103 protein-coding genes, 1 pseudogene and 1 riboswitch (1 of these 105 running past the window's edge) are annotated in these 115,343 nt (G+C 60.3%); of the genes and pseudogenes, 57 read left to right on the top strand and 47 right to left on the bottom strand.

The genetic code is table 11. From position 1 onward, the window contains the following. The 3 genes from B8746_RS01725 to B8746_RS01715 all read left to right on the top strand — a co-directional run. Positions 1 to 440: the final stretch of a PA0069 family radical SAM protein gene (locus B8746_RS01725; RefSeq protein WP_084391503.1), read on the top strand. 694 nt of this gene lie to the left of the window's left edge; 440 of the gene's 1,134 nt are visible here — the last part of the coding sequence; its start codon lies off the left edge, out of view; the stop codon is at positions 438 to 440. 202 nt (positions 441 to 642) lie between these two features. Next, a complete protein-coding gene (locus B8746_RS01720; protein WP_084391502.1) occupies positions 643 to 1,728 on the top strand; it encodes a site-specific DNA-methyltransferase in 1,086 nt (361 codons plus the stop codon). Positions 1,729 to 1,841: 113 nt separating this feature from the next. Next, entirely contained in the window at positions 1,842 to 3,602 is a 1,761-nt protein-coding gene (locus B8746_RS01715) for a cation:proton antiporter domain-containing protein (protein WP_233123814.1), read from the top strand. Here the strand turns inward: B8746_RS01715 and B8746_RS01710 are convergent. Beyond that, positions 3,599 to 4,660 (bottom strand): A/G-specific adenine glycosylase, encoded by a 1,062-nt coding sequence (locus B8746_RS01710; protein ID WP_084391500.1) that lies wholly within the window; start codon positions 4,658 to 4,660, stop codon positions 3,599 to 3,601. The two genes, B8746_RS01715 and B8746_RS01710, sit on opposite strands and share 4 nt — an antisense overlap. Positions 4,661 to 4,679: 19 nt before the next feature. Between B8746_RS01710 and B8746_RS01705 the strand changes: the two genes are divergently transcribed. From B8746_RS01705 to B8746_RS01670, 8 genes are all read left to right on the top strand, one after another. Then, a complete protein-coding gene (locus tag B8746_RS01705) occupies positions 4,680 to 5,225 on the top strand; it encodes a DUF721 domain-containing protein (protein WP_158084505.1) in 546 nt (181 codons plus the stop codon). Positions 5,226 to 5,291: 66 nt separating this feature from the next. Beyond that, entirely contained in the window at positions 5,292 to 6,065 is a 774-nt protein-coding gene (locus B8746_RS01700; RefSeq protein WP_158084504.1) for a thioredoxin domain-containing protein, read from the top strand. Between the two features lie 24 nt (positions 6,066 to 6,089). Further along, the gene (gene smc / locus B8746_RS01695) at positions 6,090 to 9,551 is read left to right on the top strand and encodes a chromosome segregation protein SMC (protein ID WP_084391497.1); all 3,462 of its coding nucleotides are present in this window, start codon (positions 6,090 to 6,092) and stop codon (positions 9,549 to 9,551) included. 157 nt (positions 9,552 to 9,708) lie between these two features. After that, the gene (locus B8746_RS01690) at positions 9,709 to 10,068 is read left to right on the top strand and encodes an AtpZ/AtpI family protein (protein WP_084391496.1); all 360 of its coding nucleotides are present in this window, start codon (positions 9,709 to 9,711) and stop codon (positions 10,066 to 10,068) included. Next, entirely contained in the window at positions 10,068 to 10,847 is a 780-nt protein-coding gene (locus B8746_RS01685; RefSeq protein WP_233123812.1) for a F0F1 ATP synthase subunit A, read from the top strand. Before B8746_RS01690 ends, B8746_RS01685 begins: the two co-directional genes overlap by 1 nt. A gap of 107 nt (positions 10,848 to 10,954) precedes the next feature. Beyond that, a complete protein-coding gene (locus tag B8746_RS01680; protein WP_034737903.1) occupies positions 10,955 to 11,191 on the top strand; it encodes a F0F1 ATP synthase subunit C in 237 nt (78 codons plus the stop codon). An 84-nt stretch (positions 11,192 to 11,275) separates the two neighbouring features. Beyond that, entirely contained in the window at positions 11,276 to 11,806 is a 531-nt protein-coding gene (locus tag B8746_RS01675; RefSeq protein ID WP_084391495.1) for a F0F1 ATP synthase subunit B family protein, read from the top strand. A gap of 14 nt (positions 11,807 to 11,820) precedes the next feature. Continuing rightward, positions 11,821 to 12,420, top strand: coding sequence for a F0F1 ATP synthase subunit B family protein (locus tag B8746_RS01670; protein WP_158084503.1), 600 nt, complete (start codon positions 11,821 to 11,823; stop codon positions 12,418 to 12,420). 77 nt (positions 12,421 to 12,497) lie between these two features. Here B8746_RS01670 and B8746_RS01665 read toward each other — a convergent pair whose 3' ends face one another. Beyond that, on the bottom strand, positions 12,498 to 12,782 hold the full coding sequence (locus tag B8746_RS01665; RefSeq protein WP_233123809.1) for a hypothetical protein: 285 nt from the start codon (positions 12,780 to 12,782) through the stop codon (positions 12,498 to 12,500). Positions 12,783 to 13,061: 279 nt separating this feature from the next. On the opposite strand from B8746_RS01665, the gene B8746_RS01660 reads away from it, so the two are divergent. Next, positions 13,062 to 14,252, top strand: coding sequence for an acyltransferase family protein (locus B8746_RS01660; protein WP_084391492.1), 1,191 nt, complete (start codon positions 13,062 to 13,064; stop codon positions 14,250 to 14,252). On the opposite strand, the gene gcvPB is transcribed toward B8746_RS01660, so the two are convergent. The 7 genes from gcvPB to B8746_RS01625 all read right to left on the bottom strand — a co-directional run bounded on the left by gcvPB (position 14,253) and on the right by B8746_RS01625 (position 22,348). Beyond that, positions 14,253 to 15,824, bottom strand: a complete 1,572-nt coding sequence (gene gcvPB / locus B8746_RS01655; protein ID WP_084391491.1) for an aminomethyl-transferring glycine dehydrogenase subunit GcvPB — start codon at positions 15,822 to 15,824, stop codon at positions 14,253 to 14,255. It abuts the gene before it with no gap. Between the two features lie 163 nt (positions 15,825 to 15,987). Further along, positions 15,988 to 16,299, bottom strand: coding sequence for a hypothetical protein (locus tag B8746_RS01650; protein WP_084391490.1), 312 nt, complete (start codon positions 16,297 to 16,299; stop codon positions 15,988 to 15,990). Further along, positions 16,299 to 17,642: an aminomethyl-transferring glycine dehydrogenase subunit GcvPA gene (gene gcvPA / locus B8746_RS01645; protein ID WP_084391489.1), complete on the bottom strand. Its 1,344-nt coding sequence runs from the start codon at positions 17,640 to 17,642 to the stop codon at positions 16,299 to 16,301. Before gcvPA ends, B8746_RS01650 begins: the two co-directional genes overlap by 1 nt. 165 nt (positions 17,643 to 17,807) lie before the next feature. Then, positions 17,808 to 18,200, bottom strand: coding sequence for a glycine cleavage system protein GcvH (gene gcvH / locus B8746_RS01640; RefSeq protein ID WP_084391488.1), 393 nt, complete (start codon positions 18,198 to 18,200; stop codon positions 17,808 to 17,810). Between the two features lie 10 nt (positions 18,201 to 18,210). After that, positions 18,211 to 19,365, bottom strand: a complete 1,155-nt coding sequence (gene gcvT / locus B8746_RS01635) for a glycine cleavage system aminomethyltransferase GcvT (protein WP_084391487.1) — start codon at positions 19,363 to 19,365, stop codon at positions 18,211 to 18,213. Positions 19,366 to 19,549: 184 nt separating this feature from the next. Further along, positions 19,550 to 19,638, bottom strand: a riboswitch (glycine riboswitch). A gap of 87 nt (positions 19,639 to 19,725) precedes the next feature. Next, positions 19,726 to 20,928, bottom strand: coding sequence for a pilus assembly protein TadG-related protein (locus B8746_RS01630; RefSeq protein ID WP_084391486.1), 1,203 nt, complete (start codon positions 20,926 to 20,928; stop codon positions 19,726 to 19,728). Positions 20,929 to 21,037: 109 nt separating this feature from the next. Then, on the bottom strand, positions 21,038 to 22,348 hold the full coding sequence (locus B8746_RS01625; protein WP_084391485.1) for an acyl-CoA dehydrogenase family protein: 1,311 nt from the start codon (positions 22,346 to 22,348) through the stop codon (positions 21,038 to 21,040). Positions 22,349 to 22,593: 245 nt separating this feature from the next. Here B8746_RS01625 and B8746_RS01620 point away from each other — a divergent pair, with 245 nt between their 5' ends. Then, entirely contained in the window at positions 22,594 to 22,896 is a 303-nt protein-coding gene (locus B8746_RS01620; RefSeq protein ID WP_084391484.1) for a CC_3452 family protein, read from the top strand. Positions 22,897 to 23,206: 310 nt separating this feature from the next. Here the strand turns inward: B8746_RS01620 and B8746_RS01615 are convergent, their stop codons facing one another. The 3 genes from B8746_RS01615 to B8746_RS01605 form a co-directional block, all read right to left on the bottom strand. After that, entirely contained in the window at positions 23,207 to 23,599 is a 393-nt protein-coding gene (locus B8746_RS01615) for a VOC family protein (protein ID WP_084391664.1), read from the bottom strand. Between the two features lie 27 nt (positions 23,600 to 23,626). Beyond that, positions 23,627 to 24,082: a hypothetical protein gene (locus tag B8746_RS01610; protein ID WP_143434499.1), complete on the bottom strand. Its 456-nt coding sequence runs from the start codon at positions 24,080 to 24,082 to the stop codon at positions 23,627 to 23,629. A gap of 208 nt (positions 24,083 to 24,290) precedes the next feature. After that, a complete protein-coding gene (locus B8746_RS01605) occupies positions 24,291 to 24,650 on the bottom strand; it encodes a DUF4112 domain-containing protein (RefSeq protein WP_084391482.1) in 360 nt (119 codons plus the stop codon). Positions 24,651 to 24,807: 157 nt separating this feature from the next. Here B8746_RS01605 and B8746_RS01600 point away from each other — a divergent pair, with 157 nt between their 5' ends. The 3 genes from B8746_RS01600 (at position 24,808) to B8746_RS01590 (ending at position 27,256) form a co-directional block, all read left to right on the top strand. After that, positions 24,808 to 26,016 (top strand): acetyl-CoA C-acyltransferase, encoded by a 1,209-nt coding sequence (locus B8746_RS01600; RefSeq protein ID WP_084391481.1) that lies wholly within the window; start codon positions 24,808 to 24,810, stop codon positions 26,014 to 26,016. 140 nt (positions 26,017 to 26,156) lie between these two features. Further along, on the top strand, positions 26,157 to 26,492 hold the full coding sequence (locus tag B8746_RS17210; protein ID WP_198943692.1) for a hypothetical protein: 336 nt from the start codon (positions 26,157 to 26,159) through the stop codon (positions 26,490 to 26,492). Between the two features lie 104 nt (positions 26,493 to 26,596). After that, on the top strand, positions 26,597 to 27,256 hold the full coding sequence (locus B8746_RS01590; RefSeq protein WP_084391479.1) for a TlpA family protein disulfide reductase: 660 nt from the start codon (positions 26,597 to 26,599) through the stop codon (positions 27,254 to 27,256). Here B8746_RS01590 and B8746_RS01585 read toward each other — a convergent pair. Then, a complete protein-coding gene (locus B8746_RS01585; protein ID WP_084391478.1) occupies positions 27,241 to 28,044 on the bottom strand; it encodes a sterol desaturase family protein in 804 nt (267 codons plus the stop codon). The genes B8746_RS01590 and B8746_RS01585 overlap by 16 nt on opposite strands. Positions 28,045 to 28,230: 186 nt before the next feature. Here B8746_RS01585 and B8746_RS01580 point away from each other — a divergent pair, with 186 nt between their 5' ends. Both B8746_RS01580 and B8746_RS01575 read left to right on the top strand, forming a co-directional pair. Then, a complete protein-coding gene (locus B8746_RS01580) occupies positions 28,231 to 29,994 on the top strand; it encodes a hypothetical protein (protein WP_084391477.1) in 1,764 nt (587 codons plus the stop codon). 175 nt (positions 29,995 to 30,169) lie between these two features. After that, complete coding sequence (locus tag B8746_RS01575) at positions 30,170 to 32,380, top strand: TonB-dependent receptor (RefSeq protein ID WP_084391476.1); 2,211 nt, start codon at positions 30,170 to 30,172, stop codon at positions 32,378 to 32,380. Here the strand turns inward: B8746_RS01575 and pbpC are convergent. Then, the gene (gene pbpC, locus B8746_RS01570; protein ID WP_084391475.1) at positions 32,377 to 34,437 is read right to left on the bottom strand and encodes a penicillin-binding protein 1C; all 2,061 of its coding nucleotides are present in this window, start codon (positions 34,435 to 34,437) and stop codon (positions 32,377 to 32,379) included. The genes B8746_RS01575 and pbpC overlap by 4 nt on opposite strands. Continuing rightward, on the bottom strand, positions 34,434 to 39,389 hold the full coding sequence (locus B8746_RS01565) for an alpha-2-macroglobulin family protein (RefSeq protein ID WP_084391474.1): 4,956 nt from the start codon (positions 39,387 to 39,389) through the stop codon (positions 34,434 to 34,436). The genes pbpC and B8746_RS01565 overlap by 4 nt, the downstream gene beginning before the upstream one ends. A 91-nt stretch (positions 39,390 to 39,480) precedes the next feature. Here B8746_RS01565 and B8746_RS01560 point away from each other — a divergent pair, with 91 nt between their 5' ends. After that, entirely contained in the window at positions 39,481 to 40,689 is a 1,209-nt protein-coding gene (locus B8746_RS01560; RefSeq protein ID WP_084391473.1) for a BaiN/RdsA family NAD(P)/FAD-dependent oxidoreductase, read from the top strand. Positions 40,690 to 40,751: 62 nt separating this feature from the next. Further along, entirely contained in the window at positions 40,752 to 41,111 is a 360-nt protein-coding gene (locus B8746_RS01555) for a YbaN family protein (protein WP_198943691.1), read from the top strand. Here B8746_RS01555 and B8746_RS01550 read toward each other — a convergent pair. Genes B8746_RS01550 through B8746_RS01535 form a run of 4 tightly spaced genes read right to left on the bottom strand, consistent with a single transcriptional unit; the run spans position 41,078 to position 42,810 of the window. Then, positions 41,078 to 41,344 (bottom strand): HNH endonuclease, encoded by a 267-nt coding sequence (locus B8746_RS01550; protein ID WP_269843681.1) that lies wholly within the window; start codon positions 41,342 to 41,344, stop codon positions 41,078 to 41,080. The genes B8746_RS01555 and B8746_RS01550 overlap by 34 nt on opposite strands. An 8-nt stretch (positions 41,345 to 41,352) precedes the next feature. After that, positions 41,353 to 42,237: a bifunctional methylenetetrahydrofolate dehydrogenase/methenyltetrahydrofolate cyclohydrolase FolD gene (folD, locus tag B8746_RS01545; RefSeq protein WP_084391471.1), complete on the bottom strand. Its 885-nt coding sequence runs from the start codon at positions 42,235 to 42,237 to the stop codon at positions 41,353 to 41,355. Further along, complete coding sequence (locus B8746_RS01540) at positions 42,230 to 42,517, bottom strand: DUF167 family protein (RefSeq protein WP_084391470.1); 288 nt, start codon at positions 42,515 to 42,517, stop codon at positions 42,230 to 42,232. Before B8746_RS01540 ends, folD begins: the two co-directional genes overlap by 8 nt. Before the next feature lie 2 nt (positions 42,518 to 42,519). Then, the gene (locus B8746_RS01535; protein ID WP_084391662.1) at positions 42,520 to 42,810 is read right to left on the bottom strand and encodes a YggT family protein; all 291 of its coding nucleotides are present in this window, start codon (positions 42,808 to 42,810) and stop codon (positions 42,520 to 42,522) included. Positions 42,811 to 42,985: 175 nt separating this feature from the next. Here B8746_RS01535 and B8746_RS01530 point away from each other — a divergent pair, with 175 nt between their 5' ends. Further along, positions 42,986 to 44,206: an MFS transporter gene (locus B8746_RS01530; protein ID WP_084391661.1), complete on the top strand. Its 1,221-nt coding sequence runs from the start codon at positions 42,986 to 42,988 to the stop codon at positions 44,204 to 44,206. On the opposite strand, the gene B8746_RS01525 is transcribed toward B8746_RS01530, so the two are convergent. The 3 genes from B8746_RS01525 to B8746_RS01515 form a co-directional block, all read right to left on the bottom strand. Continuing rightward, positions 44,203 to 44,577 carry a VOC family protein gene (locus B8746_RS01525; protein WP_084391469.1) on the bottom strand — a complete coding sequence of 125 codons (375 nt, stop codon included), beginning with the start codon at positions 44,575 to 44,577 and terminating at the stop codon, positions 44,203 to 44,205. The two genes, B8746_RS01530 and B8746_RS01525, sit on opposite strands and share 4 nt — an antisense overlap. Before the next feature lie 77 nt (positions 44,578 to 44,654). Further along, a complete protein-coding gene (locus tag B8746_RS01520) occupies positions 44,655 to 45,410 on the bottom strand; it encodes a hypothetical protein (protein WP_084391468.1) in 756 nt (251 codons plus the stop codon). A 36-nt stretch (positions 45,411 to 45,446) separates the two neighbouring features. Further along, positions 45,447 to 46,220, bottom strand: coding sequence for an SDR family oxidoreductase (locus B8746_RS01515; protein ID WP_084391467.1), 774 nt, complete (start codon positions 46,218 to 46,220; stop codon positions 45,447 to 45,449). Between the two features lie 162 nt (positions 46,221 to 46,382). Here B8746_RS01515 and B8746_RS01510 point away from each other — a divergent pair, with 162 nt between their 5' ends. Further along, positions 46,383 to 48,080, top strand: a complete 1,698-nt coding sequence (locus B8746_RS01510) for an ATP-binding protein (RefSeq protein WP_084391466.1) — start codon at positions 46,383 to 46,385, stop codon at positions 48,078 to 48,080. 9 nt (positions 48,081 to 48,089) lie between these two features. Here B8746_RS01510 and B8746_RS01505 read toward each other — a convergent pair whose 3' ends face one another. Genes B8746_RS01505 through B8746_RS01495 form a run of 3 tightly spaced genes read right to left on the bottom strand, consistent with a single transcriptional unit; the run spans position 48,090 to position 49,646 of the window. Further along, complete coding sequence (locus B8746_RS01505; protein ID WP_084391465.1) at positions 48,090 to 48,383, bottom strand: 4a-hydroxytetrahydrobiopterin dehydratase; 294 nt, start codon at positions 48,381 to 48,383, stop codon at positions 48,090 to 48,092. 4 nt (positions 48,384 to 48,387) lie between these two features. Continuing rightward, complete coding sequence (locus B8746_RS01500; protein ID WP_143434498.1) at positions 48,388 to 48,987, bottom strand: hypothetical protein; 600 nt, start codon at positions 48,985 to 48,987, stop codon at positions 48,388 to 48,390. Continuing rightward, entirely contained in the window at positions 48,984 to 49,646 is a 663-nt protein-coding gene (locus B8746_RS01495) for an HAD-IA family hydrolase (protein WP_084391463.1), read from the bottom strand. Before B8746_RS01495 ends, B8746_RS01500 begins: the two co-directional genes overlap by 4 nt. Positions 49,647 to 49,754: 108 nt before the next feature. On the opposite strand from B8746_RS01495, the gene B8746_RS01490 reads away from it, so the two are divergent. Continuing rightward, the gene (locus B8746_RS01490) at positions 49,755 to 50,318 is read left to right on the top strand and encodes a dihydrofolate reductase (RefSeq protein WP_084391462.1); all 564 of its coding nucleotides are present in this window, start codon (positions 49,755 to 49,757) and stop codon (positions 50,316 to 50,318) included. Here the strand turns inward: B8746_RS01490 and B8746_RS01485 are convergent, their stop codons facing one another. The 4 genes from B8746_RS01485 to B8746_RS01470 form a co-directional block, all read right to left on the bottom strand. Next, positions 50,319 to 51,065, bottom strand: a complete 747-nt coding sequence (locus tag B8746_RS01485) for a hypothetical protein (protein ID WP_198943690.1) — start codon at positions 51,063 to 51,065, stop codon at positions 50,319 to 50,321. A gap of 46 nt (positions 51,066 to 51,111) precedes the next feature. Next, on the bottom strand, positions 51,112 to 52,113 hold the full coding sequence (gene bioB / locus B8746_RS01480) for a biotin synthase BioB (protein ID WP_084391461.1): 1,002 nt from the start codon (positions 52,111 to 52,113) through the stop codon (positions 51,112 to 51,114). 116 nt (positions 52,114 to 52,229) lie between these two features. After that, on the bottom strand, positions 52,230 to 54,674 hold the full coding sequence (locus B8746_RS01475) for a PAS domain-containing sensor histidine kinase (protein WP_084391460.1): 2,445 nt from the start codon (positions 54,672 to 54,674) through the stop codon (positions 52,230 to 52,232). A 96-nt stretch (positions 54,675 to 54,770) separates the two neighbouring features. Continuing rightward, entirely contained in the window at positions 54,771 to 55,712 is a 942-nt protein-coding gene (locus tag B8746_RS01470; RefSeq protein WP_158084502.1) for a DUF2785 domain-containing protein, read from the bottom strand. A 156-nt stretch (positions 55,713 to 55,868) separates the two neighbouring features. On the opposite strand from B8746_RS01470, the gene B8746_RS01460 reads away from it, so the two are divergent. Together B8746_RS01460 and B8746_RS01455 are read left to right on the top strand one after the other, a co-directional pair. After that, positions 55,869 to 58,280, top strand: a complete 2,412-nt coding sequence (locus B8746_RS01460) for a S8 family peptidase (RefSeq protein ID WP_188657383.1) — start codon at positions 55,869 to 55,871, stop codon at positions 58,278 to 58,280. A gap of 8 nt (positions 58,281 to 58,288) precedes the next feature. Further along, on the top strand, positions 58,289 to 58,663 hold the full coding sequence (locus tag B8746_RS01455) for a hypothetical protein (protein ID WP_084391456.1): 375 nt from the start codon (positions 58,289 to 58,291) through the stop codon (positions 58,661 to 58,663). Here B8746_RS01455 and B8746_RS01450 read toward each other — a convergent pair. The 4 genes from B8746_RS01450 to ahcY all read right to left on the bottom strand — a co-directional run bounded on the left by B8746_RS01450 (position 58,657) and on the right by ahcY (position 63,437). Continuing rightward, the gene (locus B8746_RS01450; RefSeq protein ID WP_084391455.1) at positions 58,657 to 59,697 is read right to left on the bottom strand and encodes an SO2930 family diheme c-type cytochrome; all 1,041 of its coding nucleotides are present in this window, start codon (positions 59,695 to 59,697) and stop codon (positions 58,657 to 58,659) included. The genes B8746_RS01455 and B8746_RS01450 overlap by 7 nt on opposite strands. Continuing rightward, positions 59,694 to 60,956: a parallel beta-helix domain-containing protein gene (locus B8746_RS01445; protein ID WP_084391659.1), complete on the bottom strand. Its 1,263-nt coding sequence runs from the start codon at positions 60,954 to 60,956 to the stop codon at positions 59,694 to 59,696. Before B8746_RS01445 ends, B8746_RS01450 begins: the two co-directional genes overlap by 4 nt. A gap of 62 nt (positions 60,957 to 61,018) precedes the next feature. Beyond that, entirely contained in the window at positions 61,019 to 61,948 is a 930-nt protein-coding gene (locus B8746_RS01440) for a hypothetical protein (protein ID WP_084391454.1), read from the bottom strand. A gap of 94 nt (positions 61,949 to 62,042) precedes the next feature. Next, positions 62,043 to 63,437, bottom strand: a complete 1,395-nt coding sequence (gene ahcY, locus B8746_RS01435) for an adenosylhomocysteinase (RefSeq protein WP_084391453.1) — start codon at positions 63,435 to 63,437, stop codon at positions 62,043 to 62,045. A 207-nt stretch (positions 63,438 to 63,644) separates the two neighbouring features. Here ahcY and B8746_RS01430 point away from each other — a divergent pair, with 207 nt between their 5' ends. Then, on the top strand, positions 63,645 to 64,211 hold the full coding sequence (locus tag B8746_RS01430) for an EF-hand domain-containing protein (RefSeq protein WP_084391452.1): 567 nt from the start codon (positions 63,645 to 63,647) through the stop codon (positions 64,209 to 64,211). Positions 64,212 to 64,231: 20 nt separating this feature from the next. Here the strand turns inward: B8746_RS01430 and B8746_RS01425 are convergent, their stop codons facing one another. Continuing rightward, positions 64,232 to 65,389, bottom strand: a complete 1,158-nt coding sequence (locus B8746_RS01425; protein ID WP_084391451.1) for a histidine kinase dimerization/phosphoacceptor domain -containing protein — start codon at positions 65,387 to 65,389, stop codon at positions 64,232 to 64,234. 200 nt (positions 65,390 to 65,589) lie between these two features. Here B8746_RS01425 and polA point away from each other — a divergent pair, with 200 nt between their 5' ends. The 3 genes from polA to B8746_RS17485 all read left to right on the top strand — a co-directional run bounded on the left by polA (position 65,590) and on the right by B8746_RS17485 (position 69,172). Further along, on the top strand, positions 65,590 to 68,382 hold the full coding sequence (polA, locus tag B8746_RS01420) for a DNA polymerase I (protein WP_084391450.1): 2,793 nt from the start codon (positions 65,590 to 65,592) through the stop codon (positions 68,380 to 68,382). 11 nt (positions 68,383 to 68,393) lie between these two features. Beyond that, complete coding sequence (locus tag B8746_RS01415; protein WP_084391449.1) at positions 68,394 to 68,858, top strand: hypothetical protein; 465 nt, start codon at positions 68,394 to 68,396, stop codon at positions 68,856 to 68,858. A 188-nt stretch (positions 68,859 to 69,046) separates the two neighbouring features. Continuing rightward, entirely contained in the window at positions 69,047 to 69,172 is a 126-nt protein-coding gene (locus tag B8746_RS17485) for a hypothetical protein (protein ID WP_267905915.1), read from the top strand. 51 nt (positions 69,173 to 69,223) lie between these two features. Here B8746_RS17485 and B8746_RS01410 read toward each other — a convergent pair whose 3' ends face one another. Further along, the gene (locus B8746_RS01410) at positions 69,224 to 69,601 is read right to left on the bottom strand and encodes a c-type cytochrome (protein WP_198943689.1); all 378 of its coding nucleotides are present in this window, start codon (positions 69,599 to 69,601) and stop codon (positions 69,224 to 69,226) included. Positions 69,602 to 69,715: 114 nt separating this feature from the next. Between B8746_RS01410 and B8746_RS01405 the strand changes: the two genes are divergently transcribed. Continuing rightward, positions 69,716 to 70,456 (top strand): VOC family protein, encoded by a 741-nt coding sequence (locus tag B8746_RS01405; RefSeq protein WP_158084500.1) that lies wholly within the window; start codon positions 69,716 to 69,718, stop codon positions 70,454 to 70,456. A gap of 88 nt (positions 70,457 to 70,544) precedes the next feature. Continuing rightward, positions 70,545 to 70,904: a hypothetical protein gene (locus tag B8746_RS01400; protein ID WP_084391448.1), complete on the top strand. Its 360-nt coding sequence runs from the start codon at positions 70,545 to 70,547 to the stop codon at positions 70,902 to 70,904. Here the strand turns inward: B8746_RS01400 and B8746_RS01395 are convergent. Then, entirely contained in the window at positions 70,888 to 71,493 is a 606-nt protein-coding gene (locus B8746_RS01395; protein WP_233123804.1) for a 2-hydroxychromene-2-carboxylate isomerase, read from the bottom strand. The two genes, B8746_RS01400 and B8746_RS01395, sit on opposite strands and share 17 nt — an antisense overlap. A gap of 114 nt (positions 71,494 to 71,607) precedes the next feature. After that, positions 71,608 to 72,378, bottom strand: coding sequence for a phosphatase PAP2 family protein (locus B8746_RS01390; RefSeq protein WP_084391447.1), 771 nt, complete (start codon positions 72,376 to 72,378; stop codon positions 71,608 to 71,610). 182 nt (positions 72,379 to 72,560) lie between these two features. Here B8746_RS01390 and B8746_RS01385 point away from each other — a divergent pair, with 182 nt between their 5' ends. Then, positions 72,561 to 72,944 (top strand): SH3 domain-containing protein, encoded by a 384-nt coding sequence (locus B8746_RS01385; protein WP_158084499.1) that lies wholly within the window; start codon positions 72,561 to 72,563, stop codon positions 72,942 to 72,944. Positions 72,945 to 72,976: 32 nt separating this feature from the next. Here B8746_RS01385 and ettA read toward each other — a convergent pair whose 3' ends face one another. Next, the gene (ettA, locus tag B8746_RS01380) at positions 72,977 to 74,644 is read right to left on the bottom strand and encodes an energy-dependent translational throttle protein EttA (protein WP_084391445.1); all 1,668 of its coding nucleotides are present in this window, start codon (positions 74,642 to 74,644) and stop codon (positions 72,977 to 72,979) included. A 239-nt stretch (positions 74,645 to 74,883) separates the two neighbouring features. Here ettA and B8746_RS01375 point away from each other — a divergent pair, with 239 nt between their 5' ends. The 9 genes from B8746_RS01375 to B8746_RS01335 all read left to right on the top strand — a co-directional run bounded on the left by B8746_RS01375 (position 74,884) and on the right by B8746_RS01335 (position 82,500). Further along, on the top strand, positions 74,884 to 75,276 hold the full coding sequence (locus tag B8746_RS01375; RefSeq protein ID WP_143434497.1) for a hypothetical protein: 393 nt from the start codon (positions 74,884 to 74,886) through the stop codon (positions 75,274 to 75,276). A 208-nt stretch (positions 75,277 to 75,484) separates the two neighbouring features. Further along, positions 75,485 to 75,706 carry a prolyl oligopeptidase family serine peptidase gene (locus B8746_RS01370; RefSeq protein ID WP_233123802.1) on the top strand — a complete coding sequence of 74 codons (222 nt, stop codon included), beginning with the start codon at positions 75,485 to 75,487 and terminating at the stop codon, positions 75,704 to 75,706. A 107-nt stretch (positions 75,707 to 75,813) separates the two neighbouring features. Further along, positions 75,814 to 77,184, top strand: coding sequence for an alpha,alpha-trehalose-phosphate synthase (UDP-forming) (locus B8746_RS01365; protein WP_084391443.1), 1,371 nt, complete (start codon positions 75,814 to 75,816; stop codon positions 77,182 to 77,184). Beyond that, positions 77,181 to 77,912 (top strand): trehalose-phosphatase, encoded by a 732-nt coding sequence (otsB, locus tag B8746_RS01360; protein ID WP_084391442.1) that lies wholly within the window; start codon positions 77,181 to 77,183, stop codon positions 77,910 to 77,912. The genes B8746_RS01365 and otsB overlap by 4 nt, the downstream gene beginning before the upstream one ends. Then, on the top strand, positions 77,909 to 79,678 hold the full coding sequence (locus B8746_RS01355) for a glycoside hydrolase family 15 protein (RefSeq protein WP_084391441.1): 1,770 nt from the start codon (positions 77,909 to 77,911) through the stop codon (positions 79,676 to 79,678). Before otsB ends, B8746_RS01355 begins: the two co-directional genes overlap by 4 nt. Before the next feature lie 44 nt (positions 79,679 to 79,722). Continuing rightward, positions 79,723 to 80,136, top strand: a complete 414-nt coding sequence (locus B8746_RS01350; RefSeq protein WP_084391440.1) for a DUF1330 domain-containing protein — start codon at positions 79,723 to 79,725, stop codon at positions 80,134 to 80,136. A 70-nt stretch (positions 80,137 to 80,206) separates the two neighbouring features. Next, positions 80,207 to 80,761, top strand: a complete 555-nt coding sequence (locus B8746_RS01345) for a YbjN domain-containing protein (RefSeq protein ID WP_084391439.1) — start codon at positions 80,207 to 80,209, stop codon at positions 80,759 to 80,761. 15 nt (positions 80,762 to 80,776) lie between these two features. After that, positions 80,777 to 81,499: an HAD family acid phosphatase gene (locus tag B8746_RS01340; protein WP_084391438.1), complete on the top strand. Its 723-nt coding sequence runs from the start codon at positions 80,777 to 80,779 to the stop codon at positions 81,497 to 81,499. Positions 81,500 to 81,513: 14 nt separating this feature from the next. Further along, entirely contained in the window at positions 81,514 to 82,500 is a 987-nt protein-coding gene (locus tag B8746_RS01335; protein WP_084391655.1) for a glutathione S-transferase family protein, read from the top strand. A gap of 132 nt (positions 82,501 to 82,632) precedes the next feature. On the opposite strand, the gene B8746_RS01330 is transcribed toward B8746_RS01335, so the two are convergent. Further along, entirely contained in the window at positions 82,633 to 83,100 is a 468-nt protein-coding gene (locus B8746_RS01330; RefSeq protein ID WP_084391437.1) for a GAF domain-containing protein, read from the bottom strand. 147 nt (positions 83,101 to 83,247) lie between these two features. Between B8746_RS01330 and B8746_RS01325 the strand changes: the two genes are divergently transcribed. The 7 genes from B8746_RS01325 (at position 83,248) to B8746_RS01295 (ending at position 90,056) form a co-directional block, all read left to right on the top strand. After that, positions 83,248 to 83,991, top strand: coding sequence for a DUF4129 domain-containing protein (locus B8746_RS01325; RefSeq protein WP_084391436.1), 744 nt, complete (start codon positions 83,248 to 83,250; stop codon positions 83,989 to 83,991). Further along, entirely contained in the window at positions 83,988 to 85,199 is a 1,212-nt protein-coding gene (locus tag B8746_RS01320; RefSeq protein WP_084391435.1) for a hypothetical protein, read from the top strand. Before B8746_RS01325 ends, B8746_RS01320 begins: the two co-directional genes overlap by 4 nt. Continuing rightward, positions 85,186 to 86,142 carry an AAA family ATPase gene (locus B8746_RS01315; RefSeq protein WP_084391434.1) on the top strand — a complete coding sequence of 319 codons (957 nt, stop codon included), beginning with the start codon at positions 85,186 to 85,188 and terminating at the stop codon, positions 86,140 to 86,142. Before B8746_RS01320 ends, B8746_RS01315 begins: the two co-directional genes overlap by 14 nt. A gap of 103 nt (positions 86,143 to 86,245) precedes the next feature. After that, positions 86,246 to 86,656, top strand: a complete 411-nt coding sequence (locus B8746_RS01310; RefSeq protein ID WP_233123799.1) for an endonuclease domain-containing protein — start codon at positions 86,246 to 86,248, stop codon at positions 86,654 to 86,656. Positions 86,657 to 86,782: 126 nt separating this feature from the next. Beyond that, positions 86,783 to 88,096, top strand: coding sequence for a DUF58 domain-containing protein (locus B8746_RS01305; protein ID WP_084391433.1), 1,314 nt, complete (start codon positions 86,783 to 86,785; stop codon positions 88,094 to 88,096). Further along, positions 88,093 to 89,094, top strand: coding sequence for a stage II sporulation protein M (locus B8746_RS01300; protein WP_084391432.1), 1,002 nt, complete (start codon positions 88,093 to 88,095; stop codon positions 89,092 to 89,094). The genes B8746_RS01305 and B8746_RS01300 overlap by 4 nt, the downstream gene beginning before the upstream one ends. Further along, positions 89,094 to 90,056, top strand: coding sequence for an RDD family protein (locus tag B8746_RS01295; protein WP_084391431.1), 963 nt, complete (start codon positions 89,094 to 89,096; stop codon positions 90,054 to 90,056). The genes B8746_RS01300 and B8746_RS01295 overlap by 1 nt, the downstream gene beginning before the upstream one ends. Before the next feature lie 79 nt (positions 90,057 to 90,135). Here B8746_RS01295 and B8746_RS01290 read toward each other — a convergent pair whose 3' ends face one another. Genes B8746_RS01290 through B8746_RS01285 form a run of 3 tightly spaced genes read right to left on the bottom strand, consistent with a single transcriptional unit; the run spans position 90,136 to position 94,584 of the window. Then, a complete protein-coding gene (locus tag B8746_RS01290) occupies positions 90,136 to 91,467 on the bottom strand; it encodes a DUF1302 family protein (RefSeq protein ID WP_084391430.1) in 1,332 nt (443 codons plus the stop codon). Beyond that, positions 91,467 to 92,264, bottom strand: a complete 798-nt coding sequence (locus tag B8746_RS17205; protein ID WP_198943688.1) for an outer membrane lipoprotein-sorting protein — start codon at positions 92,262 to 92,264, stop codon at positions 91,467 to 91,469. Before B8746_RS17205 ends, B8746_RS01290 begins: the two co-directional genes overlap by 1 nt. Beyond that, entirely contained in the window at positions 92,239 to 94,584 is a 2,346-nt protein-coding gene (locus tag B8746_RS01285; RefSeq protein ID WP_198943687.1) for an efflux RND transporter permease subunit, read from the bottom strand. Before B8746_RS01285 ends, B8746_RS17205 begins: the two co-directional genes overlap by 26 nt. A 201-nt stretch (positions 94,585 to 94,785) precedes the next feature. On the opposite strand from B8746_RS01285, the gene B8746_RS01280 reads away from it, so the two are divergent. Further along, positions 94,786 to 95,313 carry a PaaI family thioesterase gene (locus B8746_RS01280; protein ID WP_233123797.1) on the top strand — a complete coding sequence of 176 codons (528 nt, stop codon included), beginning with the start codon at positions 94,786 to 94,788 and terminating at the stop codon, positions 95,311 to 95,313. Here B8746_RS01280 and B8746_RS01275 read toward each other — a convergent pair. After that, positions 95,310 to 95,735 carry a MarR family winged helix-turn-helix transcriptional regulator gene (locus B8746_RS01275; protein ID WP_084391428.1) on the bottom strand — a complete coding sequence of 142 codons (426 nt, stop codon included), beginning with the start codon at positions 95,733 to 95,735 and terminating at the stop codon, positions 95,310 to 95,312. The genes B8746_RS01280 and B8746_RS01275 overlap by 4 nt on opposite strands. Positions 95,736 to 96,030: 295 nt before the next feature. Between B8746_RS01275 and B8746_RS01270 the strand changes: the two genes are divergently transcribed. Continuing rightward, a complete protein-coding gene (locus B8746_RS01270; protein WP_084391427.1) occupies positions 96,031 to 98,289 on the top strand; it encodes a TonB-dependent receptor in 2,259 nt (752 codons plus the stop codon). Positions 98,290 to 98,561: 272 nt separating this feature from the next. Beyond that, entirely contained in the window at positions 98,562 to 98,966 is a 405-nt protein-coding gene (locus B8746_RS01265) for a VOC family protein (RefSeq protein WP_198943686.1), read from the top strand. Between the two features lie 123 nt (positions 98,967 to 99,089). On the opposite strand, the gene B8746_RS01260 is transcribed toward B8746_RS01265, so the two are convergent. From B8746_RS01260 to B8746_RS01250, 3 genes are all read right to left on the bottom strand, one after another. Continuing rightward, the gene (locus tag B8746_RS01260) at positions 99,090 to 99,836 is read right to left on the bottom strand and encodes a FadR/GntR family transcriptional regulator (protein ID WP_084391425.1); all 747 of its coding nucleotides are present in this window, start codon (positions 99,834 to 99,836) and stop codon (positions 99,090 to 99,092) included. A 143-nt stretch (positions 99,837 to 99,979) separates the two neighbouring features. Next, on the bottom strand, positions 99,980 to 103,009 hold the full coding sequence (locus B8746_RS01255; RefSeq protein ID WP_084391424.1) for a TonB-dependent receptor: 3,030 nt from the start codon (positions 103,007 to 103,009) through the stop codon (positions 99,980 to 99,982). Positions 103,010 to 103,152: 143 nt separating this feature from the next. Next, positions 103,153 to 106,179 (bottom strand): TonB-dependent receptor, encoded by a 3,027-nt coding sequence (locus tag B8746_RS01250; protein ID WP_084391423.1) that lies wholly within the window; start codon positions 106,177 to 106,179, stop codon positions 103,153 to 103,155. A gap of 311 nt (positions 106,180 to 106,490) precedes the next feature. On the opposite strand from B8746_RS01250, the gene B8746_RS01245 reads away from it, so the two are divergent. From B8746_RS01245 to B8746_RS01220, 6 genes are read left to right on the top strand one after another with little or no spacing between them, the layout of a single operon-like run. Beyond that, positions 106,491 to 108,689 carry a polysaccharide lyase 6 family protein gene (locus B8746_RS01245; protein ID WP_233123794.1) on the top strand — a complete coding sequence of 733 codons (2,199 nt, stop codon included), beginning with the start codon at positions 106,491 to 106,493 and terminating at the stop codon, positions 108,687 to 108,689. A gap of 4 nt (positions 108,690 to 108,693) precedes the next feature. Continuing rightward, positions 108,694 to 110,868 (top strand): heparinase II/III domain-containing protein, encoded by a 2,175-nt coding sequence (locus B8746_RS01240; RefSeq protein ID WP_084391421.1) that lies wholly within the window; start codon positions 108,694 to 108,696, stop codon positions 110,866 to 110,868. Positions 110,869 to 110,896: 28 nt separating this feature from the next. Next, positions 110,897 to 111,259 carry a cupin domain-containing protein gene (locus B8746_RS01235; protein WP_084391420.1) on the top strand — a complete coding sequence of 121 codons (363 nt, stop codon included), beginning with the start codon at positions 110,897 to 110,899 and terminating at the stop codon, positions 111,257 to 111,259. Between the two features lie 2 nt (positions 111,260 to 111,261). After that, a complete protein-coding gene (locus tag B8746_RS01230) occupies positions 111,262 to 112,620 on the top strand; it encodes an MFS transporter (RefSeq protein ID WP_084391419.1) in 1,359 nt (452 codons plus the stop codon). Positions 112,621 to 112,653: 33 nt separating this feature from the next. Next, positions 112,654 to 113,535, top strand: coding sequence for an NAD(P)-dependent oxidoreductase (locus B8746_RS01225; protein WP_084391418.1), 882 nt, complete (start codon positions 112,654 to 112,656; stop codon positions 113,533 to 113,535). A gap of 34 nt (positions 113,536 to 113,569) precedes the next feature. After that, positions 113,570 to 114,589, top strand: coding sequence for a sugar kinase (locus tag B8746_RS01220; RefSeq protein WP_084391417.1), 1,020 nt, complete (start codon positions 113,570 to 113,572; stop codon positions 114,587 to 114,589). Positions 114,590 to 115,007: 418 nt separating this feature from the next. Here the strand turns inward: B8746_RS01220 and B8746_RS01215 are convergent. Further along, positions 115,008 to 115,343: pseudogene (locus tag B8746_RS01215) on the bottom strand (integrase core domain-containing protein); the annotation flags it as partial.

Genomic DNA, 115,343 nt, shown 5'->3' with positions numbered 1-115,343 from the left:
GGCTGCAGACGGTCCGGGCGCTGGCGGATGCGGGCATTGAAGTGATCGTCATGACCGCTCCGATCATTCCTGCTCTGAATGAGCACGAGATCGAACCGCTGCTGGAGGCCGCCGCCGACAATGGTGCGAGGAGCGCCGGATATGTACTGCTCCGCCTGCCCTTCGAACTGAAGGACATTTTCCATGAATGGCTGGCCGAGCATTATCCGGACCGGGCGGCGCGCATCATCAACCTCCTGCGGGCCATGCGCGGCGGCCAGGATTATGATTCGAACTGGTTCGAACGCGGCCGCGGCCAGGGGCCTCATGCCCGCCTCATTGCACAGCGCTTCCAGAAGGCGGCGCGCCGGCTTCGCCTGGACACGCCGCGGTCACGTCTTCGCACAGACCTGTTCTGTCCGCCGGAAGGCCCGAATGGACAGTTGAAGCTCGACGTCTAGAGCCTGTTTTCACAGGTCATCCAGAGAATTTCCACTGCTCTCCCACAAATCTGTCCACAAGCACACGAAAAACTTGTTACGACGTCGAAACGAAGATTTTTCCGCGCAATCTGCAGACGAAGCTGCAGAGCGTAACGAAGCAGAAACCAAATCGCGGCGGAGTGGGCGTTCAAGTTGATTTGAGTTGAGGGGCTGTAGAGTCATGGATCTGATCCGCAATACGATCATTGAAGGCGAATGCGTGGATGTGCTGTCACGTCTGCCGGACAAATCTGTCGACCTGGTCTTTGCCGATCCGCCCTATAACTTGCAGCTTGGTGGCGGGCTGACCCGTCCGGACCAGTCGCATGTCGACGGTGTCGATGACGCCTGGGACCAGTTCGACAGCTTCGACGCCTATGACCTGTTCACCCATCAGTGGCTGACCGAATGCCGCCGCGTCCTGAAGGATGATGGCGCGATCTGGGTGATCGGCTCGTATCACAATATCTTCCGCGTCGGTGCGATCCTGCAGGATAGCGGCTTCTGGATCCAGAATGACGTGATCTGGCTGAAATCGAACCCGATGCCGAATTTCAAGGGCACCCGTTTCCAGAATGCGCACGAGACGCTGATCTGGGCCGGCAAGACTGAAAAGTCGCGCGTCACTTTCAATTACGACGCCCTCAAGGCCTTCAATGAAGACAAGCAGATGCGGTCTGACTGGACGATCCCGCTCTGCACCGGTTCTGAGCGCCTCAAGGACACTGTCACCGGCAAGAAGGCGCATCCGACACAGAAACCGGAAGCGCTGCTGAAACGCGTCCTGCTGGCCACGACCAATCCCGGCGATGTCGTGCTCGACCCGTTTTCCGGTACCGGTACCACGGCTGCTGCTGCCAAGATGCTCGGCCGCGACTATGTCGGCATTGAGCAGGATCCGGCCTATATCCGCCTGTCACGGGCACGTCTTAAAGCGATCACGCCGCTCAACGGCGAAGCGCTCGAAACACAGAAGGGTGCTCGCGCCCTGCCCCGCGTTCCGTTTGGCGCGCTTGTCGAGAATGGCTGGCTGAAACCCGGCGACCGGCTCTGGTCTCCGAAGAAGCGCCACCATGCGCGCATCCGCGTCGATGGCAGCCTGTCCACTGGCGACGCATCGGGTTCGATCCACCGGCTCGGCGCGCATGTGATGAAGGCGCCAGCCTGTAATGGCTGGACATTCTGGCATTATGAATCGCCAAAGGGCGATCTTGCCCCGATCGACCTTCTCCGCCGTAGATACCGCCAGGAAAACGGCCTCAACTGACCGCTGAGCGGGCAGCACCGAAAATTCGCTCAAGACGCGAAAGAGGCAGCTGACGGCTGCGTCCATCCTGCCTATGCTGCCCTCATGGATAGCGGCCCACGACCGGGCTGCGCATGGGGGACGATCAGCTTATGGGTCATGAGGGCAGCGAAACGCAGGCGATCTTCCTGAAGGACATGCTCGTCTTCCTGTTTGCCGCAGGGGTCATCGTTCCGGCGTTTCGTGCCCTGAAGCTGCCCGTGGTGGCAGGGTTTCTGATTGCCGGCATCGTGCTCGGGCCCCATGGCCTTGGCACATTCGAACATCTCTGGGGCCCGCTGCAGTTCATTACGGTGTCAGAGCCGGAAGCCGCCGCGCCGTTTGCAGAACTCGGCGTTCTGTTCCTGCTCTTCCTGCTCGGCCTTGAACTGTCCTTCCGCAACCTCTGGCAAATGAAACGCGTGGTCTTCGGGGCCGGGGCCATGCAAGCCATGCTGAGCGCGGTGCTCATCGGCGTGGCGCTCTGGAGCCTCGGCGTTCCGGCGCAGGCCGCTGCCGTTATCGGTCTTGCCCTTGCTCTTTCCTCCACCGCCATCGTCATGCAGGTGCTGACAAGTGAACACCGCGCCGCAGGTCCCGCCGGCAGGACCGCACTCGGAGTCCTCCTGTTTCAGGATATCCTTGTTGCGCCGATCCTCATCTTTGTCAGCTTCCTGTCGCCGGAAAACGATGTCGACATTGCCAGCAGCGTGCTGCGCGCACTTGTTGAAGGCGTGATTGCTGTGGTGCTTATCGTCGGACTGGGCCGGTTCGTCCTTCAATACGTGTTCCGGCTCGCTGCGCGCACGGGCGGACGCGATTTTCTCATGGCACTGACGCTGTTTGTCGTGATCGGCGCAGCGGTCATGACGTCAGTGGCGGGCCTGTCAGTAGCGCTCGGCGCCTTTCTTGCCGGACTTGTCCTCGGAGAGACCGAATTCAGGCATCAGGCGGAGGTCGATCTCGACCCGTTCAAGGGCCTGCTTCTCGGCATCTTCTTCATGACGGTCGGCATGAGCGTCGACCTCATCAAAGTCGTCGAGCTTGCTCCTGTCGTCTTTGGCGGCCTTGCCGGTCTGCTCATCCTGAAAGTCATCGTGTCGTGGCTCGCCTGCCGCATCTTCGCGGGCCCGGCCGCGCTCGCAACGGAAGCGTCTTTCCTGCTCGCGCCGGCCGGGGAATTTGCGTTCGTCGTGATGGCGGCCGCCATGACGGCAGGCGTCATCGGCTCCGATATCGCAACCCCGGTCACAGCGATTGCAGGCCTCTCCATGTTCCTTATCCCGCTGACATCGCGGCTCGGCCTCGCCTTGTCGAAAAAGCTGAAGCAGCCGGAAGCCGAGGCCCTGCCCGTCGCCGATTATACCGATCGCGAGGGCCATGTGATCATCGCCGGCTTCGGCCGCGTCGGGCACACGATTGCCCGCATCCTGGACGAGGAACGCGCCGACATTGTCATCCTCGAGCGAAGCTTCCATTCGGTCCAGAAAGGCCGCAAGGAAGGCTGGCAGGTCTCCCTCGGTGATGCCGCGCGCAAGGAAATCCTCGACGCAGCAGGCGCAGCCACGGCGTCACTTTTCATCGTCACTGTCGATGATCCTGTCAGCGCCGAACTTATGGTGCGAGCCATTCGCGCCATTCGCCCGAATGTCCCGATCTTTGCGCGGGCCCGCGATGTCGAACATGGCCGCACATTACGGCAGGCCGGAGCGACCTTTGTGATCCCGGACGCCATCGAGGCCGGACTGCAGATTGCGGGACGTGCGCTCGAGCAGTTTGGCTATCCGGTCGATACTGTGCGCGACAAGATCGGGGCCGAACGCGATGAGGAGTATCGCAAGGCGTCAGAGGCCTAGAACGCGAGCTTCAGCGCCTTTCGGAAAACGCTCGGCAGGGCCTTTTCGGCATCATCGACCGGTGTCCAGCCGGGATTGCCGGGCACGGTGCCACTGGTCAGCCTGAACACCGAAAGCTGCAATTCAAAGTGCGTAAAGACGTGGCGAACCTCACCGATGGGTCTAGCCGAATCCGGCAGCCAGTCGGGCTTCTCCGGCGTTCCATCTTCCAGCCAGTCACTCGTCGGCAGACCGAGCATCCCGCCAAGCAGCCCATTTTGCGGCCGCGTCTGCGTCATCACATCACCCGACCGAAGCACGACATAGACGTCTCCCCGCCGCAGCGGTTTGGCTTTCCTTGCGGGCTTTATGGGATAGCGCTCGGGCTCACCCTCGGCCTGTGCGGCGCACCAGGACCGGACCGGACAGATCAGGCAATTGGGCCGTTTCGGCGTGCAGATGGTGGCTCCGAGATCCATCAGCGCTTCGGCGAACTCAGCCGGGCGGTCCGCGGGGACAAGATCGCGAACAAGCGATGCGATCACAGCCTTCTCGGCTTTCCATTCGCCTTTCGCCGCCAGCAGTCGCGCGAAGACGCGATCGACATTCCCGTCCACAGCGGGCGCGCGCTGATTGAAGGCAAGCGCCGCAACAGCACCCGCCGTATACGCTCCGATCCCGGGAAGCTCACGAAGTCCGGTTTCTGTCCTTGGCCAGTCGCCCCGCTCGACCACTTCGCGGGCGCACTTCAGAAGGTTGCGGGCTCGCGCATAATAGCCAAGCCCTGCCCAGGCGGCCATCACATCGGCGTCTGCCGCATCCGCAAGATCGACGACCGTCGGCCAGCGACGTGTGAAGGCCTCGAAATAGCGCGCCGCGTGTGGAACGGTCGTCTGCTGCAGCATGATCTCGGCAAGCCAGACACGATAAGGGTCAGCCGGAATGCCTTTTGCGCGCTGGGCCGGGCCTATACGCCAGGGCAAATCGCGGGCATGGGCTGAATACCAGTCCAGCAAGGCATCGCTCAGTCCATCAAATCTTGTTGATTCCGCACTGGCGGCCTTTTCTCTTGTCGGCATGGCGTGCACAATCGCGAGCATGGTCAACAGGTCAAGCCTCGATCCCATCGAAGAAGCGCGCGCACGCATTCGCCTGCGTTACCAGCGCGCGCGCCCGCTTGCGGCGCCGCCAAAGTCGGTGGGCGCAGAGATCATGAAGCTGGCCCGCAAGAAGCTTCCCGAAAAAGGCCCGGCCATCGGGCGGCTGAAATTGCAATGGGCCGACATTGTCGGCCCTTCCCTCGCGAAGGTGTGCGAGCCGGACAAGATCGGGGCCAGCCCGAAGGGCAAGGGCCGCGTGCTCACGTTGCGCTGCATTCCGGCGGCGTCCACCATGGTTCAGCATCAGAGCGAGCTTATTCGCCAGCGCGTTTCGGTTTCACTCGGCGGCGATGTGCGCGACATCCGCATCGTGCAGGGCCCGCTGAAACAGTCGCCGCCTGCCGCGCCCGCCAAAAAGCGCCGAACACTCACTCCGTCTGAGCGCGAAAGCCTCCTCTCCTCTGTCCAGACGATCGAGGACACAGACCTGCGAAAGGCGGTTCTGGCCCTCGGCGAAGCTGTGCTAACCACCGATGAATCCTAGGCGTCAGCGGCGTCGTTAACTTCTTGGAAACCACTCCGACTCAATTCTTAAGCAAAGGTTATGAACATGACAGCCATCACCAGCCGCGCATCCCTGTTCGCCGCATCCGTGCTGGCACTCGCCGCCTGTGGCGGCGCGGACAGCTCAGAAGGCAACCAGACTTCCGGCACCACGGAGCCGGCCGCCGTCACCGAGATGACGCTTGGATCTGATGATGCACCTGTCACGGTCACCGAATACGCGTCCTGGACCTGCCCGGCCTGCCTTCAGTTCCAGAACGATGTGGTCGACCAGATGAAGGAAGAATACGTTTCGACCGGCAAGGTGAAATTCGTCTTCCGGGAGTTCCCGACACCGCCGCAGGAAATCTCCGTCGCCGGTTTCGCGATTGCGCGCTGCGCCGGCGAGGACAAATATTTTGACGTGCTTGAAGAACTGTTCTCGCGCCAGACCGCCATCCTGAGCCTTGCCCGTCAGGGCGGACAGGTCAAACAGGCGCTCCAGCAGGTCGCGGCCAATCACGGCATTACCGACCCGGCAGAGTTCGATGCCTGCCTGCAGAACTCTGACCTTCGCCGGGCCATCGCCGCATCTGTCGATGCTGGTATCGAGGATGGTGTCGAAGCCACGCCGACCGTTCTTCTGAACGGCGAAACGCTGCCTGGCTATGACTGGCGGCGCTGGGACGGCATGAAGGCTGTTCTGGACGAAGCACTGGGCGAAGACGCCCCGGCCGCGCCGGAGCCAGTCGTCGAACAGACTCCCACAGAGGACTCCGAAGGCGAATCTGACAATACTGATCCGATTGAAGCTGAGTCCGGCGAGCCTGCGCCGGAGTAATCATTTGAGACTGGGGAGCCTGCCTTGCATCTGACAGAACTGCGCATCGCAGGCTTCAAATCCTTCGTCGATCCACAGGAAGTACCGATCCTTCCCGGCCTGACAGGCATTGTCGGGCCGAATGGCTGTGGCAAGTCGAACCTGCTCGAAGCGCTCCGCTGGGCGATGGGCGCAAGCTCCGCCAAGGCGATGCGCGGCGGGGAGATGGACGACCTGATCTTCTCCGGCTCGCAGGCGCGCCCTGCCCGCGAACTCGCGGAAGTGACCCTCGTCCTCGACAATTCGGCGCGCACCGCCCCGCCAGAGTTCAACGCGTCTGACACGCTGGAAATCATGCGCCGCCTGAAGCGCGGCGCCGGCTCGACCTACAAGCTGAATGGCCGCACCGTTCGCGGCAAGGACATCCAGCTCATCTTCGCGGATGCCTCGACTGGTGCGAACTCGCCATCTCTCGTGCGGCAGGGCCAGATTTCCGAGCTGATCGGCTCCAAACCGCAAAACCGTCGCCGGATCCTTGAAGAAGCCGCCGGTATTTCCGGTCTCAACACGCGCCGGCATGAAGCCGAACTGAAACTGCGTGCCGCCGAGACAAATCTCGAGCGCCTGTCTGAAGTGTCCGCAGAGGTGGAGCGCCAGCTTGAGAGCTTGAAGCGTCAGGCCCGCAAGGCGCGCAAGTATAAAGAGCTGTCGGAGAAGATCTCCGCACTCGACGCCTTCCTCGCGCATCTGAAATGGCAGGCCGCCAAGCAGGCCAAGGCTGAGGCTGATGCCGAGCTCATCCGCTGCCGCGATGCCGTCGAACAGCACACGCGTGAAGCTGCCATCGCAGAGACCAGGCGTCTTGAGGCGTCAGAGGGCCTTCAGCCGCTCAAGGAGGCCGAAGCCATCGCGTCCGGCAAGCTCGGCCAGGCACGGATTGAGTTGGCTCGGCTCGAGACAGAGCGCAAGAACGCCGCCGATCTGCTTGCCCGTCATGAAGGCGAAGCCCGCCGCCTGATGGAAGACATTGAGCGCGAACAGTCGCAGAAGGAAGAGGCCGAGCACGCGCTCGCCGAAGCCAGGGACAATCTCGCCGCGCTTCCGACCGAAGATCCCAAAGCCAATGAAGCCCTTGAAGCGAAAGCCAAAGCCGATCTCGAAGAGGCGCGCGAGCGGCTGAACGATGCGCAGGCCGCAGCCGATGATGTCGCAGCCAAGCTCGCCTCGATGCGAGCAGAGCGCCAGGCCGCCGAAGCGAGCGCTGAAGCACAGCGCCGCCGCAAGGCCAGCCTTGAAGCGGACGCAGCGCGGCTGAAGGCGCAGCTGGCCGACATGCCGGACACGTCTGCCCTGCAGGCCCGCCTTTCGGCAGCCGAGAAAGCAGAAGAAGCCGCAGAACTCGCCCTTCACGACGCCGAGCGCGCCGTTGACGCAGCCGAACAGGTTCTCAACGAAACCCGCGAAGCAGAAGCTGCCGCACAGGGCCCCAAGGATGCAGCCGATCAGACGGTTCGCACGCTCGAGTCCGAGATTGCCGGCCTCCAGAGGCTGCTGAAGCAGGCGACTGGCCCGAAGGCACCGCCCGTGATTGACCGGGTCCGCACGAAGGACGGCTATGAAAAGGCCGTGGCGGCTGCGCTTGGAGATGACCTGCAGGCCTCCACCGAGAAGACATCATCCCTGTTCTGGGGCGGCCGCGACATCAAGACAGATGCGCTGCCCGCAGGTGCCGATCCGCTCTCGAACTTCGTCGACGCTCCCGGCGAGCTTGCAGCGCGCCTATCGCAATGCGGTGTGGTTGCGCCAGATCAGGGCGCAGCCCTGGCAGCAAGCCTCCGTCCCGGCCAGCGACTGGTTTCAAAAGAGGGCCACCTCTGGCGCTGGGACGGGTTTACCCGCACACCGGATGCGCCTGTGTCTGCGGCCGAACGCCTGGCACAACAGGCGCGGCTGGAAGCGGCCCAGTCAGAGATCGGCCCGGCGCGTGAAGCCCTGTCGGATGCAGCTGCGACGCTTTCCAGCGCCAAGGCCGAGCGTATCAATGCCGAAGACGAACTGAAGGAAGCCCGCCGCGCAGTGTCTCCGAAGGCCGGTGAGCTCAATCGCGCCCGCGCGGCCACCGCCGAAGCAAAACAGGCTTTCGAGCGCGCTGATGTCAAACGCGAATCGGCCAGTGAAGCGCTAGCCCGCGTCGAATCAGACCTGCGCGGCGTTGAAGAGGCCCTGTCGCTCGTCTCGATCGGCGGCGACGAGAATGAGGTTGAGCGGCTCGAGACAATCGCACAGGGCGCACGCGAACAGCTGACCGCCGCGCGAGAACACGAAACCGAATGCCGCGGCCGCCTGACCGACATTACCCGCAACCGCGAGCAGGCCATTGCGCGGCGCGAGGGTTTCCAGAAGGATGTGGAACGCTGGACCGGCCGTCTCGCAAACAGTGAGAGCCGCCTCGAAGGCCTGCTTGCACGGCGCCGCGAAGCCGCATCCGAAGCCGAAAGCGCCCGCGTCAAGCCTGAAGAGCTGCAGGACCAGCTTGATGCGCTCGCCCAACGTGTCGCCACGCTCGAAGCCGAGCGCCAGCGCACTGCGGACCAACTGGCCGAAAAGGAAACGTCGATCCGCGAGATCGAACAGCTCGCCCGCGAAACATCCGCCGCTGCGATGGAAGCGCGCGAATCGCTGGCCGGCGCGAAGGTGCGCATCGAGAATGCCGAGATGCGGCTTACCGAAACCATCGAGCATGCACGCGCCCAGTTCCAGCGCCTGCCCGAAGGCCTGATGATGCTGGCCCAGGCAGGGCTAGACGAAGAAGAGCTGGAACAGCTTGAGCCGAATGAGGCCGAACGCCAGCTCGATTTCCTGCGCCGGGACCGCGACCAGCTCGGCGGCGTCAACATGGAAGCCGAGCAGGAAGCCGAAGAACTGGCCGAGCGACTCGGGTCCCAGGCGACCGAGAAAGACGACCTCATCAAGGCCATTGCCCGCCTTCGCGAGGGCGTAACGGCGCTCAATGATGAAGGCCGTGCCCGGCTGCTCGAAGCCTTCGAGCGGGTGAATGAGCACTTCAAGGCCCTGTTCACCACGCTCTTCCGCGGCGGTGAAGCAGAGCTGCGGCTCGTGGACAGTGACGATCCGCTCGATTCCGGTCTCGAAATCATGGCGCAGCCGCCCGGCAAGCGCCTCGGCACGCTATCGCTCATGTCCGGTGGTGAGCAGGCGCTGACGGCGACGGCACTGATCTTCGCCGTTTTCCTGTCGCGTCCGTCGCCGATCTGTGTGCTGGATGAGGTGGACGCTCCACTCGATGACGCAAATGTCGACCGGTATTGCCGCCTGCTTGATGAAATGCGCCGCCGCACGAATACCCGCTTTATCGTGATCACGCACAATCCGGTGACGATGAGCCGGATGGACCGCCTTTTCGGCGTCACCATGCGGGAAAAGGGCGTTTCGAAACTCGTTTCGGTCGACCTCGATGCTGCCGAAGAGCTCGTTGCCGCGGAGTAAGCGCCTGCGTCAAAAGCGCTTATGGAATATTTTCCATTGTTTTCAAAGTGATACACGAAATTTCGTCGGCTTGACTTGCAGACACCCCTCAAATAGCTTCCGGCGCAAATGGCAGGGGTTTCCCCTTGTCTGTCTATAGCGGTCCAGAGGCTCTTCGATGACCGATCCGGAACACGACAATCTGAGTGAACGGATCGCGAAGGCGCAGGCGGATCGCGCTGCACGTGAAGCCAAAAAGGCCGCACGTGAAGACAAGACGGACGGGTCTATCACGGCTGGCGCGATGGCGCTTCGCTATGGGGCCGAAATGGCGGGATGTATCGTGATCGGACTTTTGTTCGGTTATCTGATCGACCGCTTCTTCGGAACCAAGCCCTGGGGACTGCTGATCATGCTGGGATTCGGTATTGCAGCCGGGGTCCTGAGTGTTATACGCGCGTATCGCCAGCTCACGGCGGATGCGAATCTACAGGGAACGGACCAGATTGACGGTCCGGAAGACGGGAAAAAGGGCTGATGAACCTCTCCTTCCACCAAATGGCTGACCCGATTCACCAGTTTCAGGTCCAGAAGCTTTTCGAACTGAATATTGGCGGGCTCGACCTGTCCTTCACCAACGCCTCCTTCTATATGCTGCTGGGCGTTGCGCTGATCATCATCTTCTTCGGCCTCGCCGCCAGCCGCGGCAAGCTCGTGCCATCGCGCAGCCAGTCGATTGCTGAAGTCGGCTATGGTTTTGTCGCGGATATGGTGCGCGGCGCAGCCGGCGAGGAAGGCCTCAAATTCTTCCCGTTCGTGTTCACGCTGTTCTTCTTCGTGTTCTTCGCGAACATGATCGGCATGGTGCCTTACGCCTTCACCACGACGAGCCATCTGATCGTGACGGCCGCCCTGGCCCTGCTCGTGATCTCCATCGTGATCGTCTATGGCTTCTACAAGAACGGCCTGAAGTTCCTGAAGCTCTTCGCGCCATCGGGCGCACCATGGCCGATCTACTTCCTGCTGGTCCCGATCGAGATCATCTCCTTCTTCGCACGTCCTGTAACGCTGGCGCTGCGCCTGTTTGCAAACATGCTCGCCGGCCACATCATGCTGAAGCTTTTCGCAGGCTTTGCTGCACAGCTCTTCGGTGCTGCTTTCGCCGGCGCAATCGCGCTCAGCGCCGTCGGACTTCTCGCTTTCGCAATGGGTGTTGCGCTCAACGCACTGGAATTGCTGGTCGCAGGCCTCCAGGCCTACGTCTTCGCCATCCTGACCTGCGTTTACCTCAACGACGCGCTTCACCCGTCCCACTAGTTCCGCCGGTGCGGCGTTACAACGCCGTGCCTCAACACTTGACGCGCCCGCACGAACAGGCTTCACGGGCACAAAATTAAAAACGGCTTTTCCAAAGGAGATCTGAAATGGAAGGCGATATCACCCTCGGCCTCAAATATGTTGGCGCAGGCCTCGCAACCCTCGGCATGATCGGTGCCGCTATCGGTGTGGGTAACATCTTCGGCTCGTTCCTCGACGCTGCCATGCGCAACCCATCGGCTGCTCCCCAGCAGACCGGTAACCTCTTCATCGGCATGGCCCTTTCCGAGGCACTCGGCATCCTGTCGTTCCTCGTCGCCATCCTGATCCTTTTCGTCGTCTAAGCGACGCCCCTGAACTGCCGGCTGGCCCGCACATTGCCGGGCCAGCCCGTTCTTCTCTGATCCTGCCCATCAAGGTTCCGGCTCATGATGTTTATGACAGTCGCTGCTGAAGCAGCCGGTGGAAGCGCTGCTTTCCCGCCCTTCGAGACCTGGCACTTTCCGTCCCAGCTGTTCTGGCTGACGCTGCTATTCGGCGTGCTCTACATCGCACTTTCGCGTTTCATCCTGCCAAAGCTTGGCGGTGTGATCGAGAAGCGTGGTGACACGATTGCCGATGCGCTGGACGAGGCTGCCCGTCTCAACGAGGAAGCCAAGGAAGCCAAGAAGGCACAGGAACTTCACCTTGCCGAGGCCCGCGCCAAAGCGCGCGAGACCTCTGACAAGGCCCGCGCAAAGGTCGACGCCGAGATTGCGGCCGACACCCAGAAGGTGGACGCAGATCTTGCCGAACGCCTCGCCGATGCCGAGCAACGCATCCAGAAGGTTCGTAGCGACGCGCTCGCAAACGTCGAGACGATTGCCGCGGACACGACGCAGGCCATTCTGAGCCGTTTCGGTGTCAGCGTGAGCGAAGCCGATGCAAAGGCCGCCGTGGCCCGCGCAACAAAGAACTGATGGGACACACGACCATGATGAAACCTGTCATCACTTCCACCCTGCTGACGCTGAGCGCCCCGCTGGCCTTCGCCGCCGAGGCCGCAGATGCAGGCCATGGCGAGTCGTCTGCAAGCTTCCTGCACCTGATCGAGCCTTTCACGGACCCGGTCACGCACGTCGCCTTTGCGGCCTTTGCGCTGTTCCTGATCATTGCGGCCTCCATGGGCGCCTTCAAGGCCGTCGCCAAGGCTCTCGATAGCCGCGCGGAAGACATCCAGAAGCAGCTCGACGAGTCCCGCACGCTTCGCGAAGAAGCCGCGGCCATGCTCGCCGATGCCGAAAAGAAGCGCGCTGAGGCCGATGCGACTGCAGACGCCATGATCAAGCAGGCCAAGGCCGATGCGAAGCTGATGGTTGAGCAGGCCCGCAAGGACCTCGCTGACAAGGTTGCGCGCCGCGAAGCCCAGGCCGAAGCCCGCATCGCCCGTGCAGAGTCCGAAGCGGCTGAAGATGTTCGCCGGGTCGCGGCCAATGCGGCCACGCAGGCCGCCCGGGACATCCTCGCTGGCTCCCCGAAGCGCGGTGACCTGTTCGACGAAGCCCTGGGCGAGATCGACAAGGCGCTGAACTAAGCGCGCTCCAGATTTAACAGACACATTCAAAAAGGCCCCGCTTTATCGGCGGGGCTTTTTTTTGCGGGACTGTGTAATCAGCGAGGGCGCTTTTCGCGGCCAAAGACCGCGCGCATCAGCCAGTTGGGAGCGAAGCGTTCGACGCGCGGATTGCGCTCCAGCACGCCCTCCATCCAGCGCCGGCCCCAGATTGCATTGCGGCCCAGAAGCACGACACCGACAATCGCGATTGGAAGACCGATCGGCAGGAAGGGCGTCACGAAAGCGATTGGAATCGCGATAACGATGAGCACGAGTCCGAGCACCGCCAGAAACTGGCGGACCAGCGTTCGAAATCCGGTTCTTACGGTGTCTAGCGGCACGCGCCGACTCTCCCCTGTGTCGTTCTGTTCGGTGTCCCGATCCGGCTCAGCGTTCTGCATTCCGGCCTATATGGGTATTTTCAACGGCCTGCCTAGATAAGTTTGCAATTATGCTGAAAATCGGGCTCACGCGAACGGTTTTCCATGTCTTTTCAGGCATTCCGACGCATGCCAAGACACCTGATCGGATTTTTTATAACCGGCAGGCTTTAAAAAAAGCTGAGCTGGCAATCCTGTCACAATAGCCGGTGCGGATTTGATTGTAGGGACCTCTTTGATTTGAAGCTCAATTCGATCCAGGCTCTGCGCGCGGTCGCTGCGATGCTCGTCATGATCTATCATGTGCGCGCCATCGAGATGGATGCTTTCCTTCGCAATGGGCTGGATGACCAGCCGCTGGTCTCGCTGCTCATTGAGAATGGATTTGCAGGCGTCGACCTGTTCTTCGTGATCTCTGGCTTCATCATGGTCTATGTCACCGGCGAGGTACGCGCATCACTCGCGACATCGGGGGCCTTCCTGTTTGCCCGCGCCGCCAGGATCTACCCCGTCTGGTGGCTCTTCGCGCTGATCATGACGGGCTATTTCTTTGTCGCTTACGGTGTGCCCTATGACGTGGAGCGCACGGTGGGGGGCAGCGAGCTGATGGCAGAGCAGCCCTGGCTGCACCTGGTCTATTCCTATCTGCTGCTGCCCCAGCACTCGGTCCCGGTCTTCGGGCTCGGATGGACCCTGGTGCATGAGATGCACTTCTATCTCGTCTTTGCCGTCCTGATGCTGATGCCGAGGCGTTTCCTGCCATGGTTGCTCGGCATATGGGCCGCAATGGTGACAGGCGGCTCGCTCGCCGGCCTTTCCGGTGCCTATGCCGCCGACTATCTCAAGCTCTTCTTTCATCCATTGTCGATGGAATTCATTGCAGGCGCCTTTGCCGCCATGCTGGTCACAAGCGGTCGGCGTTTCAGGCCCGGCACGGTGCTCGCGCTCGGCCTTGCGGCGATGTTTGCCAGCCTGCTGCTGCAAGGTGATGAAACCGCCTTCACCCTTGGCTGGGGCCGCGTCCTCTGGTTCGGCATTCCGTGCCTTCTGATCGTTTATGGCTATAGCGCGCTTGAGGTGGAGGGACGCGCCGGCGCGCCGAAATGGCTGGTGACCGTCGGTGACTGGTCATATGCGCTCTATCTCAGCCACACCTTCGTGTTGAGCGCGCTGCGGCGTATCTTCAACGCGCTCTGCGCCCGGCTTGAAGGGACACAATATGCAGACTGGTTCACGCTTGGCGCACCGGGCCTGATGGACAATGTATTGTTCTACCTGCTTGGCATCAGCCTCAGCATGATCGCCGCCTGGCTGACCTTCCGCTTCTTCGAGCGTCCGGCCATGCGTCTTGCTGGCAAGATGAGGCGGGCCCTGTTCGCTGACACGAATGCACAGCTCCGTCCCGGCCCTATCCGCACAGCCGTCTGGTAGCTATTCGGCGGCGATCTGCTCTGGCGATGGCGGCGTCCAGCGAAGGACCGGCTTGCGGGCAGCCTGCGTCTCATCAAGACGGCGCATCGGGGCGAGATAAGGCGCGCCCTTCATGCTCTCATCGCCCTGCGCCGCGCGGCGGGCAACCGACTCCAGCGCATCGCAGAAGCGGTCAAGCTCGGCCTTGCTTTCGGTCTCGGTCGGCTCGATCAGCATTGCGCCGTGCACCACTAGCGGGAAATACATGGTCATCGGGTGGTAGCCTTCGTCGATCAGCGCCTTGGCGATGTCGAGCGTTTCGATACCCTCGGCCGTGAACGCATCCGAGAACAGCGCTTCGTGCATGCAATGGCCCTCGAAGGCCGGCGTCATCACGGATTTCAGGCGGGCCTGGATGTAATTGGCGTTGAGGACTGCGTCTTCGGCGGCCTGTTTGAGGCCGTCGGCGCCATGGCTCAGCATATAGGTCAGCGCACGCACGAACATGCCCATCTGGCCATGGAAGGCAGCGAGGCGGCCAAAGGCGTCCTCGCCCTTGCCATCCACTTCCTCAATGAGGCGGAAGCCATCCTCATCCTTCACGACGAAGGGTACGGGCGCATAGTCTGCCAGCGCCTCCGACAGCACGGTCGGGCCGGAGCCAGGACCGCCGCCGCCATGCGGGGTCGAGAAGGTCTTGTGCAGGTTGATGTGCATGGCATCGACACCGAGGTCTCCGGGGCGAACGCGGCCAACAATGGCGTTGAAATTCGCGCCGTCGCAATAGAAATAGCCGCCCGCATCGTGAATCAGGTCTGCGATCTCGCGGATATCCGTTTCGAACAGGCCGCACGTGTTTGGATTGGTCAGCATGATGCCGGCAATGTCGGAGCTGTCTTCAAGCTTGGCGCGGAAATCCTCCATGTCGACGCGGCCGCGCTTGTTGGCCTTGATCTCATCAACCTTGAAGCCGCACTGGACGGCTGTCGCCGGGTTTGTGCCATGCGCCGAGGCCGGGACGAGAACTCGGGTACGGGTCTCGATCTCACCACGCGCCATCAGCGCCCGCCGGATCGCCATCATGCCGCAAAACTCGCCATGCGCACCAGCCTTGGGGCTCATCGCGACGGCGGGCATGCCGGTCAGCGTCTTCAGCCAGGTGGCGAGCTGGTCGATCATTTCGAGCGCGCCCTGAACGGTGGCTTGGGGTTGGAGCGGGTGAATGTCGGAGAAGCCCGGCATGCGCGCGACTTTCTCATTCAGCCGCGGATTGTGTTTCATCGTGCATGAGCCGAGCGGGAAAAGGCCAAGATCAATGGCGTAATTCTTCTGGCTGAGGCGCACATAATGGCGCACGGCTTCCGGTTCGGTCAGGCCCGGAAGGTCAGTTGAGCGTTTGCGCGTCACACCGCCAAGGCGGGATTTGGTGCCTTTTGGCTTTGGCAGGTCGACGCCGGTCTTGTTGGGACAGCCGGTCTCGAAAATGAGGTCTTCGCGCTGCTGCAATCCGCGAGAGCCGGAAACGGTGGTGATGTCAGACATGGCATGTGCCTCTGCTGGAGTGGTCGGGCGGCCTTGGGTGTTCATGGTCATGGCGGAGTTCCAATGGAGCTGGTCTTTCCTCCCCCGTTTACGGGGGAGGTGGGCTGCGAAGCAGCTCGGAGGGGGCGGTTCTCAAAGGCGGCAACCGGGGTTTGCCCCCTCCGCCCTTCGGGCACCTCCCCCGCGGGCGGGGGAGGGAAAAGTCCAGTGACACTCATAGTCTGGGCTCCACGATGTGCGGCGAATTGGGACCGAAAGTTTCACGGATGTGCTTGTTCATCGCCGCCATGTGGATCTGTCCAAGGGCGATGATTTCCTTGCGCAGGTCCTCATAGAGTTTCTTGAAGGAGTCCGGGTCGCGCCAGAGCTCCGGGTCCTCATAGATCTCGCGAAACTGGTCCTTGCGACGCTTGGTGCGCGACGGGTTTCCACCGATCCGGTCGAAGACGGCTTCCAGGTACTGCTCATATTCCCAGATCGCGCGCTTGTGGTCCCATGCTTCCTGATGCTCGGGGGTCGAACTCATCAGAGCACCTCCGTCAGCGCTTCGGCATAAGCGGCGATGTCTTCTGGCGTCGTGCATTCGGTCGCGGCGCAGATGATGACATCGTCCATCTTCTTGCCGGGGAGGAGGCGCGAGGCGCGGACGCCGCCAATAACGCCGAGTTCGTCAAGCTGGGCGAGGACGGCTTCGGCATCCATGGGCGTGCGGAAGGCGAACTCGTTGAAGAAGCGCGGGGTCAGGATTTCGACGCCGTCGATTTCGGCAAGCGCGTCTGCAAGATCGCAGGCCGCCTCATGGTTCAGCGTGGCAAGCTGGGCGAGCCCCTTGTCGCCGAGCAGCGTCATGTGGGCCGTGAAGGCGAGCGTGCAGAGGCCGGCATTGGTACAGATGTTGGAGGTCGCCTTGTCACGGCGGATGTGTTGTTCGCGGGTCGAGAGCGTCAGAACGAAGCCGCGGTTTCCTTCGGCATCCACCGTCTCGCCGCAGAGCCGGCCCGGCATCTGGCGCATCAGCTTCTGCGTACAGGCGAAGAGGCCGACATAAGGCCCGCCAAAATTCAGCGCATTGCCGATGGACTGGCCTTCGCCGACGGCAATGTCCGCGCCCATTTCACCCGGAGGCGTCACGAGGCCGAGCGAGATCGCTTCGGTAAAGACCGACACCAGCAGAGCGCCCTCTGCATGCGCCGCTTCGGAAACGGGCGAGAGGTCCGTCACTGTGCCGAAGACATTCGGGCTCTGGCCGATGACGCAGGCGGTGTCGCCCGTGACCGCATCCTTAAGCGCCAGTTCGTCATCGACGGCAGGCGGAAGCTGGATGACCTTGATGCCTTGCGCTTCGCATACGGTGCGGGTGGCGGCGGCGTAATGCGGGTGCAAGCCGCCTGACAGGACAACCTGTTTGCGGCGCGTCGCACGGCAGGCCATCAGGGCGGCCTCGGCGCAGGCAGTCGAGCCGTCATACATGGAGGCGTTGGCGACTTCCATCGCCGTAAGCGCGGCCACCTGGCTCTGGAACTCGAACAGGGTCTGAAGCGTGCCCTGCGCGATCTCCGGCTGGTACGGCGTGTAGGTCGTCAGAAATTCGGAGCGCTGGATGATATGATCCACGCTGGCCGGGACATGGTGCTTGTAGGCACCACAGCCGACGAAGAACCGGCCTTCGGAAGCCGTGCGGTTCTTGCCGGCGAGCGCGGCCATATGGCGCTCGACTGCCAGCTCCCCCTGATGATCCGGCAAGCCCTCGATCTTGCCGCCGAGGCGGGCAGCTTCTGGCACATCGGAATAGAAATCATCGACCGATTTTGCCCCGATCGTCTGGAGCATGGATTTGCGGTCTTCAGGGGTGAGCGGCAGGTATCTCATTGTGTCAGATCCATATCTCGGTGGTGTTTCCTCCCCCGCGCGCGGGGGAGGTGCCCGAAGGGCGGAGGGGGGAAGCAATGAAGTGCGGCATTTGCCCCCTCCGAGCTGCTTTGCAGCCCACCTCCCCCGCGGGCGGGGGAGGAAAAGGAGAGAGACCGCCCTGCACTACTGCCCCTTGCAGAATTCGTAATAGGCGTCCTTGTCCATCAGGCCTTCGGTTTCGGCACCATCGGAGAATTTGATGACGCAGAACCAGCCTTCGGACTCGGCATGTTCGTTTACGGTTTCGGGGGCATCGGCGAGCTTCTCATTCGCCTCGACCACTTCACCGGACAGGGGCGCGTAGACGTCAGAGGCGGCTTTCACGCTCTCCACAACGGCCAACTCATCGCCCTTCTTGACGGTCTTTCCGACGTCCGGGGTCTCCACGAAAACCACGTCGCCGAGCTGTTCGGCGGCGTATTGGGTAATGCCGACCGTGGCCAGTTCGCCGTGCACCGTCACCCATTCATGGTCTTCGGTGTAGAAGGTGATCTGCTGGGTAAAGCTCTGCGTCATGACGGTATCCTCAACGTTTGTAATTTGGTTCGACGAAGGGGAGCGCGGCAACCTCGCCTGCCCTCTCCTTGCCTCTGACTAACAACTGGACGGGGGTGCCCGGTTCCGTGAGATCGGCGCGGATGTAGCCCATCGCGACCGGCCCTTCGACCGACGGGCCGAAGCCGCCGGAGGTGATCACGCCGACTTTCTCGCCGTTCACATGGATTTCAGTGCCTTCGCGGGCCGGGGCGCGCTCAAGCGGGCGAATGCCGACGCGTTTTTCCGCCGGGCCATTGGCAAGCTGGTCCAGAATCCTTGCTGCCCCCGGAAAGTCTGCCCTTTCACGGCGCGACTTCTGCATCACCCATTGAAGGTCCGCCTCAACGGGTGTGCGGGCCGCATCCATGTCATGCCCGTAAAGGCAGAGACCGGCTTCGAGGCGCAGGCTGTCGCGCGCGCCAAGGCCGATGGGTTTGACGCGCGGGTCATCGAGGAGCGTCACGGCGAGGCTGTGGCCCTCATCGGGAAACATGAGGATCTCGAAGCCATCCTCGCCCGTATAGCCACAGCGCGACACGAGGCAGCGCGAGCCTTCATACTCCATACGGGCGAAATGCATGAATTTGAGGTCTGCGCAGCCCGGGAAATATTCGTTCAGCACGTCCACGGCTTCAGGCCCCTGCAGCGCCATCAGAACGCGATCATCGGCGCGTTTCAGCTCGGCACGGCCTTCGAATTGCTTTTCGAACAGGGCCCAGTCCTGATGTTTCACCGCGCCATTGACCACGATGTAGAGCATGCCCTGACGGTCCGGTTCCGCCGGGCGGGAAATGATGAGGTCGTCGAGAATACCGCCATGTTCATTCAGCAGCACCGTCAGGCGCGCCTGGCCCGGCTTCAGGGTCGCAATGCTGCTTGGCACCACTTCCTCGACCAGGGCAGCGATTTCGGCATGGGCGTCGTCCCCTTCGCGGGGCCCACCGGGCAGCATCAGGAAGCATGGCCCCATATGGGAAACGTCGAACAGGCCGGCATGCTGGCGCGTCCAGAGATGTTCCGGCATAACGCCTTCGAACTGGACGGGCATCTCATAGCCCGCGAACGGCACCATCTTTCCGCCAAGCGAAACGTGCAGCCCATGAAGCGGGGTTGTCCTGAGGTCGTCTGAAATCTGTTCTGCCATGGCGCCCTTTGCAGTCGAACAGCCATTCGTCCTCGTCATTCGAGGAAGATGGCCGCCCCCGCTGTCTCGGCGCCTGAGAGATTCCGCCTTCTTCGACTTCGCTCAGGATGAGGCGGTCGAAGCGGCTTGCTCCTTCGGCGAGGCCGTCGGCGCATTGGTCTGCGCCCGCCTCTTTCCAGCGTGTGGTCTCCCCCCGGTCCTTTTGCCTGAGCGTTTCCGGGGCGGTTGCGCCTTCGGCGGCGGGCGAGGCCCGCTCTCTCCCGGGGAGGAGTGCTACTGCGCCCTACCTATTTCGGATTCTGGGGCCCGGCAAGCCGGAGTCTTGCGGATTGCTGCGAAGAGACGGGCCTTGCCTGCGATTTAGTCAACGAGTGCGAGATTGGAGAGCTGGCTGGCAATCGCTGCGTAAGCCGCCTTCAGCTCTTCGCCGTCGCCTGCATCAAAGAAGCGGGTCGCATCGCCGGCGCAGTCCTCAAGCGTCTTCTTCGCGGAGAAGGGAGCCTCAAAGGCGACCGCATAGACAAGGATGCCTTCCTCGCGCATGCGCTTGCAGAGTTTGCGGGCCTGCTGAGCACTATTGCCCAGGCTTTTCTCGTATTCGGTGTTGAATTCACCATCGGTCATCAGGATGACCGCTTTCTTGGTGTTTGGCGCGTCATAGGCGTGCGGCTCTGATTTTGCCGGCCAGACATCCTTCCATTCCGGCGAGATGAGATACCAGGCCCAGGCGACGCCAAGGTGGCCGGCCGTGTATCCGTTCGCGGTCAGCTTGCCGATTTCGGATTTCAGCTTCTTCGCGTCAGACGAGAGCGGCTCGACCGACGATTTCGGACAGCTGGTGGCGCCAAGACCGAGCCATTTCTTCAGGCCCGGCGCGTCATCCTTCCAGGCCCAGGCACCCGGGCGTTCCGACACGCAGGTCTGCTTCTTTCCGCCCAGAAGGGACAGGTCCAGCACCTTATCGGCGTAGATTCCCGCATTCACCGATGTCGAATAGGAATTGAACGCCACGCGGACACGGTCACCACTCGACGGGGTGATCAGCGTGTCGATAGCATTGCTGGTGGCGGTCTTGAGGTCTGCGAGCTTCGAGCCCTTCATGGAACCCGAAACGTCGAGCATGAAGGCGACATCGAGCTTGGTGATGGAGGCGCGAGCCGTGGCCGTCTCGACCAGACTCATCTGGTTGACCTTGACGAGATTGGCCATGGTTGTCGGGACCTGACAGTCGGAATCAACCGAAACCCTTCCCGTCTCGCGATCAATGGTCACGTCAGCCTGCGAGCAGGTCACATCAGAGTGGCCGGTCGCAAGATTGGCCGCAAAGGCCGCGCGGGCGATAGTGGCGACTTCGTCATCCGTGGTCGCGGAGTTCTCGAGCGCCTTGGCACCAGCCAGAGCCGCCGCATCGAGTGAGGCCTGAAGCCTTGTATCGGCAGTAACGCCCCGCTCGAGGTCGATGGCAACACCCACAATCACCAGCACGACGACAGCCATGATGGCAAAGAGCATGGCGGCAACGCCGTTCTCGTCCGATCTGAAACCTGAAAGCCTGTTCAACATGACACCCACCCGTTTCGACACCAGCCAACCCCAGGCCGGTTTCGCGAAAGGAGTGCAATCAGTGTGCCAGTTTCGCTTAACCGGCGAGTAACCACGCGAAAGGCTAGGCCTACCTCACCGCAAAATCGAAAGGTTCATTGCGGTTCTTGCCTTTGTTTGGGCCCATGAAGCCGAACAGGTGGCCGGCGACCTTGCGCATCTGGATCTCCTCCGATCCCTCTGTGATACGATAGCGGCGGTGGTGGCGGTAAATGTGCTCGAATGGCTTGTGACGAGAATAACCCATACCGCCATGCACCTGCATTGCCCGATCCGCCGCGTCGCAGCAGAGGCGGTTTGCATAATAGTTACACATCGACACCTTGTCGGAGAGCTGGATCGCGACGTCCGGCTTGGACATGTGGTCCATTTCCCAGGCCGTCTTGAAGATCAGCAGGCGTAGCATCTCTGCCTGCGTCGCGAGTTCCACCAGCGGGAACTGTATCGCCTGATTATGAGACAGGGCCTTACCGAACGGCTTTCGCTCATTGGCATAGTTGATCGCTTCGGTGATGCAGTACATCGCCGCGCCAACAGAACTTGCAGCCTGACGGATACGGTTCTCGTGGACAAAGTGTTGCGCCAGCGCGAGGCCGCCTTCAGGCGGGCCGAACACCGCATCCTCAGGCACCCAAAGGTCCCTGATGTAGAAGCGGGCGTGGTCCGTCGGCATATTGAACGTCCACATGAACTCGTCGATCTCGATGGCCGGATCCTGAGCAGGCGTGATGAGACACGTAATTCCCTTGGCGTCGCCATCATTTCCCGAGGTCCGGCAGAACATCATGATGTGGGACGCGGCATGCATGCCAGTGATCCACATCTTCGAGCCATTGATCAGCCAGCCATCCTTGCCGTCTTTCTTGTGGCGCACCGCGCGGGTTTCCATGTGCGTCGCATCGGAGCCATGGTCAGGCTCGGTGAGGCCGAAGCAGGCGCGGAATTCGCCCTTCAGCGCAGCTTCAGCGAGGTGTTTCTGATCGGGCCGTGCAAAATCCCGCAGCATCAGGATCTGCGGGAAGTTGCCGACGATAGAGTGCTCATTCTGGAGGTCATTGTGGAGGCCAAGTCCCTTGCGGGCAAAATGCTCCCGGATGATAGCCATGCCGAGATTGGTGCCGTCCTGCCCGCCAAATTCCTTGGGCAACGCGTAGCGCAGATGACCCGCCTCATCAGCGAGCTTCTTGGCTTGGCGCAGGAGGTCTTCCCATTCAGGACGGGGCAGTCCGTCATTGTCGAAATCAGTGCGAGCCCATTCACGCCTGTGATCGAAGAAGCGGATATTGTCGTCCTTCTGCTCCAGCGGCTTGATCTTCTCCTCGATGAAATCGTCGAGCACCACGAGATAATCGGCAATGTCCTGCGGAATATTGAAATCCATTATGGGCCTCCCTGTCCGGCTTATTTTCTTGTTTCTGGGTTCAAGGATAACGGCCATGAACACCGCTTCAATCTGCGCCGTCGCGTCAATCTTCGAATTAAAGAGAAGCGGCTTTGTGCGGCAAACACTTCGATTGGCAGCTCTCCTGCAAAATTCTTACTTCTGAACGATTGACAAATTATTCAGCGCTCATATTGTTCACTTGAGGCGCAAAACAAAACCAGCCAGACAGAAAGTTTCTTCCCATGATCCGCACAGCTTCAATTGCTGCAGCCGCCGCTGCATTCGCCCTTCCTGCGCTCGCAGGGACCAGCTTCACGGCGGTCCTGACCAAGCCGGTCGAAAAATCTGACAGCATCGTCGCCGCAAAGGCGCTATGGGACTGCGATGGCGACAAGTGTGTTGCCGAACTCAATCGCCGCACGGTTACGGTGCGGACCTGCAAGAAGGTCGCCTCGGAAGTTGGCGAGCTTGCTGCTTTCAGCAATGAGAAGGAAAGCCTCTCTGAGGCCGACCTCGCAAAATGCAACGAAGCGGCGAAACGATAAGTTAGCTTTCATCTCACTCTCTGAATACTTTAGCCGTCCTTCAGCCGAAGGGCGGCTGTTTTCCTGGTATCGTAGACCAGCGGCGTCTTTCTCAGGCCCGCCTGCCAGGTAGCCAGCGCGCAGCAGGCCCCCTCCCCTCGCGAATTCCCGTGTCGATTTCGCCTGTTTCGGGAACCGACAGGAGCACCGATAGAAGTCCGAAGATAGTGGACTATCGTGACAAGCGCCGAAACATTGAATTTCGGCCGGGAGGTCTCCATGAAGTTCACAACGTTATTCTGAAGCGGCGGACCTCACGGGTCGCCGTTTTCTATGGCTTCGGCTCGATGGGCTGCCATAGCTCGACCTTACGGCCATCCGGATCCATCACCCAGGCGAACTTGCCATAATCATAGTCTTCCGGTGGCTGGGTCATCTCGACACCCGCCGCTTCAATCCGTGCGATGACAGCGTCGAGATCGTCAACCATCAGATTGAACATCATGGACTGGTCTGACGGCTTGAAATAGTCGCTGTCTGCCTTGAACGGCGCGAAAATCGTCATGGCACCTTTCGGAAAACTCTTCGCGGACGCGCCATGCGAAAAGGCGAAACCGCCATATTCGCTCTCTTCCACGCCCAGCACATCCTTGTACCAGGCCTTCGTGGCATCCGGATCCTCGCAGAGGAAGAACACGCCTCCTACACCTATAATATTCGACATCTGCATTCCCCCTTCTGCCTGGCTGGTCTAGTCGCCGGAAACCAGGTTCGCCGAATAGGCAACGCCCGCGGCTCCGGTGGTGCGCCTACGCAAATTTTCGCTGATCGCGATACAATCGTCCGAGAGCGCTGCCTGCGTGCGAAACCGCTCATACTGGATCGCAAGCCCCATTCCAGCGAGGCTGTCGAAAGGAAGGCTGCCGCGCTGACGCGCCCTTTCGCCTTCAAACAGGTCAAAGTCATGACGATCGCTGGTCAGATCTTCATAAGTGTCGCCAAACCGCGCATTCATCAGCTGAAGCCCGCTGCGGCGTATCTTTTCGATCTGCTCAGGGTCCGGCGCGAGGGGCCGGATTCTCTGCAGCAGCTCCAAAGATCCAGCCATGTGACCATAGCAGGTCATGAAGTGCTCGAATTCGTCCTGGCTGATCGCGCCTGCGACAGACGGTGGACTGCCAGGCCCCGCCGCTGCCTGTCCGCTCATGCCTGTCGCCATGGCGACTGAGGCCAGAAAAGCTGGAAGCACAGGCAAGGCTCGCATGGTCGTGATCCGGTTGACCGATGGTGTGTACCGAAATTAACCATCCTTTGATCTATTCATAAAGGGGCAATGCCCGACAATAATGTTCCGCCCTCTGACGCCGGGCCGAATTGATCCAGGGTCTTTGTCCCGGCAGGGTCGAGCCCCTTCATCAGCGCGATTCGTCCTGGACTGGCTTCTGACGATCAAGATGGCGCTGCAACAGCTTTGCGTTCTTCATGTTGGAGCGAAATGCAAAGTCGAAAACGTCCCCCACCAGAGGGATCGAGCCGAGCACCATGTCGAGAAGAAGGTTCCAGATCATCCGGAACATCACGAATGGTGATACGCCTTCCTGCCTTGCCCGGTATATGATCCAGGCTCCCATACTGCCGGTGATCGCATCGCCAATGCCGGGGATGAGGCCGATGACCGAATCCAGCCCGTACCGGATATTTGTGCCCGGTATGGTGAACCGGGCGTCGAGCAACCGGGCCATGCGGTCAATGTCGTCTCGTTTGCCTGTCGTCATTATCCGCCTTCCATCGCTGCCGGACCAACGAGAACCGGGCCTGCCGGTTCCAGCTGCATTGTCCGCACAAAACGCCGCAACAATGGGGCTGGTGTATTGAACTCTCGCCAGCTAGGTTGCGCTGCAACAAGACGACAAACACTCGGAGGAGAAGAAAATGAGAGAAGCCGTCATCGTATCAACCGCCCGGACTGCCCTGACCAAGGCTGGTCGTGGCGCCCTCAACGACACCCATGGCATCACCATGGCTGGTCACGCCATCAAGGGTGCCATCGAACGCGCGGGTATTGAAGCCGCCGAAGTCGAGGATGTTTTCCTTGGCGCTGCTCAGCCGGAAGGGGCCACCGGTCACAACGTCGCGCGCAATGCTGCCCTCTGGGCAGGCTGTCCTTCCACGACGTCGGGCGCCACCATCAACCGCTTCTGCTCCTCGGGCCTTCAGGCGATTGCCAATGCTGCTCACACCGTTGTCAGTGAAGGTGCGCCAGTCGCAATCGGCGGCGGCGTGGAGTCTCTCTCGCTGGTCTCGCGTTCGGGGCACATGAACACCCACCGCTACACCGAAGAAAAGCTGATGAAGGAATGGCCGGCGATCTGGATGACCATGATCGAAACGGCTGAAATCGTCGCTGACCGTTACAACGTCTCCCGTGAGTCCCAGGACATGTATTCGGCAGAGAGCCAGCGCCGCACCGCTGAATTCCAGAAAAGCGGCAAGATGGCGGAAGAGATCGTGCCGCTGAAGACACGCATGAAGCTGGTCAACAAGGAAACAGGCGAAGAGACCTATCAGGATGTGGTCGCAGACCGCGATGACTGTAACCGTCCAGGCACGACCTATGAATCCCTTGCCGGCCTGAAGCCGGTTTTCTCCGGCGGCATGGTCGTCAAGGAAGGCAAGTACGTCACAGCCGGTAACGCTTCGCAGCTTTCCGATGGCGCAGCCGCAGTCGTCGTGATGGAAGCCGCAGAAGCCAAGAAGCGCAACATTGAGCCGCTTGGCCGCTTTGTCGGCTTCAATGTCGCCGGTTGCGACCCGGACGAGATGGGCATCGGCCCGGTCTTCGCCGTTCCTCGCCTGCTTGAGCGCCATGGCCTCAAGGTCGACGATATCGACCTTTGGGAGCTCAACGAGGCCTTCGCCTCGCAGTGTCTCTATTCGCGTGACCGTCTCGGCATCGATCCGGAGAAGTACAACGTCAATGGTGGCTCTATCTCCATCGGCCACCCCTTCGGCATGACCGGCGCACGCTGCACCGGCTCCATCCTGCTGGAAGGCAAGCGCCGCGGCGCGAAGTGGGGCGTTGTGACGATGTGTGTCGGCGGCGGCATGGGCGCTGCTGGCCTGTTCGAGATCTACAGCTAGTCTCAAGGCAGAACAGTCCGACCCAATAGAAATGCGGTGCCTGAGGAACAGGCACCGCATTTTTTTACCTGGTTGGGTTTACAATCAATCGGTAGCCATATGCGATCTGCCGCATTAGCCTGCAGCGGATTAAAGAGGAGATGTTGATGAAACTGAATTTAATGATGGCAGGAATTGCCGCCGGGTTGTTGGCAACTGCTTGCACATCTGGAGCGACCACTCAGACTGCGGCACGTGCACCAGCGGGCACTGTCGTTGCGATCACTCCTGAAGTTCGCGCCGAAATCATCCGCCAGGGCCACGACCCGGATGAAGAAATCTGCAAGCGCGAAGAACAGATGGGTTCCACCATACCAAAACGTGTCTGCGCGACACGCGCTGCCTGGGCTGCAAAGACGCAAGCGAGCCAGGAAGGAACCGCGGAAATTCAACGCAACGCGCTTCGCACGCGCGCACCTGGCGCTGGCGGCGACTGACCCGCTGACCTGATTCATGCACATAGCCCCGGCTCTCTTGCCGGGGCTTTTCATTTTCAGCGCCCGCCCTACCTCCGAACCATACAATTGATGAAAGTTACTCCATGCTCCGCACCCTGTTCGCCGCTTCCGCTCTCGCCCTCCTCGTCGGCTGTGGTGGCGCACCTGGCGGGCAGCCTGACGCGACGGGCTTCATCTTGCCCGGCACGAGCGTTCCGGCATCGGCGGAGCAGAAGGCTGGCGACGTGCCGCGCGACGATTATGGACGCCCCTTTACCTATACCTATCTCGGTAAAGCCCTCCCCGCCTTCTCCGGCACCATGGTCTCGGGAGAAGCGTTCGACTCTGCACAGCTGGAAGGCCGCTGGACGGTTATCGACGTGTGGGGCCTGTGGTGCGGCGACTGTATGGCCGATGCGCCCTATGTGGCGGCCCTCGCCAGCGCGATCGCGCAGGACCCGGACCTTGCCTTCATGTCCATCCATACGCCGCCAAACGCCAACCGCATCGACGACGCCTACGGCAAGTATGACAGCGTGCAGGACTATTTTGATGACAAGGGATATTCCTATCCCACCCTGCTCGACGCCGATGCGTCCATTCGTGAGCAGCTCGACATCGCCTGGACACCGAGCTACCTGCTCATCGCCCCTGACGGCACCGTGCAGGGGTTTCGCTCTGAACTGTCAGCTGCCGATGGCGAGCCCGTGAAGGACTTCCTGCGTGACATCGCCGAAGTGAAGCAGAGCTATTTCGCGGACTGAATCGGGTTTTGAAGCGGCTGGCGCAGCAATGCGACGGGTGACTGGTCCGCCGCGTTTCGCCAGCTGTCCTGCCCGATCACCATGTCGTCATGCCCCGCTTCGGGCTGCGCCTTGTAGACCCGGAACAGGCGATCCCAGAGGGACAGGCAGAAGCCGAAATTCATATTGGCTTCAGCGCGATCCACCGAATGATGGACGCGGTGCATGTCCGGCGTCACGACCAGCAGGCGCACCAGGGCATCCACTCTGGCTGGCAGCCTCCAGTTTGCGTGATTGAACTGCGCGAACGCATTCAGAATGACTTCGAACGTGAAGGCGGCCCAGGCCGGTATCCCGAACACCACGACAATCGCAGCTTTCCAGGCGAGGGACACCAGGATCTCCGCCGGGTGAAACCGCAGGGCCGTCACGACGTCGATATGCGGGTCTGCATGATGCACCCGGTGCATGCGCCAGAGGATTGGGACTCGGTGCATCAGTACGTGCTGCACCCACATTGCCAGATCGAGCAGCAGGAAGGACGCGATAGCGACCACCCAAGCGGGCATTTCAAGGACACTGAACACCCCGATGCCGCGCGCTGACGACCAGATCGCCACGCCCGCAAGACCGGCCGGTACAATCAGCCTCGCGAGCACGGCTCCGGTCACGAACAGGCTGAACGCCCCCGGCCAGCGCTCGCTTCGGCGCAAGGTCGAACGACGTCGCGGATATCTCGCCTCCAGCAGCACGAGTGTCACGAAGACGACAAGAAACACGCCTATTCGGACGCCGAGTTCACTGGACATGCGCGCCTCCTGCGGGTCTGTCGTCACTCAACTGGTGTCGATATGACCGGATTGGAACCAAACTGCGTATGCATCGTCTTCTGGACACAATTTCACCTTACGCACCGCACCCATACCTTTGAACAAACCGGCGCGGATGTTTAAGTGGAGTATCACGATCCAACTTCAAATCGAGCGGACCTCCCCATGCTGCATGCTTCGACCCAGAAACTGATTGACCGACTGGCCGCCATGACGGCGCAAAAGAAGATTGACTGGATTGAGAAGGACAGTGGTGAAGTTCTGTATGCCACCGAGGGCTATGTGGTCCGACTGACCGCGGAGCCACCGCGCGTCCTGCTGACGACCGAAAGCGGCAAGTCCCTGGAAGACGCGACATCCACGCTGCTCAATAGCGCGCCGCATGCCGACGGCGGCACCTATGGCGACCTCGTCGCATCCATTGCGCGCGATGCCTGCCGCGAGGCGCGCGGCACCGAAGAGGCGATCAACACACTACTGGCCGGGCTTTCGGACGAGAGCGACACTGAAATCACTGCCGGCGAAGACGGCACTGCAGAAGACACGCCGGCTGAAGAGGCTGATCCCGTCACGGCCGCCGAAGACCTGCCGGGCAGTCTTGAGGACAGCGGCGACGACACGGAACTGCTCTCGGGCGACGGTTTTGGCGAGTCCCAGCACACAGCGGACGCACCGGAAGCGCCGACCCCGAGTCAAGAGCTGACCGATGAGAGCGTACCGGAAGCGGCGGTGTTTTCCGAAGCTGACGATACAGATGCAGCCGAGACCATCGAAGCCTCAGACGCCGTCGAAACCGAGCCGGAAGACGATGTCGAAGGCGCCGTCGCGCGTTTGGCGGACGAAGTGAACAACGCATCCGAGGCGGCCATGGAAACCGTCGCCGAAGAGGCTGAAACCGTAGAAGGCGAAACAGAGAGTCCGCAATTCACCGTACCGGCATTCTCGGTCATGCCGGATAGTGGCGAAACCTTTGCGGTCGATGATGACGCGTCTGACGAGACCGTCGATACACTCGCCCAGTCTGACCTGCCAGCGACGGAAGACGCTGAAGAAGAACTGATGGGGGATTTGGCAGACGCCCCAGCCGAGGCCGAGGCTGAGCCTGCCGAAACCGAAGAGCCGGCCGCACCGGCGATCGCAGCTGTCGAGGACGCAGCCGACGAGGTTTCGTCAGAACCGGCAGAACCAGCCCCAGCCGAAACCAATGTCCGCTACGTGCCATTTGGCGCTGGCGTCACGCAAGCTGTCGGCGCAGATATTTCGGAGGAACAGGCCCCTATAGAAGAGAGCGTGTCGTCCGAGCTCGGCGCCGCAGCCTCGGATATGAGCATGCCCGTGGAGGCGCAGGCCGATGCGCTCGCTGACACTGATCTTGGCGAGACGGGCGTAACCGGCACCGATGTTGAGGTTCCGGGCCAGCCTTCAGAGCCGGTCGCTGCACCTGAGACGCCTGTCTCAATCGCTGCCTCCGATATCGAACCGACGCCCGAAGACGAAACACCCTCCTCGCAGCCGACGGGCGTGATGTCGATCAGCGGGTTCAGCGCAGGGCTTGGCTTCGGAGCCAAGGCAACCGGCTTCACCCCGCAGCCTCCGCGTCCGGCAGAGCCGTCGCAGCCCGCCGAGACGGTCACCCGCGCGCCTGTGGTGATCGATGCGACTGACGACTATCCCGAGCACATCAGCGATACCGCAAGCGAAATCCAGCCGGAAGTGTCTCCGCTGGAATTTGCGGCAACGGACGAGGATGATGAGACCCTGGTCGATGCGGCGGCGTCGGCTGAAGACGTGGATGCGGTTGCGCCTCGCGAAGCAGCCGATGAGCAGGTTCAGGCCCAGGACCCGACCAGCGGATCGCCCGAGCCAGATTCCGGTGACGATTCCCCAACGATCGTGCGCCCGAAAACCCGCTTCAATCCCTGGACCTGATTGTGAGGTTAATTTTGTTGCAGGATCGCAACAAAATTAACCGCTCCGCGCTCGCATGCAGTGGGCGGGCATGGAATTGCTTGCACCTGCGAGCCGCCTGAGACTTGAAGGGTCTGGAACGCTTTTCCGGAGAGCGGGAAGCGAATGAACCGATCCTTCGAAAGTCCTGGTCCAGATGACATTCAAATCCCTTCTCGCCGCGAGCACTGCCGTGAGCGCCGCCACACTTTTTCTGACGCTTCCCGCGCAAGCCCAGGCAACCAGTGAGAGCGAAGCACGTCTCGCGCCAGTGACGGTAACAGCCCAGCGCGTCGAGGAAGACCTGCAGGATGTTCCGGTGTCGATCACGGTTGTCGACGGCGCGAAACTCAACAACCTCAAGGCTGGCGGCGCGGATGTCCGTTTTCTGTCAGCTCGGGTGCCAAGTGTTGTCGCCGAGAGCTCCTTTGGCCGCGCCTTTCCGCGTTTCTATATTCGCGGCATCGGCAATACAGACTTTGACCTCAATGCGTCCCAGCCGGTCAGCCTGGTCTATGATGGCGTGCCGTATGAGAGCCCGATCCTGAAGGGGTTCCCGGTCTTCGACCTTGAGAACATTGAAGTCCTGCGCGGCCCACAGGGAACGCTATTTGGTCGCAACACGCCCGGCGGCATCATCAAGTTCGACAGCGCAAAACCTGTCCATGAATTCGATGCCTATGCCCGCGCCGCCTATGGCAATTACAACACGGTCACTGCAGATGGTGCCGTGAACCTGCCAATCTTCGAGGATCAGCTCGCGCTTCGCGTGTCCGGCCTTTACCAGGACCGCGAACCCTATGTCGACAATGGGTTCACCGGTCAGAAGGACCGCTATGAAGGGTTTGAAGAAGTCGCCGGACGCGCGCAGCTTCTGTTCACGCCGCTCAACACCGATTTCGAAGCGCTGCTCAATGTTCACGCTCGCACGAATGATGGCGATGCACGCCTCTTCCGCGCCAATATCATCCAGCAGGGCAATAAAGGTCTCGGACCAAATTTCGATCGCGACACGGTGTTTTACGACGGGCAGAACTTCCTCTCCCAGGACACGCATGGCGTCACGTTGACCCTATCCAAGGGCCTCACGGACTCGATCGAAGCGGTTTACGTGTTCGGAAATGAGCATGCGACCATTGCCAGCCGCGGCGATATCGATGGTGGATATGGCGCGGTATTCCTTGGCGCAGGCAATTTCGGGCCGGGCAACATCCCCTTCCCGGTCGAGACGTCCGGTGCTGTCGATGCCCTTCACCAGACGACCCACGAGCTCCGGTTTGCCTTCGATGATGGCGGCCCGCTGCGAGCCCAGACCGGCGTCTTCTTCTTTGACGAACAGGTCTCGATCACTTCGAAGAATTTCGACTCCTTCACACCCGGCAATCCGGAAACGAGCCGCGCCTCACGCGCGCTCGACACAGAAAGCGTCGGCATCTTCGCCTCGCTCAGCTATGACCTGACCGATACGGTCACGGTTTCAGGTGGCGCGCGCTGGACAGATGACGAGAAGGAATTCCGGGCGACCGGCGACAATCGCAGCCTCGGCGATGAGCAGGTCAGCTGGGACGCCTCCATCTCCTGGCAGGCGACAGAAAACGTCAACACCTATGCAAAGGTCGCGAAAGGCTTTCGCGGGCCGACCATCCAGCAACGCTTCGGCGCGCCGTCACAGGCCGACAGCGAAACGCTCATCTCATACGAAGCCGGCGTGAAGACCGAGCTGATGGAGGACCGCGTCCGCCTCAATACGGCTGTCTACTTCCTCGAATTCGAAGGCCAGCAGCTCACCATTGTCGGCGGCCTCGACAATTCGGTATCGCTGTTCAATGCCGACAAGAGCGAAGGCTATGGCTTTGAAGTCGACCTCGAAGCCGCACCGGTCGAAAACCTGCTCGTCACGGGCGGGCTGTCCTACAACAAGACCGAATTCAAGGATGACCTCATCATTGCGCCGGGCTGCGGCGCGCCCTGCACCATTCTCGATCCGGCAGTGTACGACGACATGAACAATCTGCTCGGCTACAACATTTCCGGAAACAGCTTCCCGAATGCGCCGGAATGGATTGCCAATGTCACGGCCCGCTATGCCATTCCGTTCGGCGATGGCGAATTCTACGGATTTACCGACTGGGCCTATAAGAGCGAGGTCAATTTCTTCCTCTATGACAGCGTCGAGTTTGGCCAGGAAGGCTATTGGGAAGGCGGCCTGCGCCTTGGATATGAAGCGGCGTCCGGCTGGGGCGTGTCAGTCTTCGCCCGCAACATCCTCGATGAGGAAGCGTTGGAAGGCGCCATCGACTTCAACAACCTCACCGGCTTCGTGAACGAACCGCGCACATATGGCATTGAGGTAAACTGGCAGTACTAGCCTGTTGGTGCACCAATGACGCGAACCCGGACGGAGGATTCCCGTCCGGTCGCGTCTACCGCGCTGACCCGGTAGAAGCCCGAGCGCTTCGGCGTCCAGACCGGCAGGCCGGCGTCATCGATCGGGCAAGGCTCGCCATCAATAAACCAGCTGAGCGCGCCATTCCCGCGTCCGGCCAGCACGAAGGGTCGGGATGCCGCTCCATTGACCTCGCCGGACCAGAGTTCGGCATCCTTGGGCGGGAAGAGGATCTGTGGCGCTTCACTTCCGCGTTCAAACCGCTGAAGTGCGCCCTTGGCCTCGGCGGTGCGCTTTGTCATCAGCCGGGCGCCCGCAGCGCCGTCACCGCCCAGATGATAGATCGCGCGATCTGCCACTTCGAACAGGATGGGCAGCGCCGTGTCCCGCCCCGTCGCGCCGGGTCGCGGTGCGCCATCGGCCCGGCCCACCCAGACGACAATCGCATGATCGCCCGAGACGCCAGCTGCCCACGCATCACGGAAACCGTAAGAGGTGCCGGTCTTGAAGGCGATCTGCGGCGCATTGGCGGTCAGCCGGCCCGGCATCCGGCCGGGGGGCGTCGGCGCTTCCTTCAGGATGCGCTGGACTTTCTCTGCGCTCTCGGCGCTCATGAGGCGGAAGCCGCGCGCCGCCTGCATGCGCTGCTCGTCTTCGATTGTCCAGGCGAGCGGCTTGGCGCGTCCGCCGTCGCCAAGCGCCGCATAGATGACAGCCAGCTCGCGCGCGGTCATCCCGGCACCGCCAAGTGCCAGGGCGAGCCCGGCCTGATTGTCGGCGCCTCCATGAATGCGCGGCGGAGCGCCTGCTAGCGCCAGCGTCGCTGCAAATCGCTCCGGACCAATCCGGTCCAGCGCAAGCACAGCCGGCACGTTCAGCGAGTGCTGGAGCGCGTCCGAAATCCGGACATCGCCGCGAAACATGCGGTCGAAATTGTCCGGCTGGTATGATGCGAAACGCTTCGGCAGGTCCGCGATCCGCGTGTCAGGTGCCGCTGTCCCATCATCAAACGCCATCGCATAGATAAAGGGTTTCAGCGTCGATCCCGGCGAGCGCGCCTGCGCCGTGAGGTCGAGCCAGCCGCCAGGCAGGTCACGCGACGCCGACCCGACAGCGGCGCGCACGCCCCGTGTCGGAATATTCACCACGAGGATTGCAACCTGCGTGTCTTTCCCAAACTCCTTCGCGTGCTCGAGCGCGAGCGCTTCCATCTCCTTCTGGAGCTGCGCATCTATCGTCGAGGTCACGTCTGCTGTTGCGTTCCTGGCGGCGCGGTCCGTGGCATGCCAGGCCCGCGCCGGAAAGGCATAGGCCCCCGTCGGCATGGAGGACGTTCGCGCCTCCTCGGCCCGCGCGGCATCAAGATAGCCGAGGCGCTCTAGCTTTGAGACAATTGTCTTGCGACCCGCATCGGCACCTTTGGGACGGAGATCCGGCCGGCGTACTTCGGGGCTTTGCGGCAGGGCAATCAGAAGCGCGATCTGGTCATCTGACAACCGGTCCGGCTCACGCCCGAAATAGCGCCAGCTTGCCGCGCGTATCCCCTCGATATTGCCGCCATAGGGCGCAAGCGTGAGATAGAGTTCCAGGATTTCCCGCTTCGACAGTCGGGCCTCGATCTGGTGGGCGCGGAACATCTCGATGAGTTTCGAGCCGACATTCCGCGGACGCGGCTCCAGCAGTCTCGCCGTCTGCATGGTGATTGTGGATCCGCCGGAGACCACCCGGCCGGCCTGCAGGGAACTTGTCACCGCGCGGACCATACCGACCCAGTCCACCCCGCCATGCGACCAGAAGCGCTGATCCTCAACTTCCAGCAGCGCTTCGATGAAGACCGGGTCGATCTCATCGAGATTTGCGTGGAACCGCCAGTAGCTGTCCGGTGTCGGGATAGCGCGCAGCGGCCGTCCATCGCGGTCGGTCACCATGATGGAGACCGTCTCTCCCCGCTCCAGCGGCGGCGGGAAGATCCGGTCGAGCGCAAAGGCTGCGACCAGCAATGCCGCAAAGGCAATCGCCAGTCGCTTCAGCCAGATCATCTCTGACCGCCCGTCGCAGCACTCGGCGTCTCGATGGTGATGCGGCCCGGTGCCGAGCGCGCAAACACGTCCGGCCGGTACATGTCCTCGACATTAACGCCGGGGATCGCAAAGCTGCCCGGCGTGACAGCGCGCACGACATAGGCGAGACGCACAGGCCTGTCTCGGACATCAATGGCCGCAACGAAGCGGTCATCGCGGGCTTCTGCCGTGTCCGGCTGGTCAATCGTGCCAAGCCAGGCGAATGCGCCATCGGTGCCGCCATCCCTGTCGCCATCGGCCGGTTTCAGGACCGTCTCGATCTCGAAGCCTGCTGGCAGGAGGTCGGCCAGGATCATCGGATTGGTGCGGTTCTGTTCCGGCGTGATCACGACCGATACGACGAGCTGGTCGCCCTGGCGGATATCGGCGAGATCCACGACCTTGCCCGTGAGGCTACGGATGGCTTTCTGCACCTTCACCTTCGAGGACACTGCAGGCGGTGCGGACGCCGGCGCGCCACGCACCATAACGGTCCGGAACATCGGCGCCGAATTGCCAGCCAGCGTGAAGGTCACATCGCCCTGTGCCTGGTCCTCGGTGAGGATGTAGCGGCGGTCATTATTGTTGCCGCGTCCAAGTCCTTCAACCTGGATGCGGATATCCTCGCCCTCACCGGTGAGGGCGTTCACCGCCAGGAGCGCGAATGCCTTTTCCTGGGTGGTCAGCTCGGACGGGTCTGGCGCATCATTGCCAAGCCGCTCGGTGAGGCGCGTGACATGCTCCGTGAAACCGGTTTCGGCAGCCAGGGCCAGCGCACCTGTCAGGTCGCGAAGCGGCGTCTGGTAATAGTCGCCATCATTCTCGTAGCCGAGCGCTTCCTCAGCCTTCGTGAAGGCGCTATAGGCCCGCGACCGGTCACCCATATAGGACAGGGCTGCAGCCAGCTGCGCACGCGCCAGAGGGCTCTCCATCTTGTCTATCTCACGGTCGTGCAGATAGCGAAGACGGCTCACATCGGCCTTGCCGGCCTTGGCGAGAACATAGAGTGCATAAGGCGCAGACCGGCGCATCAGCTTGGCTTCGGTGTCATCGTGCCAACGGCTTTCCCAGACATCCGTGTCATAGCCATAGACGCGCCAGGCATCGCCCTGCGCAATAGAGCGCAGAGACGTGTAGGCCCGGTCGAGTGAGGCTTGCGGCACTTCGTAGCCCGCTTCGCTCGCGCGGTAGAGGAAATCCGCCGTATAGGCACCAAGCCATGGCGATGCATGACCATCCCCTTCGCTCCAGAGGCCGAATGAGCCGTCGCTGGATTGCCGGTTAAGCACGCGGGAGACCGCCTCCTGCACCTGCGCACGGGCGGGCTCGCGCGAGCCTTCATCAGCCCCGAGCGCCACCAGCTGTTCGGAGTAGAGCAGCGGCATGGCGCGGCTCACCGTCTGCTCGGTACACCCATAAGGATAGCGCGCCAGCGACGCATACAGCGCATTCGCATCGAGCGGCAGCGACGCGAACGTCACAGTGACTTCAGCCGTTCCTGGCACATAGTCGACAAGGATGTCGTCCGGAATGGACCAGGCATCACCCGGCTCCATCAGCGCAGTCGATATCTCCGTTGCCGGCAGATAGGGTGAGCGCGCCTGGATCATGTAATTGCGCGATACCGAATAGTTTGCCGGTCCGCCGACATTGAGGCGGAGGCGCGCAATGCCGGGAGCGTCGGCCGTCAGCTTCAGGCCTTCATCGATCCTCTGGCCTTTCGGAATGGTCCGCGATACCTGGCTTGCCGGCACGCTGACCGGATTGCTCGCGTCGAGCGAAGCGGTGAACGTACCGCTCTCCAGCTCGATATTGTCGATACTGACCGTCGCAAGCGCTTCATCGCCGGGGGCAAGAAAGCGCGGCAGGATCAGGTCTGCCGGGGCCGGGTCGCGCACGGTCATTGGCTGGCTTGCCGCACCAAGACCGGTCTCTGACCAGGCCACTGCCATCAGGCGGAGTTCACCATTGAATTCCGGCACATCAAAGGTGACGCGCGCCTTGCCATTGCGGCCCACATCCACAAGGCCGGAGAACAGGGCAACGGTCTTGGTCGGCACGACTGTCAGGCCTTCACCGCCGAGCTGGTCACCGCCGGTGCGGACTTCCGCCGGAAGACCCATGTTCGGATCAAGCAGGCGCCCATAATCATCATAGATTTCAACGCCGAGTGACTTCTTCCCAAAGTAATAGGCGACAGGGTCCGGGTCCTTGAACTTGGTCAGGCGCAGGATGCCCTCATCGACAGCGGCAAGCGTCAGATACACATGCTCGCGCGGTCCACCCGTGACGTTGACGTCAATCGTCTGTTCGCGGCGCGGGCGCACGAGGTCCGGCGCATCAATCTCAACCTCGAAGGTTCGGCTGTCCATGTCGAGCGGGACATAGCCAACGCCGACGGCGCGGCGCGGCTTTGACTGCACGACCGGATCGCGCGGCGTGTAGACATTGACGAGGACATAGGCCCCCTCACCCCACGCTTCGGTCACCGGTAGCGTGAACTGTGTGCCGCCTGGCGATACGTCACGCGTCTCCACATGAATGATTTCGTCCGTGGCGACGACGATCTGGGCTTCGCCGGCATAAGGCGGGACAACCGTGATTGCAGCCGGACGGCCAGCAACCACTTTCTGGTCTTCCACGATCACCTGCACGCGGTCCGGTGCCTCGACGCCATCGTCAGAGACATAGCCGCCCCAGCCGACATAGAAGCTGGTGCTGGTCTCAGCCTCGCTGCCATCGGCCGTCACGATCAGTTCATGCTGTCCCCAATCGAGACCGTTCACGGCGATGGCCTGTGTCGTGCCGCCTGTATCGACCACACCTTCATTGACCGTGCGAACCGTGCGCGAGCGGCGCCAGCGCCAGCGGCCATCTTCGCGATACCAGTCATAATGGTAGTCGATTTCGATGACCTTCCAGTTCAGGCGCGTATCCACCGCTTCGCCGTCCGCATTGATCGCGGCCAGCTCGAACCGGTTCTCTTCGCCCTGCTTCGCACGGCCGTCGAAATCAGATTTCACCCCCACATAGAGCGCGTTCGGCCGGTATGGCAGGCGCACGCTTTCGGTAACGGCGCGACCGCCCGGTTCGAGAACCGAGACGGTTGTGTTGAGGCGGAGAGGACGATCAGCGTCTGCGCCGCGCTGGCCGGGCGACAGGCGCACCACGGCCTTGCCGGCGCCATCAGTCGTCTGGTCATCAAGCTCGATGATCTCTTCGCGGAAATAAGCGTCATGGCGTCCGAAGCTGAAATCCTTGAAGGCAGCGAACGGTGCTGGGTCAGGTTCGATCCGGGCCTGCGCCTGAACCGTAAGGCCAGCGCCCGGCGCGCCATAGAGAAAGCGGCTGTCGACCAGGATTTCCTTGGTCTCACCGGATTTCAGGACGGTGCCATCATCTGTTTCAAGCTCGACGGCGATCCGCTGCGGTACAAAGTCCTCGACAGCGAACCGGTAGGAGCCGGCTTCACCTGCCCCATCGACCTCAAGCACGACCCGCCACATGCCGCGCGAGGCGCTTCCGGCAAGATCGAAGTCCCACTGGATGGCACCCGCATCACCCCCGGCGAAGCGGTAGCGGTCAGCCTCAAGGCCGTTCGGACGGTAGACGATCAGATTGCCCGAGCGGTCCGAAATGGCGTCGGCTGCGCGGTCACGCATCATGGCTGTGAGGTGCACGGTCTCGCCGGGGCGATAGATGCCGCGCTCGGAATAGATATAGCCGTCCACCGGACCGGGCGTCTGGCGCCCGCCCGTATTCTGTTCTGACAGGTCGATGGGCGCGCGGGTCAGGTCGAGGACGGCAAGGTCACCCTTTGCCCCGAACGCCATGACCATGCGCGGCGCCGAATTGCCGACACCGGCCAACAGCGGTGCACCGAACCGGACGCGGCCGTCTTCGCCGGTCTGTGTTTCGCCAAGCACCTCATTGTTATAGGCAATCAGCTGGACGCGCGTATTCGGCAGCACTTCGCCGTCCTGCAGAGACCGCAGCGTGACATCGAGACCGTTCTCGCCCTGATAGGCGGTGAGCGCCAGATTGGTCAGCATGATCCAGCGGCGCGCAGATGCCGGCGGGCCATCATTGCTGTTGAGCTCCCTGGCGTCGTTCAGCTCGACGAAATAGGAACCCGGCTGCAGCGTTCCGATGACATCCGGGAGCGGGAAGACCGTCGTCACCGGAGCGTTGGTGACATTGTCGATCTCCATCGAGCCGGTCCAGACTTCCGACGACACGTCGCGCGGGTCTTCCTCACCATAGAGATAGGAATAGCGCCCCTGCGGCGCCTCTTCGCCCTGACCGATGCGTTTGAAGGCCAGCGCACGGTCATTGACGCGGTAGACGGTGACATCGACCTTGTCGACATTCACCGTCTCGATGGCGAGGCCGTCTGCATTGTCGCGCGGAAGAATGACGCCAGACCCCTTGAAACCGACATAGGGCGGGCGGTCCTCAAAGCTGATCGTGACCTCTTCCTCGCGGGCAATGGCCCGGCCATCATCGGATGGCAGGCCTTCAAGGATGGTCGCGGTGTAGCTCCGGGCGAAGTCGAGCCCCTCGAGGCAAAGCTCCCGGCCTTCAATATTGTAGGCCGGTCGAACGCCGGGTCGCATGGTGATGAAGGTCGAATAGTCGACATCGGGATCAAGCGGTGCGGAAAAAACGAGACAGGCGCGCGGCGTGTTGCCACTCGTATCGGGCGCATACCGGAAATAGGTAAACTTGTTTTCTTCTGCGGCAGCGAGACGCTGGCGTTCTCGCTCGCGCCGCTCCGCAGCAACCTGAGCAGCACGCGAGCGCTCAACCACTTGCCCGCCTGTTTCTTCCGGGACCGTCTGGGGTGGCTTGTCACCGCCTCCGCACGCCGTCAGAGCACTCATCAGTCCTGCGAGTATTATGCCCCGAGCCTTGAATGTGCGGCCGATCATGTCCGTTCTCCCTCTGATGTGACTCACACCTTTACAGTAAGTTCGTATGCCGCCAACAGGGCGCGATTAAGACTTTTTCAGGATTTGCCTTCTGCAACAGCGGTTTCACACTCTCGTCCTTGGTGCCGGCGCGGCGGGCCTGTTCTGCGGCGCGCGGGCGGCCGCCCGTGGGTTGACCGTGTGCGTCATCGACCACAGCGCGAAACCGGCGGAGAAAGTGCGCATTTCAGGTGGCGGCCGGTGCAACTTTACCAATATCGAAACAAAGGCGGCCAACTTTCATTCCGAGAATCCGCATTTCGCCAAGTCGGCGCTCGCCCGCTACACGCCCTGGGATTTCTGCGACCTCATGGCGAAGCATGGTCTCACCTGGCATGAAAAGACGCTGGGACAGCTGTTCTGTGACCAGCGCAGCACGGCGGTCATCCAGCTCCTGCTGGACGAACTGGAAAGCGCAGGCGGGCAATTGCGCCTCTCAACCAGTATCGAGGCGGTGCACCATCGAGATGGCCGGTTCGTTGTCGATACGAGTGCGGGCCAGGTTGAGGCTGACAATCTGGTCGTCGCGACGGGCGGGCTTTCCATTCCGAAGATCGGCGCGAGCAGCTTCGCTTATGAACTGGCGCGCCAGTTCGGCCATGAGATCATCGCCCCTCGCCCAGCCCTTGTCCCTCTGACCTTTACTGGCAGCGCGCAGGAAAGCTTCGCCAGCCTGTCCGGGGTCGCCTGCCCAGTCGATGCGAAAGCCGGCCGCGGGCCGGACTTTCACGAGGCCATGCTCTTTACCCATCGTGGACTGTCGGGCCCCGCCATTCTCCAAGTCTCGTCATACTGGCGAGAGACCGAAACAGTCGACGTAGACCTTGCTCCCGGCTGGTCTGTCCGCGATGCCCTGAAGACCGCAAAGGCGGACAGCCCGAAAATCTCGCTCTCGACCTGGCTGGGCCGCCAGTATGCCTCGCGACTGGCAGATTTCATGCTGACATGGCCCGGCATGCCGCCCGACAAGCAGCTCGCAAACCTCTCCAGCGCTGAGATCGAAGCCATCGATTTTGCTCTGAAGCACTGGTCCATCAAGCCGGCAGGCACTGAGGGCTGGCGTACGGCGGAAGTTACAGCTGGCGGCGTCGATACGGCTGGCCTCTCATCGCAGACGATGGAAAGCCAGCGGGTAGAGGGCCTCTACTTCATCGGCGAATGCGTTGACGTGACCGGCTGGCTCGGCGGCTACAATTTCCAATGGGCGTGGGCGAGCGCAGCCGCTGCCGCCAGCGCCCTTCGATCAACTGATGACGGTTGACTGGCCCTTTAAAAGCAATTGTGCGAGAACCATTCTCAACTGATTGTGGAGAAGGCGCGGGCATGATGATCGCGAGACTGCTCGGCTTCCTGTTCCTGGCCCTTGGCGCGATTGGAATTTTCCTGCCCGTCTGGCCGACCACAATTTTCTGGATCGTTGCCGCCCTCTGTTTCGCCCGCTCCAGCCCAGCCATGCGCGACTGGATCTACGCCCGCCCCAGATTTGGACCGCCGATTCAGCAATTCATCGAAAGAGGGACACTCTCGAACGCATCCAAAGGTGGTGCCCTGTTCGGGATGACGCTGGCAGGCGCAATAAGCACATTCATTCTCTGGGGACACTGGAGCTGGATGGCGCTTGCCATTGGCCTGCTGATTTGCGGCGCTGCCTATGTCCTTTCGCGGCCGACCGACCCAGCCTGAGACTTTCCCTTGATCTTGTTGCACCGCGCATGGGCAAGCTGAAAGTTTTCCGGCCTGTCCGGTCCGCCCGCCGCGCGTGGAATGATGTGGTCGAAGGTAGGGCGCTCTTTCTTCCAGATCGTGGCGTGAGCAACATCGAAACGGCTGGAAGGCATCGGCTTTCCGCAAAGCGCGCAGAGGCCTGACTGTTTGCTCCACAACGAAGCGAAAAGGTCACCAGGCGGTGGACTCACGGGCTGGTTCACAGCCCTTGCGGCAAATCCCAGCCGCGCCGGTAGCACGCCGCGATCACGGTATTGCGCAGAAGACAGGCGATTGTCATCGGCCCGACGCCGCCTGGTACGGGCGTGATGTGCCCGGCGACCGGCTCGCATTCGGTGAAATCGGCATCGCCGACAAGCCGCGTCTTGCCTTCGCCGCGCTCGGGCGCGTCGATCCGGTTGATGCCGACATCGATGACCACCGCGCCGGGTTTCACCCAGTCGCCCTTGACCATCTGAGGCCGTCCGACTGCCGGGACGAGAATGTCCGCCGTCCGGCATAGCGCTTCGAGGTCCCTGGTGCGCGAATGCGCAATCGTCACGGTGCAGTTCTCGGCCAGGAACAGAAGCGCCGCCGGCTTGCCCACGAGGATGGAACGGCCGATCACGACGACATTCCTGCCCGAGAGATCATCGCCGAGCGCACTCTTGGCGAGAATGACACAGCCTGTCGGCGTGCAAGGACGAAGGCCGGGCTTGCCTAGAACGAGCCGACCGGCGCTGGCCTCTGTCAGGCCGTCGACATCCTTGGCGGGGGCGATGCATTCAATGGCGCGTTGCTCATCAAGGCCCTTGGGCAATGGTAGCTGCAGCAGGATGCCATCAACCTCGGCATCATCGTTGAGGCTCGAAATCAGGGCTTCGACCTCATCCTGCGATGCGTCTGCCGGCAGGTGATGGTGCAGCGAGCGCATGCCGGTCTCTTCGGTCTGCTTGACCTTGTTGCGAACATAGACCTGGCTTGCCGGGTCTTCGCCAACGAGGACAACGGCGAGCGTGGGCTGCCCCGGAAGGCTCGAAACGGCCTTTGCGACCTTTGCGCGGACGTCTGCCGCGACCTGCTTGCCGTCAATCCGTTCAGCCATGCCCCATCCACTCCTCGATCTGGCGCGCCGCAGCGCTGCCGGGTTCAGTGTCGATGTCGACGCCCTTAATGCGGCTCGTCTCGCCCGTCACCACCCGGATTTCAGATTTTGCCAGTCCGAGGGCCTTGGCGAGGAGCTTTTCCACAGCGCGATTGGCCTTGCCTCGCTCGGGCACGGCTCGCACTTTCACTTTCAGGAAGCCCCGTCCGGCATCATCCACCCCGCAGCCCTCGACCGTGTCGGCCGATGCATTCGGGGTAACGCGGACCGTCAGCCGCATGCCTAAGGCACGTTCGGGATCAGGTAGAGATGGTTCACATATCTCAGGAAGATGATGAGAAGGATCAGCACGAGCGGCGCAAGGTCAATACCGCTGGTGCGCGGCAGGAACCCACGTATGGGGCGCAGGAGTGGTTCGGTCACCTGGTGAAGGGCCTGCCAGATCGACATCACGAACCCGTTTCGCGTGTTCACGACATTGAACGCGATAAGCCAGGACAGCACCGCCTGGATGATCAGCACCCAGATGGCCAGCTGCAGAACCAGGTCGAGAACTAACAGAATGGCTTTCACCAGTACCTCCAATTGTTTCAGCCCCGACTAAGCCGGTTTGCTGATGGACTGCAATAGATGGGCGTGTTTTGCCACAGTCCAAGTCCCGGCGCACTTGCGGCCGCCGGCTGCCCCAGCGTCGCGCTTGCCGCCTGCCGCGAAGATCGACAAGAAGGATGGTCAAGAAAGCGGGTCGATGAGCGAAGCAACAGAATTTGAACAGCCACCGCGCCCGTTGAGCGCCTTCCAGAAAGCTGCGATTGCCTTCGGCAGCGTGGCCATGGGCGCAGGCATGACGATCAATTTCGTGGTCGTGTCCCCACTCGCGCGACAAGCGGGGCTGACAGAGATACAGGTTGCCGGAATTCTCGTCCTGTCGGCCATCATCTATGCACTTATGATTCCTCAATGGGGTCGCTGGGCGGATCGCTTCGGTCGCAAACGGATCATGGTATTCTCCCTCTTCGCGATGGCCGGCACAAACATGATTTTCCTGTTTGCGCTCGAAGCGGCGCTGGCGGGGATTGTGACGGGCATGGCAGCCTTTTTCCTGCTCGTCTTCGTGCGCATCTTCTTCGGGTTGCTCTCGCCGGGCCTGCAGCCTGCCTCCATGGCGGCGATGACGGATGCGACGACTGCGCTTACCCGGGCGGGTGGGCTTGGCATGCTTGGCGCAGCCATGGGTCTTGGCTCCATTCTCGGTCCGGCTGGTGCCAGCGTGCTTGCCGAATTTGGAGAACTGGTTCCCCTCTGGGGCTCCATCGCCTTCTGTGCCTTTGCAGGCCTGGTGATCGGGTTTTCACTGCCGAAATCGAAAGGCAATCGCCACTCGAACCGCGCGACGCCGCTTCGCGTGCGTGACCCGCGTGTCTTGCCGCACCTGACATTTCTGTTCGCCTATTTCGTCGCGGTCGGCGCGATCCAGCAGACGCTCGCCTTCCTGGTGGTGGACCGCTACAACCTCGCGGACGAAGACGCAGTGCAGTCAACCGGCATTGCCTTCGCCTGCATGTCCGTTTCACTGATCATCGTCCAATTCGGGTACGTCCAGCCGCAGAGGCCGGATCCGGCCCGCATCCTGCCCATCGGGCTCATCCTGATTGTGGCTGGCTATATCGCCGCTGCCCAGCTCCAGGATTTCATCGCCTTCTGTACCGCTTTCGGCGTCGTGGGGATTGGGTCGGCGCTCTCTGTTCCTGCCGCCAATGCCCTCGGCAGCCTTTCAGTGGAACGTCATGAACAGGCGGCAGCTGCCGCGCTGCTCGCCGCAGCGCCGCCGACCGGCTTCATCTTCGGGCCCCTGCTTGGGGCGGTGCTCTATTCCATCGAGCACCGCATGCCACTCTTTGTCAGTGCGGCTATGATGGCTGCCCTGCTGGTCTACCGACTACTGGGGTTCCGCCAGCACAACGCCTAGCCAGTCATCACGAAGGCATTCAGCTTGTTCCCGTCCGGATCGCGGAAATAGGCCGCGTAAAAGCCGTCTTCGCCGCGCGGACCAGGCGCGCCCTCATCAGTCCCACCATTGGCAAGCGCGATCTCGTAAAGCTTGTGCACCTGATCCTGGTCCCTGGCCTGCAGCGCCACCATTGTGCCATTGCCGACCGTCGCTGTATTGCCATCAAACGGCTTCGTCGCGGCGATGCCAGCCGGACCATCCGGCGTGCCCCAAGCAATGAATGTTTCAAAATCCATCATGCGGCTGACGCCCATCTCCGACGCTATCGCGTCGTAGAACTTCGCAGCCCGCTGCAGATCATTTGTGCCGACCGTCACATATCCAATCATGTCCCACCCTCCTTTGGCAGAACCAGAACATACCATGAACATTCTGCGCCAGGCAAGACGAATTATAGCTCAGCCCGCTAATTCACGAAGTTTGCCGTGCAGGGCGCGTCAGCGCCTTCCGGAGTGCCGAAGACGACCCCACCGAAATCGAGTTCACCATCCTCAATGACAACCGAGCCCTGTTCGTGAATGTCGTCGGGGATCTGGTTGCCGCCCTCGACAGCAAATCGGAACGCATTTGATGCAGCGTCGTATTCGTAGACGCCCCAATAGTCCTTGTAGACCTCGAACGGCGTCCAGGTTACGGAAAATTCACCGCCGCCGGCGAAAACGAGCTCCCGGATGGGGCTGCCGTTCGGGCAGTCTTCCTCACGTTGGCGCCATGTGCCAACGAGCGGGTTTGCGTCCGCGGAGAACACGTCGACCCGGCCAATGAGACGATGCTCGCGATAGGACCCTTCGAGCAGTACCATCGTGCCCGGCGAAATTTCCGGACTGATCGTCGCGACCGCGCGGCCGTCTTCGAGGCGTTCGAAGGTTGCCGCGCCCTCAGGGGTGACGCCCAGGTCATCCAGACAGGCGGGAGGCAAGTGATTATAGCCGCCCGGCATGTCCGTCCAGTAAGGGGTGAGCGAGATCTTTTCGCCCGGCTCTGCCGAACGCGTCTCCATCCAGAAGAAGAAGGCCTTGTCACCGACATCGGGGCACGCTTCGCCGGACAATGGCGCCTTGCGCGGATCTAAACCTGTCCCGGCCAGTTCAGTTTCGCTATCAGAGCTCTGGCACCCGGCAAGCGCCAGACATAGCGAAGCAATTGCGGTTTGGATCTTCATCCCGGCCCCCTCTTCAATCAGATTGCTGCCAGCAGGCTACATCGCCGAAATGCCGCCATCCACCTTGAGCTCAATCCCGGTGACCAGCTTGCTCTCATCGGAGGCGAGATAGAGCACGGCATAGGCGATATCATCAGGCTCACCGACCTTGCCGAGCGGAATCTGGCGACCGAGCTTTGCGAGCGCTTCTTCCTCGCCGAACATCTCCTTGGTGCGGTCGAGGATCGGTGTGTTGATGAAGACCGGGTGCACCGAATTGCAGCGGATCTTGCCGCCGGTCTTTGCGCAATGCAGCGCAATCGACTTTGACATATGCCGCACGGCCGCTTTCGCCGTGTTGTAAGCGATGTAATTTCCGCTCGCGACAATGCCGGCAATCGACGAAATGTTGATGATCGAGCCAAGCCCATGGTCCCGCATGAGAGGGATCGCGTATTTGCAGCCATGGAAGATCGAGTCGACATCAACATCCTGCACCTTGCGGAACGTCTCGTAAGTCTCGTCCTCGACGGAGCCGAGAGAGCCGATGCCGGCATTGTTGACCAGAATGTTGAGCCCACCCATCGCGTCGTGGGCCTCCTTCAGCACGGTCTGCCACCGTTCGGCATCGGTCACATCATGCTGCCAGGCAAACGCAGTACCAGCGCCAAGCTCGGCATTGATAGCGCCAGCGACCTTCTCTGCACCTTCGCCGTTGATGTCCGTCACCGTGACCTTGGCGCCCTCGCGCGCAAGCATCCAGGCTGTCGCTTCGCCAAGGCCCTGCGCCCCGCCGGTCACAAACGCCATTTTTCCTGATACCCGTCCCATCGCTCTACTCCCTTGAATGTGTGTCCTTGTTCGCTCGCTTGAGTTCCAGCTTCAAGTACCTGCGTCAAGCGTAACCATTACGGCTTTGCGACCTCACGTTGTGAAGGATTCCTCAATGATTTCAGTCTAGTTGAAGGAAAAAACAGATTTGGGGGAAAACTCGTGTCGCAAAAAAATAAGCTGAACCTCAGTCTTGAGCAGCTACTGGAGGCCCTGTCGCATGTCGATAACGGCCTTGCGCTTCACGCTTCCGACTTCAGCCTTCTATATGTCAACAGCACTGCGCGCACGCACTTTCCGGAGTTCTACCGCCTGCTGGAGGCCGGTCAGTCGCTTGAAGACGCCATGTGTAACAGCGCCCGGTCAATTCTGGAAAATTCACCTGGTTTTGACACGGATAAGTTTGATGTCAGAGCTTACTCGCAAAACCTGGTCGACCAGGTACGCAGTTTCAGCACGGTCGATGTCGACACGATCGATGGAAAATCGATCAAGGCAACATTCTCGCAATTGCCGGACGGTACGGTCCTCTGCATCAGCTCGGACATCAGCGATGTTCGTAAGCAAGAGCGTAAACTGCGGCATGCCAAGCGCGAAGCTCAAGCCGCTAGCCAAGCGAAGTCCGAATTCCTCGCCTCCATGAGCCATGAGATCCGTACGCCGCTCAATGGCATCCTCGGCATGGCACAGGCGCTCGGTCATCGTCCTCTGCAGGCAGAAGAGCGCGAGATGGTCGATGCCATCCTCGACTGCTCCAAATCCCTTATGACCCTTCTCAATGACATTCTGGATCTTTCCAAGATCGAGGCAGGCAAGCTCGAAATCGCGCCGATCACCGACGACTTCCGTCACAAGATGAAGCGCACCGAGCGCTTCTATCGTCCGCGGGCAGACGAGAAGGGCCTCTTCCTGCGCGTCATTGTGGACAAGAATATCCCTTCCCTCATGGAGTTCGATCCGGTCCGCTTTCGCCAGTGCGTCGACAATCTCGTCTCCAATGCACTGAAATTCACCGCGACAGGCGGTGTGATCGTTGCGGCAACCTGTGAAGACTGCAGCGATCCCGAGCGGGTGCGCCTCAAGATTCACGTCTCCGACACCGGAATCGGGATGACGGAAGCGCAGATCGCCAACCTTTTCCAGAATTTCCAGCAGGCCGATGCTTCGACGACGCGCACCTTCGGTGGCACAGGCCTTGGTCTCTCCATTGCCCGCAAGCTCGCCCGCCTCATGGGCGGCGACATCACCGTGGTGTCGAAACCGGACAAGGGCTCCATCTTCACCTTCACCATGGAAGCGGGGAGGATTGCGCAACCCGAACTGCCGGTGGAGGAGCCAAAACCAACCATGTTTACGCCGCATCTGGTTGTGCCAGCCAAGGACGAGCACGTCGTGGACCTTCGCGGAAAGACAGCGCTGGTGGTTGACGACAATCGCATCAATCGGCGGGTCGCGCGCCTCTTCGTCGAACCGATGGGCCTCAATGTGGTCGAGGCAGGAAGTGGCCATGAGGCGCTGGAGGTTCTCGGCAAGATGGCCGTCGACATCGTCCTTCTGGATATCCACATGCCCGAAATGGACGGACCTGCAACGCTGGCCCGCATCCGGGCGAGCGGAGAAAGCTGGGCAAATGTTCCGACAATAGCGCTCACCGCCGACGCCATGGCCGGCGACCGTGAACGCTATATCCAGATGGGAATGTCGGACTATGTTTCAAAGCCGATCGATGAGCGCCAGCTGATGACAGTTCTGACGCGCTGCCTGTCGGCTGTCGCTCCTGAAGTGGCCCTGCGGCGTAACCGGGAAGACGACGACATGATGAGGGAGATCGACTCCCTCATCAAGAAGATGAGCGCCTAGACCAGCTCGCTAGCCGAGCTTGGCTGACAGCGCATCCATCTTCTGCGCGAGACTGATGTCCTTTTCAGTCACACCGCCCGCATCATGCGTGGTCAGTGTCACCTCAACCTTGTTGTAGACATTGAACCATTCGGGATGGTGATCGGCCTTCTCGGCCTGCGTCGCGATCGCGCTCATGAAACCGAATGCGGTGGCGAAATCTTCGAACTTGTAGGTCTTGCAGATGGCATGTTTGCCATCTTCGGCGGCGGTCCAGCCGGACAGCTGGCCAAGCGCGGTGTCGAGTTCCAACTTCGTGGTCATATGCCTATTCCTCGCCTTCTGTTTCATGCACGAAATAGAGCCAGCGGCCATCTTCGGCGATGGCGGTTCGAACGCCAGGATAGCCCTCGCCGTTCCGTATCTGAGCAATTCCCGTATCGCCCACAAGTTCCTCAAGGCGCGCCCGCTGGCTGAAGTTCAGCCGCTGGGGCTGAAGCTCCGCCGGATCAAGAGCAGCGAGCTCAGGCCAGATATACCAGGTCTCGCCGGACACCATCTTTGCGCCATACGGTCCGTCCAGAAGCTTTTCCAGCGTCAGGATCGGGTCAAAGCCTGTCCGCCGCAGCAGGTCCCAGTGTTCCCGATGCGAAGCCCCGGCAAAGTTGGACAGGAAGGTGGGCTCGGCCTCGGCAAATCTTGCGAGCTGGTAGAGCGAGTTGGTCTCAATGATCCGCTGAAGCTCGTCGATTGTGGCCTGCGCTTCTGCAGATATTTCACGGGTCGCCTGCTCGGGTCCGTCGCCGGGGCGCATATAATCCGGTGCCGCTTCGACTTTCAGGCGAACTGTTTCGGACCGGTCTTCGCCGCCGCAGGCTGCGAGGCCGGCTGGCAACGCCATCAGAAGAATGGCGAGCCCCTGTTTCACTGGGCGACCTGGGCGACCTGCCAGCCGGTCGCCTTGGTGAGGTCGGCCAGGAGCTGGTCTTCATTCAGCACCTTGATGGTCGTCATCCCCATGGCACGCGCAGGTTTGAGGTTGATCCCGAGATCATCAAGATAGACGCAATGCTTCGGATCGACATCAAGCGCTTCACACATGAGGGCATAGATACGCGGGTCAGGTTTACGAATTCCGAGTTTGGAACTTTCAATTACATGGTCGAACAGGTCAAAGATCTTCTCGATCTCGGCGGCGCGCTCATCGCTGTCGGTCATCGAAGCGCCCTTGCCGATGGGGGCATTATTGGTGATGCAGCCAACCTTCACCTTCGACTTGCAGTGTCTCAGCGCCTCAACCACGCGCGGACGGACATTGCCCGACAGCAGGCCGAGAACGTGCTTGCCAGGTACGGCGTGTCCGAGCGCCTTTGCTTCTTCCAGGAAGAGCGTGTCGAACTCCTCGGCATTGACCTGCGACTGCTCGAGCTTCGCCCAGGCATTCGTGTCGCCATTGCGCGCATTCACGCTGCGGATGAAGTCTGTGGGCAGGCCATTTTCGGCCTCATAGCGGTTGAACGCTTCGAAGGGAGACGAGGTAATCACCCCGCCAAAGTCCCAGATTACGGCATCAATGGTATTACTCATCAATATTCTCTAGCGGCTCCCATGTGCAGTGTCGTCATCTATTACCACCCGCAAGCGATGACAGCTTGCTCGTCGCAAGCTGCTGAAACTTGATATAGAGACACCCGCATGGAATCGAAACGTCTTGAAATTTCCGGGTACGCAGTTGTGGGAGACGACGACCGAATTGCCGATGCATCTGGAATGATGCCCGATAGTCTGCAGAATGATGCAGAATGGGAGTTCTTCCAAGCGGCGCTTGATGAAGCCGAAATTACCATAATTGGACGCAGAAGCCATGACGCGGTGCCCAATCACAAAAACAGACGGCGCCTGGTGTTGACGACAAAAATCCGATCACCTGAAACCCATGGGAATGTCGTTTACTGGAATCCGAACGAAGCGCCGCTCACCTCGGTGTTGTCGAGCTTCTCTACTAACGCACGCAAACTCGCTGTTGTTGGCGGGCAACAAGTATTCGACCACTTTCTAACTGGTCCAACGCGATTCGATCACTTCTACCTTAGTCGTATTGAGGGCGTCACACTGCCCGGTGGGAGGGGTGTATTCGGTGCCGTAACGCAAAATGGCCTGACGGCGGAAGAAGTTCTTGTCCGGGCCAACTACTTAAAGAAATCACATCAGGTGCTCGCGACGAAAGTCACAGTCGCAAATTGGGAACCGCTTTCGTGATCAGGTCGCAGCCGGATCGATCACCCCAATTTTCTCCCTCCGCCTGACCGCATCGGAAACAATCAATGCGCCAACCATTTTACCGGCGATAAAGACAACCAGGTTCGCCCAGTGAAATAGTGTTCCGGGGGGAGAGCCCAGTTCCATCTGTACTGCTAGATCAGCGCCATAAAGAAAGATTGTCGTATCAATCGGCGCTGCAACGGCGGAAGAAAGTAGAATGCGAGTCGACAGTCGATAGCGAGAAAAAGTGTAAAGCGCCCAGTCGGCTAGCTCAGAAATAGCAAAAGCGAGTCCTGAGGCTAACGCTATCACAGGCCAAGCATAGTAAAATGCCCACGCAATGCCCAACGCCATGACGATCAATACTTTCTGACCGATGCGTCGTTGAACAAAGTCACGAAGAACAAATACAAGTCCCGTGACCAGAACCAAGGGATGAATTGTAAGGCCGCGTGGGAAATAGTTCGATGACGAGTACAAACAGGCATCAAACATTACCCGACCGGGATCTCCGCTTGAAGGCGTGACGAGACAAAGCGACTCTATTACGCCGAACGACCAGTTCAGAAACGGTATGCACGCGAAGTAAATTAGAGCTACGACGCCTCCGCCAGCTCTCCGGATGATTAGAAATGTGCAAGTGAGTCCAAAAAGCACGAAGGGCAGCTGACTGGACCGCCCGCCCGTTAAGCCATCCACAAGCTGACCGAAGATCAGTGTCGCAATATCCTCGACTATTGCCAAATTCTGCTCCGTCAGTCTTTTGTTGCGACCTACGTGAATTCGTTACTCACTGCTCGAGCAGGACGTATTTTTTTGCGGGCGTCGCCGTTTCTTCCCTGCTCGCATGTTCGAAACCCATCGCCTTCAGCAGGGCCTCATCGCGCGTTTCGCCCGGATTGTTGGTGGTCAGGAGACGGTCGCCCACAAAGATGGAGTTCGCCCCCGCCAGCATGCATAGCGCCTGGCCTTCCTCGCTCATCGCCTCGCGGCCCGCTGACAGGCGTACCCAGCTTTTTGGAAACACGATCCGGCAGACGGCAATGGCGCGCGCCATCTCGACCACGCTGATCGGGGCTGACTTGCCAAGCGGCGTGCCTTCAATCGGCACCAGCATGTTGATCGGAACGCTTTCCGGGTGCGGATTTAGTTTCGACAGTTCATGAATGAGGCCAATCCGGTCGGTCCGGCTCTCTCCCATGCCGAGAATGCCGCCCACGCACAGATTGATACCAGCCTCCCGGCAATGCGCGATGGTTTCGAGGCGGTCTTCATAGGTCCGCGTGGACACGACGCTCGTGTAGTATTCTCGCGAGGTGTCGAGGTTGTGATTGTAATAGTCGAGACCGGCCTCTTTCAGAGCATGCGCCTGATGCGGCTCGAGCATGCCTGCGGTGACACATGTCTCCAGGCCTTCGGCCTTCACCGCTTCGACCATGGCCTTGATCTTCGGCAGGTCGCGATCCTTCAGGTTACGCCAGGCGGCGCCCATGCAGAACCGGTCCGCGCCGCTTTCCTTGGCCTGGCGTGCGGCTGAAACAACCTCATCAAGCGCCATCAGCTTTTCGGCCTTCAGGCCCGTGTCAAAGTGGGCCGACTGGCTGCAATAACCGCAATCCTCGGCGCAGCCGCCCGTCTTGATCGAAAGGAGCTGGCTCTTCTGGACCTTGCCATCCGCCCAGTTCGCGGACTTCACGGCCAGCGACTGGCTCATCAGCACGTCCAGCGGCGCTTCATAGAGCGCAGTGATCTCGTCGCGGGTCCAGTCGTGGCGTGGGGACAGCTCGGGCATGGGTCAGCCTCTCTCTTGTTCATTCACTCGAGGCGCTGTCTTCAAGCGAAAGGCCGGAGCTTTCAAGCCCCGGCCTCTCAGTTTTTACTGTTGTGACCACGACAGCACAGGCGGATTCAGGCGGATGCCTCCAGCGGCGCGTTTTCAAGCGGCGTGCGCTTCGTCGTGACGGCCTTCACCGGCAGCCAGCACACAACTTCAGTGCCGCCCCCCGGAACCGACTTGATGCCGACATTGCCGCCATGAAGATCCACGAAATTCTTGACAAGGGCGAGCCCGAGCCCGGCCCCCTGCTGGTCGGTCGAGGTGAAGCTGTCAAAGCTGGAAGCCTGACGGTCTGCCTCGATCCCCTTGCCATTATCCTTGACCGAGAGGATCGCCATATTCTCGATCTGCTTGGCAGAAACCGTGATTTCGCCGCCCGGTTCGGTAAAGCGCATCGAATTGGAGAGAAGGTTGAACAGCACCTGACGGATGCGGCGCTTGTCTGCATTGATGGTCCCGACCGATTTGTCGATGTCGGCATGAACGCTGATTTCGGTATCGGCAGCCTTGCCCACCATCAGGTCAATGCCCTCCTGTACGACATCGCCAAGCTTGAAGTCCTCAAGATCAAGGTCCATCCGCCCCGCCTCGATGAGGGCGAGATCAAGTATGTTATCGATCAGTTTTCCAAGGTGATCGGATGCAGAGAGGATTGCGTTGATCTGGCCCAGCTGACGTTCATTGAGCTCACCAAACTTCTGCGACTGCAGGAATTCGGCATAGCCGAGGATCGTCGTCAGCGGCGAACGCAGCTGGTAGCTGACATTGCGCACGAATTCAGTCTTCAGCTTGTCTGCCGCCTCAAAGGCTTCGGCGCGGCCACGAAGCGCGCCTTCCACGGCGCGCTGGGCGGTCACATCGGCAAAGGCGATCAGCGTATTTCCGTCCGGCAGCGGCTGGGTGACATAGGTCAGCGTTGAACCATCCGAGCGCTTCATTTCACCAGTGGTCATCTGGCGTGCCGTCGCTGACGGGTCGGTGATGTGTCCCTTGATCTGGCTCCACGTCTCGCGATCATGGAACAGCGGAATGCACGCCTCGATGATGACGTCATAGTCTGGCGTGTCCTTCACTGTCTGCTCATCAAGGTCCCAGAGCGTGGTGAAAGCCTTGTTGGACAGTTTCAGCCGTCCGTCGCTGCCAAACACCACAACAGCTTCATGCAGGCTGTCGAGCGTCGAGCTTTGCGTCTTGGTCAGGGCCTTGAAGCGGGTCTGCAGGTCGAGCTCACTCGTAATGTCCTTGAACAGGAGCAGCAGCCCGCCCATCGGGTGGCGCTGGCGCGTCACCTGAAGCGTGCGATTGTCCGGCAGGGACCATTTGTCTTCCTCGATCCCGCTAATATCGAGATAATAGGAGAGTTCATCGGCGCGCCACGCCGCATAATCGGCCCTTGCCGGCAGGCGGCGGCCTTCGCGCAGGCGGTCCAAAAGCTCACCATGCGACGGGCTTTCCAGAAGGAAGCCTTCATCAAGCTGCCACATCGCGGCAAAAGCCCGGTTGTAGAAATTGAGGCGGCGGTCGGGTCCGAAGATCGCCACACCATCGGCGACATGGTTCAGCGTCTCATCATGCGCCTTCACATGGCGGTTGAGGTCCTCGCGGGCGGCTTCCTGCTCGGTTACGTCGAACGCCATCGCACCCGCACCGCCCGACAGCGGGAAGGTCAGGATACGCATTGCGCGGCGCTCTTCACCAATGACGACATGGCGCGTCGCATCAATGTCCCGGCCTTCTGATATCGTCTTGCGCATCTGGTCGACAGCTGCGTTGTCGAGCATGATCTGACGGTCAAGCGTGCGGTCGAGAGAGCCACCTTCCACCGCCTCGATATAGGCCGGGTTTGCCCATTGCAGCCGTCCGACTCCGGACACGCGCCAGGCCGGGAAGGGCGACTTGCCGAGCATGTCGAGAAAGGCGGTCGGGTCACGCGCTATGACCTGACGAGCCTCTTCGAGCTTGCCGCGTGCCGAGCTCTCCTCAAGACCCTTGATCGTGGAGTCCGTGATCCAGACAACCGCACGCGCCCCGGCCGTGCGGCCATCGGCTTCAAGGAAGCGTCCGGACGGGCCGATCAGCGTCAGCGAGAAAGGCTGGCCGTTCTCGCGCAGCTCACGCAGGCGGATGCGCAGCGTCGTGTCCTGCCCGGCCCCGTCGCGGGCTTCGAGGTCTGCCAGGCCTTCAATGATCCGGATAGCTGGGTCGATGGAAACGGCATCGTCTGTAAAGCGCAGCAGGCTGGCAAGCGCCACGGGCGAGCCGTGGATCTCCGGCGCAGCGATGTCATCATCCTCGTCTTCCAGCGTATCGCCCTGCCAGACAAGGATCACACCAGGGTGGGCCCCGAGCACGGATTTCAGTTCTGCAAGACCGGTCTCGGACTCTGAAGCGCGTTCGCGGTACTTCTTCGCCGCGCCGCGGGCGCCCTCGGACGTTCGCAATGCCCAGAGAATGAAAGCGAGGCCGAGCGCGAGCGCGCCGGCCGCAATGAGAAGCGGGACCTGTTCAGCCGTCATGTCTTCCTCCGGCGCGAATCACTGGCGCGCGGGCCAATCTACTAGTTAACGCAATGGGCTGTTCGCGTTAAGTCCGGGTTAATGGCGTGGTAACCATCAGGGGATTGTGGTGAGCAGGTGAAGCGCCCCCGGCCGCAGTTTCTTGAGGTTTTCGTCGTCGCTTTCCGTCGCCGAGACGAGCACCACATAGGCAAAGGCCCGAAGATTATGCCGGCGGGCAAGCGCCTCCTCCGACGAAAAGGCGTCATCCCATGAGGCGAGCGGCGCAGGATCGCCCATCGCCTCAAACCAGGCTGTGAGCTCGTCTTCACCCAATAGTCCGCGTTGCGTCAGGAACAGCAATGGCCGCGACAGACGGCGCGGCTCGTCGAAAACATAGGCTGGCCCGTCGCGCGGCGCGACCTGGGTGCCGATTGCCGCAAGCATGCGCGCTGCATCCGCCTCATCGACTGCCTCATTCAGGCTGAGTTGCATCAACAGGTCTGCGCCATGCGCCACGCCATGCCGCCAGCCTTCGCCATCGATAAAGCCGCGATAATCTGTAATGTCTTCCAGATAGGCCGCGCCGGTTTCGACCAGCGCCTTGCGCTCAGCTGCCATCATCCACGGCGCGACGCGATCGGTTCGCGCGACCTCGGACAGGACCAGGGCGGCGAAAGGCTTGCCGAAGCCGTGCATGTCCAGCGCGTCCGGTGAAAGATCCGCCAACAGCTCCCTGAGCAAGAGGCGGCGTTCTTCCATCGACACGGCTCCGCCTCGCAACAATCGGGCAAGGGACGTGTAGGCAAAACCATCGCGGACAGCCGGGTCCGACACTCTCAAACAGGGCACAATCTGCCGGACGAGACGATCACCGCCCGCTTCTGCCTCAATCGCCGCGTCGATCTGGGCAGGCAGCGCCTCCGCACGCCGCGCACATTCCGGCCCTAGCGGCATGACGGAGACAACCTCGGCCGATGCCTGCAGCGTGTGACCGACCCCATGTGACACGGCGAGCACCAGGCTCGCGCAGCCGATCAACGCAGCAAATTTCGCCATCACAGTTCCCATCCCGAATTTCATTTGCCGTTCATTCTTGAGGCGACATTCTGCAAATGTAAACGAAATCACCCGCCGGGTTTGGGCGTCGGGGCCAATCGGCCTACCATTCTTCATTGCAGATGGAACTGCTGCATCAGGGAAAGCACTCGCATCATGTCTCACCGCCCCTCCTCACTCCGGGTCCGCAAACTCTTCATGACGGCCAGCCTTGCGGTGCCGCTGCTCATGGGCGCGGCGGCATGCGGCGGTGGTGGTGCCAGCGGCGGCGGTGGCGGCGGAACGGTGCTGCCGCCCCCACCACCGCCACCACCTCCCCCTCCTCCTCCGCCACCACCACCGCCGCCCCCTCCGGCGAGCAGTTTCGAGACGCAGGAGTACATTCGAACAGGCGGCCTGCCGGTGATCAGCGCTTCATCGGCCTATGCTGCAGGCGCGACCGGCAATGGCATCCTCATCGCCGTCATCGACACCAATACCGACCCCGACCATCCGGATCTCACGGGCCGCATTGTCAGCGCGTCCTTCGATGTGAATGCCGCGACCCGTGGTGCAGACGATGTAGACAGCGAAGGTCATGGCACGCTGGTGACGGGCGTCATCGCGGCCAACAAGAATGATATCGCAGGCCACGGCATCTCGTTCGAGGCGGACATTCTTGCCATTCGCGCAGACCGGCCGGGCAGCTGCCAGGAAACCGGTGATGATGGCGGATGCAAGTTTCGCGACGCCGATCTCGCCCGCGCCATCGACGCCGCCATCTCGAATGGCGCGCGGATCATCAACCTTTCCCTCGGCGGTGAGCCGGATACTGACCCGTCGCTCGAAAATGCGATCCGCCGGGCGACCGCTGCCGGTGTTCTCGTTGTGGTGTCCGCAGGCAATGAAGCGGCCCCTGCCGCACCCAATGAGGACGATCCATCTATTACTGATCCCGCCACCGGCATCTCCCCGACCGAGCCCGCAAATATCGCAGGAGCCGCCGGAACGCTGGGCCGTGTCGTGGCCGTCGGTTCAATCGACCTCAATGGCGTGATCTCCGATTTCTCCAACCGCGCCGGCAATGGCGAAGGGCTCAACGGATCGGCGAACACCAAGAATTATTACATCCTCGCGCCCGGCGAGGGCGTGCTGACGACCGGCCCGGACGATGATGTCATCTTTCCCGACCAGCCAACCTGTTCACCCGGTCAGAGCAGTAACTGCAATGATGACGACGACATTGGCGACTACTACCGCGTGAACGGAACAAGCTTTGCCGCGCCCTATGTCTCCGGCGCGCTGGCCCTGATGCTCGATGTCTTCCCCAATTTGGCCCCCGAAGACGCCCTTGCCGCCCTGCTCGACAGCGCGCAGGACTATGTCGACAACAATCCGGACCTGATCCGCGGGGAAGCGGCCGGTGTCGGCGTCGATGCAGTCTCTGGCGTCGGTATTCTCGATCTCGCTGCGGCCTTTGCCCCACAGGGCGCAACCAGCTTCACGATTGATGGGAAAGTCCAGTCCACCGCCCTCGCCATTGCCCCCGCCGAAGGTGCATTTGGCGATTGGGCAAGCCAGCCCGGCGCCCTGGGCGAGCTTGTGTTCACGGACAAGTTCAATCGCGCCTATCGCTTCGATGCCGCAGCCATCCTGCCAAAAGGCGAAGCGCGCATTGCCGACTTCGACCAGCGCGCTGACTCGATGGCCGGGCAGGCGCACGCCTTCAGGCAAGGCCCAGTGACCTTCTCCTGGCACCAGGCTGCCTTCCGCGACAATCCGGCCATCCCCTATGACGAAGCGCCGCCGGCCCAGTTCACAGCGCAATATCTCTTTGCGGGCGGCGGCGTTGAGTTCGGCCGCGGCTTTGGCGCAAAATCGCTCGCGCCAGAGACCAGCCTGATCAATGAAGCCGGGGCACGCACGGGCTTCTCCGACGGCGGATGGGCGCGCTACAGCCACGATGTGGGCAACATGTCGTTCGAGATCTTTTCATCGGATGATGAAGACCTCGCCGTGTCCGGCATCGGGCTCTCAAGGATACAGCGCGACTGGGGATGGCGGGCACAGCTCAGCAATATCCAGGACGACCGCACAGCCCTCGGGGGCTATGTCCAGAGCCGGTTTGGCGGCGAGGACCGCTCAAAGCTTTCGGCCTACGCACTCGAAGGCGCCTGGCGGCCGCTGAACAAGTTGCGCCTGTCAGCCGGCATGGAAGCCGCTTCGGTCGACCTGCCGGGCGTGGACACGAGCAATGTCTGGACAAGCCGCTGGTCGATCGGCGCAGACACGATCACCGCCATCGGCAGCCTTGGCCTCGTCATCGCGCAGCCCCGCCGCGCCGAGACAGGCACATTGAACTTCGAAGGCGTGACCGGCCTTGATGAGACCTTCAACTTCATCACGCGGACGATCAATGCCCCGCTCACGCCAAGTGGCCGGGAGATCAATTACGAGGCCCGCTGGGGTTTCCGCCTGCCGGGTCATATCAATGCCGGCTTCACCGCCGCCCTCTCGACCCAGCCAAACCATGTTGAAGACGCCGATGCCGCGTCTGTCTACTGGTTCAGCCTGTCGAAGAACTGGTAGGAGATATCATGAAACGCGCGTTTCCCCTGCTGCCACTCGCCCTGACTGGAGCCTGCCTGATGCCCGGAAAAGCCACGCCCTCGCCGCTCTGCAATTTCTCGATCACGGATACCAGCGCATGGGTCAACATGATGCCCGGACCGGGCGGCCCGCCGCGCAACCTGACCGTAGTCGTCGAGATCGAGGATGACGGCCTGTCCCGCCGCTTCGAGCCGCAAGGCGTCGACGAGAACGGCACGCTGAAGCTTGATGTCGTCGAGTGGGGACCGAAGGAAGGTCTCGGCAAGATCGTCTATAGAACCAGAGGACATCAACCGGAGCGTGTCGAAATATTCTGCGATGGCGACCTCATCACTTCGACTGATGTGACAACCGCTCAGTAGGCTTCTATCCCGGATATCCAGTCCCGCACCAGCTCCAGCCCATCTTCGTCAATGAGCGCGCGGCCAAGCTCCGGCATGGCTATGCCAGCTTCCGTGGACGCCATGCGATAGGTCAGGATGGAATTGTCCGCCTCGCCCGGCGCGACGACGAACACTGCATCGCCTGAGCCGCGACCAGCTGCGGTCGGGTGCTTGCCGATGCCAAGCTTTGTCGGTTCAGCCTCGTCATAACCCAGCCACAGGCCCGAATTCGAGGCGGACCCTTCCGCCCGGTGGCAATGTGCACAATTAATATCGAGATAGGCCCGCGCCCGCCCCTCCACACTTGCGTTCATGCCGGCCACGCTCGGCACCGCAGGCGGCGCATCCGGCAGGCCGCTCAGAATGCCCCGCGCCGACCAGTCGGCGAGCTGCATCTTCCCGTATGGCCCCTCGTGATTGAGATTGCGGGCCTTCGGACCGATCGGCGCGATATCATCGCCCATCTGGTGACAGGTCTTGCACTGGTTCTGGTTGGGCACGCGGTATTCGATGGAGACTGGCTCGCCCGCCGGGTCCACGAAAGCCACGTCCAGCCAGTCTCCGGCAGGCGCATAGGTCGCCTCGGTCTCGTCCTCGTTCCAGACATAGGGATAGGCCGCCCAGCCATCGGCCTTGCGAATGAGCAGGCGCGTCTCGCGATAGCGCTCCCCCTCCTCCGGCTGGCGCATGTCCGGCGCGAAGGCGAATGTCTTGATCAAAACACTGCCGACCGGAAAGTCGAACACGTCGTCGCCATTATAGGTCGCCGCTTCGCCAACCGGCACAAAGACCAGCCGGTGCTTGCTCGCATGGTCAGAGAAGAGCGGATTGATCAGGTCATAGGCCACGACGCCGCGCGCAGGCTCCCGCGCCGACACATCCTGAAAGAAACCATACTCTGCCAGCGTCCGGGCCGGTTTGTCGGCCAGGATTACATCCATGTCCGGACCGGCGACCGGCTTGCCGCAAGCCACCAGCAGCCCTGTCAGGGCAGCGAGAAGCGCCCGTCTCATTCGCTATGCGACAGGGTCACCGGTTCAAGCTCGCCAAACGCCTCGCCGCCGGGACGTTCCATGCTCGGCGAAACATTGGCAAGGTCCATCGGATAGGTGCCGAAACCGATATTGATAAAGCCGACACCCTCACCCTCGTCGATGACGATATTGTTGTCGATATCCTCATTCTCGCCCCAGCGCGTCACGCCGTCCCACACGATAGGCGGCAGGCTACCACCCAGCAGCGGCGCGATCTCGGCAAGGCGTCCATCCGGATTGTTTCCGCCCGTGCCGTAAGTGTTTCCCTTCACCACGACATTGCGCGGCAGCGGATTGTAATCCTCATCGGTGAACGGCTCGGTATAGGCCGTGATCAGGACCTGGACGGTCTGATTGTCCTCGAAACGGTTATTCTCGACCACGACCTTGTCATTCGCCATGATGATCACGCCGGTGCCAGCAGGCACGCCTGCAACGATATTGCCCGGCGGGGCGAAGTTTGGCGTGTTGTTCGAGTAGATGTCGTTATTGTAGATACGGGTGGAGTTGCCGCCCATCACTGGCAGGTCCGGCAGGTCGAACACCAGAACACCGCCTGTATTCTGCGTGACGACGTTCCCGTACACTTCGGCATGCGTCGAGTTTTCAATCTCGATGCCGGCGACATTCTTCTCGGCAACCGAGTCGCGGACGATGATATTGTTCGACTGGCCCACATAGATACCGGCATCCGACGCCCCGCGCACCGTGACCCGTTCGACGAGAACATCCGTGCTCTCGACCGGATAGACACCATATGCGCCGTTTTCAGGATCGGGGTCGCCGAGCCACTCCACCGTGAGATCGCGGTAGATGATGCGGTCTGCCCCCTTGGACTTTATGCCATCTCCCTTGGTTTCCTGAATGGAGAAGTTTTCGAGGGTGACATCGTCTGATGTGATGAGGAGGCCTTCACCCGATCCGCGCTGTCCGGAAAAATCGAGAATGGTTGCACCCTGGCCTGCGCCGGTGATCGTGACACCATCGACATCAAGCGAAAGCCCGTCTGTCATCATGAAAGTGCCTTCCGGCAAGGTGATGGTGCTGCCTTCTTCGGCTTCGATCAGCATGGTCTGCAGCCGGGCCTGGAAGTCATCGCCCGGCTCAAGAACGGCCGCGCCATCAGCAGCCGGCTGCTCCGCGACAGTGCCGGTGTCCGCGTCCGCATCGCTCGGCTCGTCTCCACCACCACACGCCGCAAGAACGGCCACAGCCGCCCCCATCATCAAGATACGCATTTGAATGACCTCCCAATCGATTGTTGACGGGACTGTCATTCTTTTTCAGCACTTCGGCAAGCCTAGCCTTTCAAGCCGAAATATTTGAAGGCGTCGTCGCGTGAGCCCCAATAGGGCCAAACATAGGATGGCAGCTGGATCGTCGAGATCGGCTGCTGCTGGAAAGGCTGGTCTGGCACATCACCAACCAGAACAGCCTTGACGCCCGTTCCAGGGGGCTCAGTCAGGAGCCAGCTTGCCTTGCGGCCAAAGCGCTTGTGCATACTCTGCTGGAATGCGGGGGTGAGGGATTGATAGGCCACGCCCTTCAGATAGCATTTGCCGCCTGGCGCGCCGCGAAAGCCCATGAAACCTGTGCGGCGGGCATCCACGCCATTGGCGATAGCGCCGCCCTCATAGGCACTGACCACAATACCATCGATTTCGACACCGGGGGCCGTCTGAATGTTCCACAGCACCGCATCATAGGATGTGAGCACGAGGAAGACAGGCGCTTCCGTTTCGGTCACAAGAACATCAATCCGCGACAGCCACTCCACTGCATTGCCCCGTGCGAATGCAGCGGCTTCACTGGCGAGCGCTGAGCTTTCGGGATTTTCGCCGGCAAACGTGCCCGCAATCGTGCGGCTCCGTTTGATATCGGCCTGAAGCGAGGCCGCATTGCTCGTACCGGGGACATATTGCAGGGGTGTCTTCTCGCCGCCGCCATAGGTATAGACGTAGGCCAGCTTTGCGCCCTGCGCAGGCCGCGGCATCCGGCAATTCGGATCGGCCCGGACCATCTCGAACTCTGCCGGCAATTCGGAGTTGACCAGTTTTGGCTGACCGGTTGCGACATCGCCAAGCACTGCAGGGTTCGCGTCGCGCGTTACCATGAGGGGGTAGCTGGCCGGAATTTGCCGCCCATTGCTTTCGGAATTCAGCATCGCCTCGGAACAGGACGATAGCGCGACGGTCAGTGCAACCAGCACGAGCCGGGTCAGAATAGTCATGTGGAAAAACCCTCCGCAATTCAGCCAGGAGCTAAATCACGAAGGGTTTGAAATCAGGCAAAACCAACCGGTGAAATTTCACCTATGGTGTGTGCTAGTAGCGGTAATGCTCCGGCTTGTACGGGCCTTCCGGCGTCACACCAATATAGTCGGCCTGCTCCTCGGAAAGCTCCGTCAGGCCCACGCCGAGCTTGGCGAGGTGAAGGCGCGCAACCTTCTCATCGAGGTGCTTGGGCAGCGTGTAGACCGAGTTCTTGTACTCGCCATCATTCTTGTGAAGCGCTATCTGAGCAAGTGTCTGGTTGGTGAAGCTGGCCGACATCACGAAGCTTGGGTGGCCCGTCGCATTGCCAAGGTTCACAAGGCGCCCTTCAGACAGGAGGATGATCCGCTTGCCATCTGGAAATTCGATCATGTCGACTTGCGGCTTGATATTGGTCCACTTGAAATTGCGCAGGCCTTCGACCTGAATTTCATTGTCGAAATGGCCGATATTGCAGACGATCGCCATATCCTTCATCGCGCGCATATGGTCGACAGTCAGGATGTCCTTGTTGCCGGTTGCGGTGACAAAGATGTCGGCTTTCGGCGCCATCGTCTCAATGGTCTGGACGTCATAACCGTCCATCGCGGCCTGCAGGGCGCAAATCGGGTCGACTTCGGACACCGTCACGCGGGCACCGGCGCCTGACAGTGAGGCCGCCGAGCCCTTGCCGACATCGCCGTAACCGGCGACAAACGCCGTCTTGCCAGCCATCATCACATCCGTGCCGCGTCGGATCGCGTCGACCAGCGATTCCTTGCAGCCATACTTGTTGTCGAATTTCGACTTGGTGACGGAATCGTTGACGTTGATTGCCGGGAAGGGCAGCTCGCCGCGCTTCTCCAGCTGGTACAGGCGATTGACGCCGGTTGTCGTCTCTTCGGAGACGCCGCGGATGCCGGCCTTGATACGGGCGAACCAGCCGGGTGACTGCGCGATCCGTTTCCTGATCTGCTTGAACAGGGCGACCTCTTCATCCGATTTCGGCTTGTCGAGAACGGACGGGTCCTTCTCCGCCTTCTCGCCGAGGATCAGGTACATGGTGGCATCGCCGCCATCGTCGAGGATCAGATTGACCGTCCTGCCATCCGGCCACTCATAGATCTTGTCGCAAAAGTCCCAATATTCCTCGAGCGTCTCGCCCTTGTGAGCGAAGACCGGGGTGCCATTGTCCGCGATGGCGGCAGCGGCGTGGTCCTGCGTCGAATAGATGTTGCAGCTGGCCCAGCGCACCTCAGCGCCAAGCGCTTCCAGCGTCTGGATCAGGACCGCCGTCTGGATCGTCATATGAAGCGAGCCGGCAATGCGCGCACCCTTGAGCGGCTGTTCGGCGCCATACTCCTCGCGCGCCGCCATCAGACCCGGCATTTCCGTCTCGGCAATCGCGATTTCCTTGCGGCCGAAATCGGCCAGGGAGATATCGGCCACAGCGTAGTCTTTGGACATATCAATGATCCTTTATATGTTTATATGGCCGTCTAGCGAAGCCTCGATGAGAAGGCAAGTTTCACTCGCAACTTTATCAGCGCCGCAGCCGAATTCGTGTCTCCGCGCCATTCCGGACGCAATTTCGCCCAAGGATACTGATTGGTCATGTGGCATTCACGTCACACGTGATTATATCTATTCTGCCGGTCCTGCCCTGGAGGTTACATGATCCGTTCACTTGCAGCCTTGGTCATCCTCGCCGCACCGATGTCGGCGCTGCAGGGTAATGCGCAGGCCGAGGACGACTCCGTCGTTCGCCTGCCCGGCTCCGGCGAGGTGAAAGACGAGGCCCGCTCCAAGCTGAAAGCCGACAGGCTGAAGCCCGGCGGCGGCCTGCTCGCCTCCTTCGATTTCGACGAGAATGGCCGGATTTCGTCGGCTGAACTCGAAGCCGGTATCAAGCTCGCCTTCGAAGCCTCCGATGCCAATGGAGACGGTGAACTCACGGCACTCGAACAGCAGGACTGGGCCGCAAGCCTGCCGACAAGAGACGATTCCCTTGCCAACCCCGTTCGCTTCGACCCCAATCTGGACCGTCGCGTGAGCTTTGCCGAGTTTCGCAATGTGATCCTCGACCTCGCCAGTGACTATCGCGAGAATGACAGCGAGCTGAAACTCGCCTCACTCAAGGCACCCAGGGCCGAACGAAATCGTGAGCGCGAACGCATTGACGAGATGATCAAGCAGACCAGCGTCCCACCGCAGGCCCGCTCCCGCGCGAGCGATTTCTAGGACATATTTCTACTCAGTCTTCAGTCGGCCAGCTGTCGAGCGACCGATTTCGTGTCGTCCAGCTCTGTCGGAACGGTCAGCTGCAGCTTGTAGCCATTCTCGTCTGATGAGCGCTTCAAAGTTGCACCGATCTGGGAGGCCGCCGAAGCAACGAGCCTGGTGCCGAGGCCTGATCCGCGTGAGGGTCGCTCGCATTCTGCCGCCGGGCCGGGTTCACCACTCTTCGCGCCGATACCATTGTCCCTGCAGTGAATATGGACGCCGTCTGCATCTGTCGTCACTGAGACTTCGACCAGCCCCTTCCGGCCATCCGGAAAACCGTGCTTTACCGAATTGGCTACAAATTCGCTGATGATCATTCCGATTGAACCTGCAGTGCTGGACAGGATGGAAACCGGCACGATCTCGACATCAATGGTCACCCTTTCAGGCACGCTGTCCCTCAGATAATCCACAAGCTCTTCAATATAACCGCCCAGTTCGACCTGTCGGCCATCACTGGATCGGTGTAGCGCCGCGTGCAGAGCGGACATGGCCTCAATTCGGCGCGCAACGGCATCAAGCACAGTCGACGCTTCCATCTCGCCTTTTTTCAGTTGGCCATGATAGACGCGCACAAAGGAAGCGACCGTCTGAAGTGAGTTTTTCACCCGGTGGTCCATCTCATTGCGCAGGACAGCCTGATCCCTGAGCGCACGCCTCAGGTCCAGCTCCCGCATCACACGCCGCGCGAGGACGGCCAGTGAGCGCTTCTGGAAATCGGTTAGCTGCCGCGGCTTCGTATCGAGGACGCACAATGTCCCGAGCGGCAGCCCATTTTCCGGCTTGAGCAGGTACCCCGCATAAAATCTCAAACCGTCCTGCGCCTGGCATAGCTCATTATCCGCTGTGCGCGGATCACTTAGCGTGTCGGGAATTTCGACATAGTCGGATTCAAGGATGACGTGAGAACAGATGGAAGTCGCCAGCGGTGTCTCACGCGTGCCAAGGCCAGTTTCAGCCTTGAACCATTGACGGTGTTCGTCGATCAGGTTGATCACCGAAATCGGTGTTTCGCAAATCTCCGACGCCAGCTGGACGATCTCGTCAAAGTCTTTTTCGCGAGGCGTATCGAGAATTTCGTACTGCCTCAGCGTTGCCAGTCTTAGCTTCTGGGATGGATGTGGTTGGGCTTTCATTCGTACAATCGCGTCCTTTTACCGAGTGTGCGACGCGTCTTTGCCCGCAATCTTAGGTGTAGTGTGTGAGGCTATTAACACGCGGATGGCGTGACATGATACAAAAACTGCACCTCACCGACTGCATGTCGAGTCTGAATTGCCACTACCCCTGCACCTTTTGGGCCGTTAAACCAACCACCTGCAGGAAGGAATCGCAAATGCCGTCAGCGCCCATCAATGAAGACAGCCATCTCTACCTGATCGATGCGAGCGCCTATATCTTCCGCGCCTTTCACGCCCTGCCGCCGCTCAGCCGGGCGTCTGACGGCCTGCCTGTCGGCGCGGTGGCTGGCTTCTGCAACATGCTCTGGAAGCTGCTCGAAGAGCTGAAAGGTGACGAGCGCCCGACCCACTTCGCCTGCGTCTTCGACAAGGGCAGCTACACCTTCCGCAACGACCTCTACCCCGACTACAAGGCCAATCGCGACGAGCCGCCGGAAGACCTTCGGCCTCAATTCCCGCTGGTGCGCGAAGCTTCCATCGCCTTTGCCTGCCATGCCCTCGAAATGGAAGGCTTCGAGGCCGATGATCTGATCGCGACCTATGCCCGCCAGGCCGAAGCCAAGGGCGCGCGCGTCACCATTGTCTCCTCCGACAAGGATCTGATGCAGCTTGTCACCGACAAGATCACCATGCTCGACACGATGAAGAGCAAGCATCTCGGCATCGAGGCGGTCTATGAGAAGTTTGGCGTCGGGCCTGAAAAGGTTGTCGATGTGCAGGCCCTCGCCGGCGACAGCACCGATAACGTCCCCGGGGCCCCCGGCATTGGCGTGAAGACCGCCGCTACACTGCTTGGAGAGTACGGCACGGTCGAGGAACTGCTCGCGCACGCCGAAGAGATCAAACAGCCCAAGCGCCGCCAGACCCTGATCGATTTTGCCGATCAGGTCCGCATCTCGAAACAGCTGGTCAAGCTTGATGACAACGTGCCCGTCGAAACCCCGCTCGAAGACCTCGCTGTCTGCGACCCGGACCCGGTGACGCTGATCGAATTCCTCGAGAAGATGGAGTTTCGCACGATCACGCGCCGCGTCCGCGAGACGTTCGAGGCCGAAGGCGTCCTTGAGGAGCCGACCCAGGGCGAGGTTGGCTTCGACAAGGAAAACTATGTTTGCGTGCGCGATTTCAAGACGCTGGAAGACTGGATCGCCCGCGCCTATGATGCCGGTGTCATCGCTGTCGATACCGAGACAGACAGCCTCGACTGCCAGCTTTGCAATCTCGTCGGAATCTCCATCGCCGTCGCACCGAATGAAGCCTGCTACATCCCGCTCGGCCACATCGATCCGGACCATACAGGCGGCGGCGACATGTTCGATGCCGACCCGCCGCGCCAGATCAACAAGGCCGAAGCCCTGAAGGCGCTGAAACCCCTTCTGGAAGACAAGGCCATCCTCAAGGTCGGCCAGAACATCAAGTACGACTATACGGTCTTCGCCCGCAACGGCATCACGCTTGCCCCCATTGACGATACGATGCTGCTCTCCTTCGCCCTCCACGCCGGCATGCATGGGCACGGCATGGATGAGCTGTCCGAGCGCTATTTCCACCACACGCCGATCCCTTTCAAGGAGGTCGCCGGCACCGGCCAGAAGCAGATCACCTTCGATCGCGTTCCGCTCGACAAGGCGACCGAATATGCCGCCGAGGACGCCGATGTGACGCTCCGCCTGTGGCAGATGTTCAAGCCGCGCCTTCACAAGGAGCGCGTCACCACCGTCTATGAGACGCTGGACCGCCCGCTGATCCCTGTCCTCGCCGACATGGAGCGCCACGGTATCAAGGTCGACCGCGATTTCCTCTCGCGCCTCTCATCTGATTTCCAGCAGCGCATGGCGGGGCTCGAAGACGCGGCCTACAAGGCGGCCGGTCAGGAATTCAATATGGGCAGCCCGAAGCAGCTCGGCGAAATCCTGTTCGGCGAGATGGATCTGCCCGGCGGCAAGAAGACCAAGTCCGGCCAGTGGTCGACCGATGCGAGCCAGCTCGAATACCTCGCCGCGCAGGGCCATGAACTGCCGCAGATCATCCTCGACTGGCGCACGCTCTCAAAGCTGCGCTCGACCTATACCGAAGCATTGCAGGACGCGATCAACCCGGAGACGAAGCGGGTCCACACGTCCTACTCCATGGCGGGCGCGCAGACGGGCCGGCTCTCCTCGACCGACCCGAACTTGCAGAATATCCCGATCCGCACCGAGGAAGGCCGCAAGATCCGCGAAGCCTTCATCGCTGAAGAAGGCAATGTCCTGATCAGCGCGGACTATAGCCAGATTGAGCTTCGCCTCCTCGCCCATATCGCCGACATCGACGCGCTGAAGAACGCCTTCAAGGACGGGCTCGACATCCACGCCATGACCGCGTCGGAAATGTTTGACACGCCGATCGAGGGCATGGACCCGATGGTCCGGCGCAAGGCGAAGGCGATCAATTTCGGCATCATCTATGGCATCTCCGCCTTCGGCCTTGCTAACCAGCTCGGCATCGAGCGCGGCGAGGCGTCAGACTATATCAAGGCCTATTTCGAGAAATTCCCCGGCATCCGGAAATATATGGACGAGACCAAGGCCTTCGCGAAGGAGAACCTCTTCGTAAAGACCGCCTTCGGGCGCAAGCTGCACCTCAAGGAAATGGGCTCAAAGAACGGTGCCCAGCGCGCCTTCGCCGAACGCCAGGCCATCAACGCCCCGATCCAGGGCTCCGCCGCCGACATCATCAAACGCGCCATGATCGCCATGCCGGAGGCTTTGGCGAAGAAGAAACTCGACGCGAAGATGCTCCTCCAGGTGCATGACGAACTGATCTTCGAAGTGCCGGAATCCCAGGCCGAAGACACGATCAAACTGGTCCAGAGCGTCATGCAGAAAGCGCCGCTACCCGCGCTACAGCTCAGCGTCCCGCTGGATGTTGAAGCGAAGGCCGCGAAGACGTGGGCGGAGGCGCACTAGCGAGGTTATAAATGGCCTTAGAAGATCGACCATCGCTAGCGCTGCAACTGGTCTCTGAAGGCCATGAGCGAGACGCGGCATTGCTTCGAAATTTTGCGTTTCTGGGTGCTGGGGTGTCAGCAGTTGTCGTAAACATTGCACTTTCAGTAGATCTCGACATCGACGGATTCGTTGCTGAAATAGCCGGATGGGCAGTTATAGTTGCTGCATTGTTGATGTTTGTAACTTCGTACTTTCAAGCCATGTGGGCCACCTACGAAGCGGGCATTATTCACGATGAGAGAATAAAATATGTGCTCGGCACCAGCGAGTTGGTTAGCAACATAGAGACTGCAAATACGTACTTGGGACAAAGGGAAAAACGCCGTCAATCGAGCCTCTGGCTAAAGTGGACCGCGAGAATACTTGTATTGTCGGTCCTTATCCTCGTTGTTGCCATTGTTGCCTTCCTGATCAGCCTACCGCTGGGCTTCTAGCGCATTAATCCCATTGCATTCCCCCTCGCCGCGCACGATATCTCACCCACGCCTTTTGCGGCTCACGTCACACTAAAATCCGCAAAGCCATTCCGGCGCTGTCCCTGCCTGAGCGCGCATGCCGCGCGCCGGCCTACAGGGGCAATCCGCATCGCTGGCTGCGATGCAAGAGAAGTGACCGAGACCCCATGCCGAAACAACAGAAATCGAACCGCGAAATCCGCAAACCGAAAAAAGAAAAGCCGAAGACGAACGCCTCGAACCCGTCTCTCAAGACAGGCGTTCACAACGTCTTCGACCAGCGCAAGAAATAGGCCCTTCGCCGCGCCCTCCCCTGTATATCAGGGGAGGCGACGCAGCCCGCCTCACGTCTCCTGCGGTTCCTGAATGCTCTCAATGTAAGCCAGCAGCGCATCTGTATCCTTCGGCTCGAACTGCCATTCCGGCATGTCGGGATGGCCGACCATGATGCCTTCGGACAGCGGCTCAGCCAGCGCCTCGACAGGATACTTCCAGGAAAGCTGCCGGAACGGGATCGCCTCTCTGTGCGGACTGTCGCCTTCGGTGCCGACCGCGTGGCAGCCTGAGCAAAGATTTCGGGCAATCGTCTCCCCCTGCCCGATGAGTTCCGCCCGCGGCGAAGGGTTCGACGCGTCCGTCCCTTCACTGCCCGACGGGCCGCTACAGGCCGTGACCACTATGGCCGTAGCCGCCAGAAATGGGCGCATCCAGACCGTATTCATCTGCTCTCTCCTCCCTCCAATTGCCCGCAAATTATAACAGACCCGGCCAAAACCGGGAATGTCACCTGAACCATGATTGCCCAGCGGAGGGTTTTTCGTGCTAGACCCTGCCACATGACAAAACTCCGCCTTCGCCAACTCGTTATTGCCGCGCCCGGACCGGAGGTTGCCGAAGACCTCCAGAAGGTCTTTGAGCTGGGCACGCCATACCATGACAAGGGCGTCGCCGAATTCGGGCTTGAAAACTCTGTCTTCTCCATTGGTGACCAGTTCATCGAAGTCATCTGGCCTGTAACCGACCACGCACCTGTCCAGCGCTTCCTGAAGAAAAATGGTGGCGCGGGCGGCTATATGGCGATCTTCGAAACCGACGATATCGACGCGGCCCGCAAGCGCCTGGACGGTGCCGGTATTCGCCGCGTCTGGAATATCGACCTCGACGATATCTCCGCCAGCCATATTCACCCGGCCGATGTCGGTGCCGCGATCGTCTCTATTGACGAAACGCGCCCCTGGGGCAGCTGGCGCTGGGGCGGACCCGACTGGAAAGATGAAGGGATCAAAGGCGACATCTCTGGTGCCATCCTCGAAGCGCCGGACCCGAACAAGCTCGCTTCGCGCTGGGCCGCTGCGCTCGGCATCCCGGCAACCAGACATCCGGACGTGACCCGCATCACCGTCAATGATCAGCAGACACTTGTCTTCCAGGAAGGCGAGCGGACGCTGCTTGAGGGGTTCTGCATGACGCTGCACAATGCAATCAAGGCGCTTGAACGCGCCGACAGGATGGGCCTCCGTAGCTTTGGCGACACTGTCAGCATCGGCGGTGTGCGCTTCATCATCAATAATGACTAGCCACGAATCCGGCTGGCCTCGCAGCCCTTAACCATCCTATAGTTTCGCCCTCAGACAACCGAACGCCGGACAGGCAAAGGAGTGCGTGATGGACTGGTTCAACGAAGTTTTCGATCTTGCAGCGGTCGCCTCTGGCGCGGGCCTCGCAGGGGGCGGCGGCGCGGCCATGCTGGCCTGGACGATCAAGGGCGCCATTATGCGCTTCATCATTCGCACGCTGATCACGGCCGTACTGACGGGCGTCGGTTTTTACTTCCTTCTCGGTTTCCTCGGCTTCCAGATCGTGCCGTCCGACGAGGTCGCCTCTACACGCCCGGGCACCAGCATGGCGCTCGACGATGACGACACCTTTCGCCCGCAGGGCACCCGCCCCGAGCTCGCTGGCGAGCCCGCCCAAGAAGGCGAAAAACGGATTGTCGTTAGTTCGCCTTTCAGGCGGGGCGGCTGAGCGCCCAGTTTAGCGCGTCTTCCAGCCGGTCATCGCCCCAGAACAGTTCGGGTCCGATCGTGAAGCTCGGCGCGCCGAACACGCCGGTCGCAATTGCAGCATCGGTATTCTCACGCAGCACTTGCTTGTGCGTGTTCGAGTGCCCCAGGTGCAGAAACATCTGTTCGTTGCCGCCAGCTGCCTTGATACAGTCGCCGATCACCTTCGGATTGGAGATATCGAGCCCGTTTGCGAATTGTGCGCTGTAGACCCGGCGCACAAATTCCTTGCCCCACCGCTCGCGCAAGGCTGCCGTCGCGGTGCGTGCTGCCAGCAATCCGTTCTGCGGGAATTTCCGGCCGTCCTTGCCGCTCCATGGCCTGAACGGGATGCCGTAGCCCGCCGCCCGCCGTTCAATATCGCGCCACATATACGCGCCCTTGGCCGGATAGAGATTAAAAGGTGACGTTGTCCAGCCCTGCGCGGCAAAGATCGGGCCCAGCAGGAAGGGTTTCCATTCGACCTCGACGCATCGTTCACGGGCAAGCGCCTCAATCCGCATGACCGTGAGGTAAGAATATGTGGAAGCGAACTCGAACCAGAACGTCATGCGGGCACTCATGACCCAGAAATAGTGCATGACAGGCTTGGTGTCAGCTAACGGAAATCGCGATAGGCGCGGCGTTAATATGCTTGTCAGCCTAGCGTTATGTTGGCACCGCTCTCACTGTTCTGGCGGCTCAATATCGATGGTACCTTCCGGATCGACATCGATCTTGTAGATATCCAGAGCCACTTCCAGCGTCAGAAAGCCATACACCGCCCACACAGCCAGCGTGAACAGGAAAACCAGGACAAACGCCCGGCGCAAGGAAAGATCACCAGCTTGCCGCGCCAAGCTCGAGTGCACCACGCAAAGCATGATGGTGGCGAGCAGCATGGCGGCAATCACATCACTCGGCCAGTGTGCGCCCAGATAGACGCGTGACGCTCCGATGGAGACGATGAGAGTGACGAAACCAGCAAGCGCAGCCCGCCGCCACCAGCCCTCAAGGGCATAGGCCGCCAGCATGGCCAGCGTGCCGTAGATCACCATCGAATTGGTCATGTGACCGGACGGAAAGCTGAAGCTCTCCACCCCGCTGTAAAGGTCGGCATTTGGGCGCTCGCGACCGACCAGAAGCTTGATGGCTTTCACGACGAATGGAGTGGTGATGAAGACGAGCCCCGTCGTCACCGCCGGCCACCAGGCTGACCGGAAGGCGAGCGCAACCGTGACCGCTGCCCCGATAAGCGTCAAGGCGATCCCGTCGCCAAGCAGGGTGACGAGCACGACGACCCAGTCATCGGCCGGGTGACGCGTCGCGAGCACCAGTTCGCTGAGCTCGCCGTCAATTGCGGCCGGGATAAGCTGCACCTGCACTGCATAGGTCAACGCCGCCAGCAGGACGACGAGTACCGACAAGCTCAGAATGTATCTGCTTTTCATGGGCATGGATGGGTTTGCGTCCTTACTGTCGCGAACGCTTCAGGCAGCGCACATAGAAGCAGCTCGCCAGCATCGCTGTGGTCTGTCCTTAACAATCAGCAATCCACGAACGGAATTTCTGTTCCCCCGCGTTTCACTCTCATCATCAGAACGGCAGCAAAGGAGACCCGAAAATGATGTCCAGAAGAATGAGAACCCGAAACGCACTTTTTGTCGGTCTGGCCGGGCTGGTGATGTCCAGCACCGCGACCTATGCCATCGCGCAGAGCCATGCACCTTCACCGAAGCCGGTGATCGCCGGCGCCAACCTCACCTATTATGTCAGTCCCGCAACACTGAACGTGCGAACCGGCCCCGGTGAAGCGCACAAGATCGCATCCACCTTCCGGCGCGGCGACGTCGTTCACATCTATGAGCAGAAAGGCGACTGGGCGCGCGTGTCACGCCAGGGCGAGGCAACGCGATGGGTCTACCTGCCACTGCTGACAAGGGACAAACCCGCGCCGGACATGCAGCGAACCGCCGCCAGACCGCCCGAGGCTCCGAAACCCGCCGATCATGGCCGGCCCTGAACGCAGCCGACCGGGACAAGCGTTCGCCCGCCCTAGCTGCGTGCAAACTTCTTGAACTTCAGCTTCTTCGGCTCGACGGCATCCGGGCCGAGGCGGCGCTTCTTGTCTTCAAGGTAAGACGAGAAATCCCCCTCGAACCACTCGACGTGGCTGTCACCCTCAAAGGCGAGGATGTGCGTCGCCATCCGGTCGAGGAACCAGCGATCGTGCGAGATGACCACGGCGCAGCCCGGGAAACCGTCGAGGCCTTCTTCGAGGGCCTGCAGGGTTTCCACGTCCAGATCGTTGGTCGGTTCGTCGAGGAGAAGGCAGTTCGCACCCTGGCGCAACATCTTGGCGAGGTGGACACGGTTGCGCTCACCACCCGACAGCAGTCCGACCTTCTTCTGCTGGTCCGAGCCCTTGAAATTGAAGGCGCCGGTATAGGCCCGGGAGCTGACTTCCACACCGCCAAGGTCGATGACATCGAGGCCATCTGAAATCTCTTCCCAGACATTCTTCTTGTCGTCGAGCTTGTCGCGGCTCTGGTCGACATAGCCGAGCTTCACCGTATCGCCGACGCGGATCGAGCCTGCGTCCGGCTCTTCCAGGTCGAGGATCATCTTGAACAGGGTCGACTTACCCGCACCGTTCGGACCGATGACGCCAACAATGCCGCCCGGCGGCAATTTGAAGGTAAGGTCCTCGATGAGCAGATTGTTGCCGAACGCCTTGCGCAGATTCTCCGCCTCAATGACGACGTTGCCCAGACGCGGGCCCGGCGGGATGCGGATCTGCGCCGTTGAGACCTTCTCGCGTTCAGCCTCTGCCGCGCGCTGCTCATAAGCCTGGATACGCGCCTTGGACTTGGACTGGCGCGCCTTGGCGCCAGCGCGAACCCATTCGAGTTCCTTGGCCAGCGTGCGCTTCTTGCCGGCATCCTCGCGAGCTTCCTGCTCCATCCGCTTGGCCTTCTGCTCGACCCAGTCGGAATAATTGCCCTTGTAAGGGATGCCCCGGCCACGATCGAGCTCGAGGATCCAGTCGGTGATCTCGTCGAGGAAGTAACGGTCGTGGGTCACGAGGATGACGCAGCCCGGAAAGTTGATCAGGTAGTTCTGAAGCCAGGCGACCGTCTCGGCGTCGAGGTGGTTGGTCGGTTCGTCCATCAGGATCATGTCAGGCTTGGACAGCAGCAGCTGGCAGATCGCGACGCGGCGGATCTCACCGCCCGAGAGGTTCTCCACGCTCGCATCGCCTTCAGGACAGCCAAGCGCGATCATTGCCATCTCGATCTTGGAGTCGATGTCCCACGCATCCGCGCTGTCGACCTGCTCCTGCAGCGCCGTCATCTCTTCCATCAGCTCGTCAGTGTATTCCTCGCCGAGCTTCATCGAAATCTCGTTGAACTTGTCGACCAGCTGCTTTTCCGGGCACTGGCTGGCAATATTCTCGAACACGGTCATGGACGGGTCGAGCTTCGGTTCCTGCGGCAGGTAGCCGACCTTCACGCCGGGCGCGGCATTCGCCTCACCGTTAAATTCCTTGTCCTGACCGGCCATGATGCGCAGCAGGGTCGATTTACCCGCGCCATTGACGCCGACCACACCGATCTTGGCATCCGGCAGGAAGGACAGGTGGATGTTCTCGAACACCTTTTTCCCACCCGGATACGTCTTGGTGAGACCCTGCATGTTGAAGACGTATTGTTGACCGGCCATGGGCTGATTGCTCGCTGATGTCTGGGAGATTATCGGAATGGGTGCGATGTAGGCGAGCCGACCCCATAAGATCAAGGTGAGTGATGCGGCATTGTCAGATATTCGTTCACTGTAACGGCGAGCAAGCTACCTCACATCAACTTGACCTCGTTATTTTGCACAACTATTGGATGAAAAAATAATCGAATCCGGAAGAAAAAATGAGACTGTGGTTGATATACCCAATATCAGTAGGCCTCATGGCATTCAACGCTAATTCACAGGCTGGAAGCTGTTGGGATGTAGGTTGCTCGCCCGATAAGACCTTCGACATACAGGATGCGCAAGACGCGCTGGACCTTGGCATTCAGCAGTATGAATTCTCGATGGATGCTTATGGTATTTATGAGTTCGATCCGATACGAGATTGTTTCCAAACCTGTCAGACCAATTACGAAAACACGGTGACGGCTTGTCACAATGAGTTTGCGTTAAGCGGCGTTCAGCCTTGGGTGCCTCAACCTTCTCCTACGACGCAGGATCCGAACCCTGCACCGATTACAGCTTATCAGTGGTGCATTGATCAGGCGGCCGACAAACAGCGGACCTGCCTTGGCCCATTTGGCACAACTTACAAAGCCTGCATGCCATAGGCCTCACTGTGCCGGTTCTACCAGAGGGCAGCTTGCGGCAGCTTGGCAACCTTCATTCACGTTCGCCTTGTGAAAGCATGTCTGGCCGATGTCCCTGGCGGTTTCCACGCGCAAAGCTCCAGGGCACGCGCCGGCTGGTTCCAACGATGCATCGGCCATATTTGCAGGCTGACATCGCTTCTGGACGCGCTAGGTTTGCGGCATGCGAATGCTGACCACCCTCCTCCTGATGCATGGCATGGCTGACGACAACGTCCCCTTCGGCCATACGACCCGCCTTATGGCGGCGATGCAGGAAGCCGGGCAGATGTTTGACCTCATGACCTATCCTGGCCAGCGCCATGGCATACGCGGAGCGGCCCTGCAGACCCATCTGATGAAGACGCGCATGTCATTTCTGGACCGCCATCTGAAACCTTCTGGCGATTGAGCACTTTTAGACCAGCGGGCTGAATTGCCGCGCTAATTTGGCCGCTGGGGTTGCGAGCAGGCAGGCACGCGGCACATAGAGACAGTCGAAGGTGAAAAGGAGCCTGCATGGGCAGACTCATTGCGATCTCGAACCGGACCGCAGCTGATGCGAGCGCGCGCGCAGGCGGCCTTGCCGTTGCTGTCTGGGAATCGCTTAAATCCACCGGCGGGATGTGGGTCGGCTGGTCAGGTAATATTTCCGACGAAGTCCCCGCAGAGCCGGAAGTGTTCACTGATGAAGGCGTCGAATTTGTCGTCACCGACCTCACCGAGCAGGAACATGACGGCTATTACCTGCAGTATGCAAACCGCGTCATCTGGCCGATCTTCCACTACCGGGTAGACCTCGCACATTTCGCCAATCCGGACTTCTCGGCCTATGCCGCCGTCAATGCCCGGATTTCAAGCCTCGTCGCCCCGCGCCTCAAGGACGGCGACAGCGTCTGGGTTCACGATTATCACTTCCTGCTTATGGGCGACTATCTGCGCCAGAGCGGCTGGAAAGGCCCGATCGGCTTTTTTCTGCACATTCCGTTTCCATCGCCGGAAGTCTTCCGCACACTGCCGGAACACGACACGATTGCCCGCGCCATGAGCCAGTTCAGCGTGCTCGGCTTCCAGTCGAAGACCGACCGCAGCAATTTCGTGCGCTACCTTGTCGAGAATTGCGACGCGACGGACGAAGGCGATGGCTGGATCAGCGTGTTTGGCCGGCGCATCCGCGCGAACGCCTATCCCATTGGCATTGAAGCCGACTCCTTCGCAAAGGCGGCGATGAGCGAAGTCGCCAATACGGCGGCCTCCCGGATCGGCAGATTCCTCGGCGGGCGGAATCTCGTCCTCGGCGTCGACCGAATGGACTATTCCAAGGGCCTGCCACAACGCTTCGAAGCCGTCGGCAAGCTGTTCGACCACTTCCCGCAGACACGCGGCAAGGTGTCGTTCACCCAGATTGCCCCGCCTTCGCGATCAAAGGTCGAGGAGTATCGCGACCTCAGAACACAGCTTGACGGTCTCGCAGGCCGCATCAATGGTGATTATGGCGACCTTGACTGGATTCCGATCCGTTATCTTGCCCGCTCCTATGACCGGCGCGAGCTCGCTGGCCTCTACCGCATCGCCCGCGCCTGCCTGGTCACGCCGCTCCGCGACGGCATGAACCTCGTTGCCAAGGAATTTGTGATGGCGCAGGACCCTGACGATCCCGGCGTCCTTATACTGTCGGAATTTGCCGGTGCCGCCGAACAGCTGTCCGACACGCTCATCGTCAATCCGCACGATACCTATCGCGTCGCCGAAGTGCTCTACAAGGCGCTGACCATGCCGCTCGAAGAACGCCAGGAACGCTGGGAAAAGCTTCGCCAGACCGTTGTCGATCAGGATATTTCCTGGTGGCGGGAGAAATTCCTTCGCGATCTGGGCGTGGAGGCTGGATGAGCAACCTCATGGCTGATCTGCCGCGCCTGACGAAACGCTCGGCGCTTTTCCTCGATTTTGATGGAACGCTGGCACCGATCCAGGACGATCCCGATACCGTCGCAATGCCGGGCGAGACCCTTGCTGCCATCAACCGGCTGCAGCTATTTGTTGCGGAAGCGATCTGCATCATCAGTGGACGCGATATTCGCGATCTGTCGTCCCGCGTGCCCCTCTCACACTGGCGCGCTGGTGGTCATGGCCTGGAGATCTGCAAACCCGGCGAGGCCCCGGCAACGGTCGCAGCCTCCCCGCCCCGCTCGCTCAGTAATGCTGTCGAGATGAGTGTGCGCGGTCTTGAAGGCGTGCGGATCGAGCACAAGGGCCCGGTCTTTGCGGTTCACTTTCGCAGGGCGCCGGAGCTCGGCGACACCTTGCTCGCGCGCCTGTCGGACACGGTCGCTGACCAGCCGGACTACAAGGTTCAAGCTGGCAAGATGGTGATCGAAGTCAAACCCGTCTCCGCAAACAAGGGGCGTGCGCTCGAAAGCCTGATGGGCCAGCCGCCCTTTGCAGGGCGCAGCCCGATCATGATCGGCGACGACACCACTGATGAAGACGCCTTTGTCGTGGCCAACCGGCTCGGCGGGACTTCAATCAAGGTCGGCGAAGGTCCGACCGAGGCACACCACCGGCTGGAAACGCCCGACAGCGTGACCAGCTGGCTCAGCGAACAGGGGCAGGGATGAGCAATCTTGAACTTGGCATCATTGGCAATGGCACAGTCGCCGGCCTGATTGACGAGAATGGCATCTGTACCTGGCTCTGCCTGCCGCGTTTTGATGGCGAGCCGGTCTTCAACAAATTGCTGGGCGGGCGGGGCCAGTTTGCAGTCAGCCTGCAGGGCCACGTCAAAAGCACCCAGACGTATCAACGCAATACAGCGATCATTGAAACCGTGCTCGAGGCTGAAGACGGGTCTGCCATCCGCATTACCGACTTCTGCCCCCGATTCATGGACAAGGGCCGGATGTTCAGGCCCTCCTCCATGGTCCGCCGGATCACACCGCTCAAGGGCATGCCGAAAATACGGGTCGAACTGTTCGCGCAGAGCCAGCGCGGCGAGTACAATATGGTGACCCGCCGGGGTGTCAGCCATATAAGCTTCCTCGACGAACATGCCGGTTTCCGCGTCACAACTGACGCGCCGGTTTCCTATGTCATGGATGGCCGCGACTTCGTCCTCGACCGGGAGCTGAGCTTCCTGCTGGGGCCTGACGAAAGCCTGTCGGACCGGGTCGGCGTCATCGCACTGGAATGGCTGGAGCGCACCGCCGACCACTGGATGTCCTGGACCCGCCGTCTCGATACCCCGCCGGACTGGCAGGACGCCGTTATCCGCGCCGCCATCACACTGAAACTATGCGTCTATGAAGAAACCGGCGGTATTGTCGCCGCGCTCACCACCAGCATTCCCGAGCATGAAGGCTCAGAGCGCAACTGGGACTATCGCTTCTGCTGGCTGCGCGATGCCTATTTCACCGTCACCGCGTTGAATCGCCTGTCAGCGGTCGGCACGCTGGAACACTATCTCGCCTATCTCAGGAATACTGTCGCGCATACGAATGGCGGGCATATCCAGCCCGTCTATGGCATTTCCCTCGAACATGACCTGACCGAAGAAATCGCGCATGCCCTTCCCGGTTATCGCGATCACGGCCCTGTCCGCTTCGGCAATCAGGCCGCCGAACACATCCAGCATGATGTGTATGGCCACGTGATCCTTGGGGCGAGCCAGGCCTTCTTTGACGATCGGCTCTACGCCAAGGCCGGCCCGCTTGAATTTGCCCACTTCGAAGGCGTGGGCGAACGCGCCTATGCTGTCTGGAATACGCCCGATGCCGGCATCTGGGAGTTTCGCGGCAAGGCGCACGTTCATACATCGTCGGCGATCATGTGCTGGGCTGCCTGCGACCGTCTCGCCCGCATCGCCACCTTCCTCGATATGAATGACCGCGCCGACTACTGGAACGGCAAGGCCGATGCCATCCGCGAGGGGGTGCTGGAAAAGGCGTGGAATGAGAAACGCCAGGCCTTCACGGGTGCCTTCGGCGAAGACGCGCTCGATGCGTCCGTTCTGCTCATGGCCGAAATCGGGTTTATCGACGCGGGCGATGAGCGCTTCGTCAAGACTGTCGAACGCATCGATGAGGAACTGCGAGACGGCTATCATGTCTTCCGCTACAGGGTGGAAGACGATTTCGGCCTGCCCAAGACAGCCTTCACCGCCTGCACCTTCTGGCATATCGATGCGCTGGCCCGGATCGGGCGGGTCGACGAGGCGCGCGCCATGTTCGAGGACGTGCTGGCGCACAGGACGCGGCTCGGCCTGCTGTCTGAAGACATCGACACATCAAATGGAGAACTGTGGGGCAACTTCCCGCAGACCTATTCCATGGTCGGCATCATCAATGCTGCCAACCGGCTAAGCCGAAAATGGGATGAGGTTGTCTAGACAGTAGTGTCCGGCGAAGATGAAGCAAACCACAAGGAGCCTTCATGCCTGCCCTGCAACCCACCACCGACCAGATGCGCAGCTTTGCCAAGGACACCCATGACGGCCCGATCGTCATGGTGAACCTGCTCAAATTCCACGAGCGCGCTCAATACAAGGCCGACGATCCGGAACGACACGACGGCATTTCGGGCGAAGCCGCCTATGATCGCTACTGCGCCGGCCTCGAAACCCTGTCCTCCGATCCGGATATCGGCCTGAAGATCCTCTATACGGGCAATGTTCACAGCTTTCTGATCGGTGGCGACGAGGACTGGGACCGCGTTCTCGTCGTTCGCTATCCGTCACGCCAGCACATGCTTCGCATGATGCGCGATGAGCGCTATCGCGACTATCACCGCCACCGCGAAGCCGGCCTCAAGCATCAGGACCTGATCGAAACCCGTCCTGATAGCTGAGCAGTTTGTAATTTGCGGGTATTGAAACGCTTTGCCAGCATTCCTTGTCGGCCACCGGGGACACGCGTAGATGACACTCAATCGACTGCTGGCCAGCGCAATCCTCGCAGCATTCCTGCCGGCAGCCTGTGTCGCGATTGCCGACGATTCAGCAGACCTCGCACCGGCACCTGTGGAGGTCGAAGACGCCTCCCTCATCGACGCATCCGACCCGATGGTGGTCGCGTCCCTCCTCGCCGAAGAAGGCTATGAGGTCATCCTGTCAAAGCAGGAATCAGGCGCCGTGCAGATCAAGTCGTCGGTCGGCGCGGTCAATTTCTGGCTTTACTTCCAGGCATGCGCCCCCGACTTCACCGCCTGCGAAGTCATTACGCTCGCCTCGGGCTTTGATTTCGATACGGCACAGCCGCCCGCCATCTATGGCGACTGGAATCGCGACAAGCTCTCCAAGGCCTATCTCGACGAGGATGGCGACCCCTTCGTCGAGTTCTCGGTGAACCTCGTTCACGGCGTCACCCGCGACAATTTCCTCGACACGGTTCACTGGTTCACTCTGGAAGTCATGAGCTTCATGGAGCAGATTGGCTGGAACAAGGAGGCACCTGACGCCGCCAAGCCGATCTGAGAGGGACCTGATTCCATGAAACGCTTTACCCGGGCTGTCGCAGGCCTGTTCACCGCCGTCGCCCTGGCTGCCTGCCAGACCGCCCCCGCGACCGGCACCACCACCGATCTCAGCCCGGCTGTCGACTGGGTCGCCAACAGCCCGGAATGGGCCGCTGAAGCCGAAGCGATGTATGCACTCGCTGGCGACTATATCGAAACCATTTCTGCCTCCCGCGCTGAACACAGCTGGGCGGTCATCCTTGATGTCGACGAGACCGTGCTGAACAACGTCCAGTATCAGATCCAGCGCGAAGCGATTGGCGAGACCTATTCGTCCGAGAGCTGGCACGCCTGGACGGCTGAAAAATCCGCCCCGCTCGTTCCCGGCGCAAAGGCCTTCATTGAAAAGGTCAACGCGCTTGGCGGCCATGTTGCCCTCGTCACCAACCGTCTCGACACTGAGCAGCTCTGGACAGAAGAGAACCTTGCAGATGTCGGCCTCGAACGCAGCGAGGATTTTCGTGTCCTGCTGACGCGTGCCAGCCCGGTAAAGGAGTCCGACAAGTCCGCCCGGTTCGCGCTCGTGCCGGCGATGCTTGCCGTGCAGGGCTATCCCGACGTCGAGGTCGTGGCCTATGTCGGCGACAACAGGCACGACCAGCCAAGCCCCATCGGCAGCGCGAAATTCTTCTGCATCAACCAGGGCGGCATGTATGGAACGCCGTGTGCGACCAAGCCTCAGCCGGTGTCGAACTGATGACGGGGCACAAGATGAAAGACGTATTCAAAGTTCACGGGTCACTCGGCTCGCCCTATTCCATGAAGGTCCGAGCAGCCATGCGCGCCAAGCGCCTGCCCCATGTCTGGGTCCCCATGACTGCGGACATCCGGGAGGATATCCTTTCAAACGTGAAAGCGCCCGTCATTCCGGTCATTCGAACACCGGAGGGTGACTGGGTGAATGATTCGACGCCCTTTCTTCTCGGCCTTGAAGATAAAGGCCGGTCACTTCTGCCGGAAGGCGCTGTCCAGCGCTTTGCCTGTCTCCTGCTGGAAGACATGGCCGATGAGTGGACAATGAAGGCGATGTTCCATTATCGCTGGGCCTATGCCGAGGACGCGGAATGGTGCGCCAACTGGCTGATGTATGACAGCCTGCCCAAGGCCGGGCGCGAAACCGTCGAGAAAGCGGCCGCAACCATTCGGGAGCGCCAGATTTCCCGCATGGCACTGGTGGGCTGCACGCCCCAGACCGCTCCGATCATTGAAGCATCCTTCGCCCGCGTCACCGGTCATCTGGAGGCCATGGCACTCGGCCCGACAAACTTCCTGTTCGGCGATCGGCCATCGCTCGCCGACCTCGCCTTTTACGGCCAGGCCAAGGTGATGAGCTACGACCCGACTCCAATGGCGCAGATGCGGCGCGATACGCCCTATTTCTATCGCTGGCTGGACCTTGCCGATGATGCCTCAGGCGTCGAGGGCGACTGGACGGACGGGCTCTCCCATCCGGTCAAAAGCCTGCTCGCCATTGCAGGCGAGACCTATCTGCCTTTCCTGAAAGCCAATGCCGATGCGCTTGCAGCCGGCGCAGAGACTTTCACGGTAACGCTGGAAGGCCAGCCCTATTCGCAAGGCGTCTTCAAATACCAGCTTCGCTGCCTGAACGCGCTGAAAGCAACATGGGCGGAGCTCGACGCAAAGGATCAGGGTACTCTTTCGGACCTGATCGGTCCGAATGCCGATATTCTGAACTAGCAGACCCCGTCATCCCGGAATTTGCGTCAGCAAATATCCGGGACCCAGGGGCCTCAAGCGTTGCGCCCGCTGCACTGGGTCCCGGATGACGCATGCGACGTTTCCGGGATGACGATGAAAATGCGTTGCCTGCTAGGCTGTCAGCAGGACTTTGCAGATCGCTTCCAGGCCGTCCCGGTCCACCTCGTCGAAAGCGTCGAACTCGGTCGAGTCGACATCGAGAACGGCGGCGAGTGTCCCGTCCGTATCAAACACCGGAACGACAATCTCCGAATTTGAGCGGCTGTCACAGGCGATATGGCCTGGAAACGAATGCACGTCCGGAACGATGATCGTCTTGCCTTGCGCCGCGCAGGCACCGCACACGCCTTTGCCAAACGGAATACGCAGGCAGCCAAGCGTTCCCTGATAGGGCCCAACCACCAGTTCATCGGCTTTCCGGGGGTCGACCACATAAAAGCCCGTCCAGAAGAAACGCGGGCGGAAAGCTTCGGCCAGCAGGCAGGCAGCAGACGCATAGCGTGCCGGCGCATAGGTCTCGGCTGCCACAACGCTTTCAATCTCTGCTTTCAGCTCGCGATATTGCTCAGCCCGTGTCATCCGTATCCTCGTCTGCGGCGAGCGGCTCATATGCCGACGCCATCAAGTCTTCGCAAGAGCCTTATGGACGCCGCGTTGCTGCTCTGAAATAGTCATGATCAGAGGCTTGGGTGGCCAGCGTGCCATTCAGGAAGAGGAGGTTGCTGCGTGACGATTGCTGTCCGGACGATACTGATCGCCTGGCTTCTCGCGTTTGCTGCCTTGGCGTCTCCACCTGCGCACTCCCAGTCTGAGAATGACCAACAGACAATAGACCGATCGCGCATCGAACAGCTGGTCGAGGCGCACACCGCCAATGACCGCCTGCAGACAGAGCGCCCTGAATGGGAACCGGAAATCGAGACTTTCGAACCGCGCGAGCGCAACGCGTTTCTGGACGCAATTTCCGACTTTTTCGGCTGGCTGTTCCGCACTGTCGGGCCGCTCCTCAAATACCTGATGATCGCTGTGATTGCTGGTGCCGTGCTCTATGCCCTGTGGTACATGTTCGGCGATGTAGTCGGGCTTCGCTGGACCCGCAGGAAGACGGCGAGCGGGCCGGACATTTCAGAGATCGCAGACCAGCGCCCTTCGCAGACGCAGGCCGTGGCCCTCCTCGATGAAGCCGACGCACTGGCCCGCCAGGGACGGTTTGCCGAGGCCGTCCATCTCCTCCTCTTCCGCTCGATCGACGACCTGCAGAAGAAACGATCCGGCGGGGTTCCAGCATCCTTGACCGCCCGGGAAATCCAGTCCCTGTCAGACCTCTCGCAGGCCGCCCGACGCGCCCTCGCGCCTATCATTCGCATCGTTGAAACCAGCTTTTTCGGCGGTCGGCCGGTTGACGAGTCGGGCTGGAAACAGGCCCGCCAGTCCTATGAAGACTTCGCATTCGGCGAGGTCACGGCATGAGCGAGCGCCTGCCCCAGACCGCCAACCCGTTTACCGGCCGCGTCGTTTTCATCCTGCTGGCGATCGGGCTCGTCTCCTTCGCGGCGGTCCTCGCTCTCATGGCCTGGTCACCCGAACTCGCCAGCCGCGACCGGCCCGGCGCAACGCCCTATTCGCGCTCTGCCAGTGGCTATGCTGGCCTGATCGATATGCTGGAGGCGGATGGCCGCGCCGTCAGCGTGTCGCGGCTGCGTGAGAATATGGAGCGCAGCAATGGCCGCCTCCTGATCATCACCATGCCGCTCTACGGCCGCGAATTTGACGTGGCCGACATCGCCCCGCCGGCGCTGATCGTGCTCCCGAAGTGGCGCTACCTGGTCAACCCGGCCCGGCAAGCTTTCGAACTCGACACGCGGCTGGCCAACAAGGACACGGTCGACGGAATGCTCGGCCTTGTCGAAGAGGATGCAAGGCTGGTGCGTCTCAGGAACCCTGGCAAGCTCACGACTCCTTTCGGCAAGGTGGCCCCGAATTTTGACCACGAGATGCAGGTCGTGAAATCCGACCAGCTTGAGGAAATCATCGGCATTCCGGGCGGACAGCTCCTTTCGCAGCTGCCGGGTGAGGACATCTATCTTCTCTCGGACCCGGACCTGCTCAACAATTTCGGTCTCGCCCGCATTGAGAATGCCGCGACCGGCCTGGCCATCATCGACCATATCGGCCGCGGACGGGGCCAGCCCATCGTCTTTGACGCGACCATGCACGGCTTCGAACGCTCGCGCAGCCTGCTGAAGACGCTGCTCGACATTCCTTTCCTTGGCGCCACGCTGATCGCGCTTGCCACTATGGGCCTGATCGGCTGGGCCGCCTCCATCCGCTTCGGCGCGCCCGAACGAGAAGCCCCCGCCTTTGCCCCCGGCAAGCAGGCCCTCGCCGACAATTCCGCTGGCCTTATCACCATGGCGCGCCGAGAGCCGCGCATGGCCCCCGGCTACCTCTCGCTGACCCGCCGCGCCCTGATCCGGGAACTCGGCCTGCCAAAGACGCTGAGCGAAGAAGACGTTTCGAACCTGCTCGACCGCATGGCGCAGCAGCAGGACATGGAAGACAGCTGGAGCAGGACCGGTGGTGCACTGTCGACGCCGGCTGCCTCCCGCGAAGACCTGAGACACAAGGCCCGCGCGCTCTGGCGCTGGCGAAAGGAGATGACCCATGGCAATGACTGACATTCAGGCTCTGGCCGACAGGATCAGGAGCGAGGTCTCAAAAGCCGTGATCGGCCAGGCCGAAACCGTGGACCTGATGCTGACCGCGCTCTTCTCCTCCGGCCACATCCTGCTCGAAGGCCCGCCTGGCACCGCAAAAACCCTTCTGACACAATGCTTTGCAGCTGCAATTGATCTTGATTTCGGACGCATCCAGTTCACGCCGGACCTGATGCCCGGCGACGTGATCGGCACGAACCTCTTCAACTTCCAGACCAATGAGTTCTCGCTCACCAAAGGGCCGATCTTCACTGACATCCTGCTCGCCGACGAGATCAACCGCACACCGCCGAAGACGCAGGCCGCCCTGCTCGAAGCCATGCAGGAGCGCAAGGTCACCATCGACGGCACGCCGCACCGGCTGAATGATCATTTCATGGTCATTGCGACGCAGAACCCGATCGAGCAGCAGGGCACCTATCCCCTGCCTGAAGCCCAACTCGACCGCTTCCTGTTCAAGCATGTGCTCGACTATCCCGGCCGCGACGAGGAACTCGCCATCGTGGCGGGTCATGGCAGCCGCACCGGCATGAAGACACCCGCCGCCTTTGGCGTGCAATCGGCCGTCACCGCTGATGCGCTGGCCGACGCGAATGCGATGGTCTCACAGGTCAAGCTGCAGGACGATATTGTCGCCTACATCGTCGACATCGTTCGCGGCACGCGCGAAACCCCCGCCCTGGAAACCGGCGCCAGCCCTCGCGCTGCTGCCGCCATCGCTGCCGCAGCGCGTGCCCGCGCCGCACTTGATGGCCGTGATTTCGTCATCCCGGACGATGTGAAACTCCTCGCGCCGCCCACATTGCGCCACCGCGTCATCCTCTCGCCCGCTGCCGAGATCGAAGGCCGCACCACCGACGAAACCCTCGCCGCACTCATCGAAAGAACCGCCGCCCCGCGATGATTTTTCTGGTTGCCCCCTTCGGCCGCTTCGCGGCAACTTCCCCCGCTCGCAGGGGAAAAAAAAGCCAGCAACGCTGCGCCCTCCTCCCCCGCTTGCGGGGGAGGTGCCCGGAGGGCGGAGGGGGGAAACTTTCGATTTCAGAAAATGGAAAAAACCAATTCGCAAGGACGCCAAGACCAGACAAGCCCGTCATCTGCGCAAAAACCTCACCTCTGCGGAGCATAAACTCTGGGCACCTATCCGACGGCGCCAGATTGGAGGCTTCAGATTTCGCCGCCAGCACCCAATTGGCCCATTCATCGTCGACTTCGCCTGTATTGAAGCAAAGCTTGTCGTCGAAGTTGATGGGGCAACCCACAGCACTAAAGCGGAACGCACAAGCGACAAGCAGAGGAGTGTCTGGCTGTACGAACACGGCTGGCTCGTTCTTCGTGCCTGGAACACCGAGGTCTACGACAATATTGAAGGCGTACTCGAAGCCATTCGGCTTGCCCTGGAAGAATCTCGAACCTGAAGCCCCCTCCGCCCTTCGGGCACCTCCCCCGCGCGCGGGGGGGGAAAGCGGATCGCAAGACCGCGTCTGGACGTTCTCCCCCGTTCACGGGGGAAGTGCCCTGCAGGGCGGAGGGGGGACACCGGCATGATCTCCCCAACCCTGCGATCCATCTGGCTGATGCTGGTGGGGGTTCCGCTCCTGCTCGTGATCGCTGTGGCAGCGCCAGCCTGGTGGACCTTGTCGGCTGGCTGGATTGCCGCCGTGGCGGCGCTGATGTTCGCAGACCTCGTCATGGCCGCGCGCGCCTACCAACTCGACATCGATATCGAGGCGCCGGCCCTGCTCTACATGTCAGGCGAAGACCCGGTGCCGGTCACCTTCACCTTTCCCGCAGGCCCGCTGCCGCCGCGGATGGAGGTCCAGCTGGAAACCAACGCGCTTATCGCTTCACCCCGGCGCAAAATTATCAAGGGCTGGCAGGACCGGGCGCACACGGCCGACTTCATCCTGAAGCCGATCCGGCGTGGCACCGGGCGGCTGGAGCGTATCTGGACGCGCTGGTCAGGCCCTCTTGGGCTGGTTTCCATCCGCAAGGTCAGACCACTCGACCAGGAGATCGCCATCACGCCGAATACGCGCTGGGTGAAGGAAGAGGCGGTTCGCATCTATCAGCGCGACGCCGATTTCGGCATCAAGGTCCAGATGGACCGGGGCGACGGCTCAGAATTCGATGCCCTTCGCGAATTTGTCGCCGGCATGGACCGGCGCGCCATCGACTGGAAGCATTCGGCGCGCCACCGCATGCTGCTGGCCAAGGAATACCGCACCGAGCGCAATCACAACATCGTCTTCGCCTTCGACACCGGACGCCTGATGAGTGAGCCGCTGGGCGGCGTGCCAAAGCTCGACCGGGCGATCAATTCTGCGCTCCTGCTGGCTTATGTCTCCCTGCGTTCTGGCGACCGCACCGCGATATTCGGCTTTGATGCACGCCCCAGCGTGCAAAGCTCTGTCCTCACCGGCACCGGCGCTTTCCCGCACGTCCAGCGTCTCGCCTCGCAGCTCGACTATTCCGCCGAAGACGCGAACTACACACTCGCACTGACCTCCCTCGCCAGCCGCCTTGAGCGTCGCTCGCTGATCATCCTCTTCACCGATTTCGTCGACACGATCTCTGCCGAACTCATGCTGGAAAACGTCTCCCGCCTGCTCGACAAGCACCTCGTTGTGTTCGCGACTTTCGAAGACGAGGCGCTCAGCCAGATGATCAATGCCGCGCCCGATGCTGCCGAGGACGTCAGCCGCGCGGTCATTGCCGACACGCTGCTTCAGGAACGCGAAATCGTCTTCCGCCGCCTCCAGCGCATGGGCGCACAGGTCATTGAGACCACACCGGACCGGTTCGGCAGCGAGCTTGTCTCCCGCTATCTCGACATCAAGCGGAGGGAGCTGTTGTGAACGACCGCGTAATGAAATCCTACCGCTTCCGCGAAGAACGCCAGGATGACTGGACGAGGCTCGACCAGATCGTCACCCGCGCCGAGAAGCGCGGTGTGCGAGCACTCTCCGACGAGGAGATGACGGCCCTTCCCGCGCTCTACCGCCAGGCGGTGTCTTCGCTCTCCATGGCTCGTTCCATCTCGCTCGACCAGAACGTCCTCGCCTATCTCGAGACGCTGTGTGCGCGGGCCTATTTCTTTGTCTATGGCACACGGGTCAGCATCGGCCGTCGCATCGCGCAATATTTCCGCCGCGACTGGCCCGCTTCGGTGTCTGCTGCACTCTGGCCAACCGTTCTCGCAGCGCTCTGTCTCTTCGGCGGCGCAGCCCTCGCCTTCTTCCTCTGCATGCAGGACATGGAGTGGTACTGGACCTTCCATCAGGGCTGGGACAGCCGCAATCCGGACGCCAGCGTCGAGCACCTGCGCGAGACGCTCTATACCGAAGACACCGATATTGCAGACATGCTCGCCGCCTTTGCCGCGCAGCTCTTCTCGCACAATAGCGGCATTGCCATCTTCGCTTTCGCGCTGGGTTTCTGTTTCGGCATGCCGACAGCCATCCTGCTCATCTATAATGGCGTCTATCTCGGCAGCTTCTACGCCGTCTTCTGGGACAAGGGGCTCGGTTTTGAACTGACTGGCTGGCTGCTCATACACGGCGTCACCGAGCTTTTCGCCATCGTGCTGGCAGGGGCAGCCGGCTTCATGATTGGCGGAGCGGTCGCGTTCCCCGGCACAAAATCGCGCATGCAGTCGATGCGCGACGCCGGTAATGAGGCGGCGCTCGTCATTATTGGCGCGGTGCTGATGCTGTTCATCGCCGCCCTGCTGGAAGGGTTCGGGAGGCAGCTGATCAATTCAGATGTCACCCGCTACGTGATTGCGGTCTCCACCCTCGCCTTCTGGCTCGCCTATTTCTACTGGCCGCGCCAACGCCCTGAGGAAACACGCTGATGGCCCGCCCCTCTATCACGAAGAAAGGCGGGCCCGACGCCGCCAGCGGGGATGCACGGCGCGAAGCGATCCGCCGCCGCGAACTGCGGCTCAAGGAACAGGCTCGCCAGGCCAGGCGCGTGCGCTCGCTCATTACTCCGGAAGGCGCGGCGCTAAACCTGAAGATTGCCACAGCTTCGGAGCGCGCCGGAGCCTTCCTTCTCGATTTTGCCCTGCAGATCATGGCGATCATCGCGTCAGTCTGGATCATCGCGCTCGCCTTTTCCTCCATGGGTTTCGAAGGCTGGGTGATTGCCGGCTCCGTCAGCGCGGTTGTCGTCTTCCTGCTGCGCAATTTCTACTTCATCTTCTTCGAGATCGGCCGGAAGGCGGCGACCCCGGGCAAACGCGCCCTCGGCCTGCGTGTCGCCGCCCGCAATGGCGGACGGCTCACCGCAAACGCCGTGCTCGCACGCAATTTCATGCGGGAACTGGAAGTTTTCCTGCCGCTCAGCCTGCTCCTGATGACGGCAGAGGACGAAGTCAGCGGCTGGATCCGCCTGCTGGGCATCGCCTGGACCGGCGTCTTTGTCCTCTTTCCGCTGTTCAACCGTGACAAGCTTCGCGTGGGGGACCTCATCGCCGGCACGATCGTCATTCATGCCCCGCGCACCAAGCTGAAGCAGGACATAACCTCACCGACGCCGTTCTCCCGCGGCTCGACCTATCAGTTCACCGAAGCTGAACTGGACACTTATGGCATTCACGAACTCCACGTCCTGGAAGACGTGCTTCGCCAGTCAACGAAAGAGATCAAGGCCCGCGTCGCCGAGCGCATTCGCGGCAAGATCGGTCGGGAAAAGGGCGAGGGCGAAGATGATGTCGCCTTCCTGGAAGCCTATTACGCCGCCCTGCGGGCACGCCTCGAACAGAAGATGCTGTTCGGCGAGCGCAAGGTAGACAAGTTTGATACTGGAAACTGATGCGGCAGGCCCTCAGCCGGTAAATACCCTCAGTACGATCCGAGCAATGATGTCGCCGCCGGTCCGGAACGTGCGAGTGTCAGAAGCCATACTCGAATGCGACCCAAACCCTGTCCCGGTCGTCAAACTGTCCGTAGAAGGCGTTGCGGTCTCCGTGGAAAATGTCGGCACCGAGCTGCAGGGTCACGGCGTCGGTGAGGTTGCGCTGCACCGACACCTGCAATAGCCCATCGCCGTCATTGATATTCTGGAGCAGCAGGAACTGGAGCTTCAGCTGGTCATTGTAGAATTCGCGCGAACCGAGCAGGCTGATCGTCGAGGTTGTCCGGTCAGTGGCCAATTTGGGGCCATGGCGCGTGCGATGACTGGCGAAGACCTGGGTGCTGAGCAGCGTGTCGGCATCGAGCTGGTAGTCGAGGCCAACCACGCCGCTCACTTCCGGAGAGATGACGACGCCGTCCGCATCGCTCGCGTCACGCGTCAGAACAGCGCTTCGGCTCTGATACCCGATTTCCGTGCGAAGCGTGAGCTTGCCAAATGCATTGGACGCAGATCCCCCCAGAAGCGTTGAGCGATAATAGGTCGGCGTGATGCCCACATGACCCGGCGCGATGGTCTGTCGTTTCGCGACCGGCGTGTCGTGAAAGGCGTAGAGCGCATTGACCGACCAGTCCCAGCCACCTGAAAATCCGCTGAGGCGTAGGCCGATATCACTGTCGGCCAGCATCCGTTCTGGCCGCCTTGCGGGGTTCAAGGTCACAGTTTGCGCCGTTGCGGGTATCCCTGGCTGGCTCCACGTCGACGTGAAGGCGAACGCGCCCTGCCGGGGAAACTCATTATACGTGGTGTCGGGAATCCACAGGAACTGCGCCGTTACTGACCCGATTGGCCGCTCAATGTTCAGCATCCACAATGGAATGCGGCGATCTTCGAAGTCGCCCAGGATGAATTCGCGAAAACTCAGCGGATTGACCTGGTCCAGCACGCGCAGGCCGTCCGCCTGCCCCCAGACCACCTGCTGTTTCCCGGCGCGGACGAACCAGTCGCCGGCGTAAATGTCCGCATAGGCTTCGCGCAGCTCGAAGTCTGCGTCATCGCCCTCGAAGACGCGGCGGTTCCAGGCCGAGCGCGCACCAGCCTGCGCGCCGGGCTTGCCCGGCTCCAGCTCATCAACGGCATCAAACCGCGCGCGGCCGATCAGCGTATAGCTGACATTGGCTCCCCATGAACCTGACAGCTCCGGTTCGAACAGGATTTCCGCAAGCTGCGCATCTCCGCCGTTCAGCTCTCCCGCAAATCGACTGGTGAGGCTTCCGCGCAGCTCTGGCACCTGCGCAAACGCGGCAGGCTGTGCCAGCACAGCATATGACAGCCAAATCAGGCCGCATCCGATCAGCGCGCGAAGCGCCATCACAGCCCCCTGCGCAGCCTGGACTGCGTGAACAGGTTTTCCGGCACATCGGCCTTATAGTCGGTGTCGTGGAAGCTGATCCGTGTGCTGTGGCCGGTCTTGTGATTCACAACAGACATCTGCGTTGCCGTCAGGAAGCCATCTATGGTCTCGACAGCTTCAAGCTCGATGGTGCGCGCATGGTTGCCATTCTGGTCGTAATAGTCGGTCACGCGGCTCATCCAGATCTGCGGATCGATCCGCCAGACCACCCTGGAAATGCCGAGTTCCCGGCCAACCGCCTCGCTTGAAGGGCGGCCTTCGACGATAAGGAGCTCGCGCCCATCGACCGTTTCAGAGCCTTGCGCCGAGAACACATAGTCCTCGGTTTCGATCTTCTGCTCCTTCTTGATCTCTTCATAGGTGAAATCAGTTCCGAGGAAGTAGTCCCCGCGATCGGAAGCCGATATCCGGCGCACCTTGCGGAGGGCTGGCAGGTACAGCCACTGGTCGTCATCCGCTTCGGGTTCGGCATAGTCAAACGTCAGGAAGCCGGTCCCGCGCACGCTGTTCGGCTCGGTGTAGAAAATGATCGTGCGCTTTTCGTCATCGAAGTAGCGACGCTGCGCGATTGTCTCTTCCGTCCGTATACGCCCATTGCGATCAGTGAGCTCGACGACGAAACGTCGCGTGACGTGCTCTCCATCTTCTCGTGCGTTCACATTGGCGACGATCTCGTCACCTGTGAGCGCCCCCTGCGCAACGGCGGCGGGCGATCCAAGCAGGACGAGGCTAAGTGGTAGGAGCAAGTTTCGCATGGGAGGGTTCCTCTCTGTATCTGGAAGTCATGGCGCTCGGCTTGAGCAGGAGAACGAGTGCCGGCAAGAGTGTGACGGAGGCCAGGAATGCCGTGGTCACTGCGACGGCCACGAGTGAGCCAAACTTGACGAGCGGCGGCACGTCCGACGTGGTGAGCACGCCGAAGCCGCCGGCAACAGCGATGAAATTGAAGAACAGCGCGCGGCCCGTCTCCGGGTAAAGATCCTTGAGCGTATCGACGGATATGCCCCGCTCGCGGGCAAGTTCGCGAATACGCTCGAGCGCGTGAATCGCAAAGTCGATCGACAGGCCGATGGCGATGGCCGCGAACATGGACGTGCCCATGCCGAGCGCAACGCCGCTCCACCCCATGACCGAATAGACCAGCAGAATGGCAAGGCCGACCGGCAATGCCGCAAGAAGCCCAAGCACTGGAGACCTGAACAGCAATATTGCAGCCAGCGTCACCGCTCCGAATGAAAGCAGGACAGACAGGATGGTCGAGCGGTCAATGCCGTGAAACCAGTAATACGATACGGTGACGCGGCCCGTGACCGTTGCCGTCGCCAGTTCGTCGTTGAAGTGCTCCTCGACATACCGCTCCAGCACGGGGACGATGTCCCGATTTGTCGTGTACCGACCGTCGGAGACCTGCGCGCGGACCAGCGTTCTCTGGAAGTCATAATCAACCTCCTCTTCGAAATCCGCCGGATCTGCGCTGGCCGCATACAGGAAGAAGAGCTGCGCGATGAGGTCCGGATCGTCCGGTATGGTGTACGCGGCCGGGTCGCCCTCCTGCACCGAGCGGTGAAGCTGTTTGACGTAATCAACGATTGACGTGGTGCCGCCCACCGCGGGCAGCGTTTCCATATAGGCCTGCAGGTCCTCGATCCGCCGCAGCAGCTCGGGATCGTAAAGCCCTTCCGGCGCCGGCGTTTCGATGAGTACATCGAGGCTGTAGATGCCGTCTGTCGTGGCGTTGATCACCTTGTCGGCCTGATAGACGGGCTCGCTGGGCTTGAAGTTGGCGATCCGCTCTTCCTCCACCTGCAGCTGCAGGGCGCCGGCAACACCGAAGACGAAGAGCGCGACACCGACGGTGACAACAGTTTTCGGGGCCGCCAGCACGCGCGCGCCCAGCGCGGACATTGCGCGCTCTGCCAGGCTGACGCGCGCGGCGCCATTTCTGCGCCGGGCAAATGGCGCAGGGATCCGGCGCGTCGGCCACAGGCTCAGCAGCACCGGAAGCAAGGTCATGGAATAGACCCAGGCCAGAAAGACGCCGATGGCACCGAACAGGCCGAACGCCTGGATGGGCGGCATCGCCGAACTGATCGACAGGGCCAGAAAGCCGGCAATCGTCGTGATCGAGGTCAGGGTCACGGGACGCCACATCTGCGCCATGGCCCGCACGACAGCATCCCTCTTGTTCAGTGCTGGCTCATCGCGCAGCACGCTGTAATAGGACGAGAGGATGTGGATGGAGTCGGCGACTGCGATGCCGATCAGGTTCACTACAAGTCCGTTCGTGATCACAAAGAATGACGTGCCAGACGCGGCCATCAGGCCGAACGATCCGAGCACCGTGCCCGCGACTATAAGGTTCGGCAGGATCGCAGCCCGCAGCGACATGAAGGCCACGAGCAGAACGAGCGTGATGATCAGGCCCGCCATCGGATTGAGGCGGCTCGCATCATTGTCGATATAGGTCGACAGATATCCCATCACGGCGCCTTCCCCCGCGACGTGGATTTTCGTTCCGTCCGCCACCGTTTCCGAGCGGACAATGTCGAGCACGCCATTGTAGGCTTCGGTGGCGAGGTCGTCATCGATCAGCTCGGCAACGATCAGTGTGGCTGTGCCTTCGCGGCCGACGAGCAGGCCCTGGTACAAGGGAAAATCGTCAATCGCAGCGCGCACTTCGCCTGCCCGCTCGAGCGTACCGGGCGGCGCCTGAAAGTATGCGGTGTCCGGATCGAGAAAGCCTTCCACGACGATGCCTTCGGCGTTTCCGGCAATGTAGTTTTCGGTCGCAAGGCTGGTGACACGCTCAGGATCAATTTGCGGCAGGCTTTCAATGGACCGCGTCAGTCGCTCCACGAGGGCGAGGTTCTCCGCATCAAAGATCCCGTCATCATCCTCGTCGATGACGGCGACCACGATGGGGTCCGTCAGCCCGAAAACGTCTTCAATATGGTTCTTGTAGACGAGCGCAGGCTGGTCCTCGCCAATGAAGGCATCGGCGGACGTGTCCTTCTGAAGCTTCGGCAGCGACATCGCCGTTGCGGCGATCATGCCCAGCAGCACGGGCAGAGCCACCCACCGCCATTTTAACAGGCCTCGAAAAACTCCCTCACCGGTAACGCTCATTCCGCCGCCCTTCCTCACTCAGCCAGAAACGAATAATAGTGTATATGCACTTTACTACCTGAAAGGTCAATGTTTCATATACACTATAATTTGCATGACCAGCCCCGCGCGCCTGCCTCAGGCCTTGCGCCCCAACCAGGAAACCACACCGTGACACCGAAACAGACCCAACAGGACTCCGCCTTCGAACCCGTCGGTTTTCTCGATATTCCTTTCGGCCTTGCCGCGCCTGACGACATCGCCCACAAGACGGGGCTTGAACAGCTTCAGGCCCTGCTCGCCGGCCAGCTGCCAGCCCCTACAATGGCCAGAACAATGCGCAGCTGGATCCATGCGGCCAACTACGGCCATTGCGAATTTCGGGGGGAACCGGGCGAGGACTATCTCAACCCGATGGGACTTGTGCACGGCGGTTGGGTTATGGCCCTGCTCGATTCCGCGCTGGGCTGTGCCGTGCAATCCACCCTGGCGGCCGCTGAAACTTTTGTCTCTGTCGGCACGGAAGTGAAGTTCATTCGGCCGATCCTGCCATCGACCGGCCAGGTGCGTGCGCTAGCAGATGTCGACAGCAGAGGTTCACAAATCGCGACGGCCACGGCTCAGGTGACGGACCAGAAAGGCCGACTGATGGCAACGGGCACGACGACCTGCTTTATCCGCCCCATGACAGCCCGCTAGACGTTCTTCACCCGGCGAAGCAGATCGCCCAGCTCAAGAAATTCGCGCTCATCAAAGAGCGCTTCCACCCGCGTCTGGACGCTGTCCCAGAGCGGGTATGCCTCTTCCAGCTTTTTCACGCCGCGCGTCGTCAGAAGGAGCTCACGCTTGCGATCACTCCCCTGCTCTCCAAGATGCACCAGCCCTGCCTTCTCCAGCAGCGCCAGGTTGCGGGACAATGTGGTCCGCTCGATGTCGAGAAGCTGCCCGAGCGTGACAATGGAGTCAGGCTCATAATGCCCGATCGCATTGAGCAGTGTATACTGGGTTATCGTCAGTCCGGTCGGGCGTAGCGCTTCGTCATAAGCGCGCGTGAGCACACGGCCCGCGCGCAACACTTTGAGGGCCGCACACCGCACCCCGACGCTTTTCAGATCTTGCATGGCAACACTTTCGTGTATCTACATTACGTGTAGAGAATAACTAATATCAAAGCCAAAAAATTACAAGATTCGAAGTTTTTTATTGCGCATGCACATGTTGGTGCATATACACGCTTTGTAGATCGGATCGGTCACCTTGTCCGTTTTTGTTCGCTCTCAGGCATTCGGAAATCATATCATGTATATACAATAACGAACGGCGCGACAGGCACCGTCTCACTTCGTGATCAGCCCGCAATAGTCCCGGCATTCGGCCGGCAACCGACTTTCAAAAAAATCCAGGAGGGAGAAAACCATGAAACACATATTTATGGCTGCGGGGTCCGCCGCAGCCCTGAGCGCGACATGCCTGTCAGCCACGGCTCAGGACACAGACAGGGAAGCGCGCACCATCGACCGCGTGCTCGATGTCGTGACGGTGTCTGCAACCAAGAAGAAGGACCCGGAAAACGTCCAGAACGTGCCTGTCGCAGTCACGGCCTTCAGCGCCGACACGCTTGAGGCCCTGCAGGTCAGGGACATTGAAAGTCTCAGCTATTCCTCCCCCAACGTCTCGCTCGACGACGTCGGCACATCGAAAGGCGTCGCCAATTTCTCGATCCGCGGGCTCGGCGTCAATTCGTCCATCCCCTCGATCGACCCGACCGTCGGCGTGTTTGTCGATGGCGTGTATATTGGCGTCAATAACGGCCTCATCCAGGACACGTTCGACATCTCATCCATCGAAGTGGTCCGTGGCCCGCAAGGGATCCTGTTCGGGCGGAACACCACGGGCGGCGCCGTCCTGATCAATACCGGCAATCCGGCATCCAATTTCGAGGCCAAGACGCGGCTTGCCTATGAAACCCCGATTGACGGCGATCGCGGCGGTGCCAGCACCTATGTGCAGGCCTATGTTTCCGGCCCGCTCATCGCTGACCGTCTGAACGGACGGGTATCAGGATACTTCAATGACGACGAAGGCTACTTCAAGGACCTGATCTTCAATGAAAACCGCGGCGGCGGCGACACTTTCGTGATCCGCGGCTCGCTCGAATGGCTGGCCAGCCGCGATGTTTCGGTGCTCGCCAAGCTGGAGCATACAGAGGTGGAAGCCGATGGCCCCGTCGGGCAGAATCGCGGCATCTACCGGCGCGGCACTTTCGATTTTTCGAACGATTATCGCGGCCTCTACGAGAACGAAACGACGCTCGCCTCCCTGCGGACAGACTGGGACGTAGCTTTCGGCAATGGCACGATCACCAATATTCTCGGCTACCGGAATTTCCATCAGGATACGGGCGGCGACATCGACGCGACGCCGCAATTCCTGTTCCACTCAGCCAGCGATCTCGAGCAGGAGCAAATTTCAAATGAGCTGAGATATGCCGGAACGTTCGGCGCGCTCGAACTGACAACCGGCCTGTTCTATTTCGATCAGGAAATTGCCTATACCGAACATCGCTTCCTGCCGCCCATCACCCCCGTCACCTTCTCTGGCGGAGGCCGACAGGACCATCTGGTCTGGGGCGCATTCGCGCAAGGCGATTACAGCCTGACCGACGCGCTCACCGTCATTCTCGGCCTGCGTTACTCCTATGAGGAAAAGGACGCCGACATTGCCTACACCATACCACGGGCCGGCCAGTGCTCCGTCACCGACGCGACCTGCCCGGACGATGTTTCCGACAAGAATGACTGGTCGAATGTGACGCCGAAAATCGGGCTTCAGTACACATTCAGCGACGCCATGCAGGCCTACGGCTCCTACACCAGGGGCTTCCGGTCGGGTGGGTACAATTTCCGCATCACCAATCCGGCCGTCTTCCAGCAACAGGTTGCGCAGACAGGCTCCGCCTCCTTCGACGAGGAGAGCGTCGATGCCTACGAAGTCGGACTGAAATACCGCGATCCGAACGGTCGCGGCAGCCTCAACCTCGCCGCCTTCCTGAACCAGGTCAAAGACATGCAGCGCGAGGTGAATATCTCGTCGCCGACGTCTGGCGTCTCCCAGTTCATCCTGAACACTGCCGATGCCGACATTTCCGGCATTGAAGCCGAAGCGACCTTCAGGCTTCTCGACAATGTCCTGCTGCTTGCAAACATTGGACTGATCGACGCCTCCTATGAAGAGGTACGCGCCGACATTTCGGGCGACGGCGTCACCGATGCCAATGACGCTAACCTCGAAATCCCGCGTGTCCCGGAAACCACCTACGGCTTCGGCTTCATCTGGGATATCGATCTCGCCTCGTCGGGCTATCTGACCGTCCGCTCCAGCTTCCAGCACAAGGATGCGTTTGCTTACAGCGACAATAATCTTGGCTGGGTGAGCGAAGCCGACATGCTTGATGCCAGCCTCGCCTGGGTAACACCGGTCGAGGGCCTGACCGTCTCGCTCTATGGCAAGAACCTTCTCGATGAAGCGATTGTCGGTAATGACACGCAACTGCCCTTTGGCGGCCCGCTGTCGACCGGAACGGCAGAGCCATTTGCCGAACGACCTCAGGCCGGAACATTTTCCACGCTTAAACGCGGCCGCATCGTGGGAATGGAATTGCTGAAAGAGTTCTAGGCACGACCGCGGCAACGCCGCCGTTTCCCAGCATTGATGCACATACACGTTAAGCCGCGTTGCTCCCGACGAGGCCACTTCGCTGACCACCCCATTGCGGGTCGGTCAGCGTTCTTTTCCATTTCAATGACAGGAACTGACGCCAAACCGCCATGAAACATCGGCGTTCAATACATTGTTTTTATAAAATTTAACTGCTTTTCTGTTTTAATTGACAGGTATTGTGTGCCATTCAGATGTTCTCCAGCACACCCTTTTCAGGAAGCTCCAAAGTGACAGCGATTTTACGCCCGGATCATTTCACGATTGTGACCGACGATCTTCACAAGACCGAAGAGTTCTACACCGAGATGCTTGGACTGTCTCGCGGTCCCAGACCCGACTTCAAGTTTCCGGGGCTCTGGCTGTATGCGAATGAAGCGGCTGTGTTGCACGTGGTACAGGTTCAGGAAATGCCTGATCCGCGCAAGGGTGTCCTTGACCATATGGCGTTTCGCGGTGAAGGCATTAATGCGCTGCTAGACAAGCTCAAGTCTGCCGGCCTGCAGTATCGCATTGTTCGCACGCCCGAGCCCTGGATTCAGTGGCAAGTCTTTTTCAAAGATCCCAACGGAGCAGACGTTGAAGTGGACTTTGACGGGCATGAACCACTGAGCGCCGAGCACCACCAGAACTGACTTGATGGGCCCCGGAAATTGGAAGCCTGGGTCAGCTGGCTCCTCTTGCAACCAGGCAATCAGAACCGGAATGACAATCCCTCAACGTCATTCGATTATGAGCTCAAGACAACCAGACACCCATCAGGCACCGATGGCAGATTTCAGGAAGCGCTCGCGGTTTTCACTGGAGCGACGCCTCGCATCTTCGATGGCCTGGCGTTCGGAGGCGTCAAGCAGGGCTTCCAGAAGCCTGGAGAAGTGCCCGCGCATTGCGTTTCGAGCAGCACCAGGGTCACGTGCGCGAAGCGCCTCGAGAATCTCGGAATGCTCGTTGACACGGTGGGAGGTATCGGCGTGACACACCGCCGAATAGACCCGCTTGACCGGTTCTATCTCGGTCCGCATGCGCCAGAGCGTCTTGAGAAAAAAGACATTCGCTTCATTCCCGGAGGCCTTGGCGATCTGGAGGTGGAATTCGCGGTCTGCGTCTTCGCCATCTTCAGTATCGTGCGGCGCTTCCGCCATCTTCTCAATCGTCGCCTCAAGTCCGGCAATCTGCTCATCCGTGATCATTGTTGCAGCGAGGGCCGCACACTCTGATTCAAACAGGAGGCGTGTCTGAGTGAGTTCGAACGGTGTCACTTTTGGAAGGGCGAGACCGGTGGCTGTAGCCGGATCACAGACGTAGACGCCTGAACCCACCTTGATTTCGACACGCCCCAGCGCTTCGAGCGAAATTTCTGCCTCGCGGACCACGACACGGCTGACATTGAAGCGTTCAGCCAGCTCGCGCTCCCCAGGAAGGCGTGTGCCTGGCGGATACGACCCGGACTCGATCATGTCGAGAATGGATCGAGCGACAGTCTGGTAGAGGCGCTTATCACTCATATTTGCCGAAACTCCTTCTGGGCTATCTGCTCATTCGATTGTGTGCGCGTTAGATATATTATACTCCATAACAGAGGTTTACCAATTTGTCTGGCCAATATTGAGGCAGCCGGACCACACTGTGGTCCGGCTGCCCTGCCAACTCAGAATTTTGCACGAACACCGAAGAAGATACGTGGCCCGTAATAGTTGGCCTCTCCAAGATTATCGGTCGTGAAGAAGTATTGCTCCTTGGGTGCATCGAAGAGATTGATGGCCTCCATGGACAGGCGGACATTGTCCGTCAGCCTGTACGAAGCACGCGCTTCCCAGACCCCGACATCACCGACATAACGCAGACGCGTGCCGTTTGAGGTGTAGGGCTGAAAGTACTCGCTCCGGTACTTGTAGATGATCGATCCGTCGAACGGCCCTTTCTCGTAGTAGACTTGGCCGGAGAAGGTCTGTTCGGAGAAGCCCGGTATGTTACCCGGCGCGACGATGCCGACATTGGTCTGGACGAATTGACCATTGCTGTCGCGGAAGCCCTGATCGCCATAGAGGCTGTCTTCAAACTCGAAATCCGAGTCCGCCAGATTGTAGCTGATCTTGAAGCCAAGCCCGTCCAGGACCTCAGGAAGGTTCTGGAAACGGTGCGCCGCTGTCAGCTCAAGACCATACAGGGAGCTCGTATCCTCATTGGTGGACAGGAGCGTAACCGGCACCGTGACCTGCTGGCCATCGATCGTGAAGGTTTCTTGCGTGACCGCATTCTCGAAACCGCCCGTGAAGTCCTTCGCGTACAGGGTCACTGCCAGAATGGTGTCGTCGTTCGGATACCATTCAGCAGCGACGTCGTAATTCCAGGACGTCAGCGGCTCAAAGTTCGGATTGCCGGACGCGTTTACGCCGGTGATCAGCTCTTCGAGCGTGGTCGGGCCGTCATCAGTATCTGTGCTGAACGAGCGCGAGAAGTTCATGTCAGCAGGGTCCGCCCGCGACAGGCCGCGATAAATCGCACCGCGCAGCAGCACATCATCGCGCAGGTCCATGATCACATTCAGGCTCGGCAGGACTTCAGTATAGTCGCCACCGCCGACGATACGCTCAACGGTCGACGAGTCCTCAACCAGATCAATTGTGCCGTCAACATTGGTAATGATCGACAGTGCGTTGCGGAATCCGAGGGACTCGACATCGGTATTCACAACGCGGACACCGAAGTTCCCGCGCAAAGGCTTGCTGGCAAACATGGTGTCGAAATTGGCCATTGCATAAAACGCAGTGGTCGTTTCAGTGACGTCAGTTGTGCCGTTATTACCATACTCCTGATCCGGATAGGAAAAGGACTCCCCTTCTGCGTCGAGGATGTAATTCAGCAAGCACCTGTTATCGAATGTCGCCCAGCTGCTTGTCTGGTTCACGATATTTCCAGAGCTGTCGAACTGCGTGACCAGAGCATCGGCGGCACTGCTCAGGAAATCGCTCTCTGCGAAATTGGTGGCGCATGGAATGTTGTTGGGATCGAGGTCATCTGTGGTGACTGTTGTACGTGTCCCGGCGAGGTTCACATATTCGAGCTCCGAAAGGCGTACACCAAACTCCAGGCTGTCGATCATCCCCCAATCGGCATCATATTCGGCATCGAAGCGGATTGCTTCAACAGTATTCCGGCGATCGACATCGCTGTCGATCCGTGCACGGACGCCATCAGTGAAATTGGAGATGTCGTTGACGTCGAAGTCGACCACGCCAAATGTTACGAAGCCATCGCCATCGCGCATCCAATTGACATTTTCGCGTCCTCCCGAGCCCGGACCACCCTGGCTGGATACCCTCAGCGACACCTGATCTTCGTCACGCGTTGTTTCTGAGAACGAGTAGTCTCCTGATACGACCAGCCGGTCTGTCGCCCGGAAGGCACCGCTCAACCCGTAACCGAAATACTCTTCGGTGCGGGCAAAGATCTCGCCGTTCGATTCGATGTCGGACTGCGTTTCGATGAATTGCACCACGCCATTGTCCTGAAACTGGAGCGATTCCAGCGTCACGCCCTCGGTGCTCCGCTTCATGTTGGAAAAATTCAGATCGTGTCTGTCTTCAGACTGGACCCGTTCGGACCACTGAGCATCGAAATTGAAATCCATTCGCTCATTCGGCTGCCATTGCAGGGCGATGAAGGCCGAGTCGCGCTCATCGCGCGTGTCGTTCTGACGGAATCCGCGGGAGCTGCTTGCCCAGGCATAGGCCAGTCCGTCATCGACAGCGAGGCCGGTCGCCGGATCAATCGACGTATTGTAACCATCATTGTTGCTCGAATTGGGACCAAGGTCCTCGCAGTCGCCATTGCTGCCATTCGCGTAGCCACGCAGGTCAGGATCGCTGGGATCAGCGATACAGGCGAAGAGCGACGTGCCGCTGGGGCTTGAAGACCTCATCTCCTGCTCCGGCTGCGAAATGTCGCTGCGCTGCAAACCGACCGACACGCCGAAATCACCCATTCCATCGACCTCGAACTGATCGACATAGCTGAGTGTACCGCGGAAACCGAGGTCCCCGGCCATGGAGTCGGATATGTTCTGCTGGTCAGGATTGTAATTGCCCTTCAGGTCCAGCTGCACGCGGCGCTTGCCGTACTCAAGCGGCTTGACGGTCTCCAATGCGATGAGGCCTGCCACGCCGCCTTCAATCAGGCTGGCGTCCTGGGTCTTGTAGATTGCGAGCTTGTTCATGAGCTCGGACGGAAACTGGGAAAAGTTCACAGACCGGTCACCAGACCCGTTCGTCGCTTCGCGCCCATTGAAGGTGGTGGCACTCAAGAACGGCCCCAGACCGCGGATGGAAATCTCGGTCGCGCCACCATTTTCACGGTGAGACGCAGCGCCAGTGATGGATTCAAGCGCTTCACCGATCGAAAGCGCCGGCAGATCACCGATATCTGTCGCCGAAAGTCCGTCTACGATTGTGGTGGACTGGCGCTTGATGTCGATCGTGTTCTGAATGATGCTGCGAGCGCCGGTCACGACGATGGTTTCCTGGCGCGCTTCACCATCTTCTACCGCTTGCGGAATTGTTTCTGGCTCTTCCTGCGCGACAGCCAGACCCGCCATGGGCAGCACGGCCGTGCAAAGGAGGCCTGCCCTGAACGCTGTACGTGAAAATGAATAGGTTTTCGCTTTGTTTTTAAGTGCCATTGTTCTCCCTTAATGGCCGGCGAAAGATCGACAGTCTGATAACCCGCCGCCGGCCGTCTTCTTTGGTGTCACCCCTCACCACATGAGCAAGTTTGGCGACTGGTTGGATTGGGGGCCTGTCTCCTGATTTTGGCCCGGCTGGTTTAGAAGTTGTAAGTTGCGCCGAACGTGATCCTGCGATCTGTCAGCCCTTCGAAGCAGAGCAAGGCGCCGTCATTGACGCAGTATTGCTTCACCTCGGACTCGGTGAGATTCACACCCTCAACCCCAAGGGTCAGACGGTCGTTGACGTCGTAGCTCACGCTTGCATTCAGCTGACCACGAGCGGCCTGCACGACAGGGAAGCCCCAGGGAAAGCTGGATGTGCTGCCGAAATCCGTCGAGCGATACGCGTCGCGCCACGTGTATCTGGCACGAGCCGACAGGCCGAACTTTTCGTAGTAGAGCGTCGCATTGTAGGCGTTTTCAGACAGGTCGATCTCGGTGACCCGCAACTGGACGTCCGACGCACCGAGCGAGTCAAAAACCGCTTCTGCGCGCGATGTCGGTGTCCAGAATTCCTGACCCCCTTCAAATTCCTGATGCGTGAAGTTGGCCAGGAAGCCGAACCCCGAAGCCCAGCCGATCTGGTCTTCGAAATCAGACAGATCGTACTGGAACGCCAGTTCGTACCCTTTCTGGATATTCTCGCCAGCTCCATTGATGATCTGTGAAGATGGAACACAGATGCCGACGCCCTGCTGGCGCGTCCCGTCCGGGTTGAGCGGCGCGAATACGTTCCAGTCTGCGATCGGGTTGAAGACGCCGCCACCTTCGCAAGGAGCAGTCACGTCCCTGACCAGCGTCGGGCTACCGTCAGAAAGTGTGGCGGGCGTCTCTACAGGGTTTTCCTGCTGCCCCACGAACAGTCCTGTCCGGGTCTTGTGAAAATAGCCTGCGCTGACCACGGCAGACGGCGCAAAATACCACTCAGCGGAGATGTCGAAGGATTCCACCTCTTGCGGCTTCAGCCCAGGATTTCCAACGCTGACAGGCGGGTTCGGGCTAGTGCTGAAAGTCACCGAAGTTGAAAGGTCGTTGAAGTCCGGCCGACGGATGTCCTTGGAATAGCCGAAACGAAGGAGCAGGTCGTCTGTCACGCTGGCGACGATGTTGAACCTCGGCAGAATGAAGTCATAGCTGCCCGTTGTCGAAGTTGGTGTCGCCACGCCATTGGTGATGGTGTTGCCTGTCGATGTGACTTCGGTTTCGAGATAGCGCACACCGGCATTCCCACGGAAGATTCCATATTCGAAATTGGCTTGGGCGTAGAGCGCATTTGTTTCTTCCTCGATGTCGAAGAATGCCGCTTGGCTCGAGGTCGGAGAATCGATCGACTGCGTTCCGCCATGCGCCGCAATTGCCGCGTTCAGTGCTGCGAGCACCCGGTCAGGGCTTGAATTGGCAAGCTCGGGATTGATCAGGAGGAAATCACGAACAAACAGTCGGCGGTCATCTGCTGCATTGAAGTTCTTTGGTCCCGCAACGAGCAGGTCCGCAAAAAGGTCGCCGGTCGGGCTGTCCGCAAGCGTTCTGAGACCAAGGTTGGAGGTGACATCGTCGTTCAGGCTCTTCGACTTGTTGTAGCGATACCCCGCGTCCACCGAAGTGAGAAAGTCGCCGATAGCGCCTATGCCTGTAAGGTCGTAGTTGAAGTCAGCCCGGAACGCGTCCTCGCTGTTTTCAGTGATGCTGCGGCTGATGTTTACATCACGCAGTACGACATTGGCGGGATCCAGCAGCTGCGCCGTTGTCGGGCCGCCAAGCGCCGGGTCCTGAGAAACACCCCATGTCAGGCCATCGCGAAGGTCATACTCGAACGGCGTACCATTTTCGTTGGATGAGTTCGTTGCGGCATTCGGATTGATGAAATTCAGCGTTGTATTGAAGCTCGGCGTGGTCGTATCGGAGGATGACGTCGAAATTTCGAACGTGCTGGAAAGCCGATCTGTAATGTCCCAATCCGTCCCAAGTCTGAAGATCCTGCTTTCAGTCAGCCTTGAATTCGTATCCCCCGAGAAGCGCAGGTTTCCATCGCTTCCGTCAGCCTGAATAGGCACCACGCCCGTAAGTGCTGCCCGAATGCTGCCAATTCTCTGACCATCGAGAGCGCCGAAATTGACGGTTTCGAACGTATCCGGTGACGCTGTTCCGATGAGATCTGAGACACCGGACGCCTGGACGCGCGAACTTTCCTGGAGGCGCTCCTGATCGTTGACCACAGCATCGAAGAAGAACTTCAGATTGCTGTTCGGCGCCCATTCAAGCGTGCCCGCGAAGTTGGTCGTCTCATACTCGAAGTTGTCATAATCCTGAATGAAGAACTGGATCGGCAGATAGTCGAAGCTCTGCGCGCTTGGCAGCCCGCTATCAGCGGCGACGAGATTGTCACGATCAACGCGCGGGCGGAATGCAGACACATCCTGCTCGGCGTAACTCAGACTGGCGACCACCCCGAATTCGCCCATGGATGTCGACCAATTGTCGCCATAGGTGCCCGAAAGACGCGGCGTGATGCCGTCCGTGGTCAAGCTGCTGTCCTCACCCTGCACGCGCACACTGAGCAGTCGCTCGTTCAAGGCAAGAGGACGGATCGTGCGAAGATTGATCGTACCACCGACTGATCCCTCAATTGTCTTTGCCTCAGGAGCTTTTGTCACTTCGACGGCAGCGATCATGGAGGCCGAAACGTCTTCGAAGCTGATCCCGCCGCGGCCAGCCCCAGACCCGACAGTCGAAACGCCGTTAATCTCGGTTCGGTTGGCGTTGGTACCGCGGATTTGCACGCCGGTCCCCACGCCGGCTTCGCGCGTGATCTGAACACCGGTTACGTTTTCCAGAACTTCTGCCAGGTTTTGGTCGGGCAGCTTGCCAATGTCTTCTGCCTGAATGACCTCAACAAGATTGTCGGCGGCCCGCTTCTCCTCGAGGGCATTGGCAAGCGAGGAACGGATACCTTTCACGACAACGACGGATTGGCGGGCTTCATCGCTTTCAGTTACTGCGGCGACAGGCTCTTCATCGTCCTGGGCAAGCGCCCCCGCCGAGAAAGGAAGCACGGCCGTGCAAAGCAGGCTTGCACGGAATGCAGCGCCAGCAAACGAAGTCGCAGTTCTACTGTAGTTACGCATTGTATGTCCTCCCTCGGATCAAAATGAGCCCATTTGCAGGCTTCAATTGACGGAACGACTATGCCGACCGATCATTTAAGTCAACCACTTTGGCTGCCCATTTTAATTAAATTGGTAGGACCTTTAATGCTTGGAGACTGTATTTCCCTTTATCTATTGTGAATTACATTATTTGGCGCACATGAAATTTTCACCCCATCACCCATATTGTACAAATTGGTCTGCATAATTGGTTGACATTCTGATCAAGCCGGATAGCGTGCCCCCCAACGCCGCGACTGAACGGCGAAAAGGGAGACGTCAGGATGGGCATGTACGCCTTAGCCACTTCAGCACTCGCGCTCGCCATGGCCGGATGTGCACAGCCAATTTCCGGTGCAGACACTGGCGCGCCGGCTGATATTGTTGAGCAGAGCCAGGCCATCATGGTCAGCTCCCCAAAGGCATTCAGCGAGGCCTTAAAGGCTGCCGCCCCTGGCACGGACATCGTGCTCGCGGATGGCGTCTGGCTCGACTTCGATGCGGTCGTGGATGCCGAAGGCACGGCGGAGAAACCGATAACCGTTCGGGCGCAGACGCCCGGCAAGGTCGTGCTTTCAGGTCAGTCCAGCCTGAGACTGGCCGGTAGCCACATCATCGTTTCGGGACTGGTTTTCCGGGACGGCTACACGCCGCGCGCCGAAGTCATCAGTTTTCGGCGGGACAGCGACAACCTCGCCTTCAATTCCCGGGTCACCAACACCGTCATCGAGAACTACTCCAATCCGGACCGTGCCCAGCGCGACATCTGGGTCGTGATGTATGGCAAGAACAATGTCTTCGACCACAACCACCTCTCCGGCAAACTCAATTCCGGCCCAACCATGGCAGTTCGGCTGAACACAGAGGAGAGCCAGGAAAACGATCATGTGATCCGGAATAATTACTTCGGACCACGCCCAGTCTTCGGTTCCAATGGCGGGGAGACCCTTCGAATCGGTACGAGTCATTACTCCCTGAGCCGGTCCGGTACGCTTGTCGAAAACAACTATTTTGATCGCTGCAGCGGCGAGGTGGAAATCATTTCCAACAAGTCAGGCGGCAACACGTTTCGCGGCAACACATTCTTCCAGTCCAGAGGCACGCTTACGCTGCGCCACGGCAACGACACGCTGGTCGAGAATAACCTGTTTGACGGCGACGGCGCGCCTTACACGGGCGGCGTTCGCGTAATCAATGCCCGGCAGACCATTCGCAACAATTACTTCAAGAACCTGACGGGCGAGCGATTTTCAGGTGCGCTCGTTGTCATGAATGGTGTGCCGGACTCGCCCATCAATCGGTATCATCAGGTTGATGGTGCGCTCATCGAAGGCAACAGTTTTGAAGCTGTACGGCGCATCGAGCTGGCCGAAGGATCTGACGCCGAGCGTACCGCCGTGCCGGTCAACTCGATCTTTCGCGACAACATAGTCGTCGGAGAGGCGGACGCATCTCCGTTCAGGATTCAGGACGATCTGAGCGGCCTCGTCTTTGAGGGCAACGTCGCAACAGCGCAACCTCCCGGCCCAATCGCATATGGGTTCCAAGTCGTCCCCTCCTCCGTCGCAACTGACATGCTCCGGGAAACACCCGACGTCGGTATCTCGCGCGACGAAACAGGCGTAAGCTGGTATCCAAAGGCACCTGTCACATCACCGTTCGACGGCGGCGCGCGCATTGAAGTCGCTGCCGGACCGGATGCGTTATCTTCCGCTCTTGCCAACGCATCCGCTGGGGACACACTCGTGCTTGCCCCCGGCGATTATGAAGAATCACGGCTCGTCAATCTGCGCGTGCCGGTCACGATTGAAGCAGCGGACCCAAGCAATCCGCCTGTCCTCACTTTTGAGCGTCCGAACTTCATCCTCCTATCGGCCAATGGGAGCCTCAGACTGAAGGGACTGGAAGTGTCCGGAGTCAATTCTCCCGATAGCAGCGGCAACAGCTTCATCTCGACAACATCCATGGGCGGAGCCGGAAACCACACTGTCGAACTGCACGACATGACGTTCTCCCAGTTTGACGTAAACAAGGGATTCTCGGTGATATCGGCGGCCAAGGGCACATTCTACGACCGGATTGAGATTACCGCCTCTACCTTCAGCGACATCTCCGGCACGGTCATAAAGCTCGATACCGAAACCGATGATTACGGTATCTACAACGCCGAATATGTCGTGATTGAAGACAGCACATTTGACCGCGTCGGCGGATCAGTGGCCGCTGTCTATCGCGGCGGTCGCGATGAGAGCACGTTCGGCCCTCATCTCTGGGTACGAGACTCCAGATTTACCGATATTGGGCAAAACAGTGCACCGCTGTTCCTGGCGCACGGCGTTCAGAACCTCGAGCTGACTGGCAACCAGATTTCTGATGCCAGGCCGGCAAAGCTGATCATCACGACCGGTAATCCAGTTGTCGATGTATCGGGGAACTCGATCGCTGGCCCCGAGGGCGGGTCCGTGCTGAACACCGTGGACATGAGGTAGGACAATGAATTCGACTTCATTCCTTCGCACTACGGTCGCCAGCATCGCTCTCTGCGCGCTTGCCCCTGCCGTCTCCAGTTGCACGTCTTCAGCCGCTCCGGCGTCCGAGGCGAATTCCAGCGAGAGCATCGCACCGCTGTTCGATCGCACGATCTCGGCGGTCAAAGACAATCTCCACAAGCGAATGGAAGTTGGTGTGCCTGTCCCACAGCCCGTGGATGCCGGCGGAGGTTACACTCACGAGCAGCACAAGCAGAACGCAAAGACCATCTATGAAGCAGGCATGCTGTTCGAACTGACGGGAGATGAGCGGTACCGCGATTTTGCGGCTTCTGTGTTGCTCGATTACGCCGCGATGTATCCGGCTCTCGGACTGCACCCGCAGCAAAAGGAGCAAACGCCCGGCCGGTTATTCTGGCAGAGCCTGAATGAAGCAATGTGGCTGGTCTACGCCGTCCAGGGCTACGATGCGATCAGGGCAGATCTTGATCCGGATACCGGGTCCAGGATTGAAACCGGTGTGCTGCGGCCGATGGCAAAGTTCCTCTCGGAAGGGCAGCCGGCAACATTCAACAAGATCCACAATCACGGAACCTGGGCCGTCGCTGCCGTAGGATTGACAGGATACGCGCTCGATGAGGACGCCTGGGTGAAGCAGGCCCTGCTCGGCCTCGACGAATCCGGGGATGCAGGTTTCCTGCGTCAGCTGGATGAATTGTTCTCACCCGACGGCTACTATGCCGAAGGCCCATATTACCAGCGCTTCGCGCTCATGCCTTTCATACTCTTTGCTCAGGCGGTGGAAGAGAATGAGCCAGAGCGCCAAATTTTCGATTATCGCGACGGCATACTCCAGAAGGCTGTCTACGCTACCATCCAGCAGAGCTATGCTGGCCGCTTTTTTCCGATCAATGACGCCATTCGCGAGAAAGGTCTGAACACAGCGGAGCTCAGATACGCTCTGGCCATTCTCTACGACCTGAATGGCGATCCGACCCTGCTCGACGTCGTAAAGCTACAGGGCAATGTCGTGCCGACCCCGGAAGGCAGGAAACTGGCGCGTGATCTCGCCGCCGGAATGGCCGCCCCTTTTGAATTTGAATCCCTCCTCCTGCGCGACGGTCCGGCGGGCGATCAGGGCGCACTTGCTGTTCTTCGCTCCAGCAGCGCGAAGGACGCGGCGGCCGTGGTCTTCAAACCAACCTCCCAAGGTTTGGGCCACGGTCACTTCGACCGGCTCGGCATACTTTACTACGACAACGGGCATGAAGTCGTCGCCGATTATGGTGCCGCGCGCTTTCTCAATGTTGAGCCCAAGAATGGCGGGCATTACCTGCCGGAAAACACTAGCTGGGCCAAACAGTCCATCGCCCACAATGTCCTGGTCGTGGATCAGCAGAGCCAGTTTGGCGCCGACTGGAAAGTCGCCCAGGAATTTGCGCCGCAGGTTCTGGCCTTCCAGTCTGATGGCGAGATCCAGCTTACGGCTGCAACGCTCGACACGGCCTATGATGGGGTCTCGCTGCAGCGCCTGGTCGCAATGGTTCCTCGCCCTTCAGGCGGCGAATACGTGATCGACGTCATGCGAGCCCGCAGCGATGAAGCGCACAGCTATGATCTGCCTGTTCACTTCAAGGGCCAACTGATCGAAACCGGCTTTGAGCTCGATCACGCGACGACGCAGCTTACACCATTCGGCACTGACAACGGGTACCAACATCTATGGCAACGCGCGACGTCTCAGCCATTGGAGACAGTGTCCAACCTGTCATGGCTGATCGACGACAAGTTCTACACTCTGACGTTTTTTGCCAACGCGCCGGTAACCGCTTACCTCACGCAACTCGGCGCCAACGATCCGAACGACAATCTGCGACGTGAGCAGGCGCTGGTCTTGCGTCTGGAAAACGAAAATGCCGATTTCGTCTCCGTCTACGAACGCCACGGACGGTATGACAATGACGAGGAAGTAACCGTCTTTTCCGGCAGTTCTGTCGCGAGCATCAGCCAGACAGCTGCGGGAGACGTTGCCGTCTACACGATCATCGCCGAGACCGGCGAACGAACACAGGTGCTCTGGGCGGATAATCCGGCTCCTGACGCCAGTCACTCAATCACGCTCGACGGCCAGCCGATAAGCTGGACGGGGCCTGTCACCGTTATTCAGCAAGACAACTGAGCCCGCAGGGCCAAGGGGAGATTACTCGATGTCCAAAACACTCGCGCAGTCGGAACTGTTCATGCACAGCCCACGTGAGGGCGCAGAGGATCTTGGCAATGGCATGCATCGAAAATTGCTCGGCTACGACGCGGACCTGATGCTTGTAAAGGTCTGGTTCGACAAAGGCGCGGTCGGCGAGGTCCATTCTCATCCCCACACGCAGACCGCTTATGTCCTGAAAGGCAAATTTGAGGTCTTCGTCGATGGAAAGACCGAAGTGCTGGAAGAAGGTGGCTGCTTCTTTGTCCCATCTGGCGCTGATCATGGCGCGGTCTGCCTCGAAGAGGGCATCCTGCTCGATATTTTCAGCCCTGCCCGCGAGGACTTCCTGACTGGCGGGGGATACTGATCATGACTATCAAGGGTCTACGATGGTGGGTAGTCAGCCTTGTCGCACTTGCGACGGTCATCAACTATATCGACCGGCAGACGCTGAGCGTACTGTGGCCGGACATTTCAGCCGAACTCTACCCGGATAAATCGGCTGCTCAGGTCGACCAGATCTACGGTTTCATTTCCGTCGTCTTCATCTTCTCCTACGCTTTCGGCCAGGCCATCTTCGGCAAGATATTCGACTGGATCGGCACACGGCTCGGCTTCGCGCTTTCAATTGGCGTCTGGTCGATCGCCACCATCCTGCACGCCTTTGCGCGTGGCGTCGCGTCATTCAGCCTGTTTCGGTCTATTCTCGGTATCGCCGAGGCCGGCAACTGGCCCGGCGCAGCCAAGGCGAATGCGGAATGGTTTCCGACCAAGGAGCGCGCATTCGCTCAGGGAATTTTCAATTCCGGGGCCGCCATTGGCGGACTGATCTCCATCCCGATCATCGGCTTTCTGTCCATCCATTTCAGCTGGCACATGATCTTCATTCTCGTCGGCCTCCTTGGCTTCCTCTGGCTGGTGCCGTGGTGGGTGCTGGTAAAGTCGCCGCCAAAATCCCATCAGTGGCTCAGTGAGAGCGAACGCACATATATCCTCTCCGGTCAGCTCAATCAGGATATCGACCAGGACGGCGAGCCCGATGACGGATATGCGCCGGGAACGACAGAAATCCTCAGCCGCAAGCAGAGCTGGGGGGTTATCATTGCCTCAGCGGCGATCGACCCGATCTGGTGGCTCTTCATTGTCTGGATTCCGCTCTACCTGAACCGGGTCTACGACATGGAAGTCAAGGAACTCGCGCTCTACGCATGGGTCCCGTATTTCGGGGCCATGCTGGGTGCCTGGTTTGGGGGGCTGCTTGCCCAGAACCGGATCAAGGCGGGCTGGTCGGTCGATGCCACGCGCAAGATGGTGATCTCGCTCGGCTGCCTCATCATGCTGCCAGCGCTCCTTTTGCTGGCGGACCCAACCCTGGTGTCATCGGTGCTTGGCATGGCCACCCCGGCCACAACGACCCTCGCCACGATCGCAGTCATCATCATGGCGGTTATCCTGTTCGGCTTCCAGACAGCCATCGGCAACGTGCAGACCCTGCCAAGCGACTTCTACAGCGGCAAGTCTGTCGGAACGCTCTCGGGCTTTGCCGGCATGGCCGCCAAGCTCGGAGCGGCCGGCCTCACCTTTCTCGTGCCAGTGATCACCCAGGGCGACAATTATGCGCCCGTATTCATCATAGGCGCTGGGCTCGCTCTTCTCGCCCTGTTCGCGGTCTGGGTCCTTTGCGGCCGGATTGAACCGCTGAAACCGCGCAATGCGCCTGCGCTCTAGCAAACATTCGAAATACGGAACGGAGATATCAATATGTCGAAACCAGTGATTGGTTTTATCGGTCTCGGACTAATGGGCGGGAATATGGTCGAGAACCTGCAAAAGCGGGGATTCGAGGTCATCGTCATGGACCTCAACAAGGATGCAGTTCAGGCCGTGCTCGACCGGGGAAATGCGACCGAAGCCAAGACACCAAAGGAACTCGCCTCCAAGAGCGACATCATCGAATTGTGCGTGACCACATCGGAAGTGGTCGAGAAACTCGTCTATGGCGAGGACGGGATCCTCGAAGGCATCAAGGAAGGCTCCGTCCTGATCGACTTCGGAACATCCATCCCGGCCTCAACCCAGAAAATCGGCGCTGATCTCGCAAAGAAAGGGGCCGGAATGATCGACGCCCCACTTGGTCGCACGCCTGCCCATGCCAAGGATGGCCTGCTCAACATCATGGCCGGAGGCGCCAAGGTCACATTCGACAAATATGAGCCCATCCTCAAGGAACAGGGCGAAAACGTCTTCTATCTCGGCCCGTTGGGATCAGGGCATGTGACGAAACTGATCAACAATTTCATGGGAATGACGACGGTCTGCGCGATGTCGCAGGCTTTCGCCGCGGCTGAACTCGCGGGCGTCGATCGCGGACAGCTCTACGATATCATGTCGGCAGGTCCATCCAATTCGCCGTTCATGAAATTCTGTAAGAATTACGCGGTGGATGGCGTCAGCGACCTCGGCTTTTCCATCAACAATGCGAACAAGGACCTCAGATATTTCAACCAGATGATCTCCGATCTGGGTTCGCGATCCCTCATCGCAGAAGGCACGTCGACAAACCTCCAGGCTGCCGTCGAAGCGGGAATGGGCCCCGGCAATGTGCCCGAAATCTTCGACTACTTCGTCGAACTGAAGAAGTAAGCGATAAATCCTGCTGCTTCGGAAAGGCGTTCCCATGACAAAGACCATTGTGACGTTGGGCGAGCTGATGATGCGCCTGAAGCCTCCTGGCAAGCTGCGGCTGCGGCAAGCCAATTCATTTGAGGTCTGTCATGGCGGCGCTGAAGCAAATGTCGCCGTCTCGCTCGCTGAATTTGGTGTCCATTCCCGGTTTGTGACGGCATTACCGCGCGGCGAACTCGGGGCTCAGGCCCTTCGCTTTCTGAGGGCCCATGGTATCGATACGACGAGCATCCTATTGCACCCCGGACGCCTCGGCCTCTACTTCATGGAGGAAGGCGCTGACTTTCGCTCAGGCTGCGTCGTCTACGACCGGGCTGACAGCGTATTCGCACACATGTCTCCGGATGAGATCGATTGGGATGCAGCCTTCAGGGGCGCTGACTGGTTTCACATAAGTGGCATCACGCCAGCACTGTCGGAGGCGTCGCGCCAGCTTGCGGCCATCAGCATGCAGGAAGCCCGTCGGCGGAACGTTCATGTCTCCCTCGATCTCAATTACCGCGAGCGGCTGTGGCAATACGGCAGGAAGGCCAGCGACGTGATGCCGAGCCTGGCCGCACTGGCAGATACTCTCATCGCGGGTCGTGGTGACTGCGCGCATTGTCTTGGTATCGATGGCGATGGCGAGAACGGAAGTACCGAATGGGCTGAATCGCTCACCGAAAAGCTGTTTGCGCATTTTCCCGATTTTTCAAATGTTGCGGTCACGCTTCGCGACTCCCAATCGGCAGAGCGACACAGCTGGAGTGCTCACCTGCGAACACGTGACGGCTGCTATGTCTCGCGCAGCTATGAAATGACATCCATCGTGGATCGCGTTGGAACGGGCGATGCGTTCTGCGCCGGACTGATATTTGGGCTGGCTCAGGGGCGCGGCCCAGCTGCCGCACTGGAATTTGGTGCGGCCGCCAACTGTCTGAAACACTCCATCCACGGCGACAGCAACGCTGTCTCCGTCGAAGAAGTCGACGCGATCGTCGCTGCCGACCGTTTCGGGCAACTCCGCCGCTAATCTTGAGCGATAAGCCGCGTCCCATAATTGGTGGGCATCGAAAGGGGCGTTCCGAACTGGTCGTCGTCCGGCGCGACGAATGGTGGGCCCGGAGGGAATTAGACAGAAGTACCAAGCGCTGTTCGACGCCATAAAAAACCATGGTTTTAAAGCGTTAATAGCTCACGCGGGTAATATCACTGGCGCCGTTTGAAAGGCTTTTATAGGCCTCAATTACAGGTAGATGCTGAAGCGTTATACCCACCTCAACGCAGACTTGATCGTCGCCTTGTCGGCAGGGAAAACCGGCTGAAATCTGCACTGCCCCACTGAGGTGGTCCACCAGTAATGTTAGTCCGGCGGTTTCCACGTAGCGGCGTTCATGCCGCCACATCCTCACAGTAAGGCAGTATGAACGCCGCGGGCAAGATGGTTTGTGGGGCGGGCGGTAGCCCAGAGAAGAGTGTGGGCGCGCGGTGTTGTAGTGCCGCCGCCAGGTCTCGATCAGGACTTTCGCCTCGCGCAAATCAAAGAAGATTTCCCTCGCCAACAACTCGTCGCGAAGCTTGGAGTTGAAGCTCTCGCAGTATCCGTTTTCCCATGGTGAACCCGGTTCGATATAGAGCGTCTTCACGCCGATCCGGCCAAGCCATTCGCGCAGGGCGGTGGCGATGAACTCCGGTCCATTATCGGAGCGGATATGCTCCGGCGGACCATGATGCACGAACAGTTCGCCCAGCGTGTCGAGCACATCACGGGAATTGAGCTTGCGTTC

Source organism: Henriciella pelagia (assembly GCF_002088945.1).
GTDB lineage: Bacteria > Pseudomonadota > Alphaproteobacteria > Caulobacterales > Hyphomonadaceae > Henriciella > Henriciella pelagia.
Note: the sequence above shows the minus strand (reverse complement) of the source record. Positions and strands in the feature narration are given on the sequence as shown.

Bases quoted from the DNA above. Each gene is read 5' to 3' on its own strand.
- B8746_RS01720 (WP_084391502.1), top strand. From the start codon at position 643: ATGGATCTGATCCGCAATACGATCATTGAAGGCGAATGCGTGGATGTG.
- B8746_RS01715 (WP_233123814.1), top strand. From the start codon at position 1,842: ATGGGGGACGATCAGCTTATGGGTCATGAGGGCAGCGAAACGCAGGCG.
- B8746_RS01710 (WP_084391500.1), bottom strand. From the start codon at position 4,660: ATGCCGACAAGAGAAAAGGCCGCCAGTGCGGAATCAACAAGATTTGAT.
- B8746_RS01705 (WP_158084505.1), top strand. From the start codon at position 4,680: ATGGTCAACAGGTCAAGCCTCGATCCCATCGAAGAAGCGCGCGCACGC.
- B8746_RS01700 (WP_158084504.1), top strand. From the start codon at position 5,292: ATGACAGCCATCACCAGCCGCGCATCCCTGTTCGCCGCATCCGTGCTG.
- B8746_RS01690 (WP_084391496.1), top strand. From the start codon at position 9,709: ATGACCGATCCGGAACACGACAATCTGAGTGAACGGATCGCGAAGGCG.
- B8746_RS01685 (WP_233123812.1), top strand. From the start codon at position 10,068: ATGAACCTCTCCTTCCACCAAATGGCTGACCCGATTCACCAGTTTCAG.
- B8746_RS01680 (WP_034737903.1), top strand. From the start codon at position 10,955: ATGGAAGGCGATATCACCCTCGGCCTCAAATATGTTGGCGCAGGCCTC.
- B8746_RS01675 (WP_084391495.1), top strand. From the start codon at position 11,276: ATGATGTTTATGACAGTCGCTGCTGAAGCAGCCGGTGGAAGCGCTGCT.
- B8746_RS01670 (WP_158084503.1), top strand. From the start codon at position 11,821: ATGATGAAACCTGTCATCACTTCCACCCTGCTGACGCTGAGCGCCCCG.
- gcvPB (WP_084391491.1), bottom strand. From the start codon at position 15,824: ATGACCATGAACACCCAAGGCCGCCCGACCACTCCAGCAGAGGCACAT.
- B8746_RS01650 (WP_084391490.1), bottom strand. From the start codon at position 16,299: ATGAGTTCGACCCCCGAGCATCAGGAAGCATGGGACCACAAGCGCGCG.
- gcvPA (WP_084391489.1), bottom strand. From the start codon at position 17,642: ATGAGATACCTGCCGCTCACCCCTGAAGACCGCAAATCCATGCTCCAG.
- gcvH (WP_084391488.1), bottom strand. From the start codon at position 18,200: ATGACGCAGAGCTTTACCCAGCAGATCACCTTCTACACCGAAGACCAT.
- gcvT (WP_084391487.1), bottom strand. From the start codon at position 19,365: ATGGCAGAACAGATTTCAGACGACCTCAGGACAACCCCGCTTCATGGG.
- B8746_RS01630 (WP_084391486.1), bottom strand. From the start codon at position 20,928: ATGTTGAACAGGCTTTCAGGTTTCAGATCGGACGAGAACGGCGTTGCC.
- B8746_RS01625 (WP_084391485.1), bottom strand. From the start codon at position 22,348: ATGGATTTCAATATTCCGCAGGACATTGCCGATTATCTCGTGGTGCTC.
- B8746_RS01620 (WP_084391484.1), top strand. From the start codon at position 22,594: ATGATCCGCACAGCTTCAATTGCTGCAGCCGCCGCTGCATTCGCCCTT.
- B8746_RS01615 (WP_084391664.1), bottom strand. From the start codon at position 23,599: ATGTCGAATATTATAGGTGTAGGAGGCGTGTTCTTCCTCTGCGAGGAT.
- B8746_RS01610 (WP_143434499.1), bottom strand. From the start codon at position 24,082: ATGAGCGGACAGGCAGCGGCGGGGCCTGGCAGTCCACCGTCTGTCGCA.
- B8746_RS01605 (WP_084391482.1), bottom strand. From the start codon at position 24,650: ATGACGACAGGCAAACGAGACGACATTGACCGCATGGCCCGGTTGCTC.
- B8746_RS01600 (WP_084391481.1), top strand. From the start codon at position 24,808: ATGAGAGAAGCCGTCATCGTATCAACCGCCCGGACTGCCCTGACCAAG.
- B8746_RS17210 (WP_198943692.1), top strand. From the start codon at position 26,157: ATGTTGATGAAACTGAATTTAATGATGGCAGGAATTGCCGCCGGGTTG.
- B8746_RS01590 (WP_084391479.1), top strand. From the start codon at position 26,597: ATGCTCCGCACCCTGTTCGCCGCTTCCGCTCTCGCCCTCCTCGTCGGC.
- B8746_RS01585 (WP_084391478.1), bottom strand. From the start codon at position 28,044: ATGTCCAGTGAACTCGGCGTCCGAATAGGCGTGTTTCTTGTCGTCTTC.
- B8746_RS01580 (WP_084391477.1), top strand. From the start codon at position 28,231: ATGCTGCATGCTTCGACCCAGAAACTGATTGACCGACTGGCCGCCATG.
- B8746_RS01575 (WP_084391476.1), top strand. From the start codon at position 30,170: ATGACATTCAAATCCCTTCTCGCCGCGAGCACTGCCGTGAGCGCCGCC.
- pbpC (WP_084391475.1), bottom strand. From the start codon at position 34,437: ATGATCTGGCTGAAGCGACTGGCGATTGCCTTTGCGGCATTGCTGGTC.
- B8746_RS01565 (WP_084391474.1), bottom strand. From the start codon at position 39,389: ATGATCGGCCGCACATTCAAGGCTCGGGGCATAATACTCGCAGGACTG.
- B8746_RS01555 (WP_198943691.1), top strand. From the start codon at position 40,752: ATGATGATCGCGAGACTGCTCGGCTTCCTGTTCCTGGCCCTTGGCGCG.
- folD (WP_084391471.1), bottom strand. From the start codon at position 42,237: ATGGCTGAACGGATTGACGGCAAGCAGGTCGCGGCAGACGTCCGCGCA.
- B8746_RS01540 (WP_084391470.1), bottom strand. From the start codon at position 42,517: ATGCGGCTGACGGTCCGCGTTACCCCGAATGCATCGGCCGACACGGTC.
- B8746_RS01530 (WP_084391661.1), top strand. From the start codon at position 42,986: ATGAGCGAAGCAACAGAATTTGAACAGCCACCGCGCCCGTTGAGCGCC.
- B8746_RS01525 (WP_084391469.1), bottom strand. From the start codon at position 44,577: ATGATTGGATATGTGACGGTCGGCACAAATGATCTGCAGCGGGCTGCG.
- B8746_RS01520 (WP_084391468.1), bottom strand. From the start codon at position 45,410: ATGAAGATCCAAACCGCAATTGCTTCGCTATGTCTGGCGCTTGCCGGG.
- B8746_RS01515 (WP_084391467.1), bottom strand. From the start codon at position 46,220: ATGGGACGGGTATCAGGAAAAATGGCGTTTGTGACCGGCGGGGCGCAG.
- B8746_RS01505 (WP_084391465.1), bottom strand. From the start codon at position 48,383: ATGACCACGAAGTTGGAACTCGACACCGCGCTTGGCCAGCTGTCCGGC.
- B8746_RS01495 (WP_084391463.1), bottom strand. From the start codon at position 49,646: ATGAGTAATACCATTGATGCCGTAATCTGGGACTTTGGCGGGGTGATT.
- B8746_RS01490 (WP_084391462.1), top strand. From the start codon at position 49,755: ATGGAATCGAAACGTCTTGAAATTTCCGGGTACGCAGTTGTGGGAGAC.
- bioB (WP_084391461.1), bottom strand. From the start codon at position 52,113: ATGCCCGAGCTGTCCCCACGCCACGACTGGACCCGCGACGAGATCACT.
- B8746_RS01475 (WP_084391460.1), bottom strand. From the start codon at position 54,674: ATGACGGCTGAACAGGTCCCGCTTCTCATTGCGGCCGGCGCGCTCGCG.
- B8746_RS01470 (WP_158084502.1), bottom strand. From the start codon at position 55,712: ATGGCGAAATTTGCTGCGTTGATCGGCTGCGCGAGCCTGGTGCTCGCC.
- B8746_RS01460 (WP_188657383.1), top strand. From the start codon at position 55,869: ATGTCTCACCGCCCCTCCTCACTCCGGGTCCGCAAACTCTTCATGACG.
- B8746_RS01455 (WP_084391456.1), top strand. From the start codon at position 58,289: ATGAAACGCGCGTTTCCCCTGCTGCCACTCGCCCTGACTGGAGCCTGC.
- B8746_RS01450 (WP_084391455.1), bottom strand. From the start codon at position 59,697: ATGAGACGGGCGCTTCTCGCTGCCCTGACAGGGCTGCTGGTGGCTTGC.
- B8746_RS01445 (WP_084391659.1), bottom strand. From the start codon at position 60,956: ATGCGTATCTTGATGATGGGGGCGGCTGTGGCCGTTCTTGCGGCGTGT.
- B8746_RS01440 (WP_084391454.1), bottom strand. From the start codon at position 61,948: ATGACTATTCTGACCCGGCTCGTGCTGGTTGCACTGACCGTCGCGCTA.
- ahcY (WP_084391453.1), bottom strand. From the start codon at position 63,437: ATGTCCAAAGACTACGCTGTGGCCGATATCTCCCTGGCCGATTTCGGC.
- B8746_RS01430 (WP_084391452.1), top strand. From the start codon at position 63,645: ATGATCCGTTCACTTGCAGCCTTGGTCATCCTCGCCGCACCGATGTCG.
- B8746_RS01425 (WP_084391451.1), bottom strand. From the start codon at position 65,389: ATGAAAGCCCAACCACATCCATCCCAGAAGCTAAGACTGGCAACGCTG.
- polA (WP_084391450.1), top strand. From the start codon at position 65,590: ATGCCGTCAGCGCCCATCAATGAAGACAGCCATCTCTACCTGATCGAT.
- B8746_RS01415 (WP_084391449.1), top strand. From the start codon at position 68,394: ATGGCCTTAGAAGATCGACCATCGCTAGCGCTGCAACTGGTCTCTGAA.
- B8746_RS17485 (WP_267905915.1), top strand. From the start codon at position 69,047: ATGCCGAAACAACAGAAATCGAACCGCGAAATCCGCAAACCGAAAAAA.
- B8746_RS01410 (WP_198943689.1), bottom strand. From the start codon at position 69,601: ATGAATACGGTCTGGATGCGCCCATTTCTGGCGGCTACGGCCATAGTG.
- B8746_RS01405 (WP_158084500.1), top strand. From the start codon at position 69,716: ATGACAAAACTCCGCCTTCGCCAACTCGTTATTGCCGCGCCCGGACCG.
- B8746_RS01400 (WP_084391448.1), top strand. From the start codon at position 70,545: ATGGACTGGTTCAACGAAGTTTTCGATCTTGCAGCGGTCGCCTCTGGC.
- B8746_RS01395 (WP_233123804.1), bottom strand. From the start codon at position 71,493: ATGACGTTCTGGTTCGAGTTCGCTTCCACATATTCTTACCTCACGGTC.
- B8746_RS01390 (WP_084391447.1), bottom strand. From the start codon at position 72,378: ATGCCCATGAAAAGCAGATACATTCTGAGCTTGTCGGTACTCGTCGTC.
- B8746_RS01385 (WP_158084499.1), top strand. From the start codon at position 72,561: ATGAGAACCCGAAACGCACTTTTTGTCGGTCTGGCCGGGCTGGTGATG.
- ettA (WP_084391445.1), bottom strand. From the start codon at position 74,644: ATGGCCGGTCAACAATACGTCTTCAACATGCAGGGTCTCACCAAGACG.
- B8746_RS01375 (WP_143434497.1), top strand. From the start codon at position 74,884: ATGGCATTCAACGCTAATTCACAGGCTGGAAGCTGTTGGGATGTAGGT.
- B8746_RS01370 (WP_233123802.1), top strand. From the start codon at position 75,485: ATGCTGACCACCCTCCTCCTGATGCATGGCATGGCTGACGACAACGTC.
- B8746_RS01365 (WP_084391443.1), top strand. From the start codon at position 75,814: ATGGGCAGACTCATTGCGATCTCGAACCGGACCGCAGCTGATGCGAGC.
- otsB (WP_084391442.1), top strand. From the start codon at position 77,181: ATGAGCAACCTCATGGCTGATCTGCCGCGCCTGACGAAACGCTCGGCG.
- B8746_RS01355 (WP_084391441.1), top strand. From the start codon at position 77,909: ATGAGCAATCTTGAACTTGGCATCATTGGCAATGGCACAGTCGCCGGC.
- B8746_RS01350 (WP_084391440.1), top strand. From the start codon at position 79,723: ATGCCTGCCCTGCAACCCACCACCGACCAGATGCGCAGCTTTGCCAAG.
- B8746_RS01345 (WP_084391439.1), top strand. From the start codon at position 80,207: ATGACACTCAATCGACTGCTGGCCAGCGCAATCCTCGCAGCATTCCTG.
- B8746_RS01340 (WP_084391438.1), top strand. From the start codon at position 80,777: ATGAAACGCTTTACCCGGGCTGTCGCAGGCCTGTTCACCGCCGTCGCC.
- B8746_RS01335 (WP_084391655.1), top strand. From the start codon at position 81,514: ATGAAAGACGTATTCAAAGTTCACGGGTCACTCGGCTCGCCCTATTCC.
- B8746_RS01330 (WP_084391437.1), bottom strand. From the start codon at position 83,100: ATGACACGGGCTGAGCAATATCGCGAGCTGAAAGCAGAGATTGAAAGC.
- B8746_RS01320 (WP_084391435.1), top strand. From the start codon at position 83,988: ATGAGCGAGCGCCTGCCCCAGACCGCCAACCCGTTTACCGGCCGCGTC.
- B8746_RS01315 (WP_084391434.1), top strand. From the start codon at position 85,186: ATGGCAATGACTGACATTCAGGCTCTGGCCGACAGGATCAGGAGCGAG.
- B8746_RS01305 (WP_084391433.1), top strand. From the start codon at position 86,783: ATGATCTCCCCAACCCTGCGATCCATCTGGCTGATGCTGGTGGGGGTT.
- B8746_RS01295 (WP_084391431.1), top strand. From the start codon at position 89,094: ATGGCCCGCCCCTCTATCACGAAGAAAGGCGGGCCCGACGCCGCCAGC.
- B8746_RS01290 (WP_084391430.1), bottom strand. From the start codon at position 91,467: ATGGCGCTTCGCGCGCTGATCGGATGCGGCCTGATTTGGCTGTCATAT.
- B8746_RS17205 (WP_198943688.1), bottom strand. From the start codon at position 92,264: ATGCGAAACTTGCTCCTACCACTTAGCCTCGTCCTGCTTGGATCGCCC.
- B8746_RS01275 (WP_084391428.1), bottom strand. From the start codon at position 95,735: ATGCAAGATCTGAAAAGCGTCGGGGTGCGGTGTGCGGCCCTCAAAGTG.
- B8746_RS01270 (WP_084391427.1), top strand. From the start codon at position 96,031: ATGAAACACATATTTATGGCTGCGGGGTCCGCCGCAGCCCTGAGCGCG.
- B8746_RS01260 (WP_084391425.1), bottom strand. From the start codon at position 99,836: ATGAGTGATAAGCGCCTCTACCAGACTGTCGCTCGATCCATTCTCGAC.
- B8746_RS01255 (WP_084391424.1), bottom strand. From the start codon at position 103,009: ATGGCACTTAAAAACAAAGCGAAAACCTATTCATTTTCACGTACAGCG.
- B8746_RS01250 (WP_084391423.1), bottom strand. From the start codon at position 106,179: ATGCGTAACTACAGTAGAACTGCGACTTCGTTTGCTGGCGCTGCATTC.
- B8746_RS01245 (WP_233123794.1), top strand. From the start codon at position 106,491: ATGTACGCCTTAGCCACTTCAGCACTCGCGCTCGCCATGGCCGGATGT.
- B8746_RS01240 (WP_084391421.1), top strand. From the start codon at position 108,694: ATGAATTCGACTTCATTCCTTCGCACTACGGTCGCCAGCATCGCTCTC.
- B8746_RS01235 (WP_084391420.1), top strand. From the start codon at position 110,897: ATGTCCAAAACACTCGCGCAGTCGGAACTGTTCATGCACAGCCCACGT.
- B8746_RS01230 (WP_084391419.1), top strand. From the start codon at position 111,262: ATGACTATCAAGGGTCTACGATGGTGGGTAGTCAGCCTTGTCGCACTT.
- B8746_RS01225 (WP_084391418.1), top strand. From the start codon at position 112,654: ATGTCGAAACCAGTGATTGGTTTTATCGGTCTCGGACTAATGGGCGGG.
- B8746_RS01220 (WP_084391417.1), top strand. From the start codon at position 113,570: ATGACAAAGACCATTGTGACGTTGGGCGAGCTGATGATGCGCCTGAAG.